Here is a 115,343-nt window from a genome sequence, read left to right as displayed (position 1 = left end):
ATCTAATCCGACACATAAAAAAGAACGTTTTTTTTGTATCTGCTCGAAAAGTTGTTGCTTGGTCATATATGGGCTTATTTGCTGCAAATATGAAGATTTTTAAGTTTTCTGAGCGACAAAATAATCCTCACATGAAATATTTTTATAAACATTTTAAACTTTTGCTTGCAGATTACGTTTCAAATACATACAATTGCAACATAATTTCTCAACCGTTTATCTGAATATCCCAGAAAAATTTATCAAGACTTGTTTTTTGTTACCATTTTTTAAAAGCAAAATTTGCTTTTTATTCAGCTTATAAACAATTATGAAACAATGTGAGCATTTTCTCTAATGAACTCATTTAATGTTTTATAGCCTTAAGAACTTATACACAATGAAACTGCCGGGCATACGCTAACACAAATATATTTAAGCCTGTGTAGATTTATAACAGAAAACATCCGTTATAAACAAATGAAAAATTTCTTGAAACATATATATTTAGAATGTTTAGTAAAACAGAATTAAATGATAAGCTCACAACAGAATTACGTGAGCTAGCAAAAAGCTATGGCATTGAAGGTGCCGACTCCCTAAGAAAAATCGACCTTGTTGAGGTTCTTTTACACCAACAAGAAATTATAAATGCCGCTAAAGCCGGTGCAGACCCTTATAGCGAAATTGAACCTGTTGCAGCAACTCCTGCACCTAAAACAAAAGCTACAAAAACTTCTAAAGTTGCTGCAGCCGCTGCCGCTTCTGTAGCAGTAGCAGAAAACGCAACCGTGGCTGATAAGCCTGTTGCAGCAGATAAACCTGTTGTTGCAGATAAGCCAGTTAAAAAGAGAGCACGGTTAAGTAAAGATGAACCTGCAGCTCCAATTGAAAGAAGAAGAGATGCCGTAACTTTGTTTGATGAGCCGCAACACCATCAGCAGCCAGACAGAATTGTCGAATCTGAGGAAAGTGTAAAACCCATCTCAGCTTTAATTGAAGAAAGTGCAGAAGTACTGCCTGTAGCGCCAAAACAAAAACAAGAGCCAAAAGAGAAACAGGAAAAACAACAACGTGATGAAAACCGCCCGCAAAAGCAACCAGGCGGAGGCAATCACCACAAAAATGAAAACAGTTATTCAAACCTTGATTTCGATAATGTAATTACAAACGAGGGTGTTTTAGAAATTATGCCTGATGGTTATGGTTTCTTACGCTCTGCAGATTATAACTATTTAACCTCTCCTGATGATATTTATGTATCACAGTCGCAAATAAAACTTTTTGGCTTAAAAACCGGAGATACTGTAAAAGGTAGCATCCGTCCGCCAAAAGAAGGCGAAAAATATTTCCCATTGGTTCGTGTTGAAACCATCAATGGCAGAATCCCTGCCGAGGTTCGCGACCGTGTTCCTTTCGATTATTTAACACCGCTTTTCCCTACCGAAAAATTAAATTTATTTACGGATAACAGTAACTACTCTACCCGTATTATGGATTTATTTACACCAATTGGTAAAGGACAGCGTGGTTTAATTGTAGCGCAACCAAAAACAGGTAAAACCAATTTATTGAAAGAAGTTGCCAATGCAATTGCCAAAAACCACCCGGAAGTTTATTTAATTATTTTATTGATTGATGAACGCCCTGAAGAGGTTACCGATATGGCACGCAGTGTTAGGGCTGAGGTTATTGCCTCAACTTTTGATGAACCGGCCGAGCGCCATGTTAAAATTGCCAATATTGTTTTAGAAAAATCTAAACGTTTGGTAGAAAGCGGCCATGATGTGGTAATCCTTTTAGATTCGATTACCCGTTTGGCAAGGGCTTACAATACAACTGCACCAGCATCAGGTAAAATATTATCAGGTGGTGTTGATGCAAATGCATTGCATAAACCTAAACGTTTCTTTGGTGCGGCACGTAACATCGAAAATGGTGGATCATTAACCATTTTAGCTACTGCATTAACCGATACAGGTTCTAAAATGGACGAAGTAATTTTCGAAGAATTTAAAGGAACCGGTAACATGGAGTTACAGTTAGACCGTAAATTATCTAACAAACGTATTTTCCCTGCTATCGATATTACTGCATCGAGTACCCGCCGTGATGATTTATTACTTGACAGAGATATTTTACAACGTGTATGGATTCTACGTAACCACCTTGCTGATATGAACAGTCAGGAAGCGATGGAATTTGTTCAATCTCAAATTAAAGGAACAAAAAGCAACGAAGAGTTCTTAATTTCGATGAATAGCTAAATAAGTTTAGCGTTTGGGGTTTGGAGTAAAGCGTTTCAAACCCCACGCGCCTAGCGCCCAACCCCATGCTAAAAAAACATCTCCCTAATGCGATTACCTGTGCAAACCTTTTATCAGGCTGTATCGGAATCGTTTTTGCATTTAAAGGAAATTTAGAAACCGCAGCTTATTTCGTTATTTTTTCAGGAATTTTCGATTTTTTTGATGGAATGGTTGCCCGTTTATTAAATGTTAAATCGGCAATCGGTAAAGATCTCGACTCTTTGGCAGATATGGTAAGCTTTGGTTTTTTACCTGGTGTAATTATGTTCCACCTTTTAAAAGCAAGCGATTATTCATCTGATTACCTCCCTTATTTAGGTTTTCTGATTACTATTTTTTCAGCCTTGCGTTTGGCTAAATTCAACAATGATGAAAGGCAGACAGAAGATTTTATTGGTTTAAATACGCCAATGAATACCTTATTTATCTGTTCATTGCCTTTTATTGCCAAAGATTATCCTCAAATTGTTTCTTCCAGTATTTTACTTATCGCCATTACTGCTATAACGAGTTTTTTACTGGTAAGCGAAATCAAAATATTTTCATTAAAATTCAGCAATCTCAGCTGGGCAAAAAATAAAATTAAGTTTATCTTTCTTATCCTATCAGCCGTATTAATTGCCGCATTAAAATTTGCTGCAATTCCGTTTGTGCTGGTTTTATATATTGTTTTATCTTTTCTGCATTTTAAGGGAGCTAGTGAGAATAATAAGGTATAATTAAGAAAAAGGTCAAGCAGAGCAGGTAATCTCTTTTGATTTTCATTAATAAAATCCTTTTACTCCGCTTATACTTACATCAACAGAAGATCATCATTATTAATTTATAAAATCAAAGCTTTTTAACCTCCAGTTGATCTTCGATGTTGCGGCATATTGATAGCATTGTTTCGCCCAGTACAGGGTGTACAACATCTGGTGCAATCTCTGCCAAGGGTTCCATTACAAATTTCCTTATTTGCATGTGAGGATGTGGCACCTGAAGTTTATCGGGAATATTGATGACTTGATTTCCAAATAAGATAAGGTCAATGTCAATCAAACGTTCGCCCCATTTATCTTTTCTAACCCTGCCCAATTCCTGTTCAATATCCAACGCTAAATCCAAAACTGCTAATGCACTTAAATGAGTTTCCAACGCTACCGCCTGGTTTAAAAAAGCTGGTTGATCGGTTTTACCCCAGGCAGCCGTTTCATAAAGGGATGAAACAGATGTTACCTTGCCAATTTTATCATTTAAAAGTTCGATGGCTTTTTTTAAATTTCCTTCCCTATCCCCTAAATTTCCACCAAGTAACAAATAAGCAGTGTGGTACTCTAAAGCTTTATTAAGCATCATGTATTTTTATATCTTTACAGCACAAAATTAAAACATTTAAATGAGAGAATTCTTTAAGTATTTATTTGCCTCAATGTTGGGCTTTTTCTTATCGATGGTGATTATATTTATTATCTGCTTCGTAATTTTTGTAGGTGCCATATCATCTATCGATAGCGATAAAACAGTTGTAGTATCGAACAATTCGGTACTGTTTTTAAATTTAGACCAGCCCATTACAGAACGTACACCAAAAAACCCTTTCGGAAACCTGCCAATAGTTGGTAGTGAAGAAAAAGACGGCATTGGTTTAAACGACTTTTTAAAAGCGGTACAGAAAGCAAAAACAGATGATAATATCAAATGTATTTACCTAAATGTAAGCAGTCCGAATGCTGGTTATGCCACCTTACGCGAGGTGAGGAATGCATTGATTGATTTTAAAAAATCACATAAAAAAATTATCGCATATAGCGAAGTATATACACAAGGTGCTTATTATCTGGCATCAGTAGCAGATAAAGTATATTTAAATCCAGAGGGGGCATTAGAATTTAAAGGATTTAGCTCAGAACTTACTTTTTTTAAAGGAACATTGGAAAAAGTTGGTGTAGAAATGCAGGTTATCCGCGTAGGAAACTATAAAAGTGCTGTTGAGCCATTTATTTTGGATAAAATGAGCGATTATAACCGCAAACAGGTTACCGCTTATGTTGGTGGTTTGTATAACACTTTTTTAAGCGACATTGCACAGAGCAGAAACATTGAAAAAGACAGTTTATACAGCATTGCTGATAACTATAAAGTACAACAGCCACAGGATGCGGTAAACTTTAAGATGATTGATGCATTAAAGTATAAAGATCAGATTTTAGAAGAATTAAAAGGATTATCAGGCCGAACCAGGGGTGAAAACATCCGTTCGGTTAGCATTAACGATTATGCAAAAAACAACACCGATACCGGTGAAGGAAAAGATAAAGTAGCAGTAATTTATGCAAATGGTGAAATTAATGGCGGCGAAGGTTCTGATAACCAGATAGGTTCGGAACGTATTTCGAGAGCCATCAGAAAAGCACGTTTAGATGATGATATTAAAGCTGTTGTTTTGCGTGTAAATTCTCCCGGAGGTAGCGCTTTGGCTTCGGATGTGATTTGGAGAGAGATTGTACTCACCAAAAAAGAAAAACCTGTTATTGCCTCTTTTGGAGATGTGGCCGCATCTGGTGGTTATTACATCGGCTGTGCAGCAGATAGTATTTTTGTTCAGCCAAATACAATTACTGGCTCTATTGGTGTGTTTGGCATTATCCCTAACTTTCAAAACTTAATGACCAACAAGTTAGGAATTACCTTTGATGGGGTTAAAACAGGTAAATATGCCGATATTATGGCTACTAACCGCCCTATGACAGCAGGTGAGCGATTTATTATTCAGAATGAATTGAACCGGATTTACAGCGGTTTTGTAAGCAGAGTGGCCGATGGCAGAAAGAAAAGCAAAGCATATATCGACAGTATTGGCGGTGGCCACGTTTGGATTGGAACTGATGCCGTACAAATTGGTTTAGCAGATAGAATAGGAAGTTTTAACGATGCGGTTAAAGCAGCAGCTAAAAAAGCTAAACTGACAAAATATAAGGTGGTAGAATACCCTGATGTTATTGATCCATGGAAATCGTTGATGGATGAAGGTACTGATAAGGTTAAAACCTATTACACTAAACAAGAACTTGGCGACAATTACATGCTTTACCAGCAAATGAAAAAGGTTATAGCAAGTTCAGGAATTCAGGCCCGAATGCCTTTTGAAGCTGTAATTAAATAACATAAAACCCCGCAGACCAAAAAACCTGCGGGGATTTGTAATAACAGGTTTCATTAAACGCTGGGTTTGCGTTAGGGATTGTAAGGGTTCAGTGCCGATTTTTCATCGGTACCGGAGCGTAGCGCAGCCCTGAAAAGCCCGCCCTTGCGTAGCTTGGGTAACGCCCAAAAGAAAAATAAGCAACATCGTTCCTTTAAAATAGATAGAAAAACACCAGATCATTTGTCTGGTCCATAGTAAATAGCTGATAGCCATATATTTAACCGCAAGAAATGGACCATGAACCATTTAGCAATGATCTAATTAACCTCTTTTCTATTCTATCAACTTCCACTCCGGATGCAAAGTAAGGTAAGTAGCATTAACCGAAGTATTGACCGGATGAAAATAATGTAAACATAGCAGAGCACCAAAACCTGCGAGGTTATTTATAAAATGGATATATCGTTAATAGTCCATAGTAAATAGCTGATAGCCATGTATGTTACGGCAAGCAATTGACCATGAACCATTGAGCTATAAGCTAATTAACTTCTTTCTACTCTATCAACTTCCAATCCGGATGCAAATTAAGGTATGTAGCATTAACTCAAGTATTGACCGGATAAATAATATAAACTCAGCAGAGCAAGATAACCTGCGGGGTTTTGCAATTATAGGTTTCATTAAACGCGGGGTTTGCGTTAGGGATTGTAAGGGTTCAGTGCCGATTTTTCATCGGTACCGGAGCGTAGCGCAGCCCTGAAAAGCCCGCCCCTTGCGTAGCTTGGGTAACGCCCAAAAGAAAAATAAGCAATATTGTTCCTTTAATATGGGCAGAAAAACTCCAGATCATTTGTCTGGTCCATGGTAAAATAGCCAATAACCGTGTTATATGTCCTCGCAAGCAATTGACCATGAACCATTGAGCTATGAGCTAATTAACTTCTTTTTTATTCTATCAACTTCCACTCCGGATGCAAAGTAAGGTAAGTAGCATTAACCGAAGTATTTACGGGATGAACAGTGATGGAAATACTTCTGCCATTTGAAAATTCAAAGCCTATGCCCTCTTTTTTAGCATCATAAACGGCAACAGTATCTTTATCTGCATTTAAATAGGCTGAGAGTTTTTCAATAGCTGGGAACATCTTCTTTGTTTCTTCAATCGTGCTACCAGCTGTCAGGCCATCCCGGGTTTTAAACTTATCTGAAGTAATTCTGATTTGTTTAACATCTTTCATCCGCATGCTCGTATCGCGATAGGAAGAATATACGGCAATTTCGTTGCGCTGTTTCCCCGTAGAATCATCGCTGTACCAAATGCCCCAGGCTTTTCCCATTGCGGCATCACCTGCATTTGGCCTTCCTAACTTTTTCCCAACCTGCTCCATATCTTCGCCAAGCGTAATTTCGCCAACAGCACGACCAGCTACAATTAAAAATCGTTCATCTAAAGTTTGTACTGAAGCAGCAGTTGTTTTAGCTGATGAATCAGCCTTGATTTCACCTGATTTAGTGTTGGATTTACATGCCGCCAATCCTATAAATAACCCTAAGAGTGCAAATTTTATATTTTTCATGAGTGTAAAACAACACTTTACTAAAATTGTGTTTTAATTTATAAGCACTGAACAAGATTTGAGGCATTATTTCCTAATTTTACCCCCTTATGGAAAATAAAACCATCGCCCGCACCTTACGCCTTTTATCGCAGCTCATGGAACTGCATGAAGAAAATCCTTTTAAAATAAAATCTGTAGCAAATGCCTATTTCAAAATAGACAAATTGCCAGTGGCTTTAAAGGATAAACCTGTTGATGAAATTGACAAAATTGATGGTATTGGTAAAGGATTGGCTTCCAAAATTATTGAGCTTTTACAAACGGGAGAGCTGAAAGAGTTGAACGAAATTCTGGAAAAAACGCCTGAAGGAGTAGTAGAAATGCTGGCCATAAAGGGCATCGGACCGAAAAAGATTTTCATCATCTGGCGCACACTGGGGATAGAAAGTATTGGTGAATTGTATTATGCCTGTAACGAAAACCGCTTAATTGAGGCGAAAGGATTCGGTTTAAAAACCCAGGAAGAAATTAAAAATGCCATCGAATTTAAACTGGCTGCAAACGGGCGGTTTTTATATGCCCAGGTAGAAGGTTTTGCCAAAATGTTGTTTACTCAACTATCTGCGTGGACGGCAAACATTGAAACTGATGCACTTTTAGCTTTCGCTGGTCAGTACCGCCGTGCCTGTGAAATTATTGATGAATTAGAAATTGTAATCGGTGCAGCACAAATTGATGCCATTAAACAAAACTTACCTGCTTTTGAACCACTTTCACTCATAGAGACAGAAAATTCTTTCATCTGCACCACTGAAGCTGGTTTTAGAATAAGAATTTACACAGTTGAAAAAACTAACTTTTATTTGAACTGGTTTAAACTAACCGGAAATACCGAACACGTGCAAAAGGTTTTGGCTTTGGCTGGTGAAGGGCCTTTTGCCAGCGAAGAAGAAATTTACAGTAAAGCGAGTCTATCATTTATTGCGCCCGAACTACGGGAAGATTTCGACGAGATTGAACTGGCAAAAGCAAATAAATTACCTACATTAATTCAATATAAAGATTTAAAAGGCAGTTTGCACAACCACTCTACCTGGAGCGACGGTGTTCATACCCTCGAACAAATGGCGGTATACTGCAAAGAAAACTTAAATCTTCAATATTTAGGCATTTGCGACCACTCTAAAACCGCTGTATATGCCAAAGGATTAAATGAACAGCGCGTATTTGGCCAGCACCAGGAAATTGATGAATTAAATAAAAAACTAGCCCCTTTTAAAATCTTTAAAGGTATTGAGAGCGATATTTTAAGCGATGGCTCATTGGATTATTCGGATGATATTTTAAAAACATTCGATTTCGTAGTGGCCTCGGTTCACAGTAACCTGCGCATGGATGAAGCGAAAGCAACAGCGCGGTTGTTAAAAGCGATTGAAAACCCATACACCACAATTTTAGGTCACCCAACTGGTCGTTTATTGTTAAGTAGGGCCGGATACCCGATCGATTATAAAAAAATTATCGATGCCTGTGCAGCAAACAAAGTAGTGATCGAAATCAATGCCAATCCTTTGCGTTTGGATTTAGATTGGCGCTGGCACAGATATGCATTAGAAAAAGGTGTATTGCTTTCTGTAAATCCCGATGCACACCGAACCGAAGGTTTCCACGATATGCATTATGGTGTTTTAGTAGCCCGCAAAGGTGGTTTAAGTGCTGATAAATGTTTGAATGCTTTTACTTTAGAGGAGATAGCTGCATACTTTAATCATAAAAGGCCAAATTAACCACGGATGAAAAGGATGAACACAGTGAAAATCTGTGGTAAAAAAACATAACTTTGCCCCATGATAAGTGAAATTGCCAACCGCATATTTAATCAGGTAATTACAGACTACCACAAGTTTGATGATATTGACCATCCTGTTGAAAACCCGTACGACGCCGAAAGTTTGGAGCATCTTTTTTATGTTAAAAACTGGATTGACACAGCGCAATGGCACATGGAAGATGTAGTGCGCAATCCTCAGATTGATCCTGTTGAAGGCTTAAGCTGGAAACGACGAATTGATGCACAAAACCAGGTACGCACTGATATGGTCGAATTTATTGATGGCTATTTCTTAAATCTTTATCAGGGAGTTTCACCCCTTCCAGATGCTAAAATCAATACCGAAAGTCCGGCATGGGCAATAGACAGGCTTTCAATCCTGGCATTAAAAATTTACCACATGCAGGAAGAAGCAGCGCGCGAAAGTGCTTCAGCAGATCACCGTGCACAATGCCAAACAAAATTGAATGTACTCTTATCGCAGCGTGATGATTTATCAACAAGTATAGATGAATTATTGGCCGATATTGAAGCAGGCAAAAAATACATGAAAGTGTATAAACAGATGAAAATGTACAACGACCCGAGTTTAAACCCGGTATTGTATAAAAAAGGTTAAAAAAAGAAGAAGACCAAGCTGAAAGCGGAAATCATGTCATCAACCCAAAAAATTATCGTTTTACGTTTTTCGGCAATGGGCGATGTAGCAATGGTTGCATCCGTTTTACGCGAGTTTACTGAGCAAAACCAATCTGCAGAAATCATCATGGTTAGCCGGCCTGCTTTTAAACCGTTTTTTGATGGGATCCCAAACCTGATCTTTCATGCGATACAACCTAAAACCAATCATAAAGGAATTGATGGCTTGTATAAACTTTCTCAGGAACTTCGCAGCTACAAGCCAACAGCAATTGCCGATTTACACGATAATTTAAGAAGCAGGGCGATATCTACTTTCTTTCGTTTAACAGGATTGAAAATTAAGCGGATAGATAAAGGAAGGGCAGAAAAAAAAGCACTAACCCTCGAACACAATAAGATTTTTAAACCCCTTCGCCAAACGGTAGAGCGTTATGCCGACGTTTTTCGTGCATTGGGATTTAACATAAAATTGAGTCATCAGATTACTAAATCACCCCTACCAATCCCGGCGAAGGCCGAAAACTTATATACCGGCAAAACCAGCAAAAAAATAGGGATCTCCCCTTTTGCGCAGCACATTTATAAGGTTTACGCTTTAGAAAAAATGGAAGTCGTAATTGCTTCATTAAGTAATTTGGGCTATGATCTATTTATTTTTGGTGGCGGAAAATCGGAACAGACTGTTGCCGAAAAATGGGCTGAAACATATGCCAACACCTATAATTTAATCGGTAATTACAACCTTAAAGAAGAACTGGCCATTATTTCGAACCTCGATCTGATGTTAAGCATGGATTCTTCAGGCATGCACATGGCATCTTTAATGGGCGTAACCGTTGTATCAGTTTGGGGCCCAACACATCCTTATGCCGGCTTTTTAGGGTACGGACAATCGGAAAGTGATTGTATTCAGATTGATCATCCATCAAGGCCAAATTCTATCTATGGAAACAAACCCTGCATGTGCGGTGTTGAAAACTGTATAGACTTAATTCAACCTGAAACAATTGTTAACAAAATCAAAGAGAAACTAAATGGCTAAGCAACTATTATTGGTCCGACATGGTAAATCGGATTGGGGAAATTTAGATTTAAAAGATTTCGATCGCCCACTAAATAAACGTGGCAAGGAGAATGCCCCAGAAATGGCAGAGCGGTTGGTTAAACGGGGTTTCAAACCAGATTTAATTCTAAGCAGTCCGGCAAAAAGAGCAAAATCTACCGCAAAATTCTTTGCCGAAGCCTATAATATTGATCAGATCCAATTCGAGGAATCTATTTACGAAGCCAATACCACTGCCTTACTGAAAGTAGTTAATGGCTTAAATGATGAAGCTGAAAAAGCAGTGATATTCGGTCACAACCCTGGTTTTACAGATTTTGCAAACGAATTGAGTGAGGCAGATATCTATAACATACCAACCGCAGGCATGGTATTAATCTCTTTTCCTTTTGATTCATGGCAAATGGTAAGCAAAGGTACAGGCGAACTGATCTTTTTTGATTATCCTAAAAATAGCGACGAGGTGTAATTGAGGTGAAGGAACTATTTTAATACTTCTAAGCTTACATGGAATAAATAATGAAAATTGCATTTGTAATGCAACGTCTTAGTTTAGCCCCAATAGCCCAATAGTCCTCGTTTGTAACGAGGATTGATGAGATTTGCATTTGTAATGCAAAATCTTAAGTTGATAGCGATAGAATCGTTTTGCTCTTTATAACTATTTTTTACCCGATAGTCCTCGTTTGTAACGAGGTTTGCATTTGTAATGCAAAATCTTAAGTTAATAGCGATAGAATCGCCTTTCTCTTTATCACTATTTTTTTTTCGCCACGGAAACACTGATTTACACGGAAACGGTTTCTCCTAAAAGCACAACCAGAAGCAAAATAAACCCGGTAGTAGCGGCAGCCTCCGATCCTTTTCATCGGGGCTATAGCGTATAACGGGACAATAAAGGCCAAGAACTTCTGCACCCTAGTTTCCAAAAAACTAAAGCATATATTTTGAATCCAATATTAACATCTCTAATCAAATAATTTTATTATCTTTGACTATATAAAACGAAATTCTGGCAATAGACATTTCGGTGAATTCATAACCTAATCTCCTCTGGTTATTTCATAATTCGTATCGCCAGAAAATTTATCCATTAATTTATCTGTACATGAATTTTGATTATAATACTACGCGTAGCCATTTAATTCTATCCGAATATGGCCGTAACGTACAAAATATGGTGAAGTATATCTGCGAATTGCCCACCATTGAAGAACGCAATAAATATGCCCAGGCGGTTATCGACCTGATGGGATTTTTGCAACCGCATTTGCGCGATGTTGCCGATTTTAAACATAAACTTTGGGATCACTTACACATTATTTCGGGCTATCAAATTGATGTAGACAGTCCTTACCCAAAACCTTTGATTGAAAATGCTTACATCAAACCAGAGCCTCTGGCCTATCCTCAACAAAGAATTACCTATAAACACTATGGTAAAACAGTTGAAAATCTGATCGAGAAAGCCATGCGGGAAGAAAATCCTGAATATAAAAAAGTAATGGTTCAGGGCATTGCAAACTTTATGAAGATGGCTTATGTTACCTGGAATAAAGATAACGTAAGTGATGATACCATTATTAAGGATTTAAAATACCTTTCAGGCGGATTATTATCTCTTGATGAAGGTGTAAATCTTGCCAAAGTTGAATTTAGGGCACCAAATCCACGTCAAAGTAACAACAACAATAATAACCGCGGCAGAAGCAACAACAATAACAACAACGGAAAAAACCGTCAAAATAATAATAACAATAATAACCGCAGGCCGAACAATAACAATAAACCTAAATATTAATAACCATCCATCATTTTGAACTTAATTCAGAATCTTTAAAATAGATGCTGAAATAAATTCAACATGACGAACGAGTTAGCAAAAAAAGCATATATGAACGCATTTGAAATAACAGGCGGAATTAAATTAAAAGGCGAAATTACCCCTCAGGGTGCCAAAAACGAAGCATTGCAGATTTTATCAGCTGTATTGCTGACAGAAAAGAAAGTAACCATCAGCAACATTCCAGATATTAAAGATGTTAATAAACTGATTGAACTGCTTGGCGATTTAGGCGTTGCAGTTGAACGCATCAATAAAGACACGTATACTTTTGAAGCTAAAAATATTGATTTAAACTTCTTTGAATCTGATACCTTTAAAGCTAAAGGTGGTGGTTTGCGTGGCTCGATAATGATTGTTGGTCCTTTATTGGCACGTTTCGGTAAAGCAGCAATCCCTAAACCAGGTGGCGACAAAATTGGGCGCAGAAGATTGGATACCCACTTTATCGGTTTCGAAAAATTGGGGGCTAAGTTTGTATATGATAGTAAAAAAGCATTCTTTAATGTTGATGCAACCAATTTACAAGGTGCTTATATTTTATTAGATGAAGCATCGGTTACGGGAACAGCTAATATTGTAATGGCGGCTGTTTTGGCCAAAGGCACTACCACTATTTACAATGCCGCCTGCGAACCATACTTGCAACAGCTTTGCAAAATGCTTAACCGCATGGGCGCAAAAATATCGGGCATTGGATCTAATTTATTAACCATAGAAGGTGTAGCTGTTTTAGGTGGAACCGAGCATAGAATGCTGCCAGATATGATCGAAATCGGTTCATTTATCGGGATGGCAGCAATGACAGAATCTGAAATCACCATCAAAAATGTGTGTTATGATGAACTTGGCGTTATACCAGAGGTTTTTAAGAAACTTGGAATTAAATTAGAACGCCGAGGCGACGATATTTATGTACCTTCTCAAAAGCATTACGAAATTGATACTTTTATAGATGGTTCGATTTTAACCATTGCCGATTCTCCATGGCCAGGTTTTACACCCGATTTATTGAGCATTGTACTTGTAGTGGCCACACAGGCGAAAGGAAACGTTTTAATCCACCAAAAAATGTTCGAGAGCCGTTTATTCTTTGTTGATAAATTAATCGATATGGGTGCTCAAATCATTTTGTGCGATCCACACCGTGCTACCGTTAATGGTATCGATAAGAAATATAAATTACGGGGAATCAGCATGACTTCTCCGGATATTAGAGCGGGAGTTTCGTTGTTAATTGCTGCTTTATCAGCTGAAGGCAAATCGACCATTTATAACATCGAACAGATTGAACGTGGCTATCAGGACATCGATACCCGCTTACGTGCCTTAGGTGCGCAGATTAAGCGTGTAAATGCTGATGCACCAAGCCATTAAGGTTAAAGGCGTAAAGGTGGAGGGTAGACGGTAAAACCCAAAGCAAAAACATCAATTATAAGAATGCCCGGGTAAAATTTTACTCAGGCATTCTTATTTTATAAATATCGTCATGCTGAATTTATTTCAGCAACTTATCCCTGAAATAAATTCAGGGTGACAACCAAGAGATTGCTTTATCGTTAGTCAGGATTTTTAACGAAAATCGTCATGCTGAATTTATTTCAGCATCTTATCTTGTCTTAAGACCCTGAAATAAATTCAGGGTGACGATCGGGTGATTGTTTTATCTTTAGTCAAGATTTTTTTGAAAAATTGTCATGCTGAATTTATTTCAGCATCTATAAATCATTTAAAACCCTGAAATAAATTCAGGGTGACGACCGGGAGGTTGACTTTATCGTTAGTCAGGTTTTTAACGAAAATCGTCATGCTGAATTTATTTCAGCATCTTTCATGCTACAAGATCCTGAAACAAGTTCAGGAAGACGATCGCTCGACTTAATCCACTTTCCATCTCACATCTCACATCTCACGTCTCACATCTCACGTCTTCTCTCTTACCCCGATATCGCATTAATAATATCATACTGGGTAATAATCTCAATCTTGCCGGTTTCATCTTCTACTAAAACAGCTGAATTTTCCTTGTTAATCAGAGACGAAATTTTGTCAATTGAAGTATTTAAATCAACAAAAGGGAAAGTGGCTGTCATAATTTCTGAAATTGGTGCAGATTTTAATCCTGGATTTTCCAACAATGCGCTTAAAATATCGCTTTCCGCAATTTTTCCCACAATCATTCCTTGTTGAGTAACCGGAATTTGAGAAATATTCATCGATTTAATCGTATTAATTGCTTCCAATACAGATTTTTGAGCATCTAAGGTTACAATCTCCGTACTTTCTTTCTTAGCAAGGATAGATTTAGCCGTTAATTTTTCATCTTGTAAAAATCCTCGCTCACGTAACCAATCTTCATTGTACATTTTTCCCATATAGCGACTTCCATGGTCATGAAAGATTACGACAACAACATCTTCAGGTTTTAGTTTATCTTTTAATTGAATCAAACCACCAATTGCTGCACCGGCAGAGTTACCTACAAAAATACCTTCTTTGCGGGCAATATCACGTGTCATTAAAGCAGCATCTTTATCGGTAACTTTTTCAAATAAGTCAATCACATCAAAATTAACGTTTGCCGGAAGAAAATCTTCTCCAATACCTTCTGTGATGTAAGGATAAATTTCATCCTTATCGAATATTCCAGTTTCTTTATATTTCTTGAAAACCGACCCATAAGTATCAATTCCCCAGATTTTGATATTAGGATTTTTTTCCTTTAAATATTTTCCCGTTCCGGAAATGGTTCCACCTGTACCCACACCAACAACCAAATGGGTTATTTTCCCTTCAGTTTGCGCCCAAATTTCAGGTCCGGTTTGCTCATAATGTGCTTGAGAATTAGCCAGATTATCGTATTGATTGGGTTTCCATGAATTTGGCACCTCACGCTCCAATCGCGAAGAAACCGAATAGTAAGAACGGGGATCTTCAGGCTCCACATTGGTTGGGCATACAATTACCTCTGCACCAAAGGCACGCAAGGCATCAACCTTTTCTTTTGATTGTTTATCAGTTGTGGTGAAAATACATTTGTAACCCTTTATAATGGCCGCCATAGCTAAACCCATCCCTGTATTTCCTGATGTTCCTTCGATAATTGTTCCTCCTGGCTTAAGCTTACCACTTTTTTCAGCATCTTCAATCATTTTAACCGCCATACGGTCTTTAATTGAGTTACCTGGATTGGTAGTCTCTATTTTTGCCAGAATTGTTCCGGGAACGCCTTTCGTTATCGTATTTAATTTAACTAAAGGCGTATTGCCAATAGTTTCTAAAATATTATTGTACCACATGATACAAAATTAAGCAAAGGCATTAAGTATTTTACAAACTAATATTTATTTGAAACATAATTTCGAAAATCAAAAATTTATAGAATTTAATTACATAATCTATAATAATGATAGGCATTATAGATTGATTATTGGGCGAATGGCAATTCCTTACGTTATGCAAGCTTATAAATTTTACCCGGCAAAGAAACAATTATGCCCTGCATTTCTAAAGTCAGGATCACGATTGCAAGCTTACTCTGCTGAATATTTAGTTGAATGCTAAGTTCATCAATTGAAAGCTGACCATTTTGCATAGCTTCAACAACTTTTTGTTCGTTTGGCGTTAAACTAAGTTGCAATGTAGTTTGGGCCACTCTTTTTTTCTCTTTCACTTCATCATCCCAACCCAAATAATAAATCAGATCATTGGCGTTATTTATTAAGCCTGCCCGATTTGTTTTAATCAGAAAATTACAACCTTCAGAAAAAACATCGTTTGTTCGTCCAGGAAAAGCATAAACATCTTTATTGTAAGAATTGGCTATTTCGGCTGTAATTAGTGCCCCACCTTTTATCGAAGCCTCTACTACAATGGTTGCGTCGGCAATTCCTGCAATGATCCGGTTTCTTTGTGGAAAATTCTGCCGGTCTGGGTTAGTTAATATCGGAAACTCAGTAAGCAAACCACCATTTAAAACCATTTTTTGTGAAATACTTTTATGAATTTTAGGGTATAAACGGTCAAGGCCATGCCCAAGTACGCCAACTGTTGGAATCTGATTTGCCAAACATTCTTTATGGGCAGTAATATCGATCCCGTAAGCAAGGCCACTTGTAATTACTACGTTGTAAGGAGCTAAAACTTCGCATAACTCTTTACACAGATTTTTGCCGTAAGTTGTTGCATTTCTTGTTCCAACGATACTCACAATGCGTTGATGATTCAAATCTGCAGTACCTTTGGCGTAAAGCAAGATGGGAGAATCGAAACAGTTTTTTAATCGTTTCGGATATTTTTCATCAGAGAAGAATAAAACATCTATGCCGTGTTTTTCAACAAAATCCAATTCCTGCCTAGCTCTTTCGAGGGCATTTGTTCCGTTAATTGCTGCTATTGTTTTCTCTCCAATACCTGGAATTTCCAGCAACTGCTTCTTTGATGCCGAAAATACATTTTCGGCACTTCCACAATATGCAAGAAGGTTTTTGGCCGTTACCGGTCCAATAGATTTAATAAATGTTAAGGCAATTTTATGGAGCGTGCTCATATTTTAATAAGGTTAAATAAATGCGGGATGATTTATTTCCTTAAAGCAAGCTTAAAAATCAATATCGATTAAACTTTTTAATGGAATGTGAATGTTATTTTTTAGTTGTATATATTTCTCCGTAACTGCCCAAACTGTAGTATCAACACGCTTAGGGCCAATTGTTGTGTTGAATGTAATTACGGCTTTGGATTTAAATTCGTTACCGAGGCGTTGGGCTTCTTCTAGTTTGGTTTTTAATTCACTGGAATGATCTTCTTTTGAATTGATAATATTTAAATAGCTTATATGTTCCTTTTCTACAATTTCTATTGGCATGGTATCTCTTTAACGATTAATGTTAAACAAGCTTATCAAAATTTTAGAAAATAAACAACAGTATTTATTCAATTTTTGTAATAATTATTAAAAAAAGGCCGATTTTGAAATACAAAACCGGCCTAAATAACTTATTTATTATTAATTACTTTAATTTCAGCTTTCTAGTTTCAACCATTCCCTTAAATTCATGGTTTAACTTTTCGTTTGCATTGTCTGTTGCAATTTTTGAGACTCCACTGGTGCTACTTAATGCATTATCTTTGGCTAAAGCCATAAAATTATTGTTTGATGAATAATATAAAGCCTGGGCCAACATTCTTTCTTCCGGGTCTCCAAAATCTCTGCTTAAATCATCCGTTACATCTTTATCAACTGTCATACCCGAAAAGTAATCACCTTGATCAAGTTGATTTTTGGTTTGGAACTGTGGGATGTACAGATCGTTTTTATCGATTCTTATAGAGAAAAATCCAACAGGCTTACCATATGTTGTTTTACCAATCAATTTAACATCCATTACAGGTTTTAAATTATTAATTAACAGCTCACTGGCAGAAGCTGTACCTCCGGTTACTATAAAATATACTCTTGTTAAGCCATTCAATGCACCACGTTTTTTAAAAAGTTCCTGATTTTCGGCTGCTATTGTTGGTTTATAAGAATAATCAAACAAAGAAAAAAGACGTGTATTGCCCTGGGTATCTTTACCGTAAAATTTCTGGTTTTGTAAAATCGTTGCTGCCCCATCCTGCATGGTTTTGGTCCAATAGGTAGTATACATTATTTTTCCATTTTGTGATGGCGGTGCGATCAGATTTGTAAAGGCTTCGGACGTAGCTACCGAACCACCACCGTTATACCTTAAATCGACAACAAGTTCGGTTACACCATCTGCAGTAAATTTTGCAAAAGCGGCATCCAAAGCAGGAACTGCATTGGTGGTAAAACTGTTAAATACGATATAACCTACCTTTTTTGCACCTATTGTATAAGTATTGGTGTATAAAATAGGATTAATATTGTAGTTGGCCCGGTTAATTACAATGTCCTGTGAACTTCCATCCATTTTTTTAACCGTGAGAGAAATAGAAGGATTATCTCCAAATATTGAAGCATTTAAGTTAGCAATATCGGTACTGCTTGATCTTGAAGTTCCACCTCCGTTAACTTTAGTAATCTGGTATCCTCTTTTTAAACCTTGAACATCTGCAGGAGAGCCCGGATAAACATATTTCACACGCAAAAGATCAGAGAGATCAAAATTGGCTGAAAAACCATAATCCTCACCTGCCCCGCCAAGTTGAGTTGCTACGCTACCATCATCAATAAAAGAATATTTATCCTTTCCTCCAGTGCTCGGTAATAATTTTATTGCCGATAAAACCGCATTATTTGATGCATACTGCCTTGGGTTGAAAGATGCATAACTAGGCATGCCAACATTCCAATAATAGGTTTGTTGGGCGTAGAGGTAAATTGAATCTTTGGTTAATTCTGCCCTTGTTCCGGAAGCACCCTGCTCCACTCCATTGGCATCGCCACCGTTATTGGATTTTTTACATGATGTTGTAAAACCAATAACTAAAAGTAAAGCACCTATGAAAGCATTTTGCGTAATGAATTTTCTAAGCATATTTATTTGTAAATTTCTAGTGACTCAATATACGGCAAATTAATTGATTTAGATTGTTGCTCATCAAAATTATTTGCACCAACAACTAACGCTTTATCGTATGATAAATTATTGTTGTTTAGTATGTTCTGAAAAATTTCTGCTTTAGGCTGATCTAATTCTTCAGCAAAGAAAACAGTAAGGTATTGTTCTAATCCATTCCACTCGGTTTGCTTGATTTTATTCAGCTGTTGTTCCGGATTTCCGGCTGTTACAATAAATATCTGCTTACGGTCTACCACAAGTTCCTGCATAAACTCAAGTATATTTTTGTAGAGCAATAGCTTTAATGGTAAGCGTGCATTTTGATGCAAAAGATCGAAATTATGTAGGTATTTATGATCAATCCCGAATTGCTTTGCCGTTTTTTCAAAAAGTTTGTCTGCTCCTGTATTTTCATACTCAGCCCGCATAAATTCAATTATAGGCTGCGCCCCTTTTTGTTCAGTATACTCTATAAACTGTGCAAAAAGGTAATATACCTGGAGCAAATAATCTTTTTCAGGAAAAAGCACATTGTCTAATTCAAAAATTACAATCTGCTTGTCTTTAACGTATTCGTATGCGTTCATTAAATTGTAAAAAGTTTTAGTTCATTGTTATTGTTGTAACCAAATACCCCATTAAAGGTTGAAGGTAATTTATTGGCCACCGAATTGCTTTCACTGGAGAAAATGCAGTCGCCATGAATGTAAACCGCAAAATTTTGATAGTTTACTTTTTCCTCAGTGATATAACCTGCAATTAAATCAGCATCAGGAAGCAAAACCTGAATACCATATTCGCTAAACAATACTGAAGATTTAGCCAAAGGTTCAACTTCATAATCATGCAGCGGGATAATACAATCTATTGCTTCTGTAATGCAAAAGTTAAGTAAAATATGTGCTATACTGTCTTTATTTAATAAACCGAGCGATGAAAAAGCATAGTTTTCTGTTATTATGCCTGGTACATCACCATAATCTGCCAGCAAAACAAAATGGCTCGGAAATGCTTTCATCAACTTTAAAGCTTTGGCATTATTTCCGCCTGTTATCAGTATTTTCAAGATTTAATGATTGAGTGAGTAAATGACTTAATTTTGAATGATTGAATGAGAAATTAATGAATGCCAGAAAACCTTTTAGAATCCTTTAATCCTATACAATTAGTCCATCTTTCATGCTCACCACCCTATCGCTTGTTTTAGCCAGGTGTTCATTGTGCGTAACAATAACAAACGTTTGGTGGAAATTATCACGCAAGGTTACAAACAACTGGTGTAAGCCGGCAGCATTTTCAGAATCGAGGTTACCAGAAGGTTCATCAGCCAAAATAATCGAAGGATTATTGATCAGTGCTCTTGCAATTGCCACACGCTGCTGTTCTCCACCTGATAGCTGATTGGGTTTGTGTTGAGCCCTATCTTTCAATCCAAATAAATCCAATAATTCGAGTGCCCTTGTTTCTGCCTGTTTTTTATTTGTTTTCGCAATAAATGCCGGGATGCAAATATTTTCAATCGCGCTAAATTCGGGCAAAAGATGGTGGAACTGGAATACGAAACCGATATTCTGATTGCGGAAAGCACTCAACAAATCGCCACTCAATTTATTGATTACCGTTCCTTTTAATTCTACAGTACCATCATCAGGTTTATCCAAAGTGCCTAAAATATGTAATAAAGTACTTTTACCAGCACCCGATGGACCTATTATACTTACAATCTCCCCTTTTTGCACTTCAAAATTTACACCTTTTAAGATTTGTAGATTTCCGTACGATTTTCTTATTCCCGTGGCTTTTAGCATGCTTCAAATTTAGTAAAATGGTTGGTTAGTTCAATGGATCGTTGGTCATTAGTTCATTGGTTAATTGGTTCATAGCTTATTTCGTTCACTGGGCAAAAGTTCAATAGAAAATAATGTATCAAAGATTGATTATCTAATTCCAATGTTTGAACTTCATCATCATAAGCCATCCAACCGTTAGCATCAACCAATTTAAATTTAAAAAGATTTGGAAATAACAAATTTCTATTTAACTTTGAAAAACAAAGCACTTTCAAAATGAGTAATCAAGAAGAACAATTAAATGCCTTAAAAGATATCAGACAAATGATGGATAGGTCGTCGAGATTTATCTCTTTGAGTGGCTTATCTGGTGTTTTTGCTGGGGTTATTGCACTAATTGGAGCTTATTTTGCCAACGATGAAATCAACAAATACATAAATAAGCGTGGTTACGGTTATGGTGTTGATGGAGAAATGGATCTTGAATTTAACCTGGTAAAACTTGGTATTTTTGTACTGATTATTGCTTTGGCCGGTGGGATTTTGTTTACTTACAGGAAAAGTCAAAAAAATAATCTTCCAATCTGGGATAAAACTTCAAAATCACTCCTGTTCAACCTCATGATACCTTTGGTGGCTGGTGGCCTGTTTATTATTGCGCTTTTGATCAATCACCCCAACACTTATAGTATTATTGCACCCAGCTGTTTGATTTTTTATGGGTTATCACTCATCAACGCCAGTAAATTTACCTATAGTGATATCCGCTACCTGGGTTTTTGTGAGGTTATCCTCGGATTAATCTGCATGTTTTTTGTAGGTTATGGCTTAATTTTCTGGGCTTTCGGTTTTGGTGTTTTGCACATTGTTTATGGTCTTTTAATGTATTTTAAATATGAGAGAGGTCAGTAAGGATGAAAAACCCGATAGCAGATTTAAATAAAATATTCGATAGCCGGATCAGGTTGGGCGTAATGTCTATGTTGGTGGTTAATAATGAAATTGGCTTCAACGACCTTAAACAGATGCTAGAGCTAACAGATGGTAACCTGGCCTCACACCTGAATACTTTGGAGCAGGCCGAATTTATTAAAGTGCATAAAGGTTTTATCGGTAGAAAAACAAGCACTACCTATTCTATTACAGCATTAGGCAAACAAGCCTTTAAAGCACATTTGGATGCACTTGAAAAAATGATCAAGAAACTATAATTTTTTTTTAACTATTTACTTTGAAACTCAAAGCACTTTTAAAAATGGAAAATAAGGAAATAAAACGGCCTTTACTTATTGAAACCGGCAAATGGATGGCCGTACTTTCTGCCGCAATTGGCACCATTATACTATTAGCATATTTTGCATTAAGGGTTAGCGAACTGGTGTTAGTTGGCTTCATCTACATATATTTTGCAGCCGCCATAAATGGACTATTCTTCCTTGTTCTCCTCCTTGAGTGTTTCAGACAACAAAATCATTGGAGAAAAATTGTAGCAACCATGATTATCATGCTGTTAAATATTCCCTTAGTCATATTCTATATACTCATTGTAAGTTATTTCAATTCTTAAACATGAAAAATAAATCCAACCTCTTGCTAATTTCTACCTTAATTGGCGGACTTCTCTTTAGCTACATTTTTTGGGATCAATGGTTAGCGTTAAACCAATTGATTTATAGTGTTTTTATTATTACAGTTACCATTTTTAATCAAGAGTTAATTAAAAGCACAAAGTTTAAAATGTATGCACTGGCACATTTACTTGCAGCCGTTTTGGTAGTGGTAAATAATTCTGCACTAACCGCTGTAAGCTATTATGTTAGTTTAATGCTGTTTATTGGCTATGCACACTACCCGGCCGTAAAAACCATTTATATTGCAGTTTTGGCAACTATTGTGCAAATGGTAACTGTTCCTGCAAGTTTAATTAAAAGACTGTCGGACGTTAATATTGGGAAATTTAATTTGAAGCCCGTTTTCAGGCCGATTAAATACATCATACTTCCAATAATTATTCTTATTGTATTTACAGCTATTTACAGCGGTGCAAACGAAGTTTTTGCACATTACATGGATCTGCTACTTACCAATATTTCTAATTTTTTCAATAATATCTTCGGGTTTATATTTAAGGATTTAAGCCTGCCCCGTTTCTTTCATTTCTGCCTGGGTATATTGGTAACTGCAGGTTTAATAATCACTTTTTATAATAAAAGTATCGAAAAACTGGAGGCCAGCTGTAATGAACAACTTTTACGGATAAGGCGAAGTCAGAAACCGAAAAGCATCTGGTATGAAGTTGCTCATACCTTTACAAGTCAAATTATTACCAAAAAGATGGCTTTAAAAACGGAGTATGTGATCGGTTTTATTTCATTTATTTCACTAAACGTACTCTTGCTCAGCGTTAATTTAATCGACATTTCTACACTATGGTTTGGCTATAAACCTGCCGGTAATTTCTCTTCCGACCTTCATGATGGTACCAATGCATTAATTTTTAGCATTATATTGGCTATGGCGGTGATTTTATATTTTTTCCGTGGCAACTTAAACTTCTACAGCAAAAGTAAAACACTTAAAACTTTGGCCATTACCTGGATGGTTCAAAATTTTATTCTTATTATTTCTGTTTTTATCCGCGATGGTTATTATATCGAATTTCATGGCTTAACCCACAAAAGAATTGGCGTACTGGTTTTTGCCATTCTTTGTATCATTGGTTTAGCAACAGTTTATTTAAAAGTAGCCAAACAGCGAACCTTATTTTATTTATTTAAAATAAATGGCCATATCTGGTTCGTTTTATTGCTGGTTTTTAGTCTTGTTAACTGGGATGTATTTATTGTAAAATATAATTTAGCCAAAAGTGCCCAGGTGGGTTTAGACGCCGATTATTTGCTTTCACTCTCAGATAAAACTTTGCCTATTTTAGATAAAAACCGCTCAAAATTACATTATGAACCTTCGAAAAGGCTTTATGAAAGAGAAATTGCAAAACCGGGAACTGCAGATTTTTATAAAAATAAACTAGACGAACGTATTGGTTATTTTAAAGAACGATATGAAAGCGTAGGCTGGTTATCGTGGAATTTACCAGATTGGAATGCTGCAGAATATTTTGGGTTGAATAAGTAATTATATTCAATATAAAGTTAACCTCTCAATCATTTAGCTCCCTGGTGCGAACTGCATCGGGGAACCTAAAGTATTTATTAAAATAATAATAAAATATAAAATCATGAAAAATCAAACATCACTTAGTACAAGTAAATTCAGAATTATTATCATTTTGAGTATAATCGTATTTTTACTAGCCATTCCACTTATTGCAATGCAGTTCACCAAGGAAGGAGTATGGACATTCTCCGATTTCTTAATTGCAGGAATTTTGTTGTTCAGCACCGGACTTGCTATTGAATTGGTAATCAGGAATCTAAAAACAGGCACTTTAAGAACTATAGTACTTGTTGTAATTTTATTAGCCTTATTCCTTGTGTGGGCAGAATTGGCTGTTGGTATCTTCGGAACACCTTTTGCCGGGAGTTAACCTGTTTTTAGGATAGGTCCTAATGTACTGCGTGATACGACCTGGCATCCGCAACTTAAAAATAATAAATACTTATCGGCTATATTTCAGCCTAATCAAAATTAACGACAATGAAAAAAGCAATCTCAATTACAGTATTATGTTTTACCTTACTGGCATCATCTTGTACAGAGGAAGCCAAAAGCATATCAACAGATGAAAAAAGTAACATCGAAACTAAAAGTCAGCCAAAAATTCAATATGATTCCCCAATCATTATTGGTAAAACAGATATTATAATATATCCATTAAGGCTTAATGGTGGGGATTATGAAAGTTATAAAAGAGACGTAAATTCCAACTACTGGAACCTCATCTTTCACAATGTTATTTCCGGTAAAAGTGAATTATTGACTAAAGAAAAAGTTATTATCAATTCCTTTGATATTGGTCATGCAAAAAATAATCAAAATACTTTATCCGACCAGTTTATCTACTATACCATCACCGATTTGGATTATGATGGCAATAAAAAGCTAACAGACAAAGATCCTAATAAACTTTACCTCTCTACTTTGGACGGAAAATCATTTATCCGGATTTCTCCAAATAATTACGATCTGTATAGTTGGAAAATAGATGACAAACATGATTTAATATTAATGGATCTGATAAAGGACACCAATAAGGACAAGGAGTTTAATGAAAAGGATGAAATTGAATATTTTACATACAACTTAAAAACGGGTGTGCTTAAAAGTGTTTTTGATCAGAATTTTAAAGAAGAAATTGAAAATTTAGCAAAAAGAGTGTTATAAGGCTTTTAGGCGTGATGCTTTTATTAAGGTTAAACTACATTTATTAATTTATGCACCACACCGCTTTTAACGATTAACATAAAACGTTCATTTTCTGAAAAAATCGGCAATTGCTATTTGTTTAAAGGGTTTGAAATTGTAGCTTTGGGCAAATTTTGTAGCAAATGAATATTCACGAATACCAGGGTAAACAAATATTAAAAAGTTTCGGTGTTAACGTTCAAGAAGGAATAGTTGCCGATACTCCCGAGCAAGCTGTTGAGGCTGCTAAGCAACTGAAAATAGATTACAATTCTGATTGGGTTGTTATTAAGGCGCAAATCCACGCTGGTGGTCGCGGTAAAGGTGGTGGTGTTAAATTAGCCAAAAACCTTGAAGAAGTTAAACAACGTGCAACCGATATTATCGGCATGCAATTGGTTACTCCTCAAACCGGACCGGAAGGTAAATTGGTGAGTAAAATTTTAGTTGCTCAGGATGTTTATTATCCAGGTGCTTCTGAAACCAAAGAATTCTACATTTCAGTATTGTTAGACCGTGCAAAGGGCCGTAACATTATTATGTACAGTACCGAAGGTGGTATGGATATCGAAGAAGTTGCTGAGCACACTCCACACTTAATTTTCAAAGAAGAAATTGATCCTAAAGTTGGCTTACAAGGTTTCCAGGCTCGTAAAGTAGCTTTTAACTTAGGTGTTAGCGGAGCTGCACATAAAGAAATGGTTAAATTTGTAACTGCTTTATACAAAGCATACGAAGCTACCGATTCTTCAATGTTCGAAATTAACCCGGTATTAAAAACTTCTGATGATAAAGTAATTGCTGTTGATGCTAAAGTGAATTTAGATGAAAACGCATTATTCCGTCATGCTGATTATGCAGCAATGCGTGATGTAACGGAAGAAGATCCAATGGAAGTTGAAGCAAGTGCTTCTAACCTTAACTTTGTTAACCTTGATGGTAACGTTGGTTGTATGGTTAACGGTGCTGGTTTAGCAATGGCTACCATGGATATTATTAAATTGGCTGGTGGTGAGCCTGCTAACTTTTTAGACGTAGGCGGAACTGCAAACGCTCAAACTGTTAAAGCGGCTTTCAATATCATTTTAAAAGACCCTAACGTTAAAGCAATCTTAATTAACATTTTCGGTGGTATTGTTCGTTGCGACCGCGTTGCGCAAGGTGTAATTGATGCATATAAAGAAATCGGTAATATACCAGTGCCAATTATTTGCCGTTTACAAGGTACAAATGCTGAAGAAGCTAAAAAACTAATCGATGAATCTGGCTTACAGGTTTACTCAGCAATCGCTTTAAAAGAAGCTGCTGATTTAGTAACCAAAGTATTGGCTGAACAAGCATAAACTTAGGCTCAAAGTTGAAAAACTAAAGCTCAAAGCAATCACATTTTAAAACCTTTCGGTGAAAACTGGAAGGTTTTTTTTATTCCCATTTTTTTAGAGGGGAGGGTGTCCGCAAGCCGGGGGTATTTTTTAACCTAATCATTACCCAAAACCTGATAGGTTAAAATTTAATAGCCATTTCACTAAAACGTACTAATGTGTATAAGGTAGTCAATATTATTTTGAAAATTAGTGGTTCTGTTATTATGGCGGCCTCCTCTCCTGCTATCTCTTCAAGTCCTCACCCGATGAAAAATCGGGTTGCGGGCTTTTCGTTCTATCAGGTTTATTTAACATGGGTTCGTGGTTCCTCTGAACCCGATCAAACCTCGCAGGTTTTTGAAACCTGCGAGGTTTACTCTGCACGAAATTCTAAAATATCACCTGGCTGACAATCCAACACTTTGCAGATAGCCTCTAATGTTTCCAACCGGATGGCTTTCGCCTTCCCTGTTTTCAATATTGATAAATTAGACATGGTGATGCCTACCCGATCACTTAATTCGGTAAGCGACATTTTACGACGGGCAAGCATTACATCTAAATTTATAATTATGGGCATGAGTTTATATCGTTAAATCATTTTCTTGTTTCAACTTTCTTGAATACGAGAGCAGCTCATAAACTACAGTCAGTACCGCTACAATTGACATTACATTCAAATTAACATCTCCAATGTTTGAATAATAATATTTGAATGCATGATGTGTTAAATCATCAACACAATTATCAACAAGAAACTTTGTTAAAAACTTTAAAGCGAAAAACAAAACAGATCCTGCGCCAACAAACTGCCATAACCTATTTTCAGTTAAGTTTTCGAGCCATTTTGGTTTTAGGTAGGCGAGCATAGTAATAATCGACCCTAATATCAGGTAAAACACTGCATTGGAGCCATTATCAACAATTCCATCGTTAGACAAAAGTATAGACTGCAATAATGTTGGTTTAAATTCATATGAACCAATGTGACTATTGGTAAACATTGCTCCATCAATCACCTGTACATCTTTTGGTACATTTTTCTTTACTAAGTGAACTGATATCAATCCTTTATTGTAATCAACGATTGCTGAAATTAAATGGTTGGAAATAAATATTATTGAAATAATTATTAAGCTCAAACCTGCAAATCTAAAAACTTTTAAAATGTTGTTCATCATTATATAGTTAAATCGTTTTCTAGTTTTAGCACCTCATTTCTTTTGAGAATAGCAGAAGCATAAAAAATTAACAGGGTGATTATGATAAAACTCATATTAGGAATAAAAACCATCGGCCACACCCGTGTGTAGGCATAAATAATATACTCAATAATTTCTTTAGGCCAGGCAAACAGGTTGTTTTTAGCTGTTAAGCTAATTAAAATCAATGTAAAGCAAAGCGGAACATACATTAAAATGTTGAGCCATTTAAGTAGGTTGTCTTTCAGATCGTGTTTTAAAGAAGCTTTTAAATACCATTCTAAAAACACAAAAAATAGTGCATAAAAAAATGTAGATGTTAAACTATACCAGTATTTTGGTCCATTGTTTCTGTCTGCGTCAAAACAGACTAAAAAATAAAATACGGTTATCATGCCGAGTAATCTGACAAAAATTCTTAGGCTTAAAATCTTCCAATAACTGGCAGATGAATTTTTAAGCTTAAAGATGAGAAATTTAAGAAACGTCATATTTATTTAATTATTTGCACCACAAACATAAAAATTTATTTATTACAAATCAAAATATATTTATTGATTTACAATAAATATTAATTGAATAACAGCTACTACACAACAACATACCTCAAATGTGTCAAAAACTTTCTTGGAATGATTTTTGTTATAAGTAAAAGTGTAAAAAACATGTGCAAACGGTAACATTTTCAGCATTTTATCCTTTCGGATTGCCATACAATTTCGTAACTTTGCACACTTCAATAATTAAAGAGCACACAAAACGTATAAATGAGACAACTCAAGATAACGCAATCCATTACCAACCGTGAAAGTCAGTCGTTAGATAAATACCTACACGAAATTGGTAAAGTAGATTTAATAACAGCAGAAGAGGAAGTAATTTTAGCAAGGAAGATCCGTGAAGGCGATCAGGCTGCATTAGAGCGGTTAACAAAAACCAACCTACGTTTCGTTGTATCTGTTGCAAAACAATATCAAAACCAAGGTTTAACCTTAGGAGATTTAATTAACGAAGGTAATTTAGGCTTAATTAAAGCAGCAAAACGTTTTGATGAGACTAAGGGTTTCAAATTCATTTCTTATGCTGTTTGGTGGATCCGTCAATCTATTTTGCAAGCAATTGCAGAACAAAGCCGTATTGTACGTTTGCCTTTAAACCAGGTAGGTTCATTAAGCAAAATCAGTAAGGCTTTCTCTAAATTAGAACAGGAATACGAACGTGAGCCTTCTCCAGAAGAACTTGCAGATATTTTAGAAACTACGGTAGATAAAATCTCTGATACTTTGAGTAATTCTGGTCGACATGTATCGATGGATGCGCCTTTCGTTCAAGGTGAAGAAAATACATTATTGGATGTATTGGAAAACCACGAACCAAATACTGATAGCTCGTTGATTAATGAGTCATTATCAGAAGAAATTAAACGTTCTTTATCTACTTTAACTGAAAGGGAAAGAGAAATCATTGTTTTATTCTTTGGTTTAGGCTCTAACCACCCACTTTCATTAGAAGAAATTGGCGAGAAATTTAACTTAACCCGCGAACGTGTTCGTCAGATTAAAGATAAAGCGTTACAACGCTTACGTCATACATCAAGAAGCAAAATTTTAAAATCGTATTTAGGATAAGTAATTATCATCATACAAATAATTGAAAGATCGGCAAATGCCGGTCTTTTTTTGTTTTGAAGATTCTCAAACAAATTTAGGTAGTAGATTGGCGAACTTGACATTCCCTAAGGAAGACGATCGCCCCAGCGATACTTCCTGCTGAATTTATTTCAGCATCTATTGAAACACAAGTTAAAGATCCTGAAACGAGTTCAGGAGGACGATTGTTTTATAAACTCAGGAATACCATTGCCCCACCCCATGCGTCTTGCTGAATTTATTTCAGCATCCTTTGAAACACAGTTAAAGATCCTGAAACGAGTTCAGGAGGACGATTGCTCTATAAACGCAGGAATACCATTGCCCCACCCAATGCGACCTGCTGAATTTATTTCAGCATCTATTAGAATACAAGTTAAAGATCCTGAAACGAGTTCAGGAGGACGATTGCTTTTTAAACTAAGGAAGACGATTCCTCCACCCCGTACGTCCTGCTGAATTTATTTCAGCATCTATTAGAATAAAAGTTAAAGATCCCGAAACGAGTTCAGGAAGACGATTGCTCTTTAAAATTAAGGAATACCATAGCCCCACCCCGTACGTCCTGCTGAATTTATTTCAGCTTCTAATGAAACACAAGTTAAAGATCCTGAAACGAGTTCAGGAAGTCATAAACTTGAAGTTCAGGAATATAATTGCTCCACCCCGTACGTCCTGCTGAATTTATTTCAGCATCTATTAGAATACAAGTTAAAGATCCTGAAACGAGTTCAGGAGGACGATTGCGCTATAAACTCAGGAGGACGATTTCTTATGTTAAAACAACAAATGTTTAACCGTTAATCCGTTATTGATTAATTGCTTTAATGAATCAATACCAATTCTCAAATGTGTTTCTACGTATTTTTCGGTAACACTACTATCACTTTCGGCAGTTTTAACACCCTCTGGGATCATTGGTTGATCTGAAACCAACAGTAATGCACCTGCAGGGATTTTATTTGCGAACGCCGTGGTAAAAACCGTTGCAGTTTCCATATCCACAGCCATAGCCCTCAAAGTTTTCAGATATTTTTTAAATTCCTTATCATGTTCCCAAACCCTGCGGTTGGTAGTATAACAGGTACCAGTCCAGTAATCTCTTCCGTGATCGCGTATTGTGGTAGAAATCGCTTTCTGTAGCGCAAAAGCTGGCAATGCAGGCACTTCAGCCGGAAGATAATCATTTGATGTTCCTTCGCCTCTAATGGCCGCAATAGGAAGAATCAAATCACCCAATTGATTTTTCTTTTTCAAACCGCCACATTTACCCAAAAATAAAACGGCCTTTGGTTTAATTGCAGTTAATAGATCCATCATCGTAGCTGCTAAAGGACTCCCCATACCAAAATTGATAATGGTTATTCCATTTGCGGTAACGCTTTGCATCGGCTTATCTAACCCCATAATAGGGGCATTATCATTCCATTCAGAAAACATGGATACATATTTGCTGAAATTCGTTAACAGGATGTAATCGCCAAATTGATCTAACGGCCTGCCTGTATAGCGTGGCAACCAGTTTTTAACAATTTCATCTTTGGATTTTAAGCCTGATTTAACCGGACTTTCTACTTCTTTTATTTTTTTAGCTTTTTCTACTATTTCTTCGTCTTTTTTTACGTCTTTTTCTTCATTCATACTTTTTGGTTTAGAGCCTGGCGCATGGCGCATAGCGTTAACAATACTATATTACAAAAAATCCCTCCCGATTACGGGAAGGATTTGATTTTTTATGCGGCCTGCAACTTTTTAAAGTCGGCCTTTTCAAATTTCTCTATCGCATAATCGAGATTAATGTGCAATTCCTTGACATCCGTCTGTGTTGGCGTATCAAACATGGCATCCAACATAATCGCTTCACAAATTGATCTTAATCCACGTGCTCCAAGCTTATATTCCATTGCTTTATCAACAATAAAATCCAAAACCTCATCCTCAAAAACCAATTTAACATCTTCGTAAGCGAAAAGCTTAACATATTGTTTAATTAATGAGTTTTTAGGCGCAGTTAAAATGTTTCTTAAAGATTCTTTATCTAAAGGATTAAGATGCGAAAGTACTGGTATACGACCAATTAATTCCGGAATCAATCCAAAAGATTTCAAATCCTGAGGTGTAATATACTTATAAAGATTTTTAAGATCTAACACTGTCTCATCTTTCTTTACCCTATACCCTACAGCCTGTGTACGCAAACGATTGGCAATTTTACGCTCAATCCCATCAAATGCCCCTCCACAAATAAATAATATGTTATTTGTATTTACAGGAATCATTTTTTGATCTGGATGTTTACGTCCGCCCTGAGGTGGAACATTTACCACAGTACCTTCTAAAATCTTCAATAAAGCCTGTTGAACACCTTCTCCTGAAACATCACGTGTAATAGATGGGTTATCACTTTTACGCGCCACTTTATCAACTTCATCAATGTAAACAATACCGCGTTCTGCGGCAGCAACATCATAATCGGCAGCCTGAAGTAAACGGGTTAAAATACTTTCAACATCTTCACCAACATAACCTGCTTCTGTTAAAACAGTTGCATCGCAGATACAAAAAGGCACATGAAGGATTTTTGCAATGGTTTTGGCCAAAAGCGTTTTACCTGTTCCGGTTTCGCCCACCAACATGATATTTGATTTTTCAATCTCAATCTCGTCTTTATCAACTTTTTGATTTAGTCGTTTGTAGTGATTATAAACTGCAACAGCCAATACTTTTTTTGCATCATCCTGACCGATCACGTACTGATCGATATGTTGTTTTATTTCAAGAGGCTTTAATAAATTAATCGCCTCCTGAATATTTTTAGTCCCTTTGGTTCCCAATTCCTGAGCAAGCAACTGATTGGCCTGGGTTACACATTTATCGCAGATAAATGCATCCATGCCTTCAATTAACATTAAAGTTTCATGCTTGCCAGAATGGCAGAATGAGCAACGGGATTCTTTATTTTGTTTCGCCATTTTTTCTTGCGTTTCTCGATAACACTTCATCAATCATACCAAATCCTTTGGCTTCTTCGGCACTCATCCAGTAATCACGATCTGATGCTTTCTCTACCCAATCATAAGTTTGACCAGAGTGCTCTGAAATGATATCGTATAATTCTTTTTTCAATTTCAACATTTCTCTTAAGTTGATCTCCATATCAGATGCTACACCTTGTGCACCTCCTGATGGCTGGTGAATCATTACTCTTGAGTGAGGTAAGGCAGAACGTTTACCCTCTGCTCCTGCAACCAATAAAACAGCACCCATTGATGCAGCCATACCGGTACAAATTGTAGCAACATCCGGCTGGATATACTGCATAGTATCATAAATACCTAAACCAGCATATACTGAACCGCCTGGTGAGTTAATGTAGATCTGAATGTCTCTATCTGCATCTGTTGATTGCAAAAACAATAACTGAGCCTGAATAATGTTTGCATTCTGATCATAAATTGCATCTCCCAAAAAGATAATACGGTCCATCATTAATCTCGAAAAAACATCCATTTGCGCTACGTTCATCTGGCGTTCTTCTATAATATATGGCGTCATGTTCTGAGGGTTCAGATTAGCCTGTGCAATAAATTTATCTACATGTAAACCGCCAATCCCCTGATGTTTAACGGCAAATTTTCTGAATTCTTGTGAATCTATGTTCATTATGTGAGTTTTTTAGCAGAGAGCATAGAGTTTTAAGCTCCAGTTCCCCATCGTTACGTGAATAATAAAAACCAAAATATAAATAATATTTCAATTATGTAATGGTTTAGACAAAGAGTATACCACATCAAAATTTATGACAATATAGCACGCCCATTATTTTAAACTTTTAGAAAAGCTCGAAATCATCCTTGCTAAAATATCCAAATCTTCTAACAAATCTGCCAAATCCTTGTCAGAAACGAGTAATCTTAAATTTAATACCAAAATAATGTTGGCATTTTCAAAAACCGATCGATGGGCAAAGTTTAAGAATCTACGAAAATCGGCTGTAGAATTAGAGCCTGATCCTTCTGCAATGTTATTAGACACGCTAAGAGCAGCTACTCGAAGCTGCTCTGCGAATCTAAACTTTTTTATTTCTTCTAATTTCTCAGAAATATCAATCAATTTATTACCTACAACTATGGCTCTCTGCCAAATTAGCAAGTCTTGAAATCTGAATTTTGCCATCATGCAAAATAAGATTTTAAATCGATTATACATTAAGGCATGAAAAGCTCTTCGCTCCCTGCCCCATGCTAATTACTTTTTCTCCAACTCAATAAACTTATCGTAATCAATATCTTTTTGTTCTAAAGTAACAATAGATTTGATTTGTTCGAAAGTTTTTAATGCTTTTACTTCTTCGAAAACACGATTTGCATTTTCTTTTTCCTGTAAAAACTGAACTGCATATTGAGCCAATTGATCTTCAGGAAGTGGACTTGGGCTGTACATTCTGAACTGTGCATCTAATTTTGCTTTAGCTGCCTGAACTACATCCTCATATTTAATATCGATGGCGTTATCTTTAATGATTTTATTTTCGATTAAAGTCCATTTAAGGTTTTTAGCAAAATCATCATAACCTTCAGCCAGTTCTTCGTCGGTTAATTTTTCATTTGTTGCTTTTAACCAGCGGCGTAAAAATTCATCCGGCAATTCGAAGTTGTGTTTTACTAAAAGTGCTTCGTAAATATCGTTCGATAATTTACGTTCAGCATCTTGTTTAAACATGCTTTCTACTTCTTCAGTTATTTTAGCTCTGAATCCTGCTTCGTCAGTTACAACACCTTCACCAAATATTTTATCAAAAAACTCCTGGTTTAATTCCGATTCTTCTAAACGGTTTACGTTTTTTACATGAAGTTTAAAGTTTGCTTTCAATTCAGCAGTTTCTTCTTCAGAAATATTTAAAGCTTTAGAAATAACCGTAGCATCGTCAAATGCTTTTTGAATATCGATAGTTACTTCATCATCTTTCTTTAAACCGATTAACGATTTAAGGATTTTTTTATCTTTAATCTGATCTAAACGAACACTTGCAGTGCTGGTTATACCACCTTCAACAGTTGCACCATCTGCATCAACCTGGGTTAATTCTGCATAAAGAACATCATCATCGGCAGCAACTTCAGGGTTAGTCATTTTACCATAACTGCGACGGATGTTTTTAATGCGGCTTTCTAAAGTTTCCTGATCAGCTTTAACCACGTACTCAGTAAATTTATCTTTAGATGAAACATTTACATCAAAAGCAGGTGCTAAACCCAACTCATAATCAAACTCGAAATCATCAGTATTGTCCCATTTGAATTCGCGCTCATCATCCATTTTAGGCAGTGGCTGACCTAGAATCTCTAATTTTTGTTCAGCAATGTAATTTGATAAAGTATCGTTTAACAGGTTGTTAACCTCTTCTACCAGGATACTTTTGCCATACATTTTTTTAATATGGGCAGCAGGAACCATTCCTTTACGGAAACCAGGTAATTGTGCTTTTTTAGCTTGATCTTTAATGGCTTTCTCTACTTTTCCAGAGTAATCAGCAGGTGCGATTTTGATTTTTACAACAGCATTTAAGTTGCCGGTTTTTTCCTGTGTAATATTCATTTTTTTGAGATATGATATTGAGATGTGCGATTAGAGTTGATGATGGAGATATGAGACAAACGAAACATATCACTTCAATTAAAACAGCACATCAATTTTTATTAATCAATGTTTTTAAAAACAAAACCGTTTCGATGTTTAAATCGAAACGGCCTTTATCTTGTTGTGCGGAAGAAGGGACTCGAACCCCCACGCCGTGAAGCGCCAGATCCTAAGTCTGGTGCGGCTACCAATTACGCCACTTCCGCAGTTAGGATGTTGTAAGGACTGCAAAGATAGAAACAAGATTGAATAATCAAAAGGCAATAACAATATTTTATTGATTATTTCCATCTAAAACCGCTAACTGTTTAATTTTTAAGCAGAAAAATTTCAATAACCAAGGCTTTTTCAATATTTAGGATGACTCAGGACCATAAAAAAGCCGTTCTGAATTAATCAGAACGGCTTTTGTTTTTGTGCGGAAGAAGGGACTCGAACCCCCACGCCGTGAAGCGCCAGATCCTAAGTCTGGTGCGGCTACCAATTACGCCACTTCCGCATTAGGATGTTTTAAGGATTGCAAAGATAGAAACTAAATTGAATAATCAAATTTTTGCGTTACTTTATGAAATACAGAATTTAATTGGAGTTGGAAGTGCCGCGCAAATCATTATCAGCGAGAAAAATCGTTAACCACAACTTCTCTTGCCCTATCATCTCAACTTAAAACTTAACCAGTGTAACATCAATCAATTCTGGTCCGCCATCAACCGGATAACCAACAACTTTTCTTCCTTTAATGGTTACCTTTCTATCTAAATAGGTATCAAGATTTATAGACCCACTTTTTAAAGCGTAAGTTTTATTTTCTGTTTTTAACAAGTGCGTACCATATTGAAAAGTACTCATTCCTAACTTTTGAAGAGTTCCACTCGCCGTTACAGTAGCTCCTGAGTTTGCATTTTTCAATGGGCTACAGCCAGAAATTACGGCTATAAACAGGGATAACGTCAATATTTTTTTCATGGATATTATTTTGTTTTACTGTTAACGGGATGATTTAACCTTTTGCTACAAATTACCAAAATATAATTGCCAATAACTAATAAAGTTGTTTTTGGAATTCAAAAAAGTATTGAACGGCTTTAACCAACCTACTTCCGTACCAACTAAACATCTCACCATCAACTAAGATAATTTTGGCGTTGGGAATAGCTTCTTTTATTTCTTGCATGTGTTTTTCGCCAAAGGGATACGGTTCGGATGACAGTAGAATTAATTCGCAGTTTAAAGCTTTCAGTTCTTCTAGTGTAACTGATGGATAACGGTCTTGTTTAATTACATTCGTCATTCCATTGATCAGTAAAATATCGTCGATATATGTATTTTTACCCGCTACCATGTAAGGTTTACGCCAGATGAGGTAAGCTACCTTTTTATCGATACCGTATTGAAGGGCAAGGGTTTTAAGGTCGTTAAACCCGGCAGAAATTAAATGGTTAAGGTATGCTGCTTCAGGCTCCCGATCTACCAAAGCGCCTACCTCAGCAATGGTTTTTATCGCATCTTCCAAAGTAAAAATATCACTCATCCAAACCGGAAAATCTTCAGCAAGCTCTTCTATATCACTTTGTGTGTTTTCTTCTTTATTGCCAATAATCAAATCGGGCTTTAAATCTTTGATTAAATCGATATTCAGTTTTTTTGTACCTCCTACTTTAATTCTTTTGGCAAATTTATCTATCGGATGGATGCAAAACTTGGTTAATCCGATAATTTCTTGATCTAACCCCAAATCAAACAGCAATTCAGTTTGTGATGGAACGATAGAAATAATCCTTTTCGGTGGAAAATTAATAGTGATTTCCCTCGCCATCTGATCGGTGAATGATTTTTGCATGAGGCAAAGGTAATTTAACCACAGCTAAATATGGGTAAACACAGCTAGAAATTGTTAAATTTCAACACTGCCTTTACCTAAAAAAATTTGATGTTGGGCTAACTTAATACGGCTAAATCCTCTTTCACTACACCATCGGCAATGTGCAGAATCCTGTTTCCGTACTGTGCATTTTTCTCTGAATGTGTTACCTGGATAATGGTAATTCCATCTTCCTGATTCAATTTTTTAAAGAGTTCCATAATTTCTTCAGCCTGTGCAGATTGAAGGTTTCCGGTAGGCTCATCTGCCAAAATAATGGATGGCTGGGCTGCCAATGCCCTTGCAATACCTACTAATTGCTGTTGTCCGCCAGAAAGCTGGTTCGGAAACAGATCTTTCTTGGCCACAATATTAAAACGATCCAGCAGATCTGCAATCCTGCTTGCACGTTCTGAGCTACCCACTTTTTTATACAGCAATGGTGCTTCTATATTTTCGTAAACCGTCATTTCATCAATTAAATGATAAGCCTGAAATACAAAACCGATATGGTTACGGTAAAGTTCAATGCGTTTGCGTTCGTTCAGCGAGGTTACATTTTCACCTAAAAATTCGTAGGTTCCATAAGTAGGCTCCTCCAACATGCCAATAATGTTCAGCAAGGTAGATTTGCCGGCTCCAGAAGGGCCCATAATGGAAACAAACTCTCCCTGTTTAATGGTTGTAGTAACTAAACGGAGCACATAATTTTTAATGCCTTTGTTGGCGTAATATTTTTCGATGTTGGTTAATTGTATCATATTTTGTGTGTTAGGTGATATGCGTTGAGTGAAGGCATCGATTTATCGACATAAGAGAAGCACTACACGCAGTTTTATTCATATTTTAGGGCATTTACCGGATCGCCTATTGCTGCTTTACGTGCCTGAATGGTTACTGTTAAAACAGCTATTATAATTGAAACTGCGGTTGCAAGCAAAAAAGGAAAAATAGGCATTTCAATCCGATAGGCAAAGCCTTGGAGCCATCTTTTAATTAAAATGTAAGCTATGGGCCAGCTGATTAAATTGGCTATAATAACCAGAATTAAGAATGACTTATTCAATAAATTTACAATCTGAACATTAGATGCACCCAAAATTTTTCTTACAGCTATTTCTTTGGTACGGCGTTTGGCTATAAAAGTAGAAAGTGCAAATAAACCGAGTAATGATAATGAAACTGAAACCGCACTGAAGAGGATAATCATATTCATAAAGCGATTATTTTCTTCAAGCACGTTTGAAAAAGCTTCATCCATGGATTGATAATGCAAAGGAAAATCGGGATAGAGTTTTCTCCATTCGTTTTGAATGTTGTTAATAATGCCTTTATAATTTTTGGTTTCAAAGCGTACCAGTAGGTTATTTGTATTAGAGGTACCACCTAATTTGGTTACCTTATAAACTGTAGGGAGCACCGTTTTATCAAAGCCTTCGTTATGGTAATCTTTAATCACCCCAACAATTTGAAATGAAATGATTTTGTTATCATAATTTACCTTATTATAGGTTTTTCCAACCATATTTTTGCCCAGTAAATTTGCCGCAGCCTCATTAAGAATCACTGCGTTGATGGTATCCTGTTTATATTCTTTAGCAAACAATCTTCCTGATACCAGTTTTACACCAAGGGTTTGTAAGGCATCCATGCTAACGCTTACCCCGTTAAGGTTAAAGGTTTGGCCCTTATAAATAATTTCACTTTTGTTGTTAAAGGCATTTCCCATCACCTGGGTAGTTGTAGATACGTATTGAACACCTGGAATACGTCTTATCTTATCGGCAAAATTTTGCTCGTATCCAGTTTGAAGATTAATTAACCGATCGCGCTCAAAGCCTAAATCTTTATTGCTGATGTATTTCGTCTGCAGCTGCATCACACCAATTGCAATGATGAATGTTACCGAAATGATAAACTGAAAAACAACAAGCACGTTACGCAAAGCCATGCCTTTTAAACTGTTTCCATAATTGCCTTTTAGCACAGCAACAGGGTTATAATTAGATAATACCCATGCCGGATAAAAACCTGCCAGAAGTGTAACAAATGCAAAAAGCGCCACAAGCTGGATCATTAACATGAGCAAATGATCGTTGTACCAAAAACTCAGTTCAACATTGAAGTGGTGGTTAAATGCAGGCAAAAGTACTTCAATTAAAATAATGCTTAAAAACAATGAAATTATACTTTGCAGTGCCGATTCTATCAAAAACTGACTTACAAGTTGTTTTTTATATGAGCCAAGCACTTTCCGCACCCCAACTTCTTTAGCCCTTTGTACTGATTGTGCAGTTGCAAGATTAACAAAGTTTATAATGGATACAAGCAGTAAAAAAATAGAGATCCCGATTACTGGTTTGAGCTTTGTTAACCAATTAATTGCAAACGGTGGATTGGCATGAACATCTTTAAGGGCAATTGCTTTAAGGCCTGGCCTTTTTCCATCCTTATAAATGTCTTTAAAATTGATGTTTTGCTCGGCAAATGACTTTTTCTTATAATCTATATATACTTTTTGTAAACTGTTATTTGCCGCCAAGGTATCTACTTTGCTTGCAGATTTGGCATATACCTGGTTGTAATGGGAACTTCCCGGCTGATCGGGATCGTGATCCTGATCGCCAGTATGGCTGATGGCATTAAAGGTTACACTTTCGGGCGTATTTACATCGGCTACAACGCCGGTAATCTTCATCGGTGTGCCTTTATCATCCCGCCATCTCACCAATTTAAATTCTTTTCCCAGTACATGGTCGGTTCCATAGAGTTTAATGGCCAGGCTTTGCTTTAAAACAACTGTATTAGGTTCCTTTAAAGCTCTTTCTCTATCACCCTGAATAAATTTGTATGGGAAAACATTAAAAAATGCAGTATCAGCATCTTTGATAGCCTTAATTAATATGGGGTCGGCATGATCGATCTTAACCGAAAAGCCATTTCCCCATTCCGAATCTACCTTTGTAACGGCTGTAAATTGCGGCACATTTTGTTTTATAATTCCTGCTACACGAGAATTGCTGATCTCTTGCCAGTGATCTTTATTATCGGGTGTGAAAAACTCATGCTTTTCACGGATTTGATAAACATTTTGCAGATCAGACGACCATGTATCGTAACTCTCTTCGTGGTTGATATACAACAACATTAACAGGAAGGCGGTTAAACCCAATGCCAATCCACCGATATTTATAGCTGCGTAGATTTTGTTTTTCCAGAGGTTTCGCCAGGCGATTTTTAAATTTAATCTGAACATATTTTTAAGGTTGAGCATAAAGCGTTCGATCAGGCCGTGGATTTATCACCTTACGCCAAACGCTGTCCGCAGATCTTACTCATATTTTAACGCATCAATGGTATTGGCAACCGCAGCTTTGTAAGATCGGATGCTTACTGTTATTAATGTAATCACCATAGAAACAACCATAGCAAGTATAAATGGCCAGATGTTAAGATCAATACGGTAACTAAAGCTAGCCAACCACTTGGAAACAAATAAATATGCCAGTGGCCAGGCCACCAAGTTGGCAATAAAAACCACCAGCAGAAATGAACCATTTAACATTTTAACCAATTCTATTGTAGAAGCACCCAAAACCTTACGGATGGCTACCTCACGCGTTCTTTGTGTAGCTACAAAAGAGATTAAACCGAAMAAGCCGATAAAAGAAATAAAAATAATTACTCCCGCAAATACTTTAAACAGGGCACCCATTATTTTTTCAGTTTCATAATATTCACTGATTTTATCATCCATAAAACTGGCATCGTACACGTACTCGGGCAGCACATTGTTCCACGTACTTTCTATAGCCTTCATTGCAGGCAAAATGAGTTTGCTATCTAGTTTAACAGCTATTGTGGTATACGATTCTTTGTCGCTGCTGATCACTATCGGAGAAATCGGCTCGTGCAGGCTTCTATTGTTAAAATCTTTAACCACACCGCTAATAATACCTACTTTACCATGAATCCTGATGGGTTTACCAATGGCATCGTAATGGTTAACAACGTTTAGTTTTTTGAGCATGGTTTCATTAACCACAAATTCTTTAAGGGTATCGCTTTTTGATAAACCTTTACCAGCGATAATTTCCAATCCAAATGTTTTGAAATAATTATCATCCCCTGTTTTGGTATTGACCTGGAAATTAGCCAGAGCTGTTCCGTTATACCTGAAATTACTTTCGTTATTAAAATCAGAAGATGGCGCTGCACTGCAATAGCTGGTAGTTATTACCCCAGGAATTTTACTGATCCGATCCTGCAGACTATGGTAACGGGTAATGGCGATACTATCGGATGGAACATCAATCAGAGCAACTGCTGTAGGGATAAAGCCTAAAGGTTTTTCTCTCATGTAATTCATTTGCCTTAACACCACCAAAGTACCTATTATCAATATAATTGTAATGGCAAACTGCACCACAACAAGTATTTTCCTTAAGCTTAAACCACTTGCGTTTGCAGTAATTTTATTTTTGATGGCCAATGCAGGACTATAACCAGACATCACCATTGCGGGATAAAAACCTGCTAAAAAGCTCACCAACAACACCAAAACCACCATAAATACAAATATGACCGGGTGTTCGATAATGCTAAAAGAAATGTGATCATCAAAAAGACTTTGCATACCTGGCAGGGCAACTTCGGTAAGCACGCACCCTACAAGTAAAGAGAGGATGGTAATGGTTAATGTTTCGGTTAAAAACTGAACAATTAATTGCCTGCGCAAACTGCCCATCACTTTACGTACACCAACTTCTTTACCCCTGCTTACGGCTTGGGCCGTGGCAAGATTTATAAAATTAATGCATGCTGTTAGCAGTAAAAAAGCACCGATGATGCCCAGGCCATAAAGTTCTTTTTGGGGCATTACTTTGTTTGCAAAATTGCCTAGATCTGCATTGTAATGGATATCCCGAAGTGGCTGAAAGCGGTGCCCTTCTTTAGAAATGGCATCTTTTTGGTAATATTTGTTTGTAAACTGAGGAATACTTTTATTTGCCTCATCAATAGCAACACCCTCTTTTAAAAGCACATAACATTCTGAATTTGACGAAACTGTACCCCAATTTGTTAACTCCTCGGGAGCTAAATTTTGGTAGGTTTTATAAGAAATAACAATTTTAAGCGGGAAGGAGCTATTATCAGGGGTTTTTGCTATAATCCCTGTTACTTTAAGATCAACCTTGTTCTTAAAATTAATACTTTGACCCATTGCCTTATGCCAATCTCCAAAAAGCTTATCTGCCATTTCATCAGAAAGCACAACGGTGTTCGGCTGACCAAGTGATTGCTGTGGATGCCCTTCGAGCCATTTGAAACTTAAAATTTCAAAAAAATCTGGCTCCGCATAGTATACCCTTTCAGAAGTTTTGATTTTTTCTTTACCCGATTCATCTTTCACTTTAATAATACCACCGCCCGACTGGATAGCGGCAACCTTATCAAACTGTTGCTTAAAATCATTTCGCATAGCCGCAGGAAGGGGACGCGGTGTTCCGGCAGATTCAAAAAAGTTATCAGGAGTTGTCCAATTGCTAATTACCCGATATATGCGGCTTTCGTTTTTAAAGCCTTCATCGAAACTCAATTGGTAACGGATAAAAATAAAGATAAGAATACAACTTGCCATCCCGATGGAAAGACCTAAAATATTGATTAAGGTGTAACCCTTGTTCTTCCAAAGGTTTCGCCAGGCAATTTTTAAATTTAATTTAAACATGTATCCAATAATTAATAGAATGATATCTTAACCGCTTTATGCCAATTTTATACCAAGCGAAAATAAAAATATAAAAAACTGATTATCAGTTAGATAAAAATACACAATATGAAATTTTGTCCGTTAATGAACAGTAGCTGTACGGTACCGAACGGCGAGTAGCGCGGAGCGTTTGGTGTTAAGCGTTTGCGTTTGGCGAGAAACCGCGCTAATCGCCAAACGCCCTCTGCAGACCTTACTCGTATTTGAGTGCATCTACAGGGTTTGCCTTTACAGCACTATTTGCCTGAATACTTACTGTTATAATGGTGAGCAAAATGGTTAATGCAGCACTTAATATAAATGGTAAAAGCGGCAAATCAATGCGGTAGGCAAATGTTTCGAGCCACTTTTTTGTTAAAATATAAGCCAATGGCCAAGATACAAGGTTGGCTATCACAACCAAAATGAAAAACGAGCTGTTAATCAGTTTAAAAATTTGCAAATTGCTGGCACCCAAAATTTTCCTTACGGCAATTTCTTTAATCCTGCCGGTTGTAATGTATTTTGCAAATGCAAAAAGACCAAGTATAGCGATAAAAATTGTGAGCATAGCTGCCGCAAAAAACACAGATTGCAATTGCTCCTGTTTTTTAAACAACCTACCATACATTTCATCCAGAAACTGGTAGCGGAAGTTGTCGCCATCCAACTTATTTATTCCGGGCCATTGTGATTTTAGGGTGTTTAGCACTTCCGACATCCGGCTTTCCTCTATTTTCACCATAATTTGTGTTTTGGGATTTCCACACGGATCATTTATAGAATAAATAGCTGGTTCTACCGGTTTTTCAAAACCTAGCGTTTTAAAATCTTTAATTATTCCTACAATCTTATATTCTTTATTCTGGCAACCTTTAATTGTTTTGCCAATTGGATCGGTTAATCCGTATTTGGCTACTGCAGCTTCGTTAAGAATGGCAGAATTTGCCGTATCTGTTTTAAATTCCCTCGAAAATAGCCTTCCCTCTTTAATCTTGATATTCAAAGTTTCGAAGTAATCAAAATCTACATCTGTAAAACTTAAATTTTGCTCTTTCCCATCAATTGTATACCTGTTTTTGCCACCTTTAGAACCATCTGGTAATTCATTGGCTACAGTTACTGATTTTACTCCCGGAATATTCATTATTTTATCCCTGATAGGGTCAAATTTACTTGGAGATACAAAATATGCCATGTTTTTAATATACACTACCTGTTCTGGTTTAAAACCAACATCCTGTGTACGCATGTACTTAAGCTGTGCATTAATGATGAATAATCCTATTATAAAAACGACTGCTATACTAAATTGAAAAACCAATAAACTGTTACGCAACCAGTAACTTTGCTTGCTGGTTTGAAAATTACCTTTTAAAACAAGTGCGGGCTTAAATCCGGATAATACCATTGCCGGATAAACGCCAGCAACCAGGGTTATAAGAATGAGAATTAAAGGAAGTTGCCAGAACAGGCTGTTATTAGCCGTCCAAATGGATAAGTTAACCACAAACAGATTATTAAATTCCGGCAAAATAATTTCAGCAACTATCAGTGCCAATATGGTGGCAGCAATACATTGAATTAAAATTTCTGTTAAAAATTGTAAGGCCAGTTGAAAACGGTAAGCTCCCATCACTTTTTTAACGCCCACTTCTTTTGCTCTTTTGGCTGCCTGTGCAATACTCAGGTTAGTAAAATTTATACAAGCAATAACCAAAATCAGGATACCTAAAACAGATAACGCGATCAGGATTTTATAATTTGCATCTGAACCTGCCTTTGGCCTGAGGTGTTGATTTTTTAGCGGATCAAGAAATGCTTTTGTGGCCTTAAATGTTACATTCTTTGGATCTTCTCCATCTTTAAGGAGTTCCTTTTTATAAAGGGCATTAATTTTATTTTCAACTGCTTTAATATTTGTACCCGGCTTTACCTGAATGTAGGTGTTGTAATTGTTATAGCCGTAATTTTCACCTAAACCCATCTCCTTTACAACCGAAATGGCATCAAAAGCAATATTAGAATGTGGATTGGCAAAAATACTTCCACTTAATCGGCCTGTCATACCTAAAGATTTGCTACCTACCCCAATCATTTCAGGTTTTCCGCTTTTATTATTCGGGAAAAGCGTTTGATAGTTTTCGTTGCTAAGGTAAAACAGATTTTCGGTCGTGCTTTCTGGCCTGATTAAACCACCGCTGGGTTTAATGTTAAACATTTTTGCTGCATCATAATCGAGGTAAAGGCACTTACTTAAAAAAACCACTCCATTATGGCTGGTGACTTGAAACTCGAAAAAGCTCATTTTCATAGTACCAACAGATACCACTTCTGGTATTTCTGCCTTAATCACCTTACCCAATGGCGGTGGAGTATTATTGGTTTTTAAATCGGGTAACTGCCTGCCCACGATATAAATATCATTGTAATTCGGATTATCCTTATCAAAGCCTGTTTCGTAGGTAAAATACATTGTAACCAATATAAATGCAGCCAAAGCGATCGCCAGGCCACCAATATTGATAGCGGTAATTACCTTATTTCTCCAAAGGTTGCGCAATGCGATTTTTAAGTTTAATCTGAACATAGGGTGTAGGGTTTAGGGTGTAGGGTTTAAGGTCTGGGCGCTTTAACCTTACGCCCTAAACCTTCTAGCCTTCCACCTTATTCATATTTAAGTGCATCAACAGCATTTGCTTTGGCCACTTTAAAAGTTTGCAGGCTCACCGTTAAAATGGCAATAATTACCGAGGTTAAAAGTGCCAGTAGAAAAGGCCATGGGTTAATGGAAATCTTATAATCGTATTTCTCGAGCCATTTGGCAACCAGAACATAAGCTACCGGGATGGCAATTACATTGGAAATAATCACCAGCTTCATAAAATCTTTATTCAACAATACCAGGATATCAGATAGATTGGCTCCGAGTACTTTGCGGATACTGATTTCTTTACTACGCTGTTCTGCTGTATACAGTGCCAAACCAAGCAAGCCCAGGCAGGAAATGAAGATTGCAAAGCCACCAAAAATATTCGAGAGCGCACTTAACAACCTTTCACTACGGAGCTTTTCGGCCATGCCCTGACTAATCATTTTTACCTCGATCGGATAGGCAGGATTTAAACGCTGACTTATTGATTTTATCTTATCGATGGATGTAGAAAGCGATTGTTGTGGATTGAGTTTTAGCAGCAAAACGCGACTGGTTTTAACATTATAATAGTATACTGTTGGTTGTGTTTTGGAAGCTAACGATTCACTTGAATAATCCTGTACCACACCAATTACTTTTAGCGGCGGGTTATCGCCCCAATGGATAATGGTACCGATAGGATTTTTAAGACCCATAATTTTAACTGCACTTTGGTTAAGTAAAAGCGATGTAGCGGTATCGGCAGAAAATTTAGGATCAAAATCCCTTCCATCAAGCACTTTTACGCCAGTTGTTTTAGCGAAATCGAAACCTGTACTTCTATAATTAATGATGGATACGTCATTTTTAGCTTTGCCCGGCCATTCAATATTTCCAGTAATTGATCCCCCATTGGTAAATGAGCTGGCATATTCTGTAGTTGCAATTGTAGCTCCTGAACGTTCGAGTTCACTTTTAAACGTATTTAATTTTTCGGGTTTGGTCCACTCTCCTTCCAAATCGATTTGTGCCAATGCAGACTGATCAAAACCCAGAGGTTTATTTTTAAGGTGCTGAATCTGGCTGTAAATTACAATTGCTGAAATAATCATGCAGATGGATAAACTAAATTGCACTACTACCAATGTTTTTCGGATTGATAATGAACCTGCCGAACCTTTAAAGCCTTTTAAAACCTTTACCGGAATAAATGAAGACAAGTAAAATGCAGGATAACTTCCTGCAAGAAAACCTGTTATGAGTACAATTGAAAGCAGCACGCCCCAAAACTGATAAGCATTATAATCAATTTTGATGGAAATATCGAGCAGGTTATTAAAGTATGGCAAAGATACTTCGAGCATTGCAAAAGCAATTAACATGGCAAGGAACGACAATAACAATGATTCGACCATAAACTGCCCCATTATGGTATTGCGTGTCGATCCTAATGCTTTTCTAACACCAACCTCACGTGCACGTTTTTCTGACTTTGCCGTAGAAAGGTTCATGTAGTTGATACAGGCGATAAATAATACGCAGATGGCAAGGAAAACAAATAACCTTAACTGATCAATTTTACCTCCAACTGCTTTTCCACCTTCAAAATCATCGTATAAATGAATTTTACTTAACGGAAAAAGAAAAGGCTCATAGGTCATTTTTTTTAAGTCAGGCTCTTTGTTTACGATAAAATACTTTAAAGCTGCGTTTGTGGCAGTATATGAAGCATTTTCTCTAAGTTGAAACAAGGTTAAACAGGTAATTGCCCCCCACGCGTTTTCATTTTGGGAAGGATCTTCCTTTTCTAAAAAGGCCCAGGGTTGTAACAGATCATACTGCATGCTCTGGTTTTTAGGAAGATCTTCGATTACTGCACTCACTTTTAAGTTAATGCGGTTATCGTACTTAATAAGCTGCCCCACCGGATTTTCATTACCAAATAATTTTCGCGCTGTAGATTGACTAATGAGCACGTTATTGGGTTCGTTTAAAGCTGTATTGGCATCTCCGTAGATAAATTTCTGATCAAGAATTTTTAAAAAATCAGGATCAACATTCATCCCCACAAATTTATAATGATGCTGATTGCGGCTGTACAATTTCTGCCCGTTATTCATTGATATCCGCGCAGCACTTTTAATGCCTGGCAATTCTAAGGCTGCAGCTTTGGCAAGTTTATTGGGTACGGCCATTGTTGTAGCCAGTTTACCGTTAAACTTTAAATTTAAGGCTGCAAAATATACTTTATCGGCATTTTTATATTGCTTATCGAAGCTCCACTCGTAGTTAACATATAGCAATAACATTAAACAGCATGCCATCCCAATGGCAAGGCCACCAACATTTATTAGGGTAAAACCTTTGTTTTTCCAAAGGTTACGCAGTGCTATTTTTAGGTTTAATCTGAACATATTTTTGAGGTTTGGCGTAGCGTTTGGCGGTCAGCGTAAATTTATCGCTTAACACCAAACGCCTCACGCAGGTTTATTCATATTTAAGTGCATCAACCGGATTGGCATGGGCTGTTTTATATGCTTGGAAACTTACGGTGATCAATGCCATCATTAAAGTGCCCAAACCGGCAACTGGCATAATCCACCATGATATTTCGGTATGAAACTCAAACTTCAACAGCCATTTATTCATCAGCAAATAACTTAATGGGATAGCGATAACTATAGAAACCGCAATCATTTTCACAAAAGAAAGCGACAATAACTGCATCAGGTTAAATAATGAAGCACCCAGTACCTTACGCACGCCAAATTCTTTGGTTCTTTGCTCTGCGCTGTAGGCTACCAATCCAAAAAGCCCTAAACAGGAAACGAAAATGGCCAAACCACCAAAAAGATTGGAAAGAATACCCAAAGTTTTTTCGGCGTTGTATTTTTCACTGTATAAAGCGTTTAAAAAATTGATTTCGGCTGGATATGCTGGATTTATAGACTTTGTGATTCTGCTAATGGTTTCAATATTACTTTGTAAATTATTTTTTTCATTAAGACGCATGGTAATTGTTCCTGTACGTTTTTGATCGAAGAAAACAATCATCGGGTTATTTGATTTGTATGGAGAATCCCACACGTAATCATTAAAAACGCCGATAATATTAAACCTATCTCCAAAAATAGTTACACTTTTACCTACCGGATTTTTGTACCCAAAAGTTTTTACAGCAGAAGCACTTACCATTACAGCGCTAGAATCTGAAGCAAAATTTTCGGAGAAATCTCTTCCCTCAGTTATTTTAATTCCATTTGTTTTAATGAAACCATAAGTGGTAGAAACCTGGTTAAACAGTTGTGTATTATCAGGCTTAGTCATGCCCTCCCATTTAATATCCATAAAGTTGTGCCCACGATGAGATAAACTCACAGATGATTGAAACATGGAGGTTACGGCTCCCGATTTAAGCAACTGAGCACGTAAAACATCATATTTTGTTTTCAGTTCTCCATCTTGTGGCATCTCTGCCAAAGCATTTACATCGAACCCTACAGGCCTGTTTTTAATGTACTGGATCTGTTTATAAATTACCAGCGTAGAAATGATCAGGATAATGGCAAAACAGAATTGCCCTACAACAAGCACCTGCCTTAAGCTGATTGAAAAGAAACCGCCAGTTTTAATTTTTCTTTTTAAAGTTTGTATTGGATTAAAAGATGACAGGTAAAATGCAGGGTAACTTCCGGCAATTAAACCTGTAGCAAATACAATCCCTAAAATGCCTATCCAACTTTTACTGTCGAAATAAGACATATTTAATTTTATCGCAATCAGGTTGTTAAATGTTGGCAAAAAGACTTCTAAAATTGCAATTGCAACAATTACCGCAATAAAAGTTAGCACCATTGATTCCGTTAAAAACTGCATAATCAATGAGCCCCTGTTTGCGCCAATGGTTTTCTTGATGCCTACTTCTTTTGCACGTTTTTCTGATTTGGCCGTGGCCATGTTCATAAAATTAATGCAGGCAATCAGCAAAATACCAAACGCAAGGCCCATAAAAAGATAAATCTGTTCTATTGCCCCACCCACACTTTTACCTTCCTCAAATTTACCATGCAGGTGAAGTTTTGCCAATGGGAAAAGCATTTGCGATTGGTAGTTGTCGTTGTTGTGCTTTTTGAGGACTTTGAATATTTTTTGATTGACTAAATCTAAATTTGCCTCATTTTTTAACATCACCAGGGTTAAAAAACTATAATTGCTCCAGTTGAGGTCTTTAGCGCTTGGATCAACTGTTTCGTATAACGCCCAAGGCATCAAATAATCAAATTTGTTTGAGCTGTTATCAGGCTGATCTTTAATTACTCCGGTTATATTCAAATCGTAACGATCTTTAAAACGGACGGTTTTATTTAATACATCAGTAGTTCCGAAAAGTATTTTAGCTGTGGATGCGGTTAAGATAACAGAATTGGGGTTATTCAAAGCAGTATTGGCATTGCCTTGAATAAATTCATAATCGTACATTTTTAAAATGTCGGCTTCGGCAAATTTAGATTGACGCTTGAATGAATTCTGCCCATTGGCAATTAAATTTTTGCCACCGTAATCCATTCTTGCAGTGTATTTAACCTCAGGTATTTCCTGTTTAATGGTTGGTGCGAATGCCGTTGTAGAACCATCAAAAGTTATTGAAATTTTATCATTATCGCCAGGAATATTGGTCATCGTCATAAAAACATGGTCTGCATTTTTACCTTGTTTGTCGAATTTCCATTCGTAGGTAACATACAACAGCAATGTTAAACATGCAGCCAAACCGATAGCAAGGCCAATTATATTAATAAATGAGCTTACCTTATTTTTCCAAAGGTTACGCAATGCTATTTTAAAGTTTAATTTGAACATATTTTTTAGTGTTAGCGTAGTGCGTTTGGCGGTTAGCGATAAATACACGCCGATCGCCAAACGCTTAGTGCAGTTCTTATTCGTATTTTAAAGCATCTACAGGGTTTGCATGTGCAACTCTATACGACTGTAAACTCACAATAATGATTGTAAGAAAAAGCGTAATCAATCCTGACAAAATAAAAGGTAAAACCGGCATGGCTATTCTGAAGGCAAAACCGTTTAGCCAATCTCTTAATATTAAATAGGCAATGGGCCAGGCAATTAAGTTTGCCAGAATAATAAGTTTGGCAAATCCTTTATTTAATAGCCCAAGGATATCAAAAATTGAGGCACCAAGAACTTTTCTAATATTAATCTCTTTACTTCTGCGCTGGGTGGTAAAGGTGGCAATGGCAAAAATCCCCATTAAAGCAAGTGCAACGGTAATGATGGATAAAAACGCCACCACACTTCGAAGCTGCACCTGTTTTTGCAATAGTTTTTCGAACGATTTATCGAGCAAGCTATATTTAATCGGAAAATCAGGTTCTAGTTTTGTCCATTCTTTTTCAACCTGTGCAATAACCGCTGCCGATTTTTGCGCGGAAATATTTATTAAAACATATCGGAGTGGATTTCCTTTAATGTATTGAAAAACAATTGGCTGATAAGCTTTTTCGGGACTATAATGATTAAAATCTTTTACCAGGCCAATTACTTTTACATCCTTTTCATGGAATTTAAGCATTTTGCCAACAGGATTTTGGAGGTTAAAAGTTTTAGCTGCAGTTTCGGTCAATATCAGCGAATTCAGCGTATCTGTTGTTATGGCAGCACTAAATGGCCTTCCGTCTACAATCTTCATCCCCATCGTATTAAAATAATCTACATCGATAGAAATAAAATTGGCACTGTAGGTTTTGCCCTGGTTGGTATAGCTATTTCCCCCCATATCCTCACCCGGAATATGATCGGCCCTGCTAATGCTGTTTACACCATTGATATTTTTCAGGGTATTTTTTACTTTCTGGTAATGTGCCTCACTATCGTCTTGTAAATTAATGGCCATTACCTGTTGTGGTTTATAACCCAGATCGCGTTGTTGCATATAGTTCAACTGATTATTGATGATCCAAATGCCCGAAATAAATAAAACTGCAATGGCAAACTGAAGTACAATTAAGCCATTTCTAATCCAATAACCATTGTTGCTATTCGCAAAATTCCCTTTTAATACTTTCGCAGGAATGATATTGCTAATCAGTAATGCCGGATAAAGTCCTACAATTAAGGTTACGGTTAATAGCAATAGTAAAACCTGACCAGCTATCTGACTGTAATCAGAAAAGTTATTGAGTTGAATAGATGAGCCGATGGTTTTATTGAAGCCGGGTAAAAAGAGTTCTACCATGATAATCGCCATAACCAGACTTAAGAGGCATTGAAAGCCTGTTTCTAAAATAAACTGTATACCAATCTGCATTTTATGCGCACCTAAAACTTTCCTTACTCCAGTTTCTTTGGCTCTCCTGGTGGCAATAGTAATGGATAAATTGGTAAAATTGACAGCGGCAATAATCAAAACAAGCGTAGCCACAATAAACATGAGGTACATATAACGCCCCATTCCATTACCTGTAAATTCGTATTCTACATTGGCTTTGGTTAAATGTATCTCTTTTATTGGCTGCAGATAAAGTTTATTTTGGGTAATGAATTCAGAAAAGCCATTTTTTTCTTCATTCGGTAATTTGGCAAGCTCGGCATTTAATATTTCAGTGCGGTTTTTATTCAATAAATCTGTTGTTTGCACAACATCGCTATTACCATTTAATTTAACATAGGTGTAAAAGTTATTGCTGTAATACTCATCATTGGCACTCTTTTTAAATCTCCGTATAAGTTTAAAATGAAAATGTGATGGAAATTTGGCTTCATCTACTACAGATGCTACTGTACATGGCATTATTTGATCGAGTACAATGGTTTCACCAACAGGGTTTACCCCTATTCCAAAAAGCGTTTCACTCATTGTTTTACTTAAAATCAGCGTCTGTGGTTTGCTAAATGCAGTTTCCGCATTGCCATAAACCAATGGATAATTAAATACCTTTAAAAAATTGCTGTCGGCAAGTAAAACATCGTTCACATATAAACTCTTTGTTTTTGTTTTAAGCAACAGATCTCCAAACCAGTAATCCTGTATCCGCGTTGCGGCCTCAACTGCAGGGATTTTCTCCTTACTTATTGTTGCCATATTACCAGGACTTAGCGCAACATTTTCGGTTGATGATTTATAATTTACGCGATAAATATGCTCATAACCCGCGTTCCAGGAATCATATCCTTTTTCATAATTCGCATACAACATGGTTAAAATAAAGATAGTTAAGGCCACAGCCAAACCGAATATGCTGATTATGGCATAACTTTTATTCTTCCAAAGGTTACGCAATGCTATTTTAAAGTTTAATTTGAACATATTTTTTAGTGTTAGCGTAGTGCGTTTGGCGGATAGCGATTAATACACGCCGATCGCCAAACGCTTAGCGCAGTTCTTATTCGTATTTTAAAGCATCTACAGGGTTTGCTTTTGCTACCTTAACCGATTGAATACTTACGGTAAGTACAGCGATTATCACTGATAAACTAATGGCTGCAATAAACGGTAATGCGGAGATAGATACGCGATATTCGTAGCTTGAGAGCCATTTATTGATGATAATATAAGCCAATGGAAAAGCGATTACGTTTGCTATAGCTACCAGTTTGATAAAATCTTTATTTAACAATGTAAGGATATTGGCTGTTGTGGCACCCAAAACTTTCCGGATACTGATTTCTTTTTTACGTTGCTCTGCCATAAACAAGGCTAAGCCCAATAAGCCTAAACATGAAATAAAAATTGCGAAACCACCGAACCAGTTTGAAAGCGTACCTAAAAGTTTTTCATTTTTGAATTTAACCTCAAATGATTCATCAACGAACCTGATTGTTGCAGGATAAGCCGGATTTAACTTTTTAACCGTTTCATTGATCTGATTAACCGAATTAGTGATGTTGTTTTTATCATTTAAACGCATAATTATCGTGGTAGCACGATTTGGATTTTGTGCAATCAACAATGGCTTAGCTTTCTGATAAGGCGATTCCATTACATAATCTTTTACTACACCGATAACTCTGATGGGCTGGTCCCAACTGATCATTTTACCAACAGGATCTTTCATTCCCATTACCTTGACCATAGCTTCGTTAACCAGTACATTGCTGGTATCAACAAAATCTTTGGAGAAATCGCGGCCTTTTAAGATTTCCATTCCGGTAGTTTTAGTAAGATCGAGATTGGTAAACCTGAAATTGACCAGAATTTTGTCCTGTTCGTTTTTACCTGGCCAGCTTATGCCATACGTATTGTTTCCTCCGCCTGTTAGCGATGTACTATATTCTGTAAAGGCCGTTATTGCGCCAGCTTTTAGTAGCTCATCTTTCAGAATGGCTCTTTTATCTACTTTGGAAAATTCTCCTTCCGTAGAAATCTGAACAAGATTTGCTTTGTTGTAGCCGATCGGTTTATTTTTAATATAATTCAATTGCTGGTAAATTACTGCTGTACAAACTATTAAGCAAGCAGCGAAAACAAACTGAAACACAACTAAAAATTTGCGTACTGATAACGAAGAGCCACCTGAAATTTTAAACCCTTTTAATACTTTAACAGGATCGAATGAAGAAAGGTAAAACGCAGGATAACTGCCAGCAATGAAAGCTGTAAACAAAGTTAAACCTAAAAATACCGACCAGAATTTATAATCCTTATAGTCTATCCCTAAAGTTATGCCCAATAGGTTATTAAAATAAGGTAAGCTCACTTCAATTAAAACAAAAGCTACCAGCATACTCAGCGTGGTTAATAAAATAGATTCGAACATGAACTGTCCTACAAGGTTATTGCGGGATGAACCGATTGCCTTGCGCACACCAACCTCACGTGCTCTTTTTTCAGATTTCGCTGTAGAAAGGTTCATAAAGTTAACACAGGCAATTAAAAGGATGCAAAATGCAAGTAAGAAGAATATCCTTAACTGGTCTATCCTGCCCCCAACATTTTTTCCATTTTGAAATTGATCATAAAGATGCCATTTAGCAAGCGGGTGCATAAAAGGTTCTCCGTTTACCTCTTTATCATGCGCTTTGATCATACCGCTCAATTGGTGATTGGCTTGATCAAAAAAAGAATTGTTCTGAAGTTGCATAAACATCATGCAATAATTATTGCCCCATCCACTGGTTTTTGTCCAGGGATTTAATTTTTCGTAGAGCTTCCACGACATGATATAATCCAATTCAAGCGTCGAATTTTTGGGACGGTCTTCAATAACGCCTTCTACTTTTAAATTTTCATTGTTATCCAGCTTAACTGTCTTATTGAGCGGATCTTCATTGCCGAAAAGTTTTTCAGCTAATTTTTCTGATAAGATTACGCCATCTACGCTATTTAAAAAAGTATTCGAGTTTCCTTTGAGCACTTTATAATCGAACATTTTAAGAAAATCCGGATCGCCAAAAACAGCGTTAGCTTTAAAATTATTTTGATTATAAGAGATTAATGTGGGTTCGGGATACGATATTCTGCTAACATTTGCCACACCTGGTACTTTCTCCTTAATTTCGTTTTTCAACTGGCCTGGGAAAGCCATAAAACTAAAAGTTTCAGATGCCGTTTTCTGATTATTATAAAGCACGTATGTTCTGTTGTAATCAGTAAATTGCTTATCATAGCCATACTCATAAGCAACATACAATAACAAAATCATACAACTCGCCAAACCAATGGCCAAGCCACCAAGATTAATCAAGGTAAAACCTTTGTTTCTCCAAAGGTTACGCAATGCTATTTTAAAATTTAATTTAAACATATTTTTTCTTGTTTGCCGGTAGGTGTTCAGCATGTGGCATTTAAAACTGACCGCTGATGGTTTTTAACATTGCGCCTATCCCAAATCTCCCCATCCGGGAAGATTGTTGGGCGGCTATCATTAACTAAACTAAAATCTTTTTTGGGGTTGAAAACTGCGGGTTTTAAGCCTTTATATCAGTTCTTCATTTCTACTCTTATTTATCTTTTCAGATATTACATGTCCATCTTTCAGGTTGATAATCCGGTTCGAAAAACTTGCATCATGACTGGAGTGCGTAACCATTACAATGGTGGTTCCGGTTTCATTCAGTTCGCAAAGCAATTCCATTACTTCATTACCGTGAGAGCTGTCCAGGTTTCCGGTAGGCTCATCAGCTAAAACCAATTTAGGTTTGGTAACCAAAGCCCTGGCAACGGCCACACGTTGTTGCTGACCGCCCGATAACTGCTGCGGAAAATGGCCGCTACGGTTTACAATGTTCATCCGCTCGATAATTTCGTTTACCAGTTTTTTACGTTCTCCTGCTGGAATTTTATTATAAATTAACGGCAGTTCGATGTTTTCGAAAACTGTCAATTCATCAATCAGGTTGAAATTCTGGAAAACAAAACCCATATTCCGCTTACGGAAATTAGAACGTTCCCGATCGTTAAGCGTTAAAAGTTCTGTATCGATAAATTTATAACTTCCGCTTTCAGGTTTATCCAATAAACCCATTACATTTAATAAAGTAGATTTTCCACAGCCTGAAGGACCCATAATGGAAACAAATTCGCCAGCTGCTACATGGAGGTTAATCCCATTAAGTGCGGTTGTTTCTACCTCTTCAGTTTTGTAAACTTTTTCCAGATTTTCTATTTTAATCATCTTATTAAGTATTATTCAAGTATCATTTATTTAGTATCCCAAAGACCAAAGTCCAAAGACCAAAGACCAAAGACCAAAGTTCAAAGTCCAAAGACCAAAGTCCAAAGACCAAAGTTCAAAGAGCAAAGACCAAAGAGCAAAGACCAAAGACCAAAGACCAAAGACCAAAGACCAAAGAGCAAAGTCCAAAGTCCAAAGACCAAAGTTCAAAGTTCAAAGAGCAAAGACCAAAGAGCAAAGACCAAAGAGCAAAATTCAAAAAGCAAAGAGCAAACTTCAAACCCCAAACTCCAAACCCCAAACCCCAAACCCCAAGCTCTAAACTCCAAACTCCAACCACTCTACTTATTAATCTCCACCTGATCGTATTGATTAAACTGATCATATGAAGAAGTAATTACTTCGTCGCCTTTCTGCAAACCATCCAATATCTCGTAATAGAGGTAATTTTTTCTACCAATTTTTACATTTTTCTTAGTCGCTTTGCCATTGTTTACCACAAATACCCACGAGCCACCGGTACTTTGAAAAAATTGACCCTGTGCTAAAAGCAGCGATTTACTATTGTCAGACAAGGTTAACTTTGTTTGTAGCGATAAACCACGACGTAAACCTTCCGGGGTTGCTCCTTTAAAAACCATTTCTACCTGAAACTGACCCGCAGTAACCTCCGGAATAACCTTACTCACTATTAAATTATAGGTTTTTCCGTTAAATTCACAATTGGCAGTTTGCCCTTCTTTTACCCTGTTGATATAATATTCATCCACACCTGCCTGAAGTTTGTATCCTTGCAACACATCAATTTTTCCTATCATTTCATTAGAATTATAAGATTTTCCAATTACCGGATCATAGGATGATAATTTGCCCGAAACAGGGGCTTTGATGGTCATGTTTTCGATGTTTTTACGGATCATTTCTAAACTTTCGTTCATTTGCCCCATCGATTGATCAATTTGAGCCAATTGCATTTTTCTGCTTTGATTTTCCTGTTTAATGGCCTGACGAACAATTTTTAATTTTCCCTGGTAATACTCGTAATCCTGACTTGATTTATTAAACTCTTGCAGCGAAATTACTTTTTTGGAAAATAATGAACTGTCTAAACTGTATTGTCTACTTGCCGTTCTTAAGCTATTTTCTACATCCAGAACGTCTTGATTTAAAACCCGTTGATTTTGCTCTAAATCTAACCTCGATTTGCGTAACTGGTTAATCTGCTCCGTTGCCGCGGTTTGGCTGGAAGTATAACTCAACATGGCATTGGAATTGGAAATCCGTAACAGCGGTGTGCCTTTTACTACAGAAGCACCGTTTTCGGTAAAAATTTCGGCAACCGTACCGCCTTCTGATGAACTTACAATTACAGAAGTTAATGGAACAACACTGGCATTCAATAACACTACATCTTCAAAATCGCCATACGCTACTTTACTGATTGTTAATTTGTCGGCGTCGGCACTGTATACTTTTTTTAGTGATAAAGTATAGCCATAAATCACAACCACTACAAAAGCAATTGCGCCACCTATTATTAATAAGGTTTTTCTGCTAAATCTTTTCTTCTCTATTTTCTTATCCATGTGTTCGGTTGTACTGTTCGGTTTCTCTAATAACCAAGCTTGTGCCAAAAGCGAAAACATTAGATAAAACCTTAAATTACAATTAATTAAGTATTAATATCAATTCCACATGTTCATTATCGAACAGTTTATGTGCGGGAACGGACAGTTTTATTAAATTTGCTTCACCGAGAATAAAAGCAAGGTTCAGGCTTAAGCTAAGCTTTCTTTTTTGGATGCAAAAGATTGATTGAAAAAGAATAAATACATACTAAATAATAGGGAGAGGTTATGCTTGATGCCACAGTTTTAATTATCGATGATGACGACGACATTCTGCTTAGTGCCCGTTTGTTTTTAAAGCAACAGGTTAAGCAGGTAATTACCTGTAAATCGCCAAAAGAGATTAACGTTTTGTTGAGCAAAAATGAAATAGACATCATTTTGCTTGATATGAACTATCAAAAAGGAGCAAGTGATGGTAGGGAGGGCTTATATTGGCTCGAACATATTTTATCTATTGATAAAGATTATGTGGTTATTTTAATGACGGCTTTCGGCAATGTAGAACTGGCTGTTAAGGCAATTAAAAAAGGAGCTACTGATTTTATTCTCAAACCATGGGAAAATGAAAAGCTGTTCGCCACCATTTCAGCAGCATCAAAACTCCGCGAATCGACCAGAAAAGTAAAGAAACTCGAAAAAATACATTCCTCGCTACAAAAAGACCTGACACGTGGTTTCGAAAACATAGTGGGCCAGGCCGAAGGCATAAAACAGCTCCAATCTACCCTGATAAAAGTGGCACCTACTGATGCCAATGTGCTTATTTTGGGCGAGAATGGTACCGGAAAACAGGTTTTTGCATACGAAATCCACGGAAACTCGCAACGCAAAAACCAGGTATTTATGCATGTAGATTTAGGCTCGTTGAACGAAAATCTTTTCGAAAGTGAACTATTCGGCTATGCCAAAGGTGCTTTTACCGATGCTAAAGAAGATAAACCAGGTCGTTTTGAACTGGCCGATGGGGGAACAATCTTTTTGGATGAGATTGGAAATTTAACCTTACCCCTGCAAGCCAAACTACTGAGTGTTTTGCAAAACCGTACCGTAACACGCCTGGGCGAAAGTAAAGAACGCAAAGTGAATGTGCGCTTAATAACGGCTACAAACATGCCTTTAAATGAAATGGTAACGAAAAATACATTCAGGCAGGATTTGCTTTTCCGCATTAATACAGTAGAACTTTTATTACCACCCTTACGTAAACGTGGAACTGATATTTTGCTGCTGGCCAATCATTTTATGCAGGTTTTTAGCTCAAAATACCACAAAGAGATTAGAAATTTAAGCAATAAGGCCCAGGATGTACTCTTAAATTACAAATGGCCGGGTAATGTAAGGGAATTGCAGCACGTTTTGGAACGGGCCGTAATTATGAGCGACGGAAATGACATATCGGAAGAAGATTTGCAGTTAAGTCCGCAGCGTTTTGCACAAAACAATTCCATACCGGATGAAATGGCATTGGAAGATATGGAAAAAATGATGGTGCAAAAAGCAATCGACAAACACAAAGGCAATATATCCAAAGCCGCAGCAGAACTAGGCTTAACAAGGGCTGCACTTTACAGAAGAATCGAAAAATTTGGAATCTAAGCTGAAAGCTAAAAGACCAGAGCTTAAAACTTTAGTCTTTCACCTTTTAAGCTTTCAGCTTTAAAATAATGTTTTACCAACGCTTTACCTTCCGTTTAATATCCCGCCTGCTCGTAATCAACCTGCTTGGCTATCTGTTATTTTACCTGATTAAAAATACACAGCTTTGGTTTACCATTATTGGCGTTGCCTTAATTTTATTGTGTACCATTATTTCGCTATGGTTTTACATTAACGAAATCCGCTCAGACATTAACCGCTTTATACTTGCAGTAAAAACTCGCGATCATACCTTAAATTTTAAGAACAAAGTAACCAAAGGAAGTTTTCCTGAACTCTATGAATCATTTGGTGACATTTTACAGGTGCACAAACAGATCAGACTGGAACAGGAAGCCATGTTTCAACTCATTAAAACCATTTTAGAGCAGGTTCCTGTTGGCGTAATTGTAGTAAACAATACCAATGAAGAAGAAAATGAAGAGGTTGCATTTTTTAATCAGGCCGCATCCAACCTTTTAGGTGTACCCGCGTACAAATACTGGCACAGATTAAAACAGCACCTGCCTGGCTTTGCAACAGAGGTAGAACAGATTTTAACAGGGGGCAAACGGTTTCTCGAATTGAAAATCCAGGATAAACTGATTCAACTGTCAACAGAAGTTATTCCACTTAACCTTTATGGTAAAAATTATACTATTATCAGTTTTCAAAATATAAAAGATGAAATTGAGCAAAAAGAAACAGAGGCATGGAATAGGCTAATCGGAGTAATTTCGCATGAGATTTTAAATTCCATTACCCCCATCAGTTCATTATCCGATACCATAAACAAGATGGTTACCGATAAGAAAAACCTTACGGAGGATGAAATGGACGACCTTAAAACTGCATTGCAAACGATACAACGCAGATCATCAGGCTTACTGGATTTTGTTAAAGATTATAGGTTGATTGCAGAATTACCTACGCCAAACCTCGAATCGCATACCATTGGCGAAATACTGAAACATATCAAGGTATTGATGCAGCCCTTTGCAAAAGTTAAAAATGTGGTATTGGATGTAGAACAAACCTCCTCTAAAATTACCATTCAGCTCGATTTAAAATTGATTGAGCAAGTGCTGATCAACCTTATTACCAACAGCATTTACGCTGTAGAAAATAGCAATCAACCCTACATCAACGTAAATTACCGGTTAGAAAACACCAAAGTTTATATAGATGTTACCGATAACGGGAAAGGTATAGATGCCGACGATTTAGAGAAAATTTTTGTCCCTTTTTACACCACACGGAAAAACGGATCAGGGATAGGGCTAACCATTAGTCGCAACATTATGAAAATGCACAGGGGGAGTATAGAGGTAATTTCTACTCCTGGTGAGGGTACCACTTTTTCATTGGTGTTCAATTATGTTTGATCATATTAGTGTTGTTTTGACCTAAAAATCCAAACAAAACCAGTTTGATATGCTTTTATTAATGTGGATACATTAAATACAAGCATGAAGACAGTTATAATATCGAACAGACTACCCGTTAAAATCATCGAAGAAAACAACGAGTATACATTTATTCCGAGCGAAGGAGGCCTCGCTACCGGACTGGGAGACGTATACAAATCCGGCAATTCCATCTGGATCGGCTGGCCCGGAATAGATGTGCCGGAAGAACGCCAGGAAGAAGTTACACAAAAACTGGCTCAATTAAACCTCTACCCTGTTTTTCTTACTCAGAACGAAATCAATTTATATTATGAGGGCTTTTCAAACGAGGTATTATGGCCCGTTTTCCATTACCTGGTAACCTATGCCAATTACGAACAAAGTTATTGGGACTGCTACAAATCTGTTAACGAAAAATTTGCCAAAAGTTCCATGCAGGTACTCAACAGGAGAGATAAAATCTGGATTCAGGATTATCAGTTACTTCTTTTACCTGGTATTTTAAGAGACAAACTGCCAAGTGCAACCATAGGTTTCTTTCAGCATATTCCTTTTCCTTCTTACGAAATATTCAGGCTGATTCCATGGCGCGAAGAATTGTTAAATGGTTTAATCGGTGCCGATTTAGTCGGTTTCCATACTTATGATGATGTTCGGCATTTTATCAGTACCGCAACACGCCTGCTCCCCGTAAATTCATCATCAAATGTGCTCAACAGCAACGAAAGGCAAATCGTGATAGAAGCTTTTCCGATGGGGATTGATTACGATAAGTTTTCGGGCTTAACCCAAACTTATGAGGTAAAAAAGGAAATTGATTACTTCCGGTCAGGTAAAGAGGATATGAAAATAATTCTTTCCATCGATCGCCTCGATTATAGTAAAGGTATTTTAGAAAGGTTAAAAGCATTAGAATTATTGCTTCAACACCACCCAGAATACATTGGAAAGATAGAACTTTTTATGATCGTTGTTCCCTCGCGTGATACAGTACCCCAATATAGCGAGCTTAGAGACCAGATTGATCAGTTTGTAGGCAATTTAAATGCACGTTACCGCTCCATCAACTGGATTCCGGTAAATTACTTTTACCGTTCCTTCCCAATTGAAGTATTATCAGCCTTATACAGCAGCGCAGATATTTGCCTGGTAACGCCAATGCGCGATGGCATGAACCTGGTGAGTAAAGAATATATTGCCAGCAGAAATAACAATGATGGCGTACTTATTTTAAGTGAAATGGCCGGAGCTTCCAAAGAGCTAACCGATGCTGTTATTGTTAACCCGAACAACATGGGCGACATTATGGAAGCCATTGTTACCGCCCTCAAAATGCCTTTAGAAGAACAGCAGCAACGTATGAAAGCCATGCGCGCCGTTGTAGAAAAATTCAATGTAAAACATTGGGTAAATAATTTTATTTTAAGATTAAACGAAGTGAAAGATTCTCAAAAATCATTATTAACAAAACATGCAGTAAATGCAATTAATGAAGTAATTTCTGCCAAATACGCACAAACAGCCGATAGGGTATTATTTTTAGATTACGATGGCACACTGGTTGATTTTACCGGAAATATAGATGATGCATCACCAGATGCTGAACTTTACGACCTCATCGAAAACCTGACCATTGATAATGCCAACAAAGTGGTAATCATCAGCGGAAGGCGAAATGAAACTTTGGAAAGCTGGTTCGGACATTTAAAAGTAGATCTGATTGCAGAACATGGAGCATGGCAAAAATCGTATGGCGACAAATGGAACAGCCTGCCGCTTTTAACCGACCAATGGAAACACGAAATAAGAACTTTATTAGAAACCTATACAGACCGCACACCGGGATCGTTTATTGAAGAAAAAAGCTACTCACTGGTTTGGCACTATAGAAAAGCAGAAGAAGGGCTCGGCGAATTAAGGGCCAACGAGATTATTAGCCACATGAAAATACTTGCTGCTGATAAGGGCCTGCAACTGATGCCGGGAAATAAAGTAATTGAGTTTAAAAATATGGAAGTTAATAAAGGCAAGGCAGCACTAAACTGGTTATACGGGAAACAACCTGATTTCATTTTAGCACTTGGTGATGACCATACGGATGAAGATATTTTTAGGGCCTTATCGGATGACGCCATTACGATTAAGGTGGGCAACAACATTTCGGAAGCAAAATATTACCTAAACGATTTTAAAGAGGTAAGGAAATTACTCTGGAGTTTAGTTAAGGAAGAATTTGTTGAGCGGGGATAATAATGGGTAATTGTTGCGAGAAGGCTTTTCAAGAAGGATCGTTTTAAAGGAAACTAACTATAACCGAGGTCTTTGTCCTCACAGACCTTTCAGATAAGCCCTAATGAATCGTCATTGCGAGAAGGCTTTTTCAGCCGACGAAGCAATCTTTTCTGTAAAGATTACTAACATGAAAGATTGCTTTGTCGTTCCTCCGCGCAAAGACGATCGTTTTAAAGAAAACTGACTATAACCAAGGTCTGTGTCCTCACAGACCTTTCAGATAAACCCTAATGAATCGTCATTGCGAGAAGGCATTTTCAGCCGACGAAGCAATCTTTCCTGTAAAGATTAATAAGATGAAAGAATGCTTCGTCGTTCCTCCTTGCAATGACGATCGTTTTATAGGAAACTTCTATAACCAAGGTCTGTGTCTTCACAGACCTTTCAGATAAGGACTAACAAATCGTCATTGCGAGAAGGCTTTTTCAGCCGACGAAGCAATCTTTCCTGTAAAGATCACTAATATGAAAGATTGCTTCGTCGTTCCTCCTCGCAATTACGATCGTTTTAAAGAAAACTAACTATAACCAAGGTTTGTATCCTTACCTACAAAAATATTGGTCTATCCAATTTAATTGCAATTCGGTATGCTGCATTCATCAAGCCTACATGACTATACGCCTGGGGGAAATTACCCCATTGACTACCAGTTTTAGCATCCACATCTTCACTGAATAAAAGCAGGTGGTTACAATACTTAATAATGTTTTCGAATTCCTTAATGGCTTCTTCGGTACGACCTACGCAGGCCAATGCTTCTACATACCAAAAGGCACAGATTAAAAATGTAGTTTTTGGTTTTCCAAAATCATCGGCATGCAGGTAACGGTAAAACAAGCCATCTTCAGTTTTCAGTTCCTTTTCCAATGCGATTAAATGATCCTTTGCCCGATCTGAAGCAGGATCAAGGTAATTCATCATAATTAATTGCAGCGTACTGGCATCTAAATGCAGACTGCCCACAGCATTGGTATACACTTTTCTTTCAGGATCGTAACAGGCTTCGATATGGGCCGCAGCTTTATCAATTAAAACCTGTGCTCTTTTTTCGAAATCCTGATTACCAATCGTTTTGGCCATTTTTAAAGCCGCTTGTGCCCCTGCCCACTGAAACAGATTGCTGTAGCAATGCACGTTGGCTATATTTCTGAATTCCCAAATTCCGGCATCCTTTTCATCTATTGTTCTTTCAATTTTAGATAGCACACTTTCGATCCATTTTATAGAATCGCTACGTTCAGAAAATACAAACCGATGATCGGTATATAGGGGTAACATTGAAATTAGCACCTGGCCGTAAATATCATTCTGAATATGCTCATAAGCCTGGTTTCCTATCCTGATGGGCTGCTCGCCCTTGTATCCTTCCAAATGATCGAGGGTACGTTCGGTAATTTCCCTTTCGCCGGCTATGCCATAAAGGGGTTGGTAGCGGGTATCTTCGGCATGCGAAATATCTGATAAATAATTAAAGTACTTCTCCATTTCTTCGAAATGACCGATGTGGTTTAGCGAAGTAAGCACATAATGCGAATCGCGCAGCCAGCAATACCGGTAATCCCAGTTTCGGGTACTACCCGGCGATTCGGGCAAACTGGTGGTACTTGCAGCGATAATTGCACCGGTATCTTCATACTGATGAATTTTTAAAACCAGGGCCGATCGGATTACGAAAGGTTGATAAAAGCCTGCAATTGAAGAATGCTTAATCCACAAACGCCAATATGCAACGGTTTCACGTAGAAAATTTTCTGCGGTACTTACCACTGGGGCTTCCAGGTTTTGCCCATATGTCATGATCAGGTATTTCACATCATTGAGCACAAAAGCTTTCTCATCCAATATATAGGTAACTGAAACATTGGTACTTAAACGGATATTTTCATCACAGCCTAAATAATCAATATGGTTGCTGCCGCGGCTTGATCTCATTTTACTTTTACCATAATCGCAAACCGGTTCGCATTTTATAGTGATGCGTGGGTTTCCTTCCAAAGGTTCGATCTTTCTGATGAACATGAGCGGTTTAAAATAACGCTCATAAAGATGAAAACGCGGTGCAAAATCGGTAATGCGGTATTTGCCGTCTTCAGCCGTAATTTCGGTTCTTAAAACGTTGGTATTTTCGATGTAATATTGATCAGATGTGTATTCACCTTGTGGCAATATTGAAAATTCGCCACCCTTTTTTTTATCCAATAAACTGCCAAATACAAAAGGACTGTCGAAACGGGGCCAGCAAAGCCAAGATATGTCGGTATTTTTATTAACGTGTGCTATGAAAGCGCAATTTCCTATAATTCCTGTTTGATAAAGGTGTTGTTCGGCCATAAACTATTTTTTGTTTATTTTACTAACAAGAAGATTGGAAAAATGTTGGATAGAATTATTAAAAAAGACCTTTTATACTTAAACTGACCGGGTAGGAACGAAAACCTTTATACTTATTTTTAAAACGTTGGGTTTTGCGTTAGGGATTGTAAGGGTTCAGTACCGGTTTTTCACCGGTACCGGAGCGCAGCGCAGCCCTGAAAAGCCCGACCCTTTACCGATTTTTCATCGGTATGGGTAACGCCCAAATCATTTTGCAATTCCTGGTGCAGTTTTCTGATAGTAGATGCTAACAGTTTAAACTTGCTAAAAGCAATCATTAAGCCAGCTGATACGATAACATGCTCTTTTGATTAAATATTTAGCTATAAAAACTCAATCGCAATGGCTATTCTGAATCTTTCAGCCTTGATCTTATTAATTTAGTTTACAATGATCAAATTTAATAAGGAAGTATTACCATGAAGCGCAATAATTATCCAATTACGTGCGATTTTGATCTCCTGCACCATTGCAACGCTAAATTTTAAGCGATTTTAGTCTCCCGCAACTCTGCAAAGACAAATAATGCGCGATTTTAGCCTCCTGCAGAAATGTAACACTGAATTTTAAGCGATTTTGATCTCCTGCAACTTTGCAACAGCAAATTATGCGCGATTTTAGCCTCCTGCAGAAATGTAACGCTCAACTTTAAGCGATTTTAGGCTCCTGCAACTCTGCAAAGACAAATAATGCACGATTTTAGCCTCCTGCAGAAATGTAACACTCAATTTTAAGCGATTTTGGTCTCCTGCAACTTTGCAACCACAAATTATGCGCAATTTTAACTCCCTGTAATTTATTAACTGATAGCACACAAAAAAACCAGCCACGAAAATCGCGACTGACCTAGTTAATGATTAATGATTATTTTAAATAACGGTTCCGCTAGGTACCACTGCTCCTTTTTTAATAACTACTATACCATCTTTAACGGCATAAAGTTCAAAATCTCCATCCTCTAAATGTTCGCCACCGTTAATTTTTACATCGTTACCTATTCTGCAGTTCTTATCGATGATGGCGTTGTTGATGTAACAACGGTCGCCAATTCCGATTAATGAATTACCCTTACTTGTTTCGTCTTGTATCTCTTCAAGTGTTTGATACCGATCGCTACCCATAATATACGCATTGGTAATTACCGTATCTTTTCCAATTCTCGATCGGATACCTAAAACGGCGTGTTCTACTTTGCTGGCCTGAATAATACAGCCTTCAGCAATAATGGTTTTATCCAAAGTAGTACCCGAAATTTTAGATGGAGGTAACATCCTTGCCCTGGTAAATATGGCATGGTTGCTATCAAACATATTAAATTTAGGAATTTCGTCAGTCAAGCCCAAATTGGCTTCAAAGAAAGACGAAATGTTACCAATATCCGTCCAATAACCTTCGTATTGAAAGCTTAAAACCCTGCTTTGTGTAATCGCCCTTGGCAAAATTTCTTTACCAAAGTCTTTTTCATCTTCATTCTCGTTTAAGATGTTGATTAAATAATCGCGGTTGAATACATAAATCCCCATCGATGCCAAAAAATTACGGCCTTCGGCTTGCATATCTGCACCAGTATCTGATACCCAATCTTCCAAACCTGTTTTTGGTTTCTCGATAAAAGAAGTAATCATATTTTCCTCATCCGCTTTCAAAATACCGAAATCTGTAGCATCTTTAGCGTTAACAGGTATGGTTGCAATTGTAATTTCGGCATTGGCTTCGATATGTTTTTCAATCATATCTTTAAAATCCATCTGGTATAACTGATCGCCCGATAAGATTAGGATGTAATCAAACTCATGTGAAACGATGTGATGCATGCACTGACGAACGGCATCTGCAGTACCCTGAAACCAGCCAGAATTTTGTACAGTTTGTTCAGCCGCCAAAATATCAACAAATGCCGTACTGAAGTGGCTGAAGTGATAGGTGTTTTTAATGTGTTTATTAAGCGATGCTGAATTAAACTGTGTTAACACAAACATACGGTGGATGCCGGAATTAAGACAGTTCGAAATCGGAATGTCTACCAAACGGTATTTACCAGCAATCGGAACTGCAGGTTTAGAGCGTGTTTGTGTTAGTGGCGATAATCTAGAGCCCTGGCCACCGCCAAGGATAACGCCTAAAACTTTGTCAGTCATGTTTAAGCTTATTTTAATATTTGGTATAATTCTATATAATTCAATGCTGCTTTATCCCACGAATGGTCTATCTTCATCATTGTTTTTCTTACTGCTTTAAAAGCTTTCTTATTGTTGTACAAATCAACTGCCCTGTTAATTGCATGGGTAACATCCCAAATGCTCGTTTGATCATGGCAAATGCCAAAACCGCCATCGCCTACATCTATCACAGTATCTTTTAAGCCGCCAACCCTGCGCACAATAGGAACTGTTCCATACCTTAAGGCGTACAACTGGTTTAAGCCACAAGGTTCAACCCTAGAAGGCATAAGCAGAAAATCTGCCCCGGCATACATCTCATGCGAAACCTGCTCATTATAACCGATGTAAACATTGTATTTTCCCGGAAAGATGTCCTTTAACTGGTTTAACCTTCCTTCTACCCAATTTTCGCCAGATCCTAAAACCAGTACGTTGATGTTATCGCCATGTTGCTGTAAAGCCGTATAAAAAATATCGGGCAATAAATCAGCACCTTTTTCATCAACCAACCTACCAATGAAGGTAAATAATGGTTTCGACGCATCTAATTGAAAAACATTGCAAAGTGCTGTTTTGTTTGCCAATTTACCAGCTTCTACTGTTTTTAAATTGTAACTTTTCCCAAGCATCGGGTCTGTTTCCGGATTCCATACTTCACTGTCGATACCATTTAAAATCCCGACCGACTTCCAGCGTTCCTGTCGCAATAAACTTTCCAGTCCGCGGGCATTGCTCATCATTTCATCCAGATAGCTTGGCGAAACAGTAGTTACTTTCCAGGCACATTTAATGGCCGAAGCCAGTGGATTAATCGCATCATCCCAACCTAATAAGCCACCTTTCCATAAATCGAAAGCTGGAATATAATATAATTTTTCCCATCCAAACTGACCCTGATATTGGGCATTATGAATAGTTAAAACGGTAGGTACTGAACTGATAGGAGTGTATTTTATAGAGTTGGCTACCATAAACGGAATCAATCCGGTATGGTGATCGTGGCAATGAATAACATCCGGGCGGTGCTCCCACTGTACAATCCAATCAAGGGTAGCAATTTGAAAAGCTACAAAACGTTCGGTATCATCATTATAGCCATATACATTCGGGCGGTCTGTTAAACCTTGTATATGAACAATGTATAAATCGAAGCCCAGTTTATTGGTTTTTTCTTTAAGTATGCGGTATTGAAAATGGTTGTTGCCATAGTTTGCCCAGGCATCATAGGTAACCTCAAACTCGCTTTCGCGGATAAATTTAGTGTCGTACGCGGGCACAACCACTTTGGCAATATGGCCTAATTTATTTTGGTACTTTGGTAGGGCCCCAACTACATCGGCTAAACCACCAACTTTTGCAACAGGGTAACACTCGGCGCTTATATGTATAATTTCCATCAAATATTTGGTGTAGATAACCTTAGTAAGTTACTAATTGTTTTGAGTTTTGCAAATAATGAAAATTATATTTCCAGTTGGTTATGTATCACCTAAGCCGGTCGTTAGGCTTAATTTATTTAAGGGCCTTTTTTGTAATAATGATCCCCTAACCCCATCGTTAGGCTGAATTCATTTCAGCACCTATTTTGTAATTATGATCCCCTAATACGGTCGCCACTAAAATCGTCATTTCGACTGTAGCGCAGCGAAATGGAGAAATCTATCATTAATTGAATTTATTTAGTAATGCATTAACACACTCGTCATGCTGAATTCATTTCAGCACCTATTTTGTAATTATGATCCCCTAACCCCATCGTCATGCTGAATTCATTTCAGCACCTATTGCTATGGTTCCTTTCTCTTGATTGTTCTAATGATTATCACACAGCTGTTTTGTAAGTGAAGGGGTTTGTGCTTTGTGGGAGACTACAGTCCTGCTTTATGCTATAAGTCCTCACTGCGCTCCGGGCTTCCGCTTCAATCAGGCTTAAATTTGAGGGTCAGTTCCTACAAATGCAAAACCTTACTGATCTGTATTAATTAAGTGATTTGCGGGTCGTCATGCTGAATTCATTTCTGTACCTATTTTGTAATTATGATCCCCTAACCCCATCGTCATGCTAAATTCATTTCAGCACTTTTATACTATAAGTCTCTCTCAAATTCATCGCACTAACCCATACATATAAGGAATTGATTTACAATACATACTTCAACAAAAAAAACCGCCTAAATCCATAGGCGGTTTTTAACAACAAAACAAATATATTTTTGGTTTAAAAATATCTAATACTCTTCAGCGATGATTTCGTAAAAATCGCGGATGGGTTGAAATTGTGGGTGTAAAGAAACCACATCTCCAAACACCAATAATGCCGGGGCAGTTATTCTCTTATCTTCAACAATTTCGGCAATGGTATCTACAATCCCAATTGCAATTTTTTCTTCTGGGGTAGAACCATTTTGTATTACAGCTACAGGCAACAAATTTTTATTTTCGGATTGGAATATCGCAGCAATTTCTTTTACTTTTTCAATTCCGTTCAATACTACAATTGTAGCTTTTGTTTTTGCGGCAATGTACAGGTCTTCAGAAATTTCACCTTTTGCATTTGTTCCGGTTACTGCCCAAAAGCTTTCACTAAGGTCTTTATAAATCATCGGAATCTTTTGCAAACTTGGCGCACCGGTTGCACTTGATATACCCGGAATAATTTCGGTTGGAATGCTGTAAGATTCAGCAGCGTCAATTTCCTCGTATCCTTTAGCAAAGAAAAAAGGATCTCCACTTTTTAAACGCACAACATGACCATAGTTTAATGCATAATCTACAATCAGTTTGTTAACCGCATCCTGAGAAAACGATTCATCGTCAGATCGTTTGCCAACGTATACTTTCGGAATTCCATCTGGCGCATGACACAATAAAGCTTCGTTCACATTTGCATCGTATAAAACAACATCAGCTGTTTTTAATGCTTTAACACCTTTTAAACTAAATAAATCCGGATCGCCAGGACCTGCACCTATTAAAGTAATTCGTGGTTCAATGTTCGCTTTTTCTACTTTATTCAAAATCATAACAGATAATTTATGCGCGTTATACGTTTGTTAATTATACAAATATATAAAGTCTATGGGAATAGTAGTAATTTATTTTAAAATAATTTTTATTAGCCTAGTATAACTGAAACAGAGAGAATAGCTATTACGTTTTGATTACTGAAACGCTTTAAGCAATAAAAATCCTGCATGAGGTGCAGTTAAAGAATTAATGTTAAAGGTCTGCGGAAACACAGACCTTGGAGTTAGGAAAGAGCGTGATCAATAAATAACACCTATTTGCAATTCACTTCAGTAAAGGTAAACTTACCTGCTTCGTAATTAATTGGTTTACCTTTTACAAAATATGAACTGCCCAATGTGGTTTCAATCTGTGCCACACCCATCATTAATTTGCCGTCCTTTTTTAAAAAAGCCAATGGATTGGTAAATACATTGGATTTATCATTACCTGTATTAAACCGGTAATCTACATAAAGTGTATCTCCACTGAATTTTCCGTTTATTGTGCCATTATTTTCAGGTTTTTCAGCATATTTCACCAATAAGGAACCCGTAATTTTTCCGGATGCCATTGTTTTCACAATCATTGCTGCACTATCTTTTTCAAACGAAGCTGCATAACAATTCTGATTGACTACGGAATCTTTGGCTGTGGTATCGGTTTTTTTTTCTGATTGGTTACAGGCGAAAATAAATGGAACAGCCGTTAAAGCGAGGTAGATAAGGTTTCTTTTCATATAATTAGCAATTTGGATTTAGGATGCAATATTAAAATGATGAAAAATTTAAAAATTTCCATAAATAAATATACAAAAAACCTGATAACGAAAAGCGGGACCACCGTAGGCGTCCCGCTGAAATTGCTTCCCCTTTATCTCATTAAAGATTTAAAGGCTTCATCTTATATTTGGTCGTGTTTTTTTCGATTGTAATTAACGCTACCACCAAACCTTACCCGCATTTTATTCTACCGCTGCCCTGAACATTAATGCGCCAACAGTTAAATTGGTGCGCGTATCTACGAGAATTGCCGATCCGTTTGCCCGGTTATCATCGTATAAATCAAAAGCCAAAGCATCGGCTGTTTTAATAATTACTCGGCCAATATCGTTTAATTTAAATTCTTCAGCAGCATGTTTTTCAAGGGTATTGATATCTACTTTATGCAAAATTTCGCTTATTTTACAACGGGTAATCTTACTGTTATGTTGAATATTGTACATAATCGAAGTATCCAATGCACGTGTATCCATCCAGCAAAGATCGGCTTCAATCAATTTTGATTCTTGTGGCAATGCTGAAGCATTTACAATGGTATCGCCACGGCTGATGTCTACATCATCCTTTAAATGAATAATCACCGACTGCCCTGCATGTGCAGCAGCGGGTGCTTGATCAAAAAATTCGATTTTCTCTATAGTAGAACTTGCGCCACTCGGTAGAACCGTCACTTTATCATTTAAGTTAAAAGTTCCGCTTAATACCCTACCTGCATAACCGCGGTAATCGTGTAATTCTTCAGTTTGTGGCCGCACAACCCATTGCACGGGCATTCGGGCCAACTGCGATTTATCCAAATTATCAGTATCTACTTTCTCCAGGAAATGCAAAAGGCTTTCTCCTTCGTACCAGTCCATATTTTGCGAAGTTTGCACAATATTATCGCCTTTAAGCGCGCTAACCGGAATGTACGTTACATCGGCCAGTTTTAACTGCTGCGCCAAAACCTTATACTTTTCAATGATCGCGTTGTAAGCCGTTTCGCTATAATCAACCATGTCCATTTTATTGATACAAACTACCACATGTTTAATACCCAGTAAGGAAACAATATAGGAATGGCGGATGGTTTGCTCTACTACACCATTACGGGCATCAATTAAAATAATGGCCAAGTTAGCGGTAGATGCTCCTGTAACCATATTTCTGGTATACTGAATGTGTCCTGGGGTATCTGCTATAATAAATTTACGTTTTTCCGTTTGAAAGTATTTGTAGGCTACATCAATGGTGATGCCCTGCTCGCGCTCTGCCCTTAAACCATCGGTTAAAATGGCTAAATCTATAGTACCGTCATCATTTTTACGGTTGGAGCTCTGTAAAGCTTCTAATTGATCGGCTAAAATGGAATCTGTATCATATAACAAACGGCCGATTAAAGTACTTTTACCATCATCTACACTGCCTGCTGTGAAAAATTTTAATATGTTCATTTTTTTAGATATAAGATAATAGATATGAGATATTAGACAGATGCAAGATTCTCAAATCTCACATTTCAATGCTCAAATCGTTCTTAAAAAATTTTAATATAATCATTTTAGATATGAGATATTAGACCGATGCAAGATTCTGAAATCTCACATCTCAATACTCAAATCTCTCTTAAAAATAGCCTCCTTTTTTTCTGTCTTCCATTGCGGCTTCAGAAACTTTATCATCCAAACGGGCACCACGCTCTGAAATTTTAGAGTCGCTGATTTCTGAAATGATGTCATCAATCAAAGTCGCGTCTGATTCTACTGCAGCAGTACAAGACATATCTCCTACTGTACGGAAACGAACCTGTTTACGTTCTACCACATCTTCATCATCCATATTTAAAAATGGTGAAGCAGCCATCAGCTGACCGTTTCTGGTAATGCAATCGCGTTCATGTGAGAAATATATGCTTGGAAGATCTATTTTCTCTCTGCGGATATAATTCCAAACATCTAATTCAGTCCAATTACTGATCGGGAACACGCGGATATTTTCTCCTTTGTGGATTTTACCGTTATAAATGTTCCAAAGTTCAGGGCGCTGGCGTTTTGGATCCCACTGACCAAATTCATCACGAACAGAAAAAATACGCTCTTTTGCCCTGGCTTTTTCTTCATCACGGCGCGCACCTCCAATACAGGCATCAAACTGGTATTTTGCAATGGTATCAAGCAAGGTTACGGTTTGCAAAGCATTTCTACTGGCATTTTTACCGGTTTGCTCAACAACTTTACCTTGATCAATAGATTCCTGAACGGAACCAATGATTAATTTTTCGCCAATCCGCTCTACCATCTGATCACGGTAGGTAATGGTTTCTTCAAAATTATGACCGGTATCAATATGCACTAATGGGAAAGGAAATTTTCCCGGACGGAATGCTTTTTCAGCTAAACGAACTAAAGTTATCGAGTCTTTTCCACCCGAAAATAGTAAGGCTGGTTTTTCAAACTGACCTGCTACTTCACGCAAAATGTGAATCGCTTCTGCCTCTAGTTCATCTAAATAATCAAAATTGTATGTACTCATTTCAATTGTTGGAATGTTTTAATGCTGAATGATTAAATGTTAAATAGCTTAATTATTCAACTTGTTATATTTGTTGTTGTTGTTGTTGTTGTTGTTGTTGTATATTTAACTGTCGTCATTGCGAGGAGGCTTTTTCAGCGACGTGGCAATCTATCTTGCTACTCAAAATGACATTTGTTTTTATTCTATTTCTTTAAAAGATTGCTTTACCGATAAATCGGTACAGGCTGGCTCTACGCTTATCCGGCCTCGCATCCGATAGCTATCGGATGACGATCAAGATGCCGCGTGTAAACCACATTCTTTTTTACTCTGGTCTTCCCACCACCATCTTCCTGCCCTAAAATCTTCACCTGGCTGTACTGCTCTTGTACATGGTGCGCAACCTATGCTCGGAAAACCTTTATCGTGCAGGGTATTGTAAACAATATTATTTTCTTTGATGTAGGCTTTAACATCGTCTAACGTCCAATCAAATATCGGGTGAAATTTAATCAATTGATTGCCTTCATCCCATTCCAAATCGTGCATATCCTCTCGGTTGGCACTCTGATCAGCCCTTATTCCTGTTACCCAAATTTCGTTTCCTTTTAATGCTCTTTTTAAAGGTTCGATTTTACGGATGTAACAGCATTCTTTTCTATTTTCAACAGATTCGTAAAAGCTGTTCGGTCCCTTTGTATTCACCATATCCTGCAACAATTCGTTTTTAGGATAATAGGCATGAATCGGTTTGTTATATATTTCCAGCGTACGGTTCCAAACGTAATAGGTTTCCGGAAACAAACGTCCGGTTTCTAAAGTAAAAACTTTAATAGGAATGTTATTGGCAAAAATTAAATGCGTAATCGCCTGATCTTCCCAACCAAAACTGGTCGAAAATATTATGCGGTCGGCATATTTTTCAGCCAAAAACTTCAGTTTATCAATTGTGTTTAAACCTGCCAGTGCTGCCTTTATCTCTTCTAGGTTTTCCATCATTAAATTAATTTTAAAATAAACATAATCACACTGCGCAAGCTTACCAGCATTACAATAATGCCTACAGCTACCATAATGGTTTTAGCAGAAATTTTGTTTGATACTTTAGCTGCTATCGGCGATGCAATGGCACTACCGATAATCAAGCCTAGAACGGCCTCCCAATGTTTACCACCCAACATTGTAAAAAAGGTTAGCGAACTTAAGGTTGCAATAAAAAAGCGACTGATTTTTACTGTTCCTAAAGAGAACAGTGGATGCCTGCCACCGGCAATTAAGCTTGATAATACAATCGACCCCCAGCCACCACCAAAAGCTGCATCAATGAAGCCCCCAACAAAACCGAGCAAACCAATTTTTTTAATTTTCTGATCGGCTTTTTTACGTTTGATATTGAAGGCTTTCATTAAAATAATGCCGCCTAAAAACAACGTGTATACTGCAACAATTGGCTTTACATAAGCACTGTAATGCTCTAATGAAGACAAAATATAGGCACCCAAAACTGCACCGATTATGGCAGGAAGGATTAAAATTTTGAATAATTTCCAGTTTACGTTACCCATGCGGTAATGCATCCATCCTGCAATTCCGTTGCTCATCACCTCAGAAATGTGGATGGCCATACTGGCCGAAGCAGGCGGTAAGCCCATGGCCAGTGAAAACGAGGCTGTTGTAACACCGTACGACATTCCAATTGCACCATCAATTAAGGCGAATAAAAATCCGGCACCTAAAAACCAATAGAACAGGGGATCAATATTGATCAAAAATGTTTGAAACTCGGGTTCAGTATTCCACAAAGAAAAACCAATTGCGCCGATGAGTAAAACCGCAGCCATCCAAATCAGCCACTTAATATTTCGCTCTGCAAAGCTTTTTTTAGGATTGATTAAGTTTTGAGTAACCTTATTCAGTTTTTTAACCTTTGCCGAAAAATCGCCATTTAAAGTCTGGCGTAATGCACTCATGTTCTGTAAAGTTTCATCCAGCTCGGCCGGCAAACCTTCATTTAAAATCTGCTTTAACCGTTTTGCAATTGTTGGCGATTTACCGTTAGTGGAAATCGCAATCTTTAAATCACCTTTTTGAACGATTGATCCCAGATAGAAATCGCAAAGTTCTGGTTTATCGGCCACATTAATCAACAGACCACGCTCATGCGTAACCTTTCTGATTTCTTCATTTAAGATATTGTTATTGGTTGCCGCAAAAACGATATCAATATCATTCAGATCATCTACGTTAAAACTTTTCTGTTTTACTTTAATCAGCGGATAGTTGGCAATAAGCGCATACACTTCTGGTGAAATAATTTCAGCAACAATTGTAATGGTAGCGCTATGGCTGTTATTTACAATTGCTGTTAATTTTTCGAGCCCAATATTTCCTGCACCAATTAATAATGTACGCAGCTTGTTCAGCTTTACAAAAACTGGAAAAAGCTGGTTACCTTTTTCTTCTTCCGAAAAAGATGCTGCATTATCAGGTTGGTTAGGCAATACTTGCATATTGTTTAATTAATTTTTTAAATGATGGATGTAATGATACAACTTCTCCAAAAATTAATAAAGCGGGGGCTTTAATATTTTCCTGTTGTACCAAACCTTCGATGGTTTCTACTACACCAACTACTAATCTTTCATCTGCTGCCGATCCGTTTTGAACAACCGCAGTAGGTAAATGGTGTTTGCCTGCACCTTTAAAAATCTCAACGATTTTAGCCAGTTTTTTTAATCCCATAAGTACCACTACCGTTGCATTAGATTGAGCAGCCTGGTAAATATCGGCAGAAACCTCTCCCGAAGTGGTGGTTCCTGTAATTACCCAAAAACTTTCGCTCATGCCGCGGTGTGTAACCGGTATCTGTTGCAAACCTGGTACACCAATGGAACTCGAAATACCCGGAATTACACTTACCGGAATACTGTATGATGCGGCATAGTCCAACTCCTCATATCCCCTGCCAAAAACAAACGGATCGCCTCCTTTTAAACGCACCACATGGCCATAGTTTAAGGCGTAATCAATCATTAATTTATTGATGGTATCCTGAGGGTAAGAATGTTCACCTGAACGTTTTCCTACATAAACTTTAATGGCTTCTGCCGGTGCATGCTCCAATAAGGCTTCATTGGTTAAGGCATCGTATAATACCACATCAGCAGATTGCAATGCTTTAACGCCTTTCAATGTCAATAAATCAGGGTCTCCAGGACCAGCGCCTAAAAGGGTAATTCTTGATTCTATATTTTGATTAACCATGTTTCTTTTTAATTATTGAATTTGAATGACTGTATAAAGATTTGTTTGGCGCATAGCGTTTAGCGTTTGCAGTGTTCAAATCTCATTTTATAGTCTCAAATCTCATTTTGCTAATGCAGCTCTTTTTTCCTTAATTTGATTTAAAAACTGATTTGCTTCTTCGAAATATTTCTGTGCAAATTCGGCAGTAGGTTCATTTTTGTTAATCTGTAAAACCAGGTCAGAAAAATTGGTTGGTAAGTTAAATTCACCAGTTTCTACATAATGGTTATCAAACTCACGGATCACCCCTACCTGGGTGCTGCTGTTTACTCCTTTATCTAACAATAAAGATTTTGCTGCACTTACAAAAGTGCTGTATGTATGGTAAATGGCATCAGCAAAAGCACCTTTATCAAGGTTTTGCTTTGCCCATCCAAATTTTTCATCGGCCTCCAATAATAATGTTGCAACCAGATCGATTACTACACCAGCACATTCGCCAACACCAATTGCGGTAACAAACTGCTCTACATGGCCCCAATCTACAAATTCTTCAGTCTGGAGATTTGTTAAATCGGCCAGTGGTTTTAATAACTGATAGAAATGATCTTTTCCTTTTCTATCATAATATTGGTGGAAGTTTTCATTTTCCAGGTTATTGGCTTTAAAATCATTTAATATGAAATGCAAAACACTTGTAGCCCTTTTAGAAGGCACTTTAATTACCCGTTCGGCCACCCTACCCACACCGTTTCCAACTGTTCCTCCGCCCAACATTACCTGTACTGCCGGAACAACTTTTCCTTCAGCCTTAACCGAGCTGCCATGGAAACCAATTTCGGCCAAACCATGCTGCCCGCAAGAATTCATACATCCGCTGATTTTAATTTTGATGTTTTTCTCGTAGATAAATTCAGGAAAATCGGTATAAATTACTTCTTCCAAAACTTCGGCTAAAGTCATTGAGTTGGAAATACCCAAATTACAGGTATCAGTACCAGGACAAGTGGTAATATCGGCTAAACTATCAAAACCAGCAGTTGTAAAACCAATTTTATTTAAAGCAGCATATAATGAAGGCAATGCTTCTTTGCGCACAAATTTTAACAGCAATCCCTGGTTTTGGGTAATTCTGATTTCATCAGCAACATATAGACTAATGGCATCAACAAACGCCCTTGCTTTATCTGTTTTAATATCGCCTACCTGAACTTTCACATAAACGCCATAAAAACCGGCTTGTTTTTGCTCAATTACGTTGGTGGCCAACCAGTGTTTATAATGCGCTTCGTTTAATATTTCTACCGCAGGATATTCCTGTTCTAATGGCAAAAGCGGTTGAGGAACAGTATTAATATCTATTTTAAAAGTTTTTACTTTATTGGCAATTCGCTCTTCTGCAACCAAACGTAAAACCTCTTCTAAACCTAACTTTTGCACTAAATATTTTAAGCGGGCTTTGTTGCGGTTGGTGCGTTCGCCATAACGGTCGAACACGCGAAGAACAGATTCTGTAAACGGAATTAACTGATCTTCAGGCAAAAACTCGTGCACTGCATTGGCCAAAAATGGCTGTGCTCCTAAACCACCTGCAAATAATACTTTAAAGCCACGTTCGCCGTTTTCATTAATTTTCGGAATAAAACCTAAATCATGAATGTAGCTAAATGCTGTATCTCTGTCGCTCGAAGAAAAGGAGATTTTAATCTTTCTACCCATTTCCTGGCAAATCGGGTTCCGCAAAAAGTAAGCAAATACCGCTTGGGCATAAGGCGAAACATCAAATGGTTCTTCGGCATCAATTCCAGAATTTGGAGAAGCCGTTACATTACGTACCGTATTACCACAAGCCTCACGAAGTGTAATATCATCCTGCTCCAATTTAGCCCAAAGCTCTGGAGTACGGTCTAAACTCACATAATGGATCTGGATATCCTGACGGGTAGTTAAGTGTAAATTTCCACTTCCATACTCATCGGCAATATCGGCAATACGCAACAGTTGTTTAAACGTTACTTTACCAAAAGGCAATTTAATCCGTACCATTTGCACGCCTGGCTGTCTTTGTCCGTAAACACCACGGGCCAAACGGAGGCTTCTAAACTTTTCGTCGTGGATGGTTCCATCTCTGAAAGCTTTAATCTTATTCTCTAAATCGATGATGTCCTGCTCGACGATCGGATTTTCGAGTTCTGTTCTGAAACTTTGCATATGTGTTGTTAGCTTTATTCAAAAAATGCTTCCCTGTTACCGAGAAGCATTCAATATTTTATACATAAAATTATCTATAGGCTTCTGTTATTGCGTTTTGCAACAGCACATCATTTGCATAGCGATTAATTTGTTAGGTATAAAATTGAAGTTCATACGCCAAATATATAAAGTATATAGGAATAGTCGTAATTTATTATGAAAAAGTTTACGATATCCTGTTAAATTAAAATTGTTTTTCCGCTTTGCGTCATCCTGAACTTGTTTCAGGATCTATTTTTTTCCTCTTTGCGTCATCCTGAACTTGTTACAGGATCTATTTGTATGGTTGGTTTGATTAACTAAAGGCTGCCAACTGAAAACTGCCAACTGAAAATTGATTTGGGCGTTCCCCATCCCGATGAAAAATCGGTAAAGGGGGCGGGCTTTGCAGGGCTGCGCTGCGCTCCGGTACCGATGAAGAATCGGCACTGAACCCTTACAATCCCTAACGCAGACTCAACGCANTGCAGGGCTGCGCTGCGCTCCGGTACCGATGAAGAATCGGCACTGAACCCTTACAATCCCTAACGCAGACTCAACGCAACCTTTATACCGCTTAATTAAGAACCGAAGGATTACTGTTTAATGTTAAATAAACCTGATATAAGTGGAAAGCCCGCAACGAGGTACGAGTGTGGACTTGCAGCGTTAGCAGGACTACCGCAACCGAAACGTACAGAAACCTGATTTCAGGATTAATATCAATGTAATAAGTATTTACAAAGGCCCTTAAATAAATTCAAGGTGACGGATTTAGGTAATAAAATAAATATGAAAAACTTATACTTCTTTTTAAAATCATCGCAGTTTTTTCCTCTTTGCGTCATCCTGAACTTGTTTCAGGATCTATTTGTGTGGTTGGTTTGATTAACTAAGGGCTGCCAACTGAAAACTGATATTTGAAAATTGCCAACTAAAAACTGAAAACTGTCAACTGAAAATTGATTTGGGCGTTCCCCATTCCGATGAAAAATCGGTAAAGGGGGCGGGCTTTGCAGGGCTGCGCTGCGCTCCGGTACCGATGAAGAATCGGCACTGAACCCTTACAATCCCTAACGCAGACTCAACGCAGGGGGCGGGCTTTGCAGGGCTGCGCTGCGCTCCGGTACCGATGAAGAATCGGCACTGAACCCTTACAATCCCTAACGCAGACTCAACGCAACCTTTATACCGCTTAATTAGGAACCGAAGGATTACTGTTTAATGTTAAATAAACCTGATATAAGCGGAAAGCCCGCAACGAGGTACGAGTAAGGACTTGCAGCGTTAGCAGGACTACCACAACCGAAACGTGCAGAAACCTGATTTCCAGATTAATATCAATGTAATAAGTAATTACATAGGCCCTGAAATAAATTCAGGGTGACGGATTGGGAAATATTATAAATTAATGATTCCGATTTTCAAATTATCCTCGCGGCCAATTACATCTGCTATACTCGTTTCGGTTAAAACCTTAAGCGTAGCATCTCTCACATCAATAAAGGCACTTCTTATTCCGCAGGTTTTCTCGTCTACACATTCATCACATTTGTGATAAAAATTTAAACTTGCGCAAGGAACCATCGCAATTGGTCCGTCGGTTACACGCATTACGTGTACCAATAATATTTCTTCTGGTTTTTTGTTGAGGCTGTAACCGCCACCTGCACCTTTTTTACTGTATAAAAAGCCAGCGTTACGCAGATCAAGAAGAATTTGTTCTAAAAATTTTTTCGGGATATGCTCCTCCTCTGCAATTTTCGAAATTTGCATAGGTGGTTTATCTAAATTTTTGCCAAGCGCAACAAGCGCTTTAATGGCATACTTTGTTTTTTTGGACAGCATATTCGCACAAAGCTAATAAAAGAAAGTAAATTATAAAATATGCAACAGGAAGTTAAGTTTACCACAAATTGGTTAAATGGTCTCCTGCCTGTCATGAAAGTTCAAGATTCTGTAATAACGGATGCTGAAACAAGTTTAGCAAAACGTAGCGATGAAGTATAAACATTAATCAATCCTGCGTAAAAATAACTGCCACAAAAAACAGAACAACTTTTATCAGCGTTTAAAATCTATTTTTACCACCTATTCTGATTTACAGATTTCTAATAATGAAAAGAAAACTCAATCTATTGCCGCTCCTGATAGTTGCAATCATATTTTTTGCCTTAAATGCTTATGTTTTATCAGGCTTGGGCACCATTAATCAATCTACCTGGTTAAGCCCTATTTTTTGGGTATTTATAGTAGGATTAACTTTTGCGCTGTTTTATGCCATTCAACAAATGCGTATTCAGGGAATCAACCGCTTTTTTCAGATCGTTAGTCATGCTTTTTTAATCATTTTCTCTGCTGAATTTGTATTTGCCCTTTTTCTCCTGCTTGGCGATATTTACCGGTTGTTAGTGGGTTTATCAACCAATTTCCAACCGGGTGGTTTTCATATATTAGGCCGCAGCAACTATTGGGTCGATTTCGCGTTTATAATGTTCTGTTTAACGATTGCCCTATTTGCTTATGGCATTACGCAGGGCAAATATGCTTACCGCGTAATTAAACATAGTTTATATTTTGATGATTTGCCTGCAAGTTTTGATGGTTTTACCTTAACGCAGATTTCTGATGTGCATGCCGGAAGTTTTACCAACCCTAAAGCTGTGCAAAAAGGTATTGATATGATTAATGCACAAAAAAGCGATCTTTTTGTGTTCACCGGAGATTTGGTTAATAACGCATCATCAGAAATTATTCCGTACATCGGACACTTCTCACAAATTAAAGCCCCGTTCGGACAATTTTCTGTGTTAGGCAACCACGATTATGGCGACTATATTAAATGGCCGTCGGAAGCAGATAAAATACAGAATTTGAACCAGTTAAAAGCTTATCATAAAGAACTTGGTTTTAAGCTTTTGTTGGATGAACATGTAGAATTGCACAAAAACGGAGAAAAAATAATACTTGCAGGAATAGAAAACTGGGGAATTGGTTTTGGAGAGCGTGGCGATTTAAAAAAAGCGTTACAGCATACTGAGGTAAACGATTTTAAAATTCTTTTGTCGCATGATCCTTCTCATTGGGATGCGCAGGTAAAAAATTATCCTTCAAAAATTCAGCTTTCACTGGCCGGGCATACCCACGGTATGCAGTTTGGCATCGAAGCGTTTGGCATTAAATGGAGCCCTGTAAAATACCGCTATAAACATTGGGCGGGCATTAAAACTGAAAATGGCCGATATTTAAATGTAAACCGTGGATTTGGTTTTCTGGGCTTTTCTGGCCGGATTGGGATATGGCCTGAGATTACGGTTATTGAATTGAAACGGAAATAAACAACCGTTATTCTAGGGATGCAACAAAGCTAAATAACTATCAATACCGGCCTGTTCAATCTGCTTTTTTAAGTTTATATTTTACGTGATTCTTCCAATAACTGTGAATAAACTCAAATAACTACACAAATAGTTTATAACAATTAATTATTACCTTGCTTTACAATAAGCCTTAAAATGAAAGCACTATTATTTATTCTTTTATCTACTTTTTTATTTGAAACACCAACTATTGAGAAAGACCGTGACCGCTGGAAACCTTATTATACTGATACAGCTCCTGCAAAAACAGCCGATAATTGGTTTCTGCCTTTCGATGTATCGAACCGTAAAAAAGTAAGCAATATTAAGATCATCAGTATTTTTGGCGACCATAGAGATAGTTATGTTAAAGGGCATATCCACACGGCTATTGATATCAATCCAGCTCAACCTAAAACAAAGCTAATTAATGTTTATGCGATGGCGAATGGAATTGTTTGCTCTGTGCATTTGGGCGAAAACCAGCGTACTGTTGTGGTAAAACATAAATTACCGAACGGTTTAATCGTATTTACCACTTACAAACACCTAAAAGAAGTTTATGTAAGTAACGGACAAAATGTAGATCAAAGCACGAAACTGGCTCGGTTATTTACGCCTCAGGAAAGTAAAAAATACGGTGGTGATTATCACCATCTTCATCTGGAAATTAGAAAAAAGTTTGATGATTATGGTTGTGCGAGTTGGTTAACTTTCAATAACAAACAACTAAACGAGCGATTTTACAACCCTCAGGTTTTTATAAAAGAACACCTTAAATAGCGTTGAATAATAGGTGTCTTACAAACCTATTTTATTTGTTTAAAATCACGGATCTAACAAAAATTTGAGGTAAAACTAATAGGTGAACTTCGGTTTTCCGTTTTCGCAGATTACGCTTTTGGGCTGTATTACCAATGAGCAATCAGAATACATACCATTTTTTTTATTGTACTCGGCTTGTAATTGGGTAAACTGTTCAACTTTTTTGAGGAAACTGCTTTCATCTATTTTTACAGAGTAAGCAATATAACCTGAAGCACCGCCGCATGGTTTTGATCCAATCGCTATAAATTTCCATTCGCCCGCATTTTGGCAGCTATACTGATTGGCCATTTTTTGAATATCGTTGTAAAGATTATCCAATCCAACCTGAGTGGCATTCTGCAAGGTTTCATCATGCTTTTTACATGCCAAAACCATAATCAAAGCAATAAAAGTTAAAATAACCAGCGGCCGTTTCATCGTAATTTTAATTTATCCTAAAACGGGTATAAAAACACAAACGCTACAGCCTTAAACACTTCTAAGCTACGCTAATTCATTATTAAATTACTGATTACATATAATTCGAGGTTCAATCGCAGGAGTTGTTTAATTATTAGACCTTTTTTAACCGAAAAACTTTGGTTTCGTGTGTTTTTACTTCGCCACTCCACATTTTATTTTTGCCGATTATTTTATGTTGCCATAAATCCCTGATCTGGTAATGACCAGATAGGCCTAACTCGGTGAAGTTTATTTTTGCATTTTGGGCAGATGCCGATTTATTTAAAACTGCTATAGCGAAATCTCCATTGGCTAATGGGCGTACAAATACATCACAGATATCTGTTTTGATTTTTCTTTCGGCCTGTTTACCTAAAATATCCTGATTTAATGCAATTATTTCTTCGTTTGTAAAAATGGTTTTGGCTTCATTATCCATTTTACGGATATCGCAACTTGCATACAATGGCGAATTGAGCATACTGTATAAACTCATCTGACTTTGATATTCGGCCTGGCTACAACCAACGCCTTTAAAAGCAGAAGACGGACCTTTTGTGCCGTGTAAACCAGCCACCAACATATCGCCATCATTCCATTTTCCCGGGCCTGAAAAGCTAGCCAATCCGGCCATTTTATCTACCACATTGTAAATACCAACACCACCTTGGCCTTCCACATCAAGCCATTTATCCCTAATATCATAAGTAGTACGCCAGCTTTGTCCACCGGCCTGCGCACCCCAGTTCCACGGTTCGCGTGGACCCCACTCGCAAATTCCCAATACAATATCTCTACCCGATTTGCGTAGGGCCTGGGCAATTGTACCATAACGTTTCTTCGCAGTTTCAACATCTTCCGGTGCATTGCAATAATCATATTTTAAATAATCAATTCCCCATGAAGCAAATGTTTTGGCATCCTGATCTTCAAAGTTTAAACTTGCTGTATACCCGCCGCAGGTTAATGGAGCTGCGTCTGAATAGATGCCTAATTTCATCCCGATGCTATGCAGGTAATCGGCCAAGGCTTTAATGCCTGAAGGAAATTTCTTCGGATCGGCTATGATGTTGTTTTTGTTATCCCGTCCGCCCTGCCAACAGTCATCTAAAAAGATATATTGATACCCAGCTTGCACCATTCCGCTGTTTACCATTGCATCTGCCATTTCCTTAATGTCTTTTTCGTTCGGATTTTCAGACATGATGTTCCAGCTCATCCAGCCCATTGGTGGTGTTGCGGCTAATTTTTTTTCTTGTGCAAAGCTGATCTGCACAAATAAAATTAAGGTGAAACAGATTTTGATAAATTTCATATTTTCTTTGATGAATAGTTCTTTAATTCTTAGGGGAATAGTCGTCATTCCCGCCCAGGAATGAATCTTAGTGCAACATGTAAACCTAGCTTTAGCATTAAGATTCTTAATCGAGTTGGGAATGACGAACTAGGTATGTTACTTAATTGGCTTGATATAATAGCTGTAATGGTAATCTTTAAAAGGAATCTGGTATTGAATTAAAGGCATAGAACCCCAGCTATCAATCCCCTGAACACCCAATTGCTGCATATCCATGTGTACATAGATCTGGTTGCGTTTTACCAATTCGCCAGAGTGATATTGTTTTTTCTCCGCCTCCGGATCTAAATCCTCTACAGAATACGGTAAGGCATTAAAACTCAACAACTGATCGGCAAATTCGAACCGTAAACCTTTACCTGCTTTATTGGTAAAAGCAACCCAGCGCACATCGGTTTTATTGCCACTTTCTTGCGGACGGGCATATGCAAAATACTGATCTGCAACTGTCGATTTATAATTGCCAATTAAAGAAGCCGTTTTTCTATCAATATAATTTTCGCCCGGCCCTCTACCATACCATTGGATATTGCTGTAATCATTTTTCAATTGCAAATCGTTACCGATACGCATTAAACTTTTATAATTGCCCGTTATGGCTTTAAATTGGTTATCAACTTTGATGGTACCATCACCAAAAACTTCAAATTTCTGTGTAGTTTCTGCATCTCCTTTAAGCAAAGATGATGTTATGGTTAAAGTAAAACCATCAGCAGTTGAATTTACAGTAGCTTTGATATGGCCAGCATCATTATCCTGATACACATTGCTCCACATCCGTAATTTTGTATTTAAACCCGCACCGATGTCATTATCGGTTGGTGCACGGTAAAAGCCAGGTTGTGGTCCTGAGGCCAGCAATTCTTGTCCTTTGGAGATATAACTAAGTAATGTACCTTTAATTAAATCGAACGTGATTGTAAAATCGCTTCCTTTTACTACGGCTTTTTCTGCTGTTTGATCAACCTTTAAAGCTTTTTTGTTGCTGCTGTAAACATTGGCTTTTGGTGCTCCTGCCAAAGCAATCTGATCGTAAGCAACTTCATAACCTTTTTCTAAAAATGGTTCAGCCGTTTTTAAGCGGTAATGAACGTTTAAGAAATATTCTTTTCCTATAGCGTAATTCGTTTTAAATGGAATTTGTATCATTTGAGTTTGGCGTGGCCCGATATTCAGGTTACTCACTACACCGGTTTGAATTACTTTCCCATCTTCTACCAGTTCCCAGTTAAGCTGTACATTGCTAATATCTTTAAAAAAATAGCTATTATTTACATTGATCTGGTTGGTACCATTAAAAGTAGTTTTAATATATTGGTGTACTTTTTTCAATTCTACTGCCATCGGCGTCATGCCACGGTATGCTGTAACCACTCCTTTTACGCAAAAATCGTTATCGCTAAAGTTCTCATCAACAGGGCCACTCAGCGGAAAATCACCACCATAAGCCATAATGCGCTTGCCATTTTTTACGGTATCGATAGATTGATCGATCCATTCCCAAACAAAACCACCTTGCAGCTTAGGGTTGTTCTCTATGGCATCCCAATATTCTTTAAAATTACCCAAACTGTTACCCATAATATGGGCATACTCGCTCATAATAAACGGACGGGTTTCTTTATCCTGTTTTGAGTAGCGCGGAAGATAGTTTGGCGAAGGATATTGCGGTACAATCATATCGGTATTGAAATCGCTCTCTGCTCTTTCATATTGTACCGGGCGAAAATCTTTCCCTTTAAGCCATTGGTAGGCCTCATAAAAGTTAACTCCATTACCTGCTTCGTTGCCTAAAGACCACGTGATTACGGATGCGTGGTTTTTATCTCTTTCGTACATCCTGGTAATGCGCTCCAGATGAGGAATGCGCCATTGTTTATCGTTGGCGAATGAGGTTTCTAAACTGTAATAACGGCCATGTGATTCGATATTTGCTTCATCAATTACATATAAACCATATTCATCGCAAAGTTCCATCCAATAAGGATCGGGTGGATAGTGAGAATGGCGAACGGCATTTACATTTAGTCTTTTCATCATTTCCATATCTTTTTCCATATCGGCATGGGTTAAAGTATGGCCTTGAGTGGCATTGTGCTCGTGCCTGTTTACTCCTTTTAAAAATACACGTTTACCATTAACCAATAAATCGCTTCCTTTAATTTCTACAGAACGGAAGCCTACTCGTTGTGGAATTACCTCGATTATTTTATTGTTTTTATCTTTTAAAGTGATGTAAAGCGTATATAAATAAGGAATTTCTGCCGACCAGTTTTTCACATTATTGATCTGTGTTTTAAAAGAAAGGTCTGTTTTATAATTTCCCAATACTTTTTGGATTGTGGTGGCATCTTTCCAAATGTTATTTCCTTTGGCATCAATTAAATCGAGTGCCACATAAAAACTATCGGGGCGACTGTGGTTGGTGCGTTGATCTATTTTATAATTTTCAACTGATAAATCTACATTCAGCAAACCATTGGTGTAGCTTGCATCTAATCCACCTACCACTTTAAAATCGCGGATATCCAACTTAGGTGTAGCATACAAATAAACTTCGCGTTCGATACCAGAAATGCGCCACATATCCTGGCACTCTAAATAACTGCCATCACTCCACCTGTAAACCTGCAAAGCGATGGTATTTTCGCCTGGTTTAACATATTTGGTAATATCGAATTCTGCAGCAAGTTTACTATCTTCACTATAGCCTACTTTTTTTCCATTTACCCAAATGTAAAATGCCGATTTAACTGCACCCAAACTGATGAAAACCTGTTTGCCATCCCAATTTGCTGGAATATTAATTTTCTTACGGTAAGAGCCTACAGGGTTGTTATCAACAGGAATATCGAATGGAGGGTTCATTTTAGCTCCGGTTAACTGTCTGCCCGCAAATTCATAGGGTTGGTTTACATAAATTGGTGTTCCATAACCATTCAGCTCCCAATTTGCGGGTACCTTAAAGTTATCCCAGCTTTTATCGTCGAAATCTACTTTATAAAAATCTGTTGGCCTTTTACGTGAATCTTTTACCCAGTTAAACTTCCATGTTCCATTTAACGATAAAAAGTATGTTGATTTTTCTTTTGCTTTTTTGGCGGCGAGCTCCTGGTTTTCGAAGGCAAAAGCTGATGCCCGCATGGGCAAACGGTTTAGTGAAACCACTTCTGGAGTTTGCGTTTCGGATGGCAAATCTTGCGCGCTGATTTGCCCTGCAAAACCTAAAAAAGTAAATAAAACGACTAATTTTCTATTCATTTTGTGTGATAATAATTGTTTGTTCATCCAAATTACTGATGATTAGTTTATGATTATGAAATTGTTTCTGCGCAAACGTTTGAGTTTTAAAGATGTTACCGAGCTGTTAGTTTGAATACAGGAAATGAATATTGAGTTATTGGTTATGAGTGAATATTTAGATCCAGTTTTACCATTAAGAAGTTAAGAAATTATGTTTTATAGGCTAGAATTAATTTAGAGTATATATTGATCATCCTATAACAGAAAAAACCCCTTACCACCAAGTGGCGGCAAGGGTTTCACTAACTAAACTAACTACTATTTTAAAAATTCTATTTCAAACTGGTTTAGGAAAGGGTTTCCATCAATACCAAAATCCGCTAAAATTTTAATATTCATCCAATAAAGCATGTTTGCACTTACTGTTGCAGGTGTTAGTGCGATAGATTTCCCGGAAGCATCGGCATCTGGTGTTACTGATGGTGGAGCATCTGTTCCCATCGCTTTCCAGGTAAAAGGGCCATATAACGACATATCGTATCCACCTGGTGCTTTATTGCCCAAATAGGCGTCAGTTCCTTCATTATTTTGCCAATATCCAATCAAATTGGCGTAATTGGGATGCTTGGTGATATCTTTTAGGGCAACGTTTGCTTTTACAGTGGCTGCATCAAGTGCTGTATTAAAATAGGCAAGATCTGCCCCTTGAAAACTTAAACCTGTTCCTCCTGAAAATTGTTTATAGCCCAATGTTAATTTCTCTGGTGTTGATAAGCTTTTATGTGCGCTAATATTTATGGTTTGATTTTGAGTACCATCGGTATAAAGTGTAACCGTTCTGGTTGTGGCATTAACATATTTAACCGTCATGGTTAAGGTATGCCACGCGCCATCAAACACTATGCCTCCGGCGTTAACTTCTTGCCTACCAATACCAGAGCCATTATTTGCACCACCAAATGAAACGTTCCATTTTTTAGAGTCGGTTTGAAACCACATCCATCCTGTTTGTGTGCTACCACTGATTATAGTACTTTTGGATAGGAAGCCAACATAATAATTCTCAGTATTAAATTTGGCCTGCATCTGTACGGTAAAATCTTTAGTTGCGCCTGCATCGTACAAGCCGTTATCGTTAAACACCTGTGCACCTATACCTGTACTGTTAAACAAAGGAGTGTTAAATCCCCTCTTTTTAACCTCTTCCTGCTTAAATTTTTGGTTTGATGCAATTAAAAAACCAGGTTGCGGGTTGGTGTTGCTTCCGCCATGGTTAGTGGTAACAATAACCAACCAATCTTCTGAGGCATAATTTTTCCTTGCTTTTAAGGCTGTAATGATATTGCCAACATATTCATCAGTTTTTATAATCGCATTTTTATAATTATCATTAGTGGCTATATATCCTCCATTGGCACCGGCAGTTTCTGCATCACGGAAATTTATCATTACCGCACCAACGTTGGCTTGTGTATTTAAAATGTTAACCGCACTATCTTTCACCCCTAAATCGGAAGATACCACAGGCGAAAAGTCTGCATTGCGGAGGTAATTGCGAAGATTAGTCCAAGGCGTTACAATTGCCGTTTTTGTGGCTTTATATTGGGTAATATAGTCGAATACATTCCTATACGATTTGATTTCTGCATGATCATCTCCATTTGGATCACGTAAGCGTTCAAAGTTATCAGTACCGATAGAATGTTTACCATAACTTACGCCAGTGGCCATTGTAACCCATGAGGAAACATCATTACCTATTCCGCTTTTTATCACTTCAAAAGAAAATTTCCCTGTTTTTTGCAATTCCGAAATCTTTGGAGGCGCGATGGCTTTAATTTCGCTACCGGTAACACCGTCAATACTAATTACTAAAACTTTGCGCTGTCCACCTACCTGTGGTTTCAATTCTTCGTAAACTGCTGGCGGATTGGCATACTTTTTACAAGCAGCAAAACCTAATATGCTTATTGCGCAAGCCCAAAAGATGATATGATTTATTTTATTGTTCGTTTTCATAATAAGCGCCATTAAGGTTTAATAAGGTTACATTCTGATAAGTTGGCATATGTAGGATTTACGCCGCTTTTAATTACCACCTTGATAAACTTTGCACTAACGTTTCCACCCGGGAAATTAAAGTTATAAACTGCAGTTGTTTGCGGTAAGGTTGTTGTACCCACACTTACAAAATTTACGTTATCGTTACTGGTAAATATTTCTACATCTTTTACAAAACCGCCACTATTATTTTGTCGTTGAGCAAAAGTTACCCCTTTAACAGCTATCGGAAGAAGCGAACCGGTACCTAAAACGATATTAATAGGATAGCCTATGGTATTTGTAGCTGTTGCTGTACCATAGTTAGAATGCCAGTAAGATGCAGCCGAAACTACACCATCAACCAGGGCAGCTGTTGTTCCATCTCCAGATTGGCTTGAACTTACCGAAACAACGGTAGTGGCATAGGTGATTGGTGCTGTTCCGCCTGTTTTATTTAAAGGATTATAAGTCCATAATGCGGTTTTTAAAGTTGGATACTTTGCAGCTACTTTCGCCACAACAGCATCGCTGATCAATATACCCCAGGCACCGAAAAATGGCGATAAATCTGTTTTAGTGTAATCAGATAGTTTTTCGTAAACAAAATTGTGCTTGGTAATGTCGTTGGTGTTTAAACGTTCAGCATGGCGGGCCTCCGTGTATAAATATGTCATTGCACCGTAACCGTATTTCTCAAAAATCTGCACAAAAGGCAATGTTTTCATAAACGGAGCTTCGTCTACCGTATTTATGGCAGCGTCCGTATCAAAATTTTTGGTACCGGCAGTGCTGGCATAGGCAATTGCTTTAGGATAACCGCTTGATACCGCAGGGTGCAAAATGTTGTAATTTGCACCAATCCTGTTGGCTACTTTAAAACTGAAAAGGTTGTTTGTGGTTTCGCCAAGTGTACTCCAGCTCCAGATGCTTCCTTGCTGGCAGTTGTGTCCAAATTCGTGATAGGTACCCCACTGGCCCGAACTTGTAGTAATTGAATTTAAACTTGTAAAACTGGCAAACCAATACGAATCATTTAAACCCACAAAAGGAAAACCAGAGTGGCCATAGCCTAAGCTAAGCTGAATATCAAGTATACCACGCCATTGGCTTTGTGGACTTCTATCTCTAATATCGGCAACATTATCTGATAAGCCCATCCAGGCATTGTAATCAAGATCAAAAACATCATTCCATTTTGTAAATACGGCTGTTGGATTGGTAAACGGCTCATTAGAATTAAATGTGGCAATAACCTTATCCCGAGGAATGGTGAAGATAACCCTTTTAGCCCTTAACTCTAACCAGGGAACTTGCGAGGCCTTAACTTTAGCAACCCATTCTGCATCGGTTGTTTGGCCTAAAATAAAATCTGGCGATACCACTGCACCTGTAATGGTAAAGGTAACCGGATTGGCATAGGCAAATGTAGCCAGGATGTAAATATGCCCGCCATAAAGGTTACGGATGTAGTTCACACCCGAAACCAATTGCTTTCTGTTGTAAATTACAGGATCACGCAACAATGGCGATTTACCTGCAAGATTATCGGTGTGTGCGCCTATTTGCACGCTTAAGCCATCTACGCCTGCCGGTACCACAATTTTAATCAACTCACCCGGTGCAGCATAATAACCTGTGCTATATTGTGGCGATGGCGCAACAGAGATTCTTAGGTTTTGTGCTGTTTGATCGGTAAAGTTAAGGTCTAAGGTAAGCTGAGCATCTTTTACCCTGGGTTCTGACTGATCTACCAGCCCTGGGAATACCCTTGCCTTTGCATACATCGATTTATCGATCAATTTCATATTGGTATCAATGGTACCGTCGGCCACATTTTCTGAGTTATCCGGATAACCATCGGGAACCTCATAACCGTATTTCTTACAGGCAGTAAATGCAAGCAATAAAAACAGGCCAAATATTTTTGTTAACTGATTAAATTTCATCTTATTAATATTTAAAGTTAATTCGTTGGTAATGCCACACTAGGACTATAAATTCTGCCTGCTAAGCCCCATTGGCTTGAAACGGAGATATTTAACCAGTTGTAAATAAGTAACGGAATATCAACACTGTTAGGAACAGCGGTATAAGCTGCAGGTGAAATATCAGGCGAAATATTGGGCGAAATTTCTTCAAAATTGGCAAATGCAACATTACTGCTATAAGTAAAATTATTCCCTTTACCAGATTGATCAAGCATTACAGTTCCGCTTGTTTCGTTTCCAGGCCAAAACCCAAGCAGGTTGTTAAAAAAAGGAGTACTGGGCTTAATTTGTGTACGCATAATTGCGGTAACATTGCTAGCAGATAAAGCCACATTAAATAAGGCTACATCTCTAATCAGTATATTGGTTTGGGTATTTCCATCTGTTCCAACATTTCCTCCTAGCCTGAGCGGAATGTTATTGTCGATATTTTTTCCGTTTATTGAGCCCGAATATCTCGTTAAACCATCAACATATAAGGTGAGGGTTCTTACCGCATTTAATAAACTGATTGTAAAGGCTACGGTATGCCAGCGGCCATCACGGATATCGATGCCAAATCCAGGTCGCGGAGAACCGCCCCAATCTAACTGAGCTGAATTTGCACCAAATAAAAAGCCCCATCCTGTGGAAGTAACAGAATCGAAAGGCCCTCTTTTTGCTAAAAACATTGGATAGTAATTTGCCTGTCCGTAATCATCTCTAAATTTAAACATGAAGGTATAGTCACCGGCAGTACCAAAATTACCCAGTGTTGTACTGGTTTGTGTGGCTGTAACGTTTGAAGAGGTAGTGGCTACAAAACGCGGGGCAGTACCCACAAACGGATAGCTACTTGGATCGGGCTGAGTAATCTGTGTAGATAAAAACCTTGGGTTATAAAAAGCGATATAGGCATTCCTTGAAGCATCGTTAAAAATATTTGATCCAGGTGTGCCGCCAGATGGGCCGCCACCTTTATTAGAAGCAATAATAACCAGCCAGTTCTCTCCTGAATATCCCTTTCTCGCTTTTAAGGCAGCTAAAATTTCGCCAATGTAGTTATCGATATTTTTAATGGCAGCAGCATAAGCCGGTGTGCCTGCAGTGTAACCATTTGCTGCACCTGCAGTTTCGGCACTGTGAAATTGGGCAACCACCACAGATGGGTTATTGGTGCTTAACTCTGTAACCACTCCTGTTTTAACAGCCTCATCATCAGCTACGGTTTGTTTTACCGTTGCATCTGCCGCTAGTTTATCATTAAAAACCGGAGTTGAAGCTATTGATACCGACCTGGAGTTGCTAACAGCGCTTTTAATGCGGGTAAATATTGTTGGCGTACTTTGCAGGTTTAAACCCGAAAAATCTTCAGTAGTTACATTGTGTTTGGTATAATCGTAACCGGTTAACATTGTTGTCCAGGCTGATGCATTGGTAATAACATTATATTTGTTATCAGCCAAGCCATCATAAGTGTAGGTAGCTTTGGTATTTATCTGCACCAGGTTTGTAGGTGCAAGTGTTTTAATTGCTGCACCTGTTACACCATCTAAAACGATATATAAAACCTTTTTTCCTGCCCCTAAACCAAGGGTATCGTTCCGGAAGTTTTTTGGCAGTGTATTTTCAAAATCCTTATTACAACCAGCGGCCATAAAGAATAGCCCAAATACCAGGGCTAAGCCAAAATATTTTAAGGTTGCGGTTATTGTAAATCCTTTTTTCATCTCTTATTATATTTGAAACTGTATTGATCAATTAGAAAAATTAAGGCGCAACAGGTTGTGTGGCAACGTACCATTGAAACGTAGAATATTACCCACAAAAATTACCTGCGTACCGTTAGTGATGCTGGTTTCTATCATATCGTAAATAAACCCTTGGAAACCTCCGGTATTGTTATAACCTACAGCCAGCTGTCCGTTAGCCTCCAACACCATAAAACCCTGGCGCAAATAATCGCCATACTTATTGAAAGTGCCAGCTACAATTATTTTTCCGTTGTTTAGCTGGCCAACAAAATTTGTGATGCCACCTGTTATTGGCTGTCCGTTAAAAGTGGTTACGTTAGAGCCATCGGCATTTAGCAGGTTAACGCCTGAGGCTGCTTTACCATTAAAACTTGTAAATGAACCGCCCACCACAATTTTATTGGTGGTTGCATTGTATCGAATGGAAACAATATCACTATTTGCTCCAGAGCCTGCATTAAAACTGTTATCAACACTTCCGTCAAGGTTAATTCTTACAATTCTATTGGCTTGTACCCCATTAAAGGTACTAAAACTACCCACCAGGATCAGTTTCCCATCCGTTTGCATCATTGCATCAAAAATAATTCCGTTAGCCCCTGTAGCACTTTGCCGGGTAGATTTGTTATAATGAAAGGTAGAATCCATGGAACCATCCATATTTACCCTTACCATTTGGCGCATCCGTGTATTGTCGTAAACTTTCTCATCGAAGCTTGAATTTGGCAGATACATGCGTTTGTAATTATTAAAGTTGCCAATCAGATAAACTTGTTCGTTAAAAACAAATGTTTTTCTAACCGCACCATCCACACCTGCATTAAAGGCACTTACGGTATCGCCGTTTTTATAAGTTTCTTGAGGTTTTGGATTTATTACATCTCTGAGAATTAAACTATCAAGAGATCCATTGGTATTTAACCTGGCCACATTGTTTAATGTTTGCCGGTTTGTACGCGTTGAGTTAAAACTGGTAAAACTGCCGCCAATGATGTATTTACCCGCCTGCGTTCCGGTTGGGATGCGGGTAATGGAGGAAATATACTTTTCGGCACCGCCAACTCCTTTGCCAAAACTAACCCCGCTGGTAGAATACGCTCCGTCGCCCAAAATTTGAGCTATTCCTCCAATCGGTAATTTTTCGGTTCCTTTTAATTCAAAATCATTAAAGCCACCTCCCAGAAAAAAGTTACCCCCGGGTAATGGTTCAATATCAAATATAGCACTGGTGCCCAAACCGTTGGTATTATTTGTTGCACCGTTGATTACTTTCCAATTGGGATCGACACTTACTTTGCCACCAACTTTAACAATCGGACCGAAAAAACTTTGTCCCTGCGAGGTAATCCACATACTGCCGGTACTGGCAGTTATCGGCACCTTGAAAGTTAATGTACTGTCATTTGTAGATGCAGGTATTACTTCGGCTTCTATTTCATTTACATATACTTTAAAGTCGTTAATGTATTTGCTCAGGCCTTTTACCCTTACGCTTAAAACATCGCCAGGGTTTACCACATCTGGATCAATTGTTCTGGAAATGAAGGTAAGATCAAGCGTTTTTTTCCCGCCAGCATAGGGATCTTCAGTAAGGCCCCTCTCTTTTTGGCAAGATACAATAGCCGTTGTTAAGCCTATGGCTCCAAACAAAAACAGCTGAATTTTATATTTAATGTGAGTTAACATTTTAATTCAATTTGCGGATGAAATAATAAACCTATGGTGTTCGCGGATTAATGCCTGCGGATATCGCCTGCTCAATAAAAACATTGGTATTAAAGCCGAAATTATGTTTAAACTTATTTAATACATGTAAAACACCATTGGTGGGCTGTATATCGGAAGTGGCAATTGGAATGTTAACCAATGACACCTGCGGGTTAGACAGATCAGGGATATAAGCCAGGTACAACTGGCGGTAACCTGCATAAGCCACTCGTGATAGCACTTCCCCTTTATCACTCAGTACCACTGCATCATTAAAAATCACCCCTACATTCATAATCCTCCCACTATATGAAGTGTAACCCTGACCAGGGAAAGCGAGATATGATAGGGTATCACGCTGTGGGTAATCTTTTAAGCGGTTGGCACCTTTAAAAATGTATTGCGAAAGTATATTTTTCCATACCTCTGGTTTAATTTGCGACAACTGTGAAACGGTATCTTTTCCAGTTACCCTTAATTCGATGTTTAAGCGCCTGATCGACTTAAAAATAGATCCACTTGGTGGCGCAAAAAAGGTAATGTTCTCTTTGCTAATTACATCGGCCAAACCAGCCAGTTTGATTACAGTAAGGGTAGAATCGAAAAACGGTTTCTTTTCTTCCATGTATTGCATGATGTTGCCGTTATACTTGGCCTCATGAACCCCGGTTTCCATATAGTATTTTTTGCAGCCCGTTAAAACTGATAATACACAGATTAGTGAAAACAGCATTCTTTTATAATTTTTCATCATCATATCTATTAGTTCCAAAAATTATTACCAATTAAATTTGGGTTTGCGCTCCGCTCGGCGTCCGTAATGGTTAATGGCCATGTCCATGCGCCAGCATTAAGGTTGGCTACCGACATTGGCGAGCCTGTAAAATCGGAGCTGATTACTCTTTTTGTTCTTACCAGATCAAAATAGAACTGTCCTTCACCAATCAGTTCCCTGCACCTTTCCCTGTAAATTTCATCTTTTAAATCCTGGCCATTTTGAGTAATGAGCGGGGCATTTGCGGCTATGGTAACCCTGTTTGCAAAATCTTTGGCACCACTTTCATCACCAAGTTCGGCCAGGGCTTCGGCTGTTAATAAATAGCAATCGGGCAACCTGAAAATAATTGCGCTATCATCACTTGTTACCGATATTGCAGTACCCGAACCGGTTGTGTAGGTATTTGCGAATTTTTTAAACTGGAAAGTTCCTGATTGTGAATCGTAATTTTCGAACCAGGTGATTATACGTGCATCAGGAGAACCCGGAGGATAAAGCTTGCGCATATAATTACTCGTATAATACATCGAACTTGATGTTTTGGTAACGTTGCCCTGGTACGGAAAGTGGGAGAAATAATAAGAATAACCTGCCGTAAGCGAAAAGCCTTCTCCATAGTTAAACTCCTGTAAAATACTGAACAGGTTTTCACTGCTTCTTCCTTTAAAAATTTTTAAGGTATTTGCAGGTGTAACAGGCAATATTTTGTAATTGCTATAAGTATCCAGTTCGGTGGCAAATGTTTTTACGGCTTCGTAATATTTTGTTTTTACACCGTTATCCCAGGCGGCGGCCCACATATTTAAATGCATTAAAAGCGCAACTGCTGATGCCTTGGTAGGCCTGAAACCATTGGATGTGGCATCGTTGTAAGCAGTTGGTAAATCGGCTTTTGCTGCAGTCATATCTGCAATACACCTGTTCATTACGGTTACCTGTGAGGTTCTGCCCAATGGCGTGCTGTGATAAGCCTCTGTATAATAAACGGCATCACCAAATAACTTGCAGATAAACATATAACTGAGGTTACGTAAGAATACAGCCTCGGCCTTGTATCTCTTTTTATCAGCATCCGGTAAGCTCGATGAAGGCACCTTATCTACTTCAAAGTATAAAATGTTTGCTGCTGCAATAACATCATACCACTCTTTCCAGCTCATAATTTTCTTCATCATATCGCTAAACCTGCCACTGCTGTTAACTATAGCTCTCATGTTGTTATTGGTAAGCGAATTAAAAATGGCTGTACCATCATTGCCCAAACTAATTCCAGCAATATTATTACCCCTTATTTCCAAAGCAGGAAAAAATGCGCGATCGTTCTCATTAAAAAAAGTAGGTGTACCTGCTACTTTATCTTTTAGCCTTGCATAAATGCCGTTTGTAAATCCTTCTACATCTTCGCGTGTTTTCCAAAAATTGTTACCACTTTGTGCTTCGATGGGCGTTACATTTAAAAACTTTTTGCAACCAACCGTGGTAAATACCAGTGCGGCAAACAGGATTATATATTTTGTATTTTTCATCTGTTTAATTTTTAAAACTCAATGTTTAAACCTAATGTAAACTGGCGTGGAGAAGGATAACCCCCTGAATCATCTCTACCCAAACTGGTTACATTTTCGGGGTTAGGACCTGTGTAGCGGGTAATAAAGCCAAGATTTGCTGCTGTAGCATTAATACTTACCCTGTTCATTCCGAACTTGGTGGTGAATTTTTTATCAAAAATGTAATACACTTTAACCGAGTTTAACTTAAAATAAGAGCCATCTTCCTGAAATGCTGTTTGATTTAACCTAAAAGGATCGATAATACGTGCGCGTACAAAATCGAGCGGATTGGCATAAGTGGCATTATCACCAGCGGTGCTCCAATAGTTTAGCTGTTCTAACGGCACTAAACTGCCGAATTTATTAAAATCAGTATAGTTCTGTAACTGTTTGCCCAATGGATTATTAATAATATCGCGGATCAGCGTAAAGGAAGTATTGACCTCCAAACTCCAGTTTTTCCATTGCAGGTATGACGTGAAACCTCCGGTAATTTGCGGCTGTGAATTACCTGCAATAACCCTATCATTACCATTAAGCACATAATTACCATCCAGATCGGTAAAAATCGGATCTCCTGCTTTAAAATAATTCAGGCGGCCGTTACCACCCACGCGGTAAGGCAAACCGGTATTCGGATCAACAGGAACCTGTGAATTGGTAGAATATACCCCCTTTGTATTGTACAGGTAATTGGATAACGAATTAATACCCAGGCGGTAATAAGTATCTTGTTGTAAGTCTTTATCATAATAAATGTAATCTCTTAAACCATCAGGCAATTGTGCCAAAATTTCTCTGTTGATGGCTAAATTTGCTGAGATTGTCCATTTAAAAGGGCTGTTAGGACTTAGCGGACGGGCAGTTGTTTGAAACTCCCAACCATAATTTACGTTACTGATTTCATTGGAAGCAATGCTACTAAATGAATTTGTACTCGAAATATCCTTGTATTTAAAAATATTGTCGTTTTGCTTATAATAAGTATCAAAAACAAAAGAAAAACGGTTTTGAAACAAACTAAAATCAACACCCGCATTGTAAGTAGTGGCTTTTGTAGGCTGTAAATCTAAATTTGGCAATCTGTTAAGGTCTAATATTACAGAATTTGCATTGTTATAGCGGTTCCAACCCACATATTTACCATAACCATCAAAAATACCGCCTACGGGCTGAATGTTTGAGCCATAACTTAAACGGATATCTGCATAATCAATCCATTTAATGTTTTCCATAAACTTTTCTTTGTTAAAGTTCCATTTTAAAGCGATTGATGGATTGGCAATGTACTTTGCATTTTCGCCATTGGCCGAATTGGCATCCAAACGGTAATTAAGGTCGAGTACGTATTTTTGTCTGTAGTTATAAGAAAACGCACCTGCAAAAGCAACGCTTCTCACATCAGTATAATCTATAGTTCCACCTAACGAGGTCAGGTAATCGGTCATATTGGTTAAAGGCCCTCTTAACTGATCGTTAACCCCTCTTTCGTTTAAAATGGCATCAGCCTTAAAAAAGCTCGAGTTAATTTCGGTAAAGGCAAACAAGTTAAAATTATGGGCATCTTCACCGGCAGCATCTTTTAAACTGTACACATATGAAAACTGGTTACGGTTATATAATTTGGTTGCACGATCGTTATAAGTGTAATATTTCGATTGGTTGCCATTTAATGCCGCCGGCGAAAAATTATCTTTAGTACCTGTGCTATTGGTATAGTTTAAAAATGTAGAAATCCTGAAATTCTTAAAAACTTCATACTCTGCATTGATGGTTGCAAAAGTCTGTAACGATTTATTGTCATTATCGGTTTGGAGCTGAGCCAACACACCACTTTGTGATGAAAATAATGAAGGCGAAGGCAATAAACTGGATGCCGAACCTGTAGTAGCCAAGCCACTGTTTAGCAATCCATTGCCACTACCCGTTTGTTGTTTTTGTATGGAATTTTGCAGCTGCCCAACCAATTTAAATTTAGGAGTGGGGTTATACTGCATGTTCATATTCAGGTTATACCTGGAATAGCCTGTATTTTCCTGAATCCCTGTTTCATCATAAGCACCCACACCAACCTTATAGTTAAAAGCTACATCACCACCAGAAATACTCACATTGTGTGTTTGGTTAAAGGTATTGCGGTAAAAATAAGATTGCCAGTCGGTAGAATTGTTATAGTAAGCATTCAAACTGTCAGACAAAATCGGTGAAGAATTTATCAGGTCTACAGCATGGTTATATGTAGTGTCGTTTTGCAAAATCTGCCAGATCCGCAGCTGCCTTTCTCCCTTTCCACCAATAACGCTACGCAATTGAGGCACCATCGAAAAAAATGAGGCACCATTATAACGAACCACCGGTACTTTGGAATTACCACGTTTAGTAGTAACCAAAATTACTCCATAAGCACCTCTCGATCCGTATAATGCTGTTGCAGCCGCATCTTTTAGTACCGTAAGGTCTTCAATATCTTCTGGTGGAATTTGCGAGATTGGTGATACACCAGGCCCTGCCTGCTGGAAACCGTACGAATAATTGGTATTGTCATCAACAGGAACCCCATCTATTACAAATAACGGTGATGTTGGCGTTAAAAAACTCGAACTTCCTGAACCTGATATATTAATGTTAGAAATACCACGTAAAGTTATAGAACCCCTGAAACCAGGTGCCCCTGTACTGTTCTGGATATTTAGGCCGGCAACTTTACCTTGTAAAAGCGACATTACATCACTTGCAGGCTGCCCCTGAATATCTTTACCCGATATGGTAACGGTAGATCCGGTACTTAAAGTTCTGGTTTTGGTTTGGTAACCAGCCGTAACCGTTACCTCTTTAAGGGTGGCATTATCGCCCTGTAAGGTAATATTAATTATGGTTCTGTTATTTACCTTTATGGTTTGTGAAATGTAGCTTAAATATTTAAAGGAAATTTCTGCATTTGATGCTACCGTTACCCTAAAACGTCCATCTCCATCAGTTTGGCCTAAAACCTTGCCACTGCTTAGAATACTTACGCCAGGTAAAGTTTCCTTCCTTTTCGATTCGCCATCGTAAACCGTACCCGTAACCGCAATTTGCTGTTGGGCCAAGGCGAGATTATGCAAACCAAAAATCAATAAAATTACTATCGTGTAAAAATACTTCATTGGAAATATGTTATGTTTTGATTTAGTTAGTTCCATCAGTCATTATCAAATTTTGGTTTGTCAGTTTTAAACTGGAAAATAATTTCCCAATCGCCCTCCTCATAGATTTTGAAATTTAAGGCCAGGTAACAGTGAAGTAAAACAGCACCAAATGCTTGCCTATCGAACCTGAAAACTACCCTTGCTGCACCACCATCGTTTGTGGTAAATTTAGTAGGGTATGCAGTTAGTGGAACAGGATAAGCCACATCGAATTTTACTTTTGAGGCATCTTTTACCATATTAAAACCATGTACCAGATTGCCCCAATCGGTTAAGGCAAACTTATTTGGATCGATAACCTGGGCAAGCGTATCAATAAATTTAAAACTGATGCTGTGCCCCGAATAACCAGGTAAACCTTTAGGCAGTTTATTAAACACAACCTGTACATCGCGTGATGTTAAAGATTGATTTGTTCGGGTACCAGTGATAAACAAATCTGAAGGACTAACAGAAATAGATGTTCCCTGCCCGGTTACCGGATCAAGTGGCGATGGCTCGTAAGGGCGCTCACGCAGTGGACTTAACCTAAAATTCTGAAAATACTTTCTTCCTCCTGTATTAGACATTTCTACATCGAACACATAACCCGAATCTGGCTGCGCCTTAATCATATTGGAATTGGCCTCTGCCCACATCAAAAACTCACCAGAGTGTGGGCGGACTTCGAATAACGCGTGATTCTCGATCACTCGTTTTGCCTCAATTTCGGCCAGCGACTTTTCAGTACCATCGTAAGCTGTTTTCCAAACTTTTACCGGGTACAACCTGGTAAGTTCGGGCGCAGGCTCGCCGCCAAAGGTGCGCATGTTTACAATTTTAAAATCTAGTGGCCTACTTGAGTTGCCATAGGTAAAATTGTTCGTAAATAAAGTATTGCGGCCTAATGTAGGCTGATATATAAACTGTGTGTATTGGCTATCACTGGCAATGGATAATCTGTTATCAGGTAAATTTTTCTTACATGCGGCCAATAAGAGCATCATACCTGATAGCATGAGCGCTACACTAAGAAAGTAATTTTTAGTTTTCGTCTTCATAAGGCTATTGGTCTAATCTGTAGGTAAATTCATCAAACCCGAAGTTGTGCAAGGGCGTTAAAATGTTAATGGTTGCATTATTGGTTTTAATATTAATTGCATTGGTATTTGTGGTAACCCAATTGGTTTGGATTGTTGAACCATACATATCGCTGTACTCGAGCGTGGTAGCCCCACCCCCAACAAATCCCGAAGCATTCGCTTTTACTGCTTTAATGTGCATGGGATAATTGAAACCAATAGCATTCAGCGAAATTCCATCCACTGTTGCTGCATAAGTATCTGCCGTTTTATTGCCTCGTATAATATACTTGGTAAGCATATATAATAATTGTTCAGGATCACCGGTTCTTAAATAAATAGGTGCTCTCCCCTCGGCCTTTCTGTATTGGTTTAAATATTTAACCGAAGCCGCAAAGTTTTCATTTACAGGTGCAAACAGGGTAACCTGCTGGTTGGTTAATGAATCCTTTAGAAAAGGGAAACGATCTAGCACCACCAACAGCGAATCGAAAGTATTTGGCTTCGATTTTAAATAATCCATTGCCGTTCCCTTAAAAGTTTGTACCGTATTGGTGTAATCGTAATATGGCGAGTCGCTTTTTTTGCACCCACTTAAATAAATGCCTATAACCGCTAGTAGCACTAAAAGGCTACACTTATATAATTTCTTTTTCATGATTATCTGATTGATTATTGCCAGTAAGCATTTTGGGTAACCAACGGATTTGCATTGATTACATCTTGAGATACTGGCCAGTAAATACCGCCCATACTTTCAAATTGCCTGAATGTAAGTGGTGTACCGTTTCGCTTGATAAATGTACCCGTAGGATTTTTAAGGCGGTTAAAACGTACAATGTCATACCATCTCCAGCCCTCGCCCATTAGTTCGCGTCTGCGTTCTTCAAAAATGGCATCTACCAAATCCTTACCCGATGCCGGATCGTAAGGATCGGTACCTCTTAAATTAGAAGCCTTGTTTAAGGCTGAAATTGCTTCATCGCGCTGGCCTAAAGCTGCGCATGCTTCTGCCCTCAGCAGGGTAACCTCTTCTATGCGGCTAAACAGCATGGTAGAACTGAACAAGGTTAAGTTACCCGAGGTTTGAGCCGTATAAATGACCTTGATTTTGTTAAAAATCGGTTGCTCAGAAGTGAAGTTGTAAAAGTAATTAGTGCGGTATAAACCATTTACCGGGTTAACGCTAAATCTTAAATCAGCTGGGTCGGTAAATATGTTAAGGATACTGTCTTTAGGTACAAACATTTCCGGCTGTGCTTTCGGTATAAATGGCGATGCCAGGGTTAACTGTTCAATATGCCCATTAGCAGTTGATAAACCATTACCGGCCTCGAAAGGGAAACCCACCAATACTGTTGCACGTTTAAAAGCGAACGGACTGTAATAATTTACATTCTCTGTTAGCGCATCCATATCCAAATAAACAATGCCATTAGAACCGCTTCCGTTTGATCTGGTATAATTATCGAGCACAAATTTTGAATAAGTGGCCGCATCCAGGTAATTGCCCTGCCATGCCGCAATATGGCCTAAAATGATATAAGCTGATAACCTGGTAAAAATATTTCCATTCCAGCTAGACCAACCTGCCCCATAATAAAGGCCGGGAAGTATAGGATCATCACCGCCATATTTAAAAGGTACAACCTGTGCCGCAGCCAATAACTCAGAAGTAGCAAACTGTAAAACCTTATCTTTACCCGTTCTTGGCAGTTTTACAAAATCTCCATCATGAGAAGATGTTAACAAAGGCACATCACCCCAAATCCTTACCATGTAGAAATAAGCAAATGCCCTTAATATTCTTGCTTGCGCAACATCTACATTGTTGTTTATCTGCGTATAACGCGAATCTAATGGGATAATTTGTTTTGAACGCTCAATAAACAGGCTTGCCGCATTAATTACAGCATAAAATCTGCGCCAGTTGGTTATTCTGTTAATTACAGGGTATTGTGCGTTTAACTGGCCAATAACGATTGATTTTAAATCGGCCCTGTTGGTAATTTGAAAGTCGCCCTGGCGTAAGTCGCCCATTAACCAGTGGGTATTATCTGATACGGTAGCCGAGCGCATCAGCCCGTATACCGAAAGAAGGTTTGCCCTTGCATCTTCCAGGGTTTTCCAGTTACTTTCTTCGGTAGCTAGCCTGGTTGATTGAACATCCTCAATTTTCTTGCACGAAAAATTGCCGATACCAACCAGGCTTAGTAATAAAGCAAGCGCAACCATTCGGTAGCTGCTCATTTTATAATTAGTATATTTCATATTAATCATGGTAATATTTTATAAATCCAGTTTTAAGCCCACAACAAACGTGCGTGGGATAGTGATATTTGCGCCATCGTATATTCCATTGTAATTGATCAGTTCTGGATCAACCCCTGAAAAATCAGTAAGTGTTAACACGTTTAAGGCCGTAGCATATAAGTATGCTCTCCTTATTTTTCCACCTGCTTTTTTAAAGAGGCCCATTTTACTGAAATCATACCCCAGTGTAACCGATCTTAATTTGATGTAAGAAGCACTTTCTAAAAACAGATCCTGGTCGGTACGGTAAGCATCAACCGGACTCCATGGATTATAGATTGGATAATTTTTCTCATTATCGAACGATTGCCACGAAGAAACCTCTTTTACAGAGTTGATATCGTTACCAGCCTCGCGGTTTACAAAACCATATCGGGTGGCTTCGTATTGGTTAATTGCTTTTTGGCCCGCAGCGAAAATAAAGTTGAAGTTTAAATCGAAGTTTTTATAAGCCAGGGTATTGTTCCATCCTCCAACAAATTTTGGCAATCTGTCTCCTGTTAATATTTTATCCTTACTGTCTATCCGGTTATCATTATTATAATCAACCCATTTCGGATCGCCTGCTTTTAATGGAATGCCATTAAACGTTCTGCCTGCCGGCACCTCAGCATCACTATTGTAAATACCCTGATTGGTGTATAACCAGTAGCTTCCAACCGATTTACCCACTTCAAGTTTGTTATCATTTTGATAAATCAGTTCATTTAAGCCATCTGGCAATGCCGATAATTTGTTTTTGTTGTAATTTAGGTTCAAACCTGTACTCCAGTTCAAGCCATTTTTATGTTGTAAAACCGATCCGTTAATTAAAAGCTCAATACCTTTATTGTTGATATCCATACCTGATTTGTATTCAGTAGAATAACCTGTTTCAACTGGCACAGGCAAACCGATTACGCTGTTTTTATCTTCACGGTTATATACTGTTACCGCAGCATTGAGGCGGCTGTTTAAAAACGATGCATCTAAAGTAACACTGGTCCGATCTGCGAAAGGCAAGCTGATGTTATAACCAATAAAACCACTGTTGTATGGGCGGTTAATGCCCAATAAACCTCCATAACCCGGGATGGTTGGCTCTTCTTCCCATCCATTTTCTGAACGGTACTGAGGACCAGCGGCAAAACGGTCATCCTGAAAAATTCTTAAAGTACGCCCCCAGGAAGCGCTTAAATGAAGAGCATCTATTATTTTACTGTCTTTTAAAAATTGCTCTTTTAAACTCCAGTTGGCACTGAAAGCCGGCGTAGTTACCCAGCGGCTATCTGGCTGACCATTGGAAGCACCATCCCTCCTAATCAATGCGCTTAACGTTAATAAATTTTTATAAGCATATTTAGCGGTACCATAAAACGACATTAAGTTATTACGTTCCTTATCGATGTACCTAAATACATAGAAATTATTGTTGGTTAGTACATTCAGGTAGTCTGGATTGGGAGAGCCGGATTTCGTTGGATTTCCATCGACAAAAGATAGTTTTACATAATCATTCGGACCATTATAAGCCCTGGCGTAGTTATATTTATAAGTATCGCCCTGTAAACTTTGGCCAATTTCAAAATCTACAACATGGTTTTTATTGATATCATATTTATAGCTGATGCTGTTGTTGATGGATACCCTTTGGCTATAACCAAAATAGTTGGAGATATAACTGATACCTGCCAACAGTGTAGAGGGGATAAAATAATCTCTAACACCCTCATTGTAGTTAAACAGGCCAGTGCTTGAGATCACGAATTTATTTATTTTAGCACTTAGGGTTAAACTTCCATTTAATACGGTAGAACGGTTGTTATCTACGTTCCTGTCGTTTTGCGTTAAATAGGAAGCATACGAATCGGCATTTGGAGAGAGTGGACTACTTAAATCCGGTATATAACGTGTTTCGGCAAAACGATCGCGCAAGCTTTTATTCCGGGTACGATCTAAACGGGCCGTATTAACTGTACTTGATACGGTAAGCCATTTAAATGGCGCCATATTGATCCCAAAAAATAAATTATAGCGATCGATACCGGTATCATCGGCGTTTCCGGCATTTTTTGTACCGGAACCAAAAAACCTGAAATTCGCCCTTTCCGTGCCACCGGTAATTCCTAAATCGGCCGAAAAGGTGGGGGTATTCTGATAATATAAATCGGTCCAGTTGGATGGGCCAAAATAGGCCACGTTGGTAGAATCGCGCAGGTAAGATGCCGGGCTACCGCTTGGGTTATATTTTTGATAAAACTGGCTTCTGAAGTTATTTTCATAAACTCCGTTAACCGTATTTACCTTTGGTGCAGTTACATAGCCAAAATAAGTGTTTAAACTAATGTCCCTCAAGCCTGCTTTTGCATTTTTAGTGGTGATATAAATCGCACCATTAGCGGCGTTTGGACCGAGTTTGGCCAGCTCGAATGGATCTTTAATTACGGTAATCGACTGTATATTATTGATATCTACCTGGGATAGCAAGTTTGTTGCCGTGCCGATTCTGTTGTAATCGTATTTTTGCACATCGAAAGCAAAAGGATTATCTGCAACTAAAGGCACACCATTTAAATAGATGGCGGGCTGGAGTGCATAAATGTCTTTCTTGTTAAACAATAAACCTGATGTACCCTGAACAATAATGCTCTGCTCCGTACCAGGTTCTCCGTTTGGTTCCTGTACGTAAACCCCGGCTAAATTACCTTTGATAATTTGCTGTAGCGATAAATTAGGAACTGCAATTGCCGAACGGATATTGATAGTATCGCGTACCGTTTTAAATTTCTGTAAGGCCTTAATCATTAAACCGATGGTATCAGTTTTAACAGAATAGGCGGATGAATCTTTTTTAGATTTAATGGTATCTTGCTGAAATACAACATATTTCAAGCCAACACCCTTAATCGAAGCCTTGTTGGCATATAAAGATTGAAATCCAAAAACAGATAAAAACAAGGCGAAACAAACGCTTGTATAAATTTTAACCATTTTAATAGTTTAATTAAAGTTTAAGTGTTTAAAGAAGAAGCTCGATTTTTAAAAAGCGATAGAAAAATTAACCCGGTTTGAGTTTTTTGGGCATAGCAATGCCTGGGGACAAAGTGTAAAATTTTTGAACATGCGGTTGAAATTAGGATGATTGGTTAATCCATAGCATACAGTAATGCCATGAATGATTAGTTTTTTGTTTGCTTGTGTATTATACCTTGGTTAGGGGTTCTTTATTTATTATTTTATTATCAATTATTTTCCTGCCGGTTAACAGTTTTTTGCTCGTAATATTAAAATAAAATGTCGGCTCGTTATGATTTGGTAATGCAAGATATAGATTAAGCAAAGACGATTTTTATTTTTCTTAACGCAAACGTTTGCCTAAAAAAATGCGTTAATGATTCAATGATAGGCACATATGGTATAATCAAAGCCGAAGAAATACCTTAATTTGAATTTTTCGCCTATAGAAATTCAACTATCAAACTAAACTGTTAAGAAAACATTAAAATGACAATTGATCTTTAAGGAGAAAATCGGGATTGCAATTATTTTTTGATTTTTATTTGAGCTTTAACCACAGCTTATTTACCAATACCTTAATTATAAAATACAAAAAGCAGCAATTTAAGCGCAAACGTTTGTTTCATGATCAGATAAATGAAAGAATTTAATAATAAAAACCTGATTGATAGCATTTTATAAAAAAAATATTCAAGTACTGTATTTACAAAAACTTAGTTAACCGGCGTTTTTAAACTTCGCTAATCAGCTACAGATCGGTCATTTTTTCCAAGGTTTCTGTACCATTTTTAACCTTCAGGATTACAAATTAAGGGATAAAAACCTATAAATCTCAGTGCTTTCTGTGTTTCCGTGGCAAAAAGTGATCTGTGTTGATTTGTGTAAATCTGTGGTGAAAATCCTCCCACTACGCTATAATTTGCCATAAAGCTTACTTCATCAACTGAAAAAGCCATCGCGCAATGCCGCCCGCGTTACCATTTTGTCAGCCTGAGCGTAGATTTAATTCAAGATACTTTTCAGCACCGCTTCTGAAGCGGCCTCACAGAAATCAATTCCAGAATAATCGGGGTTATAACCACCAATATATGGAACTGCCATAATATAAATCCGTTGATTGGCCTCCCCCTTTTTATCCACTACCTGAAAATGATCATTAATAGTGATACCTGGCACCGTTAAGTAGTACATATTATCCTTTTCTTCTGTAACCAGGTCATTTTCCTTTACCTGCGCTTTTCCGTTTTCTGCAGATTTAAATTGCAACCTTGCCGGACTTACCGTACCCTTATTTATTAAACTTTTAAAGGGAAAATCATCAAATGAAAGATGAGGTTGCCCAATACAATCAACAAATGTATCAAAGTGAACAGTTACTTCCTTATCGGCAACCTTATAACTATAATCTGCCCCTCCAGTTTCAAGTGGCTTAACCACCGCATCATCTCCAACGGCAATTATACTTAAAACACCGGCATTGTGCAGTGCCAGTAATTCTCTGCACGAACTTTGGGGCACAAAAGCAATTACAATCGAAATTAATGGCATTAACACTTTCTGAAGCCTTTCCATATCTTCTGCCGACAAATATTTAGCAGGATAATTCATGGCGAAGCTTAACACAGCCAATGCTTCTTTCCAATAAATAGATTCTCTTTTCTCTATAGATTCTGCTGCTTCATCATATTCTTTCTTAAAAAGTTCAAAAGGCTCCATTTTTTCCCTGAAACCCATCATGGCACCAACAAAGGCTTCCAGATTCATGTTTTTAATCAGTTCATAAAACGAAGGATCTTTTTTGATAAACATTGCTTTAAAATTCCTTTCGAAAACAAAATCCAAAGGCAAAAATCCACAATTTTCAGCAATACTTTCCTGTATTTCGGCTTTGCTCAATGTTTCATCCTTACCAAGGTGCGAATCTGCTAAGTGGAACCTTATTGCAGGCAACAGGCCACTGCGAGAATGCATTACAAGCTTAAAACCTTCGCTTTCTAAATGATAAGCATAAGTGCCATCCTCATTGCTTTCGAAACTACCGTTATGCCTGGCCAGCGTTCTTAAAGCATCAATAGCAGTTAAAGATGATCCCATGATGCCAACAGCATGGTTAAGCTTTAACGATAGTTTTTGGGGAGGATATGGCGAATCAAAATAGTTCGGAATCTTACCTTCATATTTCTTTGGCCAGTTGTGCCCTGTACAAATTATGACCTGGTCAAAATGTTTTTCATCTTGGTTTTTAACTATTACAGCTACTTTATTTGCATCCGTAAAATCAATAATATCTTCAACAATGCAATTTAAATGAATGTTGGTTATTATTCCCTTCTTCTCAGCAGCTTCCTTTAAGAGTTGAAACTGAGCAGATAGATACTCACCGAAAAACAACCTTGGTAGTACTTTGTATTCGTTAAATTTTTCTTCGTTGATATCAAATTTTTCCAAAATCTCTTTTGGTGCAATTTTTACCCAATCTTCTATAGAATTAAAAATTACCGGAATTTCATTGTCTGATACATTGGTAATATGCTCAACATTTGCACCTTCAGCACTATAAGGCATACCAGCTCCTAAATAATCTTTACGCTCAAAAATATCGATTTCTAAATCTGACACTTCAGATTCTTTTAATCTTTTATACATAAAAAGCCCACTCGGCCCACCTCCTATAATCGCGATTTTCTTTTTTGCTGTGTTGATATCCATTTATAAATGCTGTAAGTTCCTATACATTCAATCATACAATCGAAAAAAGTTGAAATTGTTTTGAGCGGATGGAAAATGTAAGATGGATAATGGAAATGCATAGCTCAAAATGCTGACATTAAACAGTTTATTTTGTAAAACAAATGTATAATTGGTTTAAAAAAAAATAAAACTGACCTCATTTTAATTAAATGAACATCCTTGGCGTAACATTTTGCAATAAGAATCAAAATTATGCGCTCTGCTCAATTCTCATTGTACAATTGCGGTTAAATCAAAATTTCTAAGAACCAATTTTGATTATTGCTGTTAAGAGGTAAGTTAATGCGGTATGGATGATCAATTTCCAATATTAAACGAACCCATTAGGAGCCAACATTCATACTGGTGCTATGCCGTTACACGCAATTAACCGATTTATACAATTACCGATTAACCACAAAAATGAACGATTTAAAACTATATATGATCCTGCTCGGGTCAAAAGCACCTAAAAGAAACGTAGAACAGCACGATTATTTTTTTGGCATTGCCAGATCACTTAAAGAACTTGTTCCCGAAATAAAAGCATTTTGGCCTGAGGCAGGAACAAGCCTGCATTTAGATGGCTGGCGCGAGGTGAATAAAGTAGATGACTATGAAATTTCTATTAAGCTGAGAGATGAAGATACGCCACGCTCGGCACATAAATTATTTTTTATCAACCTGGGAGGTTACCAATCGGACAAATTATACGAACAACATTACATTGTATTATCCGTGCACGATGAAAGGGCAAAAGCAATACAGGACGCCAAGAAAACGGTTTTTTTCAAAACGAATTCCATTAAAGGAGCCAATTCCCATATCGATGAAAAATATGGTATTGATGTAGATGATATTTATAAAATCGAGGATATTTTGAGCGAAGAAGCCAAGTTAAAGTACCATATCGAAATAAAACCATCTTCAGCTTTACCTGAAGATGAGATTCATTTAGGTTACTTTAAATTGGATAAATTATAAAAACACCAGTTTTATTTTTTGCTCAGCGTTTTTAACCAAAGCACTAAATCAAATGCGGCTTTATCATTTTCGAAACCCATTTCTTTAGGCAAACGGCCATTAACATATTCATCATACAACCATGGATCGGCAATGGCGATTACATTTCCTTTGCCAAATTTGGCCGAAGCAATAACCGTTGCACCTGCGGCATTTTTAAGCACTGGTTTTGCGCCATTTTTGGTATCGATGGAACAAACATCCTTCATAAAAATTTTACCGGCTGTTTTAAATACCGGGTTGTTTTTAATAACAATTGCACCATCTTCAAAATGAGCATCATCAATTACATGATTTTGCATTTCATTGGTAAAATGCATGCCGAATGCGCCGGCCAGTTTATTAAAGTGCGGCAATTCTACATTGGCACTATCATTGGCAAACATTACCAATATGCCGCCTTGTTTTACCCAGGCAGAAATTTCTGCAATATCTTTAGGTTCGATGTAGTTTGGTTTCGGATTTTCTTTCGGCCGGTCCGGATCTACAATTAAATAAACACTGCTTCCTTTTAAATTAGCAAGGGTTGGCGCAGTTTCAAGCGAATCCAACTTAAAGCCTTGTTTCTTAAAAACATCGCCCAAAATAGAAAAACCGCTCATGGCATGTTCATTCCACAGGTAATGAAACCTGATTTCTTTACCCTGTTTATCTTTACGGGTTTCACGGTTGAAGAAATAATCTAAGGTTACAGTTTGTGCGCCCGCCAGTATTGATGAGCAGGTTAAAAGAGAAAAGAAGCAAAGTTTAAAAAGAATTTTCATATAATTAGGGTTAGATAACTAGAGCGGAAACCCAAAAATATAAAATTTAGCGATATTCAAATGGCTTATTCCTTGCAAGCCTATTATTTTAAACTGTTTATTTAAGCCGTTTTTTATATAACGCAGCAATAAAGAAACAAATAATAGTAAAGGTTGCCATCAACTGACCGATACTTTCCAAATCCAAATCGAACATATCTGTTAATTTTAGCGATTTACTTTTTCGCCTTTGGCTAATATGGCTACAGGACTGGTGGCCATAAAACCCTGAGGTATTTTTGGTGCTATCCAGGTCGATTTCGGTGGAAGAAACCTACCCTTTTTTGCAACAGCGATAAATTCCTCTGCTTCCATTGGATGAAGTGTAAAACCGATTGTTGTGGTTGAAGTTCCGAGCTGAGCCAAAAACTGGCTCCATTTACCATCAGGAAAATAACTCAGGCGGGTATCTTCTTTCGGGTTGGTAATGCCGAGCACAGGTTTAAGGATCATCTCTTGTAAAATGGCTGTATCCGGCATTTCTGCTAAATCGGCCAAATCAGGCTTAAGGTCTAGTTGGTACCACTCACCTGCAAAGTAAAGTCCCATTCTATTTTTCCGGTCAGGATTTAAAGCTTTATTGTTCGGAATTTTCGAGATGTAATAATACTGTTCAAGCATTTCCATCAGGGCTTCCTTAGTGATATCAATTCCTTGAATGAGGCGGTGAAAGGCGGCAATCGAAATCGATCCTGCTGAAACAAATAAACTGCTAATTTGCTGTGGAACCGTTTTTTGTAACGCGTAAGCGGCTTCCAACCGGTGGTGGCCATCGGCCAGGTAAACCTGCTCAAGTTTTGCAAATTCAACACAAAACCGATCAATAAGCGAAGTATCAGCAATCTGGTATAAAAAATGGCCCAATTGAGACCATTCACTCTCCATCGGTTGTTGATCTGCGATAGCCAAATCAATCAAGCTTTCTAAATCATTATGCTGATATACCAATAAAATAGGCGACTTTTCTATTTTACCTTTTCCTTTATCGGTTTTAAGCGATGCAACTTTAGCCGAAACGGTATCTTCGTGCCGTTTTATGGCAGTTGTTGCCGTTGCAGCAAGATCAGTCATTGCCCAAATTCCCCTCATGGTTTTACCTTCACCACAAAATTCGTAAATATAGATGGAAGGATTTTTTTCGAGCGCACATCCAAAAAGGTTGATTACATCTTCAAAAGAAAGTTGTTCATTTTTATGCACCTTTCCATTTAGCTGATCAGAAATCATCAGTTCAAATATATCTTTGCCTGGCTTTAATGCCTTTAAAGGGGATATTTTTATCATCACTTACATATTATTCAATTTCAAGTACTGCTTTTTTATTGTATATCCTTTAAAAAAACCGACCATTATGCCAACCAATATTTTCAACGCCCGAAGGTATGAGCGCATTGTAAAGCAAGGTCCTGAATCCGCCAAGTATACGGTAAATTTATACCTGCGATTTTTTAATCAGCAGCAAAATATAAAGATCAGCAGATAAGTAAATTATTAATCCCCAACCTTGTTTTTTGGTAAAAATTATTTTTACAAGACGTACAGCATCCCAAAAGTTTTGTTCTACAGATATTTTATCATGGCTTACAGAATTTAATTTGCATCATAAACACAAAATTTTATTAATATTGTAATAAATACACTAAGTAAGGATTACAATAAGCACCAAATATTAACCTAAATATACTTTATTTTAACTATTTTTAGGCTCTACAATACCGAACTAAATAAAAAAATATACACTAAGTATTTACATGCAGCCTCATAAAGTTGATCAGACTGATATTGAAATCCTCAACCTTTTGCAACGTGATGGATTATTAACCTATAAGGAAGTTTCGGGGAAGCTTAGAAAAAGCATGACTCATGTTGTAGAACGCATTAAAAAACTGCGCACAAATGGCTACATTAAATCAACAGTAGCCATTGTGGATATTGATAAACTGAGGTCACATTTTATAGCCTTTCCGCACATTCAGCTCACCATGCATTCAGAAGATATTGTAAGGGCTTTTAAAGCCGAAATGGAAAAATATCCGGAAGTAATGGAATGTTATCACCTTACCGGGCATTTCGATTTTATGCTTAAGGTTGCCATGCCCGATATGGTTTCGTACAACAATTTCCTGAGAGAAAATATAGGCGCACTGGCTTATGTTGGCAATATTCAGAGCTTTTTAGTGCTCAACCAATCAAAGGCAGAAACCGCTTATGCATTGTAAACTTATTATGCTTACTTGTTAAAATAGTTTAATTCAGATCCAACATAGTGGTTAATTTTCAATGTCGAGTTTAAAATGACCCAATAAGCCCGAAAGGTTAGCCGAAGAAAACCTTGCTTTTTTCACATTGTTCTGCGCAGGATCGAAAGAGAAATTACTTGCATTACGGAAATCAGTTTTCTCCAGAATTGTACGGTTAAATGATGTAGCTGAGAGATCGCAGTGATTAAAAACAGCAGCAGATAAATCAGCTGCTTCAAAATCGACCTCCTTTAGTGAGCAATTAATAAAATTCGTTTTCCTCAGCTTTGCACCATAAAATATAGAATAATCCAAAATGCAACCTTTAAAACAAAAGGAGAACATGAATTTATTACAGCTGGAAAAATCAATGCCCAGTATTTTACAGTCTGTAAAAGTTACATTACTAAAACCAGTACCAGAAACCTGCGTAAGGGAAAAATTGCAATTGATAAATTCGCAGTCAACAAAATCGTTATGGCTCAGGTTACTTTTAGAAAAATCGCACCTGATGAATTCGCATTTGATAAACTCTCGCTTTTGCAGCCGTTTACCAGCATAATTAACATCAGTAAAAGTTTTATTTTGATGAACGGTTGTTTCGCCGGGTTCTTGAATAAATATGATTTGTAGCTGGTGCAGGATTGATTTTAAAGCTTAATCAAGGCTTCCAACATCTGTTGCTTTTTTTCCAAACTGATGTTATAAATACCAAGGTTATCCGAACACCATAAGCCATCGGCAACCAGCATAATAATGAGGTGTTTTATACTCAACTCACCTTTATCGCCATTACCAATATAAAATTTAAACCATTCATCCCACCCTTTACGGTATTCCTCGTTAATGAGTGCCACCTGCATCACAATTTTCATTGTTCGGCGGTAATATAAATCGTTACTTTTATTAATTATAAAGCGAAGGTAAG

The 115,343-nt window shown here is 37.6% G+C and carries 85 protein-coding genes and 2 tRNA genes (2 of these 87 running past the window's edge); 23 read left to right on the top strand and 64 right to left on the bottom strand.

The window, feature by feature from the left end:
• Nucleotides 1–66, bottom strand: partial view of an orotidine-5'-phosphate decarboxylase gene (gene pyrF / locus ASE74_RS02795; RefSeq protein WP_055903816.1) — the 5' end (the start) only. Its footprint begins 774 nt before the window's first position; only the first 66 of its 840 coding nucleotides appear in the window; it begins with the start codon at nt 64–66; its stop codon lies off the left edge, out of view.
• A 425-nt stretch (nt 67–491) separates the two neighbouring features.
• Between pyrF and rho the strand changes: the two genes are divergently transcribed.
• Together rho and pssA are read left to right on the top strand one after the other, a co-directional pair.
• On the top strand, nt 492–2,246 hold the full coding sequence (rho, locus tag ASE74_RS02790; protein WP_055903813.1) for a transcription termination factor Rho: 1,755 nt from the start codon (nt 492–494) through the stop codon (nt 2,244–2,246).
• Between the two features lie 65 nt (nt 2,247–2,311).
• Nucleotides 2,312–3,007, top strand: a complete 696-nt coding sequence (gene pssA, locus ASE74_RS02785; protein WP_055903808.1) for a CDP-diacylglycerol--serine O-phosphatidyltransferase — start codon at nt 2,312–2,314, stop codon at nt 3,005–3,007.
• Between the two features lie 112 nt (nt 3,008–3,119).
• Here pssA and folK read toward each other — a convergent pair whose 3' ends face one another.
• Complete coding sequence (gene folK / locus ASE74_RS02780) at nt 3,120–3,626, bottom strand: 2-amino-4-hydroxy-6-hydroxymethyldihydropteridine diphosphokinase (protein ID WP_055903805.1); 507 nt, start codon at nt 3,624–3,626, stop codon at nt 3,120–3,122.
• 40 nt (nt 3,627–3,666) lie between these two features.
• Here folK and sppA point away from each other — a divergent pair, with 40 nt between their 5' ends.
• The gene (gene sppA, locus ASE74_RS02775; protein WP_055903803.1) at nt 3,667–5,433 is read left to right on the top strand and encodes a signal peptide peptidase SppA; all 1,767 of its coding nucleotides are present in this window, start codon (nt 3,667–3,669) and stop codon (nt 5,431–5,433) included.
• A 932-nt stretch (nt 5,434–6,365) separates the two neighbouring features.
• Here sppA and ASE74_RS02770 read toward each other — a convergent pair.
• Nucleotides 6,366–6,995, bottom strand: a complete 630-nt coding sequence (locus tag ASE74_RS02770) for a hypothetical protein (protein WP_055903800.1) — start codon at nt 6,993–6,995, stop codon at nt 6,366–6,368.
• An 89-nt stretch (nt 6,996–7,084) separates the two neighbouring features.
• Between ASE74_RS02770 and ASE74_RS02765 the strand changes: the two genes are divergently transcribed.
• From ASE74_RS02765 to murA, 6 genes are all read left to right on the top strand, one after another.
• Complete coding sequence (locus ASE74_RS02765) at nt 7,085–8,764, top strand: DNA polymerase/3'-5' exonuclease PolX (protein WP_055903797.1); 1,680 nt, start codon at nt 7,085–7,087, stop codon at nt 8,762–8,764.
• Nucleotides 8,765–8,824: 60 nt separating this feature from the next.
• Nucleotides 8,825–9,427, top strand: a complete 603-nt coding sequence (locus tag ASE74_RS02760) for a DUF4254 domain-containing protein (RefSeq protein ID WP_055903794.1) — start codon at nt 8,825–8,827, stop codon at nt 9,425–9,427.
• Nucleotides 9,428–9,460: 33 nt separating this feature from the next.
• Entirely contained in the window at nt 9,461–10,492 is a 1,032-nt protein-coding gene (locus ASE74_RS02755; RefSeq protein WP_055903791.1) for a glycosyltransferase family 9 protein, read from the top strand.
• Complete coding sequence (locus tag ASE74_RS02750) at nt 10,485–10,982, top strand: histidine phosphatase family protein (protein WP_055903788.1); 498 nt, start codon at nt 10,485–10,487, stop codon at nt 10,980–10,982. The genes ASE74_RS02755 and ASE74_RS02750 overlap by 8 nt, the downstream gene beginning before the upstream one ends.
• Before the next feature lie 639 nt (nt 10,983–11,621).
• Nucleotides 11,622–12,314 (top strand): DUF4290 domain-containing protein, encoded by a 693-nt coding sequence (locus ASE74_RS02745; RefSeq protein WP_055903785.1) that lies wholly within the window; start codon nt 11,622–11,624, stop codon nt 12,312–12,314.
• Nucleotides 12,315–12,407: 93 nt separating this feature from the next.
• Nucleotides 12,408–13,733, top strand: coding sequence for a UDP-N-acetylglucosamine 1-carboxyvinyltransferase (gene murA, locus ASE74_RS02740; protein WP_055903996.1), 1,326 nt, complete (start codon nt 12,408–12,410; stop codon nt 13,731–13,733).
• A 560-nt stretch (nt 13,734–14,293) separates the two neighbouring features.
• Here the strand turns inward: murA and ASE74_RS02735 are convergent.
• The 7 genes from ASE74_RS02735 to ASE74_RS02705 all read right to left on the bottom strand — a co-directional run bounded on the left by ASE74_RS02735 (nt 14,294) and on the right by ASE74_RS02705 (nt 20,691).
• On the bottom strand, nt 14,294–15,655 hold the full coding sequence (locus tag ASE74_RS02735) for a pyridoxal-phosphate dependent enzyme (protein WP_055903782.1): 1,362 nt from the start codon (nt 15,653–15,655) through the stop codon (nt 14,294–14,296).
• A 155-nt stretch (nt 15,656–15,810) separates the two neighbouring features.
• Nucleotides 15,811–16,905 (bottom strand): DNA-processing protein DprA, encoded by a 1,095-nt coding sequence (gene dprA / locus ASE74_RS02730; RefSeq protein ID WP_055903779.1) that lies wholly within the window; start codon nt 16,903–16,905, stop codon nt 15,811–15,813.
• A 51-nt stretch (nt 16,906–16,956) separates the two neighbouring features.
• Nucleotides 16,957–17,223, bottom strand: coding sequence for a hypothetical protein (locus tag ASE74_RS02725; protein WP_055903776.1), 267 nt, complete (start codon nt 17,221–17,223; stop codon nt 16,957–16,959).
• 145 nt (nt 17,224–17,368) lie between these two features.
• Nucleotides 17,369–18,859: a S41 family peptidase gene (locus ASE74_RS02720; RefSeq protein WP_055903772.1), complete on the bottom strand. Its 1,491-nt coding sequence runs from the start codon at nt 18,857–18,859 to the stop codon at nt 17,369–17,371.
• A gap of 2 nt (nt 18,860–18,861) precedes the next feature.
• Nucleotides 18,862–19,470 carry an HAD family hydrolase gene (locus ASE74_RS02715; protein WP_055903769.1) on the bottom strand — a complete coding sequence of 203 codons (609 nt, stop codon included), beginning with the start codon at nt 19,468–19,470 and terminating at the stop codon, nt 18,862–18,864.
• Nucleotides 19,470–19,949 carry a hypothetical protein gene (locus ASE74_RS02710; protein ID WP_055903767.1) on the bottom strand — a complete coding sequence of 160 codons (480 nt, stop codon included), beginning with the start codon at nt 19,947–19,949 and terminating at the stop codon, nt 19,470–19,472. Before ASE74_RS02710 ends, ASE74_RS02715 begins: the two co-directional genes overlap by 1 nt.
• A gap of 91 nt (nt 19,950–20,040) precedes the next feature.
• On the bottom strand, nt 20,041–20,691 hold the full coding sequence (locus tag ASE74_RS02705; RefSeq protein ID WP_055903763.1) for an ABC transporter ATP-binding protein: 651 nt from the start codon (nt 20,689–20,691) through the stop codon (nt 20,041–20,043).
• 258 nt (nt 20,692–20,949) lie between these two features.
• Between ASE74_RS02705 and ASE74_RS02695 the strand changes: the two genes are divergently transcribed.
• Together ASE74_RS02695 and ASE74_RS02690 are read left to right on the top strand one after the other, a co-directional pair.
• Nucleotides 20,950–21,585: a hypothetical protein gene (locus ASE74_RS02695; RefSeq protein WP_055903757.1), complete on the top strand. Its 636-nt coding sequence runs from the start codon at nt 20,950–20,952 to the stop codon at nt 21,583–21,585.
• Nucleotides 21,586–21,587: 2 nt separating this feature from the next.
• Nucleotides 21,588–21,884: a transcriptional regulator gene (locus ASE74_RS02690; protein WP_025142943.1), complete on the top strand. Its 297-nt coding sequence runs from the start codon at nt 21,588–21,590 to the stop codon at nt 21,882–21,884.
• Nucleotides 21,885–21,891: 7 nt separating this feature from the next.
• Here the strand turns inward: ASE74_RS02690 and ASE74_RS24650 are convergent, their stop codons facing one another.
• Nucleotides 21,892–22,068, bottom strand: a complete 177-nt coding sequence (locus tag ASE74_RS24650; protein ID WP_157255327.1) for a hypothetical protein — start codon at nt 22,066–22,068, stop codon at nt 21,892–21,894.
• Nucleotides 22,069–22,242: 174 nt separating this feature from the next.
• Here ASE74_RS24650 and ASE74_RS02680 point away from each other — a divergent pair, with 174 nt between their 5' ends.
• From ASE74_RS02680 to sucC, 4 genes are all read left to right on the top strand, one after another.
• Nucleotides 22,243–23,808: a DUF4173 domain-containing protein gene (locus tag ASE74_RS02680; protein WP_055903750.1), complete on the top strand. Its 1,566-nt coding sequence runs from the start codon at nt 22,243–22,245 to the stop codon at nt 23,806–23,808.
• Nucleotides 23,809–23,911: 103 nt separating this feature from the next.
• Nucleotides 23,912–24,220, top strand: coding sequence for a hypothetical protein (locus ASE74_RS02675; RefSeq protein WP_055903747.1), 309 nt, complete (start codon nt 23,912–23,914; stop codon nt 24,218–24,220).
• Between the two features lie 110 nt (nt 24,221–24,330).
• Nucleotides 24,331–25,017 (top strand): hypothetical protein, encoded by a 687-nt coding sequence (locus ASE74_RS02670; RefSeq protein ID WP_055903744.1) that lies wholly within the window; start codon nt 24,331–24,333, stop codon nt 25,015–25,017.
• 164 nt (nt 25,018–25,181) lie between these two features.
• Complete coding sequence (sucC, locus tag ASE74_RS02665; RefSeq protein ID WP_055903741.1) at nt 25,182–26,381, top strand: ADP-forming succinate--CoA ligase subunit beta; 1,200 nt, start codon at nt 25,182–25,184, stop codon at nt 26,379–26,381.
• Nucleotides 26,382–26,775: 394 nt separating this feature from the next.
• Here sucC and ASE74_RS24290 read toward each other — a convergent pair whose 3' ends face one another.
• Genes ASE74_RS24290 through ASE74_RS02650 form a run of 3 tightly spaced genes read right to left on the bottom strand, consistent with a single transcriptional unit; the run spans nt 26,776 to nt 28,095 of the window.
• A complete protein-coding gene (locus ASE74_RS24290) occupies nt 26,776–26,982 on the bottom strand; it encodes a helix-turn-helix transcriptional regulator (protein ID WP_082458621.1) in 207 nt (68 codons plus the stop codon).
• A 4-nt stretch (nt 26,983–26,986) separates the two neighbouring features.
• Entirely contained in the window at nt 26,987–27,580 is a 594-nt protein-coding gene (locus ASE74_RS02655; protein ID WP_055903735.1) for a hypothetical protein, read from the bottom strand.
• A gap of 2 nt (nt 27,581–27,582) precedes the next feature.
• Nucleotides 27,583–28,095 carry a hypothetical protein gene (locus ASE74_RS02650; protein WP_055903732.1) on the bottom strand — a complete coding sequence of 171 codons (513 nt, stop codon included), beginning with the start codon at nt 28,093–28,095 and terminating at the stop codon, nt 27,583–27,585.
• 276 nt (nt 28,096–28,371) lie between these two features.
• Here ASE74_RS02650 and ASE74_RS02645 point away from each other — a divergent pair, with 276 nt between their 5' ends.
• Nucleotides 28,372–29,232, top strand: coding sequence for an RNA polymerase sigma factor RpoD/SigA (locus ASE74_RS02645; RefSeq protein WP_010601359.1), 861 nt, complete (start codon nt 28,372–28,374; stop codon nt 29,230–29,232).
• A gap of 798 nt (nt 29,233–30,030) precedes the next feature.
• Here ASE74_RS02645 and ASE74_RS02635 read toward each other — a convergent pair.
• The 19 genes from ASE74_RS02635 to ASE74_RS02540 all read right to left on the bottom strand — a co-directional run bounded on the left by ASE74_RS02635 (nt 30,031) and on the right by ASE74_RS02540 (nt 57,358).
• Nucleotides 30,031–30,894 (bottom strand): AMP nucleosidase, encoded by an 864-nt coding sequence (locus ASE74_RS02635; protein WP_055903993.1) that lies wholly within the window; start codon nt 30,892–30,894, stop codon nt 30,031–30,033.
• 92 nt (nt 30,895–30,986) lie between these two features.
• On the bottom strand, nt 30,987–32,255 hold the full coding sequence (gene clpX, locus ASE74_RS02630; RefSeq protein WP_369800129.1) for an ATP-dependent Clp protease ATP-binding subunit ClpX: 1,269 nt from the start codon (nt 32,253–32,255) through the stop codon (nt 30,987–30,989).
• A complete protein-coding gene (clpP, locus tag ASE74_RS02625; RefSeq protein ID WP_055903722.1) occupies nt 32,209–32,916 on the bottom strand; it encodes an ATP-dependent Clp endopeptidase proteolytic subunit ClpP in 708 nt (235 codons plus the stop codon). Before clpP ends, clpX begins: the two co-directional genes overlap by 47 nt.
• 156 nt (nt 32,917–33,072) lie before the next feature.
• Nucleotides 33,073–33,432: a four helix bundle protein gene (locus tag ASE74_RS02620; protein ID WP_055903719.1), complete on the bottom strand. Its 360-nt coding sequence runs from the start codon at nt 33,430–33,432 to the stop codon at nt 33,073–33,075.
• A 69-nt stretch (nt 33,433–33,501) separates the two neighbouring features.
• A complete protein-coding gene (gene tig / locus ASE74_RS02615; protein WP_055903717.1) occupies nt 33,502–34,851 on the bottom strand; it encodes a trigger factor in 1,350 nt (449 codons plus the stop codon).
• A 166-nt stretch (nt 34,852–35,017) separates the two neighbouring features.
• A tRNA-Leu gene (locus ASE74_RS02610) sits at nt 35,018–35,099 on the bottom strand.
• Nucleotides 35,100–35,310: 211 nt separating this feature from the next.
• Nucleotides 35,311–35,392, bottom strand: a tRNA-Leu gene (locus ASE74_RS02605).
• A 164-nt stretch (nt 35,393–35,556) separates the two neighbouring features.
• Nucleotides 35,557–35,859: a hypothetical protein gene (locus ASE74_RS02600; protein ID WP_055903715.1), complete on the bottom strand. Its 303-nt coding sequence runs from the start codon at nt 35,857–35,859 to the stop codon at nt 35,557–35,559.
• 76 nt (nt 35,860–35,935) lie between these two features.
• Complete coding sequence (locus ASE74_RS02595) at nt 35,936–36,733, bottom strand: ABC transporter substrate-binding protein (RefSeq protein WP_055903712.1); 798 nt, start codon at nt 36,731–36,733, stop codon at nt 35,936–35,938.
• A gap of 98 nt (nt 36,734–36,831) precedes the next feature.
• A complete protein-coding gene (locus ASE74_RS02590; RefSeq protein ID WP_055903709.1) occupies nt 36,832–37,515 on the bottom strand; it encodes an ABC transporter ATP-binding protein in 684 nt (227 codons plus the stop codon).
• Nucleotides 37,516–37,589: 74 nt separating this feature from the next.
• Nucleotides 37,590–40,010 (bottom strand): ABC transporter permease, encoded by a 2,421-nt coding sequence (locus tag ASE74_RS02585; protein WP_055903706.1) that lies wholly within the window; start codon nt 40,008–40,010, stop codon nt 37,590–37,592.
• A 75-nt stretch (nt 40,011–40,085) separates the two neighbouring features.
• On the bottom strand, nt 40,086–42,485 hold the full coding sequence (locus ASE74_RS02580; protein WP_055903703.1) for an ABC transporter permease: 2,400 nt from the start codon (nt 42,483–42,485) through the stop codon (nt 40,086–40,088).
• 235 nt (nt 42,486–42,720) lie between these two features.
• Nucleotides 42,721–45,096, bottom strand: coding sequence for an ABC transporter permease (locus ASE74_RS02575; protein WP_055903700.1), 2,376 nt, complete (start codon nt 45,094–45,096; stop codon nt 42,721–42,723).
• A 77-nt stretch (nt 45,097–45,173) separates the two neighbouring features.
• Nucleotides 45,174–47,555: an ABC transporter permease gene (locus tag ASE74_RS02570; protein ID WP_055903697.1), complete on the bottom strand. Its 2,382-nt coding sequence runs from the start codon at nt 47,553–47,555 to the stop codon at nt 45,174–45,176.
• A 73-nt stretch (nt 47,556–47,628) separates the two neighbouring features.
• Nucleotides 47,629–50,001: an ABC transporter permease gene (locus ASE74_RS02565; RefSeq protein WP_157255325.1), complete on the bottom strand. Its 2,373-nt coding sequence runs from the start codon at nt 49,999–50,001 to the stop codon at nt 47,629–47,631.
• Between the two features lie 76 nt (nt 50,002–50,077).
• A complete protein-coding gene (locus ASE74_RS02560) occupies nt 50,078–52,465 on the bottom strand; it encodes an ABC transporter permease (protein WP_055903691.1) in 2,388 nt (795 codons plus the stop codon).
• Between the two features lie 76 nt (nt 52,466–52,541).
• Nucleotides 52,542–54,902 (bottom strand): ABC transporter permease, encoded by a 2,361-nt coding sequence (locus tag ASE74_RS02555; RefSeq protein WP_055903990.1) that lies wholly within the window; start codon nt 54,900–54,902, stop codon nt 52,542–52,544.
• 171 nt (nt 54,903–55,073) lie between these two features.
• The gene (locus ASE74_RS02550) at nt 55,074–55,772 is read right to left on the bottom strand and encodes an ABC transporter ATP-binding protein (protein ID WP_055903687.1); all 699 of its coding nucleotides are present in this window, start codon (nt 55,770–55,772) and stop codon (nt 55,074–55,076) included.
• 341 nt (nt 55,773–56,113) lie between these two features.
• A complete protein-coding gene (locus ASE74_RS02540) occupies nt 56,114–57,358 on the bottom strand; it encodes an efflux RND transporter periplasmic adaptor subunit (RefSeq protein ID WP_055903987.1) in 1,245 nt (414 codons plus the stop codon).
• Between the two features lie 270 nt (nt 57,359–57,628).
• On the opposite strand from ASE74_RS02540, the gene ASE74_RS02535 reads away from it, so the two are divergent.
• From ASE74_RS02535 to ASE74_RS02525, 3 genes are all read left to right on the top strand, one after another.
• Entirely contained in the window at nt 57,629–58,999 is a 1,371-nt protein-coding gene (locus ASE74_RS02535; RefSeq protein ID WP_055903681.1) for a sigma-54 dependent transcriptional regulator, read from the top strand.
• A 68-nt stretch (nt 59,000–59,067) separates the two neighbouring features.
• The gene (locus ASE74_RS02530) at nt 59,068–60,423 is read left to right on the top strand and encodes a PAS domain-containing sensor histidine kinase (RefSeq protein ID WP_055903678.1); all 1,356 of its coding nucleotides are present in this window, start codon (nt 59,068–59,070) and stop codon (nt 60,421–60,423) included.
• A gap of 84 nt (nt 60,424–60,507) precedes the next feature.
• Nucleotides 60,508–62,697 (top strand): bifunctional alpha,alpha-trehalose-phosphate synthase (UDP-forming)/trehalose-phosphatase, encoded by a 2,190-nt coding sequence (locus ASE74_RS02525; protein WP_055903675.1) that lies wholly within the window; start codon nt 60,508–60,510, stop codon nt 62,695–62,697.
• A gap of 588 nt (nt 62,698–63,285) precedes the next feature.
• Here the strand turns inward: ASE74_RS02525 and ASE74_RS02520 are convergent.
• The 12 genes from ASE74_RS02520 to ASE74_RS02465 all read right to left on the bottom strand — a co-directional run bounded on the left by ASE74_RS02520 (nt 63,286) and on the right by ASE74_RS02465 (nt 80,881).
• Nucleotides 63,286–65,070 (bottom strand): glycoside hydrolase family 15 protein, encoded by a 1,785-nt coding sequence (locus ASE74_RS02520; protein WP_055903672.1) that lies wholly within the window; start codon nt 65,068–65,070, stop codon nt 63,286–63,288.
• A gap of 911 nt (nt 65,071–65,981) precedes the next feature.
• Entirely contained in the window at nt 65,982–67,250 is a 1,269-nt protein-coding gene (locus ASE74_RS02515) for a glucose-1-phosphate adenylyltransferase (RefSeq protein WP_055903669.1), read from the bottom strand.
• An 8-nt stretch (nt 67,251–67,258) separates the two neighbouring features.
• On the bottom strand, nt 67,259–68,671 hold the full coding sequence (locus ASE74_RS02510) for a glycogen synthase (protein ID WP_055903666.1): 1,413 nt from the start codon (nt 68,669–68,671) through the stop codon (nt 67,259–67,261).
• A gap of 831 nt (nt 68,672–69,502) precedes the next feature.
• On the bottom strand, nt 69,503–70,297 hold the full coding sequence (cobA, locus tag ASE74_RS02505) for a uroporphyrinogen-III C-methyltransferase (protein ID WP_055903662.1): 795 nt from the start codon (nt 70,295–70,297) through the stop codon (nt 69,503–69,505).
• 257 nt (nt 70,298–70,554) lie between these two features.
• Complete coding sequence (locus ASE74_RS02500) at nt 70,555–71,019, bottom strand: hypothetical protein (protein WP_055903659.1); 465 nt, start codon at nt 71,017–71,019, stop codon at nt 70,555–70,557.
• Between the two features lie 225 nt (nt 71,020–71,244).
• Nucleotides 71,245–72,495 (bottom strand): sulfate adenylyltransferase subunit 1, encoded by a 1,251-nt coding sequence (locus ASE74_RS02495; RefSeq protein WP_055903657.1) that lies wholly within the window; start codon nt 72,493–72,495, stop codon nt 71,245–71,247.
• A 172-nt stretch (nt 72,496–72,667) separates the two neighbouring features.
• Nucleotides 72,668–73,573, bottom strand: a complete 906-nt coding sequence (gene cysD, locus ASE74_RS02490; RefSeq protein WP_055903654.1) for a sulfate adenylyltransferase subunit CysD — start codon at nt 73,571–73,573, stop codon at nt 72,668–72,670.
• 276 nt (nt 73,574–73,849) lie between these two features.
• The gene (locus ASE74_RS02485; RefSeq protein ID WP_055903651.1) at nt 73,850–74,554 is read right to left on the bottom strand and encodes a phosphoadenylyl-sulfate reductase; all 705 of its coding nucleotides are present in this window, start codon (nt 74,552–74,554) and stop codon (nt 73,850–73,852) included.
• Nucleotides 74,554–76,065 (bottom strand): TSUP family transporter, encoded by a 1,512-nt coding sequence (locus tag ASE74_RS02480; protein ID WP_055903649.1) that lies wholly within the window; start codon nt 76,063–76,065, stop codon nt 74,554–74,556. The genes ASE74_RS02485 and ASE74_RS02480 overlap by 1 nt, the downstream gene beginning before the upstream one ends.
• Nucleotides 76,049–76,819: a uroporphyrinogen-III C-methyltransferase gene (cobA, locus tag ASE74_RS02475; protein WP_055903646.1), complete on the bottom strand. Its 771-nt coding sequence runs from the start codon at nt 76,817–76,819 to the stop codon at nt 76,049–76,051. Before cobA (ASE74_RS02475) ends, ASE74_RS02480 begins: the two co-directional genes overlap by 17 nt.
• Before the next feature lie 102 nt (nt 76,820–76,921).
• Nucleotides 76,922–79,012, bottom strand: a complete 2,091-nt coding sequence (locus ASE74_RS02470; protein WP_055903645.1) for a HEPN domain-containing protein — start codon at nt 79,010–79,012, stop codon at nt 76,922–76,924.
• Between the two features lie 1,422 nt (nt 79,013–80,434).
• Nucleotides 80,435–80,881 carry an Rrf2 family transcriptional regulator gene (locus ASE74_RS02465; protein WP_055903643.1) on the bottom strand — a complete coding sequence of 149 codons (447 nt, stop codon included), beginning with the start codon at nt 80,879–80,881 and terminating at the stop codon, nt 80,435–80,437.
• A 269-nt stretch (nt 80,882–81,150) separates the two neighbouring features.
• Here ASE74_RS02465 and ASE74_RS02460 point away from each other — a divergent pair, with 269 nt between their 5' ends.
• Both ASE74_RS02460 and ASE74_RS02455 read left to right on the top strand, forming a co-directional pair.
• Nucleotides 81,151–82,371 (top strand): metallophosphoesterase, encoded by a 1,221-nt coding sequence (locus ASE74_RS02460; protein WP_055903641.1) that lies wholly within the window; start codon nt 81,151–81,153, stop codon nt 82,369–82,371.
• 177 nt (nt 82,372–82,548) lie between these two features.
• Nucleotides 82,549–83,175, top strand: coding sequence for a M23 family metallopeptidase (locus ASE74_RS02455; RefSeq protein ID WP_055903639.1), 627 nt, complete (start codon nt 82,549–82,551; stop codon nt 83,173–83,175).
• Nucleotides 83,176–83,250: 75 nt separating this feature from the next.
• Here the strand turns inward: ASE74_RS02455 and ASE74_RS02450 are convergent, their stop codons facing one another.
• From ASE74_RS02450 to ASE74_RS02380, 15 genes are all read right to left on the bottom strand, one after another.
• Nucleotides 83,251–83,637 carry a hypothetical protein gene (locus ASE74_RS02450; RefSeq protein WP_055903636.1) on the bottom strand — a complete coding sequence of 129 codons (387 nt, stop codon included), beginning with the start codon at nt 83,635–83,637 and terminating at the stop codon, nt 83,251–83,253.
• A gap of 136 nt (nt 83,638–83,773) precedes the next feature.
• Nucleotides 83,774–84,976, bottom strand: coding sequence for a glycoside hydrolase family 27 protein (locus ASE74_RS02445; protein WP_200912248.1), 1,203 nt, complete (start codon nt 84,974–84,976; stop codon nt 83,774–83,776).
• A 138-nt stretch (nt 84,977–85,114) separates the two neighbouring features.
• Entirely contained in the window at nt 85,115–88,279 is a 3,165-nt protein-coding gene (locus tag ASE74_RS02440; protein ID WP_055903632.1) for a glycoside hydrolase family 2 TIM barrel-domain containing protein, read from the bottom strand.
• Between the two features lie 300 nt (nt 88,280–88,579).
• The gene (locus ASE74_RS02435; RefSeq protein WP_162235782.1) at nt 88,580–90,280 is read right to left on the bottom strand and encodes an alkaline phosphatase family protein; all 1,701 of its coding nucleotides are present in this window, start codon (nt 90,278–90,280) and stop codon (nt 88,580–88,582) included.
• Between the two features lie 11 nt (nt 90,281–90,291).
• Nucleotides 90,292–92,250 carry a M60 family metallopeptidase gene (locus ASE74_RS02430; protein WP_055903628.1) on the bottom strand — a complete coding sequence of 653 codons (1,959 nt, stop codon included), beginning with the start codon at nt 92,248–92,250 and terminating at the stop codon, nt 90,292–90,294.
• Nucleotides 92,251–92,267: 17 nt separating this feature from the next.
• Entirely contained in the window at nt 92,268–94,001 is a 1,734-nt protein-coding gene (locus ASE74_RS02425; RefSeq protein ID WP_055903626.1) for a DUF4983 domain-containing protein, read from the bottom strand.
• Nucleotides 94,002–94,028: 27 nt separating this feature from the next.
• Entirely contained in the window at nt 94,029–95,711 is a 1,683-nt protein-coding gene (locus ASE74_RS02420) for a DUF5008 domain-containing protein (protein WP_055903624.1), read from the bottom strand.
• 31 nt (nt 95,712–95,742) lie between these two features.
• Entirely contained in the window at nt 95,743–96,483 is a 741-nt protein-coding gene (locus ASE74_RS02415) for a fasciclin domain-containing protein (protein ID WP_055903622.1), read from the bottom strand.
• 11 nt (nt 96,484–96,494) lie between these two features.
• Nucleotides 96,495–98,036, bottom strand: coding sequence for a RagB/SusD family nutrient uptake outer membrane protein (locus ASE74_RS02410; protein WP_055903620.1), 1,542 nt, complete (start codon nt 98,034–98,036; stop codon nt 96,495–96,497).
• 11 nt (nt 98,037–98,047) lie between these two features.
• The gene (locus tag ASE74_RS02405; protein ID WP_157255323.1) at nt 98,048–101,206 is read right to left on the bottom strand and encodes a SusC/RagA family TonB-linked outer membrane protein; all 3,159 of its coding nucleotides are present in this window, start codon (nt 101,204–101,206) and stop codon (nt 98,048–98,050) included.
• Between the two features lie 35 nt (nt 101,207–101,241).
• On the bottom strand, nt 101,242–102,288 hold the full coding sequence (locus tag ASE74_RS02400; RefSeq protein WP_082458617.1) for a DUF5007 domain-containing protein: 1,047 nt from the start codon (nt 102,286–102,288) through the stop codon (nt 101,242–101,244).
• A gap of 4 nt (nt 102,289–102,292) precedes the next feature.
• A complete protein-coding gene (locus tag ASE74_RS02395; protein WP_055903612.1) occupies nt 102,293–102,967 on the bottom strand; it encodes a hypothetical protein in 675 nt (224 codons plus the stop codon).
• Between the two features lie 14 nt (nt 102,968–102,981).
• Nucleotides 102,982–104,580 (bottom strand): RagB/SusD family nutrient uptake outer membrane protein, encoded by a 1,599-nt coding sequence (locus ASE74_RS02390; RefSeq protein ID WP_162235780.1) that lies wholly within the window; start codon nt 104,578–104,580, stop codon nt 102,982–102,984.
• 18 nt (nt 104,581–104,598) lie between these two features.
• On the bottom strand, nt 104,599–107,592 hold the full coding sequence (locus tag ASE74_RS02385; RefSeq protein WP_055903607.1) for a SusC/RagA family TonB-linked outer membrane protein: 2,994 nt from the start codon (nt 107,590–107,592) through the stop codon (nt 104,599–104,601).
• A 1,029-nt stretch (nt 107,593–108,621) separates the two neighbouring features.
• Entirely contained in the window at nt 108,622–110,328 is a 1,707-nt protein-coding gene (locus ASE74_RS02380) for an FAD/NAD(P)-binding protein (protein WP_055903604.1), read from the bottom strand.
• A 444-nt stretch (nt 110,329–110,772) separates the two neighbouring features.
• On the opposite strand from ASE74_RS02380, the gene ASE74_RS02375 reads away from it, so the two are divergent.
• Nucleotides 110,773–111,333 carry a DUF1543 domain-containing protein gene (locus tag ASE74_RS02375; RefSeq protein ID WP_055903601.1) on the top strand — a complete coding sequence of 187 codons (561 nt, stop codon included), beginning with the start codon at nt 110,773–110,775 and terminating at the stop codon, nt 111,331–111,333.
• A gap of 11 nt (nt 111,334–111,344) precedes the next feature.
• Here ASE74_RS02375 and ASE74_RS02370 read toward each other — a convergent pair whose 3' ends face one another.
• Nucleotides 111,345–112,136 carry a DUF4350 domain-containing protein gene (locus ASE74_RS02370; RefSeq protein WP_055903598.1) on the bottom strand — a complete coding sequence of 264 codons (792 nt, stop codon included), beginning with the start codon at nt 112,134–112,136 and terminating at the stop codon, nt 111,345–111,347.
• 207 nt (nt 112,137–112,343) lie between these two features.
• Nucleotides 112,344–113,459 (bottom strand): DUF1015 family protein, encoded by a 1,116-nt coding sequence (locus ASE74_RS02365; protein WP_082458616.1) that lies wholly within the window; start codon nt 113,457–113,459, stop codon nt 112,344–112,346.
• 467 nt (nt 113,460–113,926) lie between these two features.
• Here ASE74_RS02365 and ASE74_RS02355 point away from each other — a divergent pair, with 467 nt between their 5' ends.
• Entirely contained in the window at nt 113,927–114,394 is a 468-nt protein-coding gene (locus tag ASE74_RS02355; protein ID WP_055903589.1) for an Lrp/AsnC family transcriptional regulator, read from the top strand.
• Nucleotides 114,395–114,445: 51 nt separating this feature from the next.
• On the opposite strand, the gene ASE74_RS02350 is transcribed toward ASE74_RS02355, so the two are convergent.
• Nucleotides 114,446–115,033 carry a pentapeptide repeat-containing protein gene (locus ASE74_RS02350; protein WP_055903585.1) on the bottom strand — a complete coding sequence of 196 codons (588 nt, stop codon included), beginning with the start codon at nt 115,031–115,033 and terminating at the stop codon, nt 114,446–114,448.
• Nucleotides 115,034–115,065: 32 nt separating this feature from the next.
• Nucleotides 115,066–115,343 carry the 3' portion of a TetR/AcrR family transcriptional regulator gene (locus ASE74_RS02345; RefSeq protein ID WP_055903582.1) on the bottom strand. It continues 268 nt past the right edge of the window, so only the last 278 of its 546 coding nucleotides appear in the window; its start codon lies beyond the right edge, outside the window — the gene reads right to left on this strand; the stop codon is at nt 115,066–115,068.

This window comes from Pedobacter sp. Leaf216 (genome assembly GCF_001421515.1).
GTDB lineage: Bacteria > Bacteroidota > Bacteroidia > Sphingobacteriales > Sphingobacteriaceae > Pedobacter.
This window is presented reverse-complemented; position numbering and strand designations above follow the sequence as displayed.

Coding starts and splice junctions, on each gene's coding strand:
- rho (WP_055903813.1), top strand. CDS start 492: ATGTTTAGTAAAACAGAATTAAATGATAAGCTCACAACAGAATTACGT.
- pssA (WP_055903808.1), top strand. CDS start 2,312: ATGCTAAAAAAACATCTCCCTAATGCGATTACCTGTGCAAACCTTTTA.
- folK (WP_055903805.1), bottom strand. CDS start 3,626: ATGATGCTTAATAAAGCTTTAGAGTACCACACTGCTTATTTGTTACTT.
- sppA (WP_055903803.1), top strand. CDS start 3,667: ATGAGAGAATTCTTTAAGTATTTATTTGCCTCAATGTTGGGCTTTTTC.
- ASE74_RS02770 (WP_055903800.1), bottom strand. CDS start 6,995: ATGAAAAATATAAAATTTGCACTCTTAGGGTTATTTATAGGATTGGCG.
- ASE74_RS02765 (WP_055903797.1), top strand. CDS start 7,085: ATGGAAAATAAAACCATCGCCCGCACCTTACGCCTTTTATCGCAGCTC.
- ASE74_RS02760 (WP_055903794.1), top strand. CDS start 8,825: ATGATAAGTGAAATTGCCAACCGCATATTTAATCAGGTAATTACAGAC.
- ASE74_RS02755 (WP_055903791.1), top strand. CDS start 9,461: ATGTCATCAACCCAAAAAATTATCGTTTTACGTTTTTCGGCAATGGGC.
- ASE74_RS02750 (WP_055903788.1), top strand. CDS start 10,485: ATGGCTAAGCAACTATTATTGGTCCGACATGGTAAATCGGATTGGGGA.
- ASE74_RS02745 (WP_055903785.1), top strand. CDS start 11,622: ATGAATTTTGATTATAATACTACGCGTAGCCATTTAATTCTATCCGAA.
- murA (WP_055903996.1), top strand. CDS start 12,408: ATGAACGCATTTGAAATAACAGGCGGAATTAAATTAAAAGGCGAAATT.
- ASE74_RS02735 (WP_055903782.1), bottom strand. CDS start 15,655: ATGTGGTACAATAATATTTTAGAAACTATTGGCAATACGCCTTTAGTT.
- dprA (WP_055903779.1), bottom strand. CDS start 16,905: ATGAGCACGCTCCATAAAATTGCCTTAACATTTATTAAATCTATTGGA.
- ASE74_RS02725 (WP_055903776.1), bottom strand. CDS start 17,223: ATGCCAATAGAAATTGTAGAAAAGGAACATATAAGCTATTTAAATATT.
- ASE74_RS02720 (WP_055903772.1), bottom strand. CDS start 18,859: ATGCTTAGAAAATTCATTACGCAAAATGCTTTCATAGGTGCTTTACTT.
- ASE74_RS02715 (WP_055903769.1), bottom strand. CDS start 19,470: ATGAACGCATACGAATACGTTAAAGACAAGCAGATTGTAATTTTTGAA.
- ASE74_RS02705 (WP_055903763.1), bottom strand. CDS start 20,691: ATGCTAAAAGCCACGGGAATAAGAAAATCGTACGGAAATCTACAAATC.
- ASE74_RS02695 (WP_055903757.1), top strand. CDS start 20,950: ATGAGTAATCAAGAAGAACAATTAAATGCCTTAAAAGATATCAGACAA.
- ASE74_RS02690 (WP_025142943.1), top strand. CDS start 21,588: ATGAAAAACCCGATAGCAGATTTAAATAAAATATTCGATAGCCGGATC.
- ASE74_RS24650 (WP_157255327.1), bottom strand. CDS start 22,068: ATGAAGCCAACTAACACCAGTTCGCTAACCCTTAATGCAAAATATGCT.
- ASE74_RS02680 (WP_055903750.1), top strand. CDS start 22,243: ATGAAAAATAAATCCAACCTCTTGCTAATTTCTACCTTAATTGGCGGA.
- ASE74_RS02675 (WP_055903747.1), top strand. CDS start 23,912: ATGAAAAATCAAACATCACTTAGTACAAGTAAATTCAGAATTATTATC.
- ASE74_RS02670 (WP_055903744.1), top strand. CDS start 24,331: ATGAAAAAAGCAATCTCAATTACAGTATTATGTTTTACCTTACTGGCA.
- sucC (WP_055903741.1), top strand. CDS start 25,182: ATGAATATTCACGAATACCAGGGTAAACAAATATTAAAAAGTTTCGGT.
- ASE74_RS24290 (WP_082458621.1), bottom strand. CDS start 26,982: ATGCCCATAATTATAAATTTAGATGTAATGCTTGCCCGTCGTAAAATG.
- ASE74_RS02655 (WP_055903735.1), bottom strand. CDS start 27,580: ATGAACAACATTTTAAAAGTTTTTAGATTTGCAGGTTTGAGCTTAATA.
- ASE74_RS02650 (WP_055903732.1), bottom strand. CDS start 28,095: ATGACGTTTCTTAAATTTCTCATCTTTAAGCTTAAAAATTCATCTGCC.
- ASE74_RS02645 (WP_010601359.1), top strand. CDS start 28,372: ATGAGACAACTCAAGATAACGCAATCCATTACCAACCGTGAAAGTCAG.
- ASE74_RS02635 (WP_055903993.1), bottom strand. CDS start 30,894: ATGAATGAAGAAAAAGACGTAAAAAAAGACGAAGAAATAGTAGAAAAA.
- clpX (WP_369800129.1), bottom strand. CDS start 32,255: ATGAAGTGTTATCGAGAAACGCAAGAAAAAATGGCGAAACAAAATAAA.
- clpP (WP_055903722.1), bottom strand. CDS start 32,916: ATGAACATAGATTCACAAGAATTCAGAAAATTTGCCGTTAAACATCAG.
- ASE74_RS02620 (WP_055903719.1), bottom strand. CDS start 33,432: ATGATGGCAAAATTCAGATTTCAAGACTTGCTAATTTGGCAGAGAGCC.
- tig (WP_055903717.1), bottom strand. CDS start 34,851: ATGAATATTACACAGGAAAAAACCGGCAACTTAAATGCTGTTGTAAAA.
- ASE74_RS02600 (WP_055903715.1), bottom strand. CDS start 35,859: ATGAAAAAAATATTGACGTTATCCCTGTTTATAGCCGTAATTTCTGGC.
- ASE74_RS02595 (WP_055903712.1), bottom strand. CDS start 36,733: ATGCAAAAATCATTCACCGATCAGATGGCGAGGGAAATCACTATTAAT.
- ASE74_RS02590 (WP_055903709.1), bottom strand. CDS start 37,515: ATGATACAATTAACCAACATCGAAAAATATTACGCCAACAAAGGCATT.
- ASE74_RS02585 (WP_055903706.1), bottom strand. CDS start 40,010: ATGTTCAGATTAAATTTAAAAATCGCCTGGCGAAACCTCTGGAAAAAC.
- ASE74_RS02575 (WP_055903700.1), bottom strand. CDS start 45,096: ATGTTCAGATTAAACTTAAAAATCGCATTGCGCAACCTTTGGAGAAAT.
- ASE74_RS02570 (WP_055903697.1), bottom strand. CDS start 47,555: ATGTTCAGATTAAACCTAAAAATAGCACTGCGTAACCTTTGGAAAAAC.
- ASE74_RS02565 (WP_157255325.1), bottom strand. CDS start 50,001: ATGTTCAAATTAAACTTTAAAATAGCATTGCGTAACCTTTGGAAAAAT.
- ASE74_RS02560 (WP_055903691.1), bottom strand. CDS start 52,465: ATGTTCAAATTAAACTTTAAAATAGCATTGCGTAACCTTTGGAAGAAT.
- ASE74_RS02555 (WP_055903990.1), bottom strand. CDS start 54,902: ATGTTTAAATTAAATTTTAAAATAGCATTGCGTAACCTTTGGAGAAAC.
- ASE74_RS02550 (WP_055903687.1), bottom strand. CDS start 55,772: ATGATTAAAATAGAAAATCTGGAAAAAGTTTACAAAACTGAAGAGGTA.
- ASE74_RS02540 (WP_055903987.1), bottom strand. CDS start 57,358: ATGGATAAGAAAATAGAGAAGAAAAGATTTAGCAGAAAAACCTTATTA.
- ASE74_RS02535 (WP_055903681.1), top strand. CDS start 57,629: ATGCTTGATGCCACAGTTTTAATTATCGATGATGACGACGACATTCTG.
- ASE74_RS02530 (WP_055903678.1), top strand. CDS start 59,068: ATGTTTTACCAACGCTTTACCTTCCGTTTAATATCCCGCCTGCTCGTA.
- ASE74_RS02525 (WP_055903675.1), top strand. CDS start 60,508: ATGAAGACAGTTATAATATCGAACAGACTACCCGTTAAAATCATCGAA.
- ASE74_RS02520 (WP_055903672.1), bottom strand. CDS start 65,070: ATGGCCGAACAACACCTTTATCAAACAGGAATTATAGGAAATTGCGCT.
- ASE74_RS02515 (WP_055903669.1), bottom strand. CDS start 67,250: ATGACTGACAAAGTTTTAGGCGTTATCCTTGGCGGTGGCCAGGGCTCT.
- ASE74_RS02510 (WP_055903666.1), bottom strand. CDS start 68,671: ATGGAAATTATACATATAAGCGCCGAGTGTTACCCTGTTGCAAAAGTT.
- cobA (WP_055903662.1), bottom strand. CDS start 70,297: ATGATTTTGAATAAAGTAGAAAAAGCGAACATTGAACCACGAATTACT.
- ASE74_RS02500 (WP_055903659.1), bottom strand. CDS start 71,019: ATGAAAAGAAACCTTATCTACCTCGCTTTAACGGCTGTTCCATTTATT.
- ASE74_RS02495 (WP_055903657.1), bottom strand. CDS start 72,495: ATGAACATATTAAAATTTTTCACAGCAGGCAGTGTAGATGATGGTAAA.
- cysD (WP_055903654.1), bottom strand. CDS start 73,573: ATGAGTACATACAATTTTGATTATTTAGATGAACTAGAGGCAGAAGCG.
- ASE74_RS02485 (WP_055903651.1), bottom strand. CDS start 74,554: ATGATGGAAAACCTAGAAGAGATAAAGGCAGCACTGGCAGGTTTAAAC.
- ASE74_RS02480 (WP_055903649.1), bottom strand. CDS start 76,065: ATGCAAGTATTGCCTAACCAACCTGATAATGCAGCATCTTTTTCGGAA.
- cobA (WP_055903646.1), bottom strand. CDS start 76,819: ATGGTTAATCAAAATATAGAATCAAGAATTACCCTTTTAGGCGCTGGT.
- ASE74_RS02470 (WP_055903645.1), bottom strand. CDS start 79,012: ATGCAAAGTTTCAGAACAGAACTCGAAAATCCGATCGTCGAGCAGGAC.
- ASE74_RS02465 (WP_055903643.1), bottom strand. CDS start 80,881: ATGCTGTCCAAAAAAACAAAGTATGCCATTAAAGCGCTTGTTGCGCTT.
- ASE74_RS02460 (WP_055903641.1), top strand. CDS start 81,151: ATGAAAAGAAAACTCAATCTATTGCCGCTCCTGATAGTTGCAATCATA.
- ASE74_RS02455 (WP_055903639.1), top strand. CDS start 82,549: ATGAAAGCACTATTATTTATTCTTTTATCTACTTTTTTATTTGAAACA.
- ASE74_RS02450 (WP_055903636.1), bottom strand. CDS start 83,637: ATGAAACGGCCGCTGGTTATTTTAACTTTTATTGCTTTGATTATGGTT.
- ASE74_RS02445 (WP_200912248.1), bottom strand. CDS start 84,976: ATGAAATTTATCAAAATCTGTTTCACCTTAATTTTATTTGTGCAGATC.
- ASE74_RS02440 (WP_055903632.1), bottom strand. CDS start 88,279: ATGAATAGAAAATTAGTCGTTTTATTTACTTTTTTAGGTTTTGCAGGG.
- ASE74_RS02435 (WP_162235782.1), bottom strand. CDS start 90,280: ATGAAAACGAACAATAAAATAAATCATATCATCTTTTGGGCTTGCGCA.
- ASE74_RS02430 (WP_055903628.1), bottom strand. CDS start 92,250: ATGAAATTTAATCAGTTAACAAAAATATTTGGCCTGTTTTTATTGCTT.
- ASE74_RS02425 (WP_055903626.1), bottom strand. CDS start 94,001: ATGAAAAAAGGATTTACAATAACCGCAACCTTAAAATATTTTGGCTTA.
- ASE74_RS02420 (WP_055903624.1), bottom strand. CDS start 95,711: ATGTTAACTCACATTAAATATAAAATTCAGCTGTTTTTGTTTGGAGCC.
- ASE74_RS02415 (WP_055903622.1), bottom strand. CDS start 96,483: ATGAAAAATTATAAAAGAATGCTGTTTTCACTAATCTGTGTATTATCA.
- ASE74_RS02410 (WP_055903620.1), bottom strand. CDS start 98,036: ATGAAAAATACAAAATATATAATCCTGTTTGCCGCACTGGTATTTACC.
- ASE74_RS02405 (WP_157255323.1), bottom strand. CDS start 101,206: ATGAAGTATTTTTACACGATAGTAATTTTATTGATTTTTGGTTTGCAT.
- ASE74_RS02400 (WP_082458617.1), bottom strand. CDS start 102,288: ATGAAGACGAAAACTAAAAATTACTTTCTTAGTGTAGCGCTCATGCTA.
- ASE74_RS02395 (WP_055903612.1), bottom strand. CDS start 102,967: ATGAAAAAGAAATTATATAAGTGTAGCCTTTTAGTGCTACTAGCGGTT.
- ASE74_RS02390 (WP_162235780.1), bottom strand. CDS start 104,580: ATGAAATATACTAATTATAAAATGAGCAGCTACCGAATGGTTGCGCTT.
- ASE74_RS02385 (WP_055903607.1), bottom strand. CDS start 107,592: ATGGTTAAAATTTATACAAGCGTTTGTTTCGCCTTGTTTTTATCTGTT.
- ASE74_RS02380 (WP_055903604.1), bottom strand. CDS start 110,328: ATGGATATCAACACAGCAAAAAAGAAAATCGCGATTATAGGAGGTGGG.
- ASE74_RS02375 (WP_055903601.1), top strand. CDS start 110,773: ATGAACGATTTAAAACTATATATGATCCTGCTCGGGTCAAAAGCACCT.
- ASE74_RS02370 (WP_055903598.1), bottom strand. CDS start 112,136: ATGAAAATTCTTTTTAAACTTTGCTTCTTTTCTCTTTTAACCTGCTCA.
- ASE74_RS02365 (WP_082458616.1), bottom strand. CDS start 113,459: ATGATAAAAATATCCCCTTTAAAGGCATTAAAGCCAGGCAAAGATATA.
- ASE74_RS02355 (WP_055903589.1), top strand. CDS start 113,927: ATGCAGCCTCATAAAGTTGATCAGACTGATATTGAAATCCTCAACCTT.